The organism is Variovorax brevis (assembly GCF_030317105.1).
GTDB lineage: Bacteria > Pseudomonadota > Gammaproteobacteria > Burkholderiales > Burkholderiaceae_C > Variovorax > Variovorax brevis.
In genome coordinates this window covers 1-115,343 of the sequence record NZ_JASZYG010000011.1, presented here as the reverse complement: position 1 = coordinate 115,343, position 115,343 = coordinate 1, and the positions used below count along the sequence as shown (strand labels likewise).

The following is a 115,343-nucleotide window of genomic DNA, read 5'->3' as shown; positions in this document are numbered from 1 at the left end:
GCCACTGGGCTTGCCAAAGATTCACCAGCGATTCCATCACTCCCAGCACAAAGCCACCGATGACGCAGCCTCGCGGGTTGCTCAGTCCACCGATCATGGCGCCTGAGAAGCCCTTGAGTCCGACGGTGAGCCCCATGAACAGCGATGCCTGGGCGATGGGCGCCAGAAGGAATCCGGACAGGCCTGCCAGCGCAGAGCTGACGACGAACGCGCCGATCATGACTGCATTGGTATTGATGCCCATGAGGCTGGCCACGTTGCCATTGGCGGCCACTGCGCGCATCGCCTTACCTACCATCGTCCGATTCATGACCCAGTCGAACGCGATCATGATGACGACGGCCACGGCCAGCGTCAGCAGTTCCTGCGGTCGAACACCGACACCGAGCAATCGGATCACGGTGTCTCCCACCGGCCCGGGCACGACCACCGGCTTGGGGCCCCAGATTGCGAGTCCAATGCTCTGAAGGATCACACCAAAGCCCAGCGTGCTCATCACCCATGCCATGCCGGGGCGTCCGGCAAACGGCCGCACGCCGATCGAGTAGAGCAGCCAGCCCAGCAAGCCCATGACGCCCAATGCCGCCGCCAGAGCCAGCAACTGAGCACCGGCGCCAGGCATTGCCTCGCCAAACGTAGTCGACGTCACGGGAAGTCCCAATACCAGGAAGAGCGCACTCATCCCGATGAACGCACCGGCCGACACGAACTCCCCGTGGGAGAAATTCATGGTCTTGGTGGTAGTGAACGTGATGCTGAAACCCAGCGCCACGAGTGCATAGGCGCCGCCAACGGCCAGCCCGCTGATGATTGCCTGTAAGAGTGCCTCTGTCATGATGTCTCCTGTCGCGCGAAGGCCGTCACCAACCCCGCAACGTTGTTGAACGATTACTGCTTGAAATCCGTGGGGCCAAACAAGGCGATCTTGTCGTCGCTGTAGGGCATCAATTTGCCGTCCTTCCAGCGAATCCAGACGCGATCCTTGGCGGTCAGTGCCTCGTGTTTGGTCTTGCTGAAAGGCTTTTCATAGGTCTTGAGCAGGCCCTGAACCGGTGTCTTGAGATCTTCGAGAGCCAGTCCGACGGCCGAGCCGTCTGTGGTCTTGGCCTGCTCCACTGCTTTGGCGTACAGCAGGCCAGAGTCGTACCCGTGCAACGCGAACGAGAAAGAGCCGGGCGCTTTCAATTTGGGTCCGACGCGGTCATAGAGCTTTTGTTGCGCGGGTGTCCGCGTTTCGCTGACCGTCCGCATGAACAGCGGCTTGTCCGCCAATGTCTTGCCTGCAGCGTCGTAGAACGTGATGTTGTCGGCAGCCCAGGAGGTGAGCGTGAGCGGAGAATAATTCAGCCTCTCCATGCTACGTGTCAGTTTCATCTTGTCTCCTTCAGGATCGTTTGTTCTTCGGCTGTCAGACAGCAAGGAATCCGCCATCGACCGCCAGGGTGATGCCGGTCACGTAGCGAGACATGTCGGATGCCAGAAAGATGACAGGCCCCACCAGGTCTTCCGTTTGCCCGACACGGCCCATCGGAATGCGCGTCATGAAAGCTGCCAGCCGCGCAGGATCGTCTCGGGTCGGCGCCGTCATCGGGGTTTCAATGACGCCTGGCGCCAACGCATTCACGCGCACACCCGCTGGTGCAAGTTCCTGAGCGAGCGACTGGGTAAACAACTTGATCGCGCCCTTGGAAGGTGAGTACCCCAAGCTCCCGGCCTGGCCGGCGTATGCGGCGATCGAGGCAATATTGATGATCGACCCCTTGGTGGCCTTGATCGCTGGCAGCCAGGCCATCGTCACGTTGAAGGTGCCGTGCACGTTGACGTCGATGGTCTTTCTCCAGTTCGCCTCGGCGTTATCGCTGGACATCGTTTCGCGAATGATGATCCCCGCGTTGTTCACCAGAAGGTCAATCTTCCCGATCTCCTTGTCCACGCGTTGCGCCAAGGCGCGGCAGGCATCCGAGGCCGTGACGTCGAGCACAAAGCCCCAAGCTTCCCCGCCCTCGGCCCGTACCAGTTCTGCGGTTTCCAGAACAGTTGCTTCGTTCACGTCGGCGACGATGACGCGAGCGCCGGCTTGCGACAAACCGAGAGCGAGCGCTCGGCCGTTGCCTTGCCCCGCTCCCGTAATCATTGCCAAGCGTCCCTCGAGCAATCGCGGCGCAACATTCGTTGGGTACTTCATCAAATCTCCTTGAGGCGCATTGGTGGTTCAGGCCACGCGGGTGAGCGCGACAGGCTTGCGACGCTCGGCGTTCGAGCTGATCTCGGCAGCGGCCTCTGCCTTGGCCAGGTGCATGGCAGCGACGTAGCCAAACGTCAACGCCGGCCCGAGCGTGATGCCTGCGCCCGGGTAGTTGCCGCCCATGATGCTTGCCGCGTCGTTGCCGACCGCGTACAGGCCCTTGATCGGCTTTCCGGCTGCATCGAGAACCTGGGTGTTCTCGTCGGTCACCAGTCCGGCAAAAGTCCCGATGTCGCCAATGACCAGCTTGATCGCATAGTAGGGGCCGGTTTGCAACGGTGCGACACAAGGGTTGGGCGTCACAAGCGCATCGCCCTGATACCGGTTGTAGGCCATGCTGCCTTTGCCGAAGGCAGGATCTTGTCCAGTGCGTGCCGCTTCGTTGAACTCTGCCACGGTTGACTCCAGCGCCTTGGCGGGGACACCGATCTGCTGCGCAAGATCGGCGACGCTGCCGCCGCGCTTCAGATAACCGGTGCGGAGATGACGTCCGATGGGAAGTGGAGACGGGGCAACGCAGCCCAGGCCGTAGTCGCGAAGTGCCTTGTGGTCGCAAATCAGCCAGGCGGAGACTTCCGGTTCACCCTTGCAGGCCTTGACCATGTCTTGCACAAAGTCATGGTAAGAATTGCCCTCATTGGTGAATCGCTTGCCCTTTGGCGTCACAGCGATCACACCCGGCTTGGCCCGATCGATGAAGTGTGGCATCACGCCTTTGGACCCATCGGCACGGGTGGTGACAGAGGCCGGTACCCATGCGGCAGCGTGGGGGATGGTCGAATCAACACGTCCACCGACTGCTTCGGCGAGACGAAGGCCGTCGCCGGTGTTCGCCTCGGGCGAGGGTGAATAGTGCTCCTTGCCCGTCGGTGCGTGTGGGAAGAGTTGCTTTCTGCGTTCGATGTCGTGCGGGAAGCCCCCACAAGCCAGGACAACACCACGCGTTGCGTTCACGCGCACTGTCTTGCCTTCGTGTTGAATCAAAGCGCCAGCGACACCGTCGTATTCGACGACGAGTTGCTTCACCGGAGAGGAAAGCCACACCGGTATCTGCAGATCCATGGCTGCTTTCGCCAGGCGCCCTGCCAATGCATTGCCGTTGGTCAATGTCATCCCGCGGCCCTTGGTGAGGACATCGAGGAAATGCTTGGTCAATCGCTTGGCCACATACACAAACGATGTAGGCGACTTGAAGGCCCGCATGAAGTGCTTGATCTCTGGCCCGGAGCCCAACATCATTCCGAACACAGTCAGTTCAGGCAACGGCGGCGCAAGTTGCTTGAGACGCGGGCCCAATTCCCGACCGTCAAAGGGGCGGGTCACCATCGAGCGACCACCGGGCTGGCCGCCCGCGGCTTCTGCGTGGTAGTCGGGAAACACTGCGGGCATGTCGAACTGCACGCAGGTGTTCCTGGTGAAGAACGCGATAGCTTTCGGCCCGTTCGCGAGGAAGGCGTCCACGCGCTTTTCATCGAAGTGCGTCGTCGCCTCATGCCTGATATAGGCCTTGGCCGCGCCGGGCGGCTCATGGATGCCTTGCTCCTCAGCGAGAGAGGTTCCAGGCACCCACAGCCACCCTCCCGAGCGGGCTGTCGTCCCGCCAAAACGGGCCTCCTTCTCAACCACCAGCACCTTCAGGCCTTGTGAAGCGGCCGTCACGGCAGTGGCCATCCCAGATGCGCCGGTGCCGATGACGAGTACGTCGACCGTGGTGCTTTCCTGTGTCATGCGGTGTCTCCGAATTCGAGTAGATGGGCTGATTGTAGTTGTCGTTCGTCTATTGTCAATGCATTCGTTAATCTCAAGGCGTATGATTCAGACAGATGCATCTGACCTAATCATGGAAAACCCTTATGGATACACTCGAAGCCTCTCGTGTTGATGTAAGCATTCCCATGGAAAAAAGCAGGCGTGGTATCCAGTCGATCGAAATCGGGGCCGGCTTACTGGTGCAACTCGCCCGGCATGTACGACCCCTGGCGCTGAAGGACCTCGCCAAGGCGTCTGGCCTGAGCCCCGGCAAGGCGCACCCTTACCTGGTCAGCTTTCTCAAGGTGGGTTTTGTCACACAGACCGATGCAGGCCACTACGAACTGGGCCCACTTGCGCTCCAGTTGGGCCTCACCCGCTTGCGGCGCATGGACCCGGTGAGGGAAGCCTCCCAGTTGGTTGAAGAACTCGCTGCAGCGACCAGCCAAAGCGTCGCAATCGCGGTCTGGGGGAATTTGGGGCCTACGATCGTGCGATTGGTCGAGCCAATCGAACCGCTGCATGTCAATTTGCGCGCGGGCACCGTGATGTCACTGGCCAACACCGCGACTGGACGACTTTTTGCCGCGTACATGCCGCCCAAGACGGTCGAGCAACTGCTGTCCCATGAGCTTGTGCGTTTGAGCTATGGAACTCCTGCAGAGGGTGTTCCTCCTCACGAGTCGTTGGAAGAAGCCCTCGCGGAGACTCGCAAGAATGGCCTCTCACGAGCGCTTGGCCACCCGATTCCAGGAATTGATGCCCTTTGTGCTCCGGTATTTGATGCGGAGGGTCACATCGTTTTGGGTCTGCTGGTCATGGGGCCGTCTGCGAGTTTCGACAGTTCATGGCATGGAAGCGTTGCCACCCCGTTGCGCCAATGCGCAACCGAAGTTTCGCGACGGATTGGCCGCGACGACACACCTCCCAAGTAGCTCTGCCAGCAAGACGCCAAGCTGTGGGGCGCCCTGGGCTGGGCAATGATCGTGGCGGCCGGTTCTCAGGAAACGGCAAGGCCTTCCGGCGGCGCGCCCAGTTTCTGTGAGATATGGGAGGCACAACTGCGAAGTGCCAGCGCGAGCGGTCCCTCCCAGCTCGTATCAAAAACGCTGGACGCTCCAATGGCAGTGATGCATAGAACGATCGCTCCTGAATGATCGAACACGGGGGCCGCCATGGCACTGATGCCCTGCAAAACCTCCCCTTCGGAGCGGCTCATGCCGTGCTCGCGCACGTCCTTCAACTGGCGCTCGAACTCCTTCCAGGAGGGTAAGGCGCGAGGAGGCGGCATACCCGGCGTAGTGGCTGAATCCGCCCCTCCCCGCCTCTCGCGCTGTCGTTGCTTCTCAAGCACCGTCTTGACGGTCTCAGTATCGAGATAGGCACCAAAGAGACGACCCGAAGCGGTATTGGTGATCGAGAAGACCGTCCCGTGGCGCATGTTGACGTGCACGGCCGCGGGCGACTCCTCCAGCCGCACGATGGTGGCGCCGCGTGAACCCCACACCGCAAGTGCAACGGTCTGCCCGATTTGCCTTGCAAGCTCGCCGATCAGGGGGGTGGCGACATGTACCGGGTTTGCCTGCTGCAAGCTGATGAGGCCCAACTGCAGAGACAGGGGCCCGAGCAGGTATCGACCGCTTTCCGGATCCTGCTCGATCAAACCTATGCGGCCAAAGCTCACGAGATAGGGGTGCGCCTTGGCTGCGGGCATGCGTGCCTCGCGGGCTAGATCCTTCAACGCCATGGGACGGCCAAAGCTGGCAAGTGCGAGCAACAACTGCCCTCCCACCTCGATGCTTTGGATTCCTCGCTGCGTGCGGTCGACAGAAGTTGGCATGTGAAATCCTTATGACAGTTGCATCTTACCGAACTGATTAGACATCATCGGATTTTCGCAGTATCATCTGGTTTGTTTTTAACGAACTTCTTATCCTTAGACAAATTTCGGTCCTCACGGTCGCAGACGAAAAACGCGGCCACGAATGCGCGCATACATGATCCGAGCCAAGGATTTCGTATGCCATTCGGAGGCGATGAGATGGCCCGCGGTCCAACTTGCAACCGCGGTTGTGTGAGGGTTTGGCAGTTCCCGGACGCAGATGCCGGTTGCCCGATGAGGGCGGCCTTTTTTCATTGGATTCTCACTAACGGGGACAGACACATGAAACCACTCGAACTGCAGCCGCACGCAACCGGCGCAGAAATCCAGGCGCTCGAGTTTGCATACGAGCGATCCGTCGATCAGGACAAGGATCTGCCAGCACGTCATCCTGTCGTGGTGGTGGGCGCCGGCCCGGTCGGCTTGAGTCTGGCGATCGACCTCGCGCAACGCGGCCAGAAGGTTGTGCTGCTGGATAACGACAACTGCTTGTCAACTGGATCGCGCGCGATCTGCTTCGCCAAGCGGACATTGGAGATCTGGGATCGACTGGGCATCGGCGAATCCAGCGTGGCCAAGGGGGTGTCCTGGAACGTCGGCCGGGTCTTTTTGGGAGACGAGCAAGTGTTCCACTTCGACCTGCTGCCCGAAGCCGGACATGAGCGGCCAGCCTTCGTCAACCTCCAGCAATACTATGCGGAGGCCTATCTGCTGGAGCGGGCGAGCCGCCTTCCGAACCTGGAAATCCGCTGGAAGAATGAAGTCGCCGCGCTTGAGCAACTGGACGAAAGCAAGGGTGGCGGCGTGCTCCTTGGCATCGACACACCAGACGGACGCTACGAACTCATTGCCGACTACGTTTCAGCATGCGATGGGGGCAGGTCTGCTGTACGCAGGCTCATGGGTTTGGAGAGCAAGGGCCGCATCTTCCAGGATCGATTCCTGATTGCCGACGTAAAGATGGCCATCGACTTTCCCGCCGAACGTTGGTTCTGGTTCGACCCCCCATTCCATCGGAATCAGAGCGTGCTGCTGCACCGGCAGCCGGATGGCGTGTGGCGCATCGATTTCCAGTTGGGATGGGACGCCGACCCTGAGGAGGAAAAAAAGCTTGAGCGCATCACGCCACGCGTCAATGCGATGATGTTGCAGGCACTGGGGCACGAAGTTCCGTTCGAGTTGCAATGGGCCAGTGTCTACACCTTCGTGTGCTTGCGCATGGACCGTTTCCGTCATGGGCGCGTCATTTTCGCGGGCGACAGTGCGCACGGCGTTTCTCCCTTTGGCGCACGCGGAGCGAACTCTGGCGTGCAAGACGCCGACAACCTGGGCTGGAAACTCGATCTTGTGCTGCGAGGCGAAGGCGATGACGCGCTGCTGGACAGCTACGGCTCGGAACGCGAATATGCAGCCGATGAAAACCTCCTCAACTCCACGCGCGCGACCGACTTCATCACACCAAAGAGCGAGATCAGCAAGCTTTTTCGAAACTCGGTGCTCCAGTTGGCCGGGACCTACGATTTCGCTCGGCGTGTCGTCAACAGTGGCCGGCTCTCAGTGCCTGCAACGCTACGACACTCGCCGCTCAACACGCCCGATCGTGACACCTTTGAAGGCGCTGCGGTGCCGGGTGCGCCAGCGCTTGATGCTGCCGTCCAAAGCAACGAGAAGGACGCCTGGCTGTTGCGGCATCTCGGAGGCGATTTCCAGCTCTTGATCTACGGAGACCAAGTGCCTCCTTCTTTGGCCGATTGCCGACTGAAAAAAGTGCTGGTCGTTCCCCAAGGCTCACAGCCCCAGCGGTCCGAGACCACGGTGGTTCTGCGTGACCACCAGGGATCATTCGCAAAGCGCTACGACGCAACTGCGGGTAGTGCATGGCTTGTCCGCCCAGACCAGCACATCTGCGCGCGTTGGCGCACACCGAGCGCCGCCGCGGTGGCTGCCGCCCATGCCCGGGCAACCGGGCACCTGTCCCAATCCACACCCGTTATCGCCGCAACCGCCGAAGTGGAGTAATCATGCCCCTCGTAACCGAACTGAATTTCAACGCTGCAGATGACTTCTATGAAGCCCTCATCGACACCCACAAAGATCTGACCATCGATCAAAGCCACGAATTGAACGCAAAGCTTGTTCTCATACTGGCAAATCAGATCGGCCAGTTCGACCTCCTCAAGGAGGCGCTTGATGGCGCACGAGCAAACACCCTTCGTTGAGCACCGCTATGAACAAAGAGTTGACCTATCAGACCGGCTTCGGCAACGAGTACGCCACCGAGGCCATTCCCGGCGCCCTGCCGCAGGGTCGCAACAGCCCACAGCGCGCCCCTTTCGACCTGTATCCGGAACTCATCTCGGGCACCGCCTTTACTGCGCCGCGCCACGAGAATCGTCGCACCTGGATGTACCGCCGCCAGCCGTCGGTGGTATCTGGTCGGTACAAGCCATATGCTCAGGAACAATGGAAGACCGGTGCCAACCGCGAGATCGCCCTTCCGCCCGAGCCGATGCGCTGGGCGCCGATCCCGCTGGACAATGCGGACGTCGACTTCATCGACGGTGTCCACACCCTGGCCGCCAACGGTGATGTCGAGGCACAAACAGGCATCGCCGCGCACTTCTACCTCGCGAGCCGCTCGATGGAGCGCCGAGCTGTCGTCAATGCGGATGGCGAAATGCTTTTTGTGCCGCAGCAGGGCCGCCTTTTGCTCACCACTGAATTAGGCGTGCTTGAGGTCAAGCCGGGCGAGATTGCTCTTGTGCCGCGCGGCGTGGTCTTCAAGGTCGCACTGCCGGACGGGGTCTCGCGTGGCTACCTGTGCGAAAACTACGGTGCGCAGTTCCGTCTGCCGGAGTTGGGCCCGATCGGCTCAAACGGCCTTGCGAACGCGCGCGACTTTCAGGCACCCGTCGCCGCCTTTGAGGATGCGAGCAGCAGCTACGAGCTCATCAAGAAATCGGGGGGCCGTTTCTGGTCGGCGCCGACAAAGCAATCACCGTTCAATGTCGTCGCGTGGCACGGCAACCTCGCGCCGGTGAAATACGACACGGCGAACTTCATGACCATCGGCTCGATCAGTTTCGACCATCCCGATCCGTCGATCTTCACGGTGCTGACCTCGCCCTCGGACACACCCGGCACCGCCAACTGCGACTTCGTGATCTTCCCACCGCGCTGGCTGGTCATGGAAGACACCTTCCGTCCGCCCTGGTATCACCGCAATCTCATGAGCGAATTCATGGGCCTTGTCTATGGCGAATACGACGCCAAGCCCGGTGGCTTCAAGCCCGGCGGTGCCAGTTTGCACAACTGCATGGTGCCGCACGGCCCCGATGAAGAAGCGTTCGAGAAGGCGAGCCACAGTGACCTCAAGCCGCAGAAGCTCGACAACACACTGGCCTTCATGTTCGAGAGCCGCTACCGCTTCATCCCAACCGAATTTGCGATGCAAAGCCCTGCACTCGACCAGAACTATGCCGACTGCTGGGCCGGCCTCCAGGACAAATACAAGCCATGAACACATTGAACGCAACCCACGACCCGAAGCTGCGCAGTTGGGTGGCCTCGGCCAACGCAGCTGGCTGTGACTTTCCAATACAGAACCTGCCCTTCGGTCGCTTCAGCCACGCGTCGGACGCGGCGCCGCGCATCGGCGTCGCGATCGGCGACCGGATCCTCGATTTGCGCAAGGCGGGCCTGATCGACACCGACGACATGAACTTGCTGATGGCGGCCACGCCCGAAAAGCGGTCGACGTTGCGAGCGCTGATCTCTCAGGGCCTGGCCGAAGGCAGTGCACGCCAAGCGGAGTGGGAGTCGGCCCTGGTCAGCCAGGCATCGGCGACGATGCTCGTGCCCTGCCGCATTGGCGACTACACCGACTTTTACACCAGCGTGCACCACGCGACCACGGTCGGCAAGCAGTTCCGCCCCGACAACCCGCTGCTTCCGAACTACAAGTGGGTGCCGATCGGCTACCACGGACGCGCTTCGTCGATCGGCGTCAGCGGTGAACGATTCAAGCGTCCTCAGGGACAGACCAAGGCACCGGACGCCGTGGTCCCGACGCTGGGCCCTTCGAAGCGGCTGGACTACGAGCTTGAACTCGGCTGGTTCGTCGCGCAGGGCAACGCACGCGGGGAACCTGTAGGCATGGGCACCGCCGAAGCACACCTCTTCGGCGTGACACTGTTCAACGACTGGTCGGCACGCGACATCCAGGGTTGGGAATACCAGCCGCTGGGCCCGTTCCTATCGAAGAATTTCGCCAGCACTGTCTCGCCCTGGCTGGTCACAACCGAAGCTCTGGCACCGTTTCGGGCTGCCTTCGAGCGGCCTGCCGATGATCCGCAGCCACTGCCCTACCTGGACTCGGAGACCAACCGCGCGACAGGTGCGTTCTCCATCGAGCTGGAAGTCCTGTTGCAGACCGCCAGGATGCGCGAAGCCGGCGAAGCACCCGTTCGCCTGTCACGAACCAACACCACTCGCGCAGCCTACTGGACGCCGGCACAGCTCATCGCCCACCACACGGTGAACGGTTGCAACCTGCAACCCGGCGACCTGCTGGGCTCGGGCACTTTGTCAGGCCCCGAAGCGAGTGAGGCGGGCTCGTTGATGGAATTGACGGGAGGCGGCAAGCAGCCAATCACGCTGCCCAATGGTGAGCAGCGCAGCTTCCTCGAAGACGGCGACACGCTCGTCATGCGCGGATGGTGCGAGAGCGCAGGCGCAGTGCGCATAGGCTTGGGCGAAGTCAGCGGGACGGTCGTTTCCTGAGAGGGGGCGTGGGCCTTTCGAGGCCTGCCCCTGCGACTTCGGACCTCGGCCCGCCTGACTCAAAGACAAGTACAGCGACCGGCAAATCTGTTAGCCATGAACACAAATCTGCAAACGGTAGGCCTGCCAGGCCTTAGAGGCGCGGAGCACATTGGCTTCACGGTCCCTGACCTTGAAGAAGCAACCAGGTTCTTCGTGGACGTGCTGGGTCTGGACCAGTTTTACGATCGCGGCCCGTTCTCGTCGAATGACAACTGGATGCACGACACACTCAATGTGCATCCGCGCGCTGTCATGCGCAAGCTTCGGTTCTTCCGCTGTGGGCACGGCACCAACTTTGAAGTTTTCGAATACGAGTCGCCCGACCAGAATCGGGATCAGCCGAAGAACAGCGATGTAGGTGGCCACCATATCGCGCTCTACGTGTCCGACATCCACATGGCGGTCGAGTATTTGCGCTCCCATGGCGTCCGTGTCCTTGACGAACCTCGTCAAGTTGCGTCAGGCGCACCCAACGCAGGTGTGTGGTGGGTGTATTTCCTTGCGCCTTGGGGCATGCAGTTCGAGTTGGTGAGCTTCCCGCGCGGGAGCAAACCCTACGAACAGGATCTGGATCGAAAGCTTTGGAATCCGTGCGATCCCGAGCTGTGAGAGGTCCAGGACAAGCAGAAGTCGCCGCCAGGCACAACAGCCGACAGCTGGCTTCGCATGCGGCGTCAGCGATCAGGCCCGCACACGCTCACGCTTCTTTTCGCTCCTCATGATCGAAGCATCGACATCCGCCAACGTGGTACCGCCGAGAACGACCTCGACGGCACGATCCGCAAGGTCCGAAACCTCGCCCAGGGCCTGCGAAATGTTGCGTCCGACCAGGCAAGCCGGGCTCGGCGCGGTGCGGTGAAGATGAAACACACGAACTGCCTCCACCGCCTTGTACACGTCGAGCAGCGTGATGTCCTGCGGCTCCTTCGCGAGTTGCGCGCCGCCCCCGGACCCCATCTGTGAGCGGGTCAGTCCAGCATCCGCCAACGAAGAAAGGAGCTTGCGGATCAACGCAGGGTTGGTGTTTACGCTCAAAGCAATCCGCTCCGAGGTCAGGGGTCCACTCTGCCCGCGAATCGCCAGGTACGAGAGGATGTGAACCGCCAAAGCAAAACGAGTACTGCTAGCCAAGATATGTCAGCCGAATGATGAATCTGTAATCATTACGATAACACATGCTCAACGCTCAAGAGTCTTACTCGCAGGCGTGATCATTCGAGCCCAATGCCGAAGCAGGCTGGACCATTTGACACAGCGCCTTCAGCCCACACGAATGCACACTCGCGCGACGCGCTGAAACCGAATGAAGCCGTTCCCCTTCAAACGTTCTCACGCTGACGAAGTACCTCATTGCTCTGGCGGAAGGCCTGCGCGCTTTGCTCTGAATGTTGCGCTGGGGCTTGGGCAAGATGAAGTCCGCAAAGATAGCCAAACGTCACCGCCGGCCCCAACGTAATACCGGCCCCGGGGTACGCCCCTCCCATCACGCTCACAGCATCATTCCCCGCCGCGTAAAGCCCTTCAATCGGCACTTTGTCCGCATTGAGCACTCGACCATGATGGTCCGTGCGTAGACCGGCGTACGTTCCGAGGTCGCCGAGCACCAGCTTCACCGCATAGAAAGGCCCGACATCGAGCGGTCGAATGCAAGGATTGGGCACATTGCGAGGATCGCCCATGAAGCGGTTGTAGGCGGAGCCGCCCTTGTTGAAGGCAGTGTCGACACCATTCGCTGCATCGCGGTTGAACGCATCGATGGTGGCCTGAAACGCGATGGGATCGATGTTCAGTTTCGCTGCGAGTTCGGGCGGCGTACGTCCTTGCTTCAAGTAGCCGCTGCGCAAGTGCCGACCGATCGGCATGGGGAACGCGGCGGCGTTGCCCAATCCATAGTTGCGAAGGGCTTGCCGGTCACACACAAGCCATGCAGTGGCTTCAGTCTGCCCCCGGCACGTCTCAATCATGGCCTGTCCAAAATCATGGTAGGAGGCGGCCTCGTTGACAAAGCGCTTGCCCGCAGTGTTGACAGCAATCACGCCGGGCTTCGCACGATCAATGAAATGAGGAAGGATGCCTTTTGTTCCGTCAGCGCGCGAAGTCACCGAGACTGGCACCCAGGCCGCAGGCTGCGATAACTGGGCGTCAAACGCTGCGCCAACCAGTTCCGCCATTCGCTGGCCGTCCCCTGTATTGGTTTCAGGTGTTGGGGAATAGTGCTCCCTACCTGTTGGCGCGTGCGCGAAAAGTTGTTTGCGCCGGGCGAGGTCATGCGGGAAACCGCCACATGCCAGTACGACTCCGCGTTTCGCTCGCAACTCGATCTTCTCTCCGTCGCGCTCCACCACAACGCCGACAACCCGGCCATCAGCCACCGTCAGCCGCCGTGCGGGAGCGGATGCCCACATGTCGATGCCAAGGCCGAGGGCTGACTTGAGGAATCGCGCGGCGAGCGCATTGCCGCTCGTCAAAGTCATCGGCCGGCCAAATCGCAGCACGTCGAGCGCGTTCCCCGCAAGCCGACGCGCCACATAGGCAAACGACTGGATCGACTTGAATGCCCGCAGGAAGTGCCAGATTTCTTTCCCCGATCCGAGCATCATCCCGAACACGGTCAGTTCAGGCAAAGGAGGCGACAAACTGGTGATCGCAGCGCCAAGATCGGTTCCTCGGCAAGGGCGCGTCAGAAGCGAGCGCCCTCCGGATGAGGCGCCATGCATCTCCGGGTGATAGTCGGGATAGTGGGGAGCCGCATCGAACTGTACGGACGTGTTGGCGCCCAGAAAGTCGATCGCTGCGGGGCCGTGCTTGAGGAACGCTGCAAACTGGTGGGGATCGAAGTGTCCCTTGGCCTCGTCGCAGACATATTGCTCGACAGCGCCAGGCACCTCGCTGATCCCCGCGGCCTTCGATTGCGAAGCGCCTGGGACCCACAACCATCCGCCAGATCTTGCTGTTGTGCCTCCAAACGTCGAGGCCTTCTCAACGACGAGCACTTTCAGGCCGTGCAACTTCGCAGTCAATGCCGCAGACATTCCGGCAGCACCAGAACCGACAACAACCACGTCGTAGCTCGTTTCATGTGTGCTCGTCACGCGTTCTTGCGCTGATTCCAGGGGGTGCATGTCTGACTTTCTTGCCAAGCCGGTGAAGTGGCCCGGACCATGGATGTTTAGATTGCCGGGCTGGAATGAAGACACGCAAGGGCGCGCCCTCAAGAACCCGGCGTGCTACTTGTAGATGTATTCGGTCCCAAACAACCGGGACGTACCGCCCTCGATGAAGTGACCAATATCGTGCAGGATCTCATCCCGGCCACGCGGAGAGTCGAAGTACCGGTTGATCATCGCGTCTGCGCTCGGAAAGTGCAGATCCGACATGCCGCGGATACCGGGTGCTCCTTCGGTAAGGACCTCGTCAACCCAGTGACGCACGTATCGGGCAAGGCCGATGTGTACCTTCACCGCGAGATCCTGGTGGCGTGCCCAACTGCGCTTCACAGCCGAATCTGGCATGTCCGAATAGAAGAACAGACCTCGCATCAGCTTGTAGCCGGGCGAAGGATTGCCCTGCAACTGCTCCGGTCGCTCAAGGACGACTGTCTCGCTCATTCGGTAGACATGGTGCACAGGGGCATGGACGGCAAGCTCTTCCGCGAGCGGCTGCGTGGCACGCTCGAACGCTTCACGGGAGTCAAACCACATCTGGGCGATGAGGTCGTAGGGTTCCGCCCGAGCTGACTCGGCGCCACCATACAGCTCCAGTCCAGGCGGGGGTACGGTGTCAACGTTGACCCTATACCCCTTAAGCCCTTCGGCGCTCGAGAGAAGCCGATTTGCATACTGCTCCAGGTACCATCCTCTCAATGCGTCGCCTTGCCCTGAGCTGGCGCGTAAGAGCGTCATGAACTGCATCATCGCCCTTTCGCCTCAGTATTTGAGGTCCGCCGCAGTGATCGACTTCACCACTTCGTCGTTGTAGGGCAGCAGCTTGCCATCCTTCCAGTGAATCCATGCGAGATCAGAGGCAACCAATCCTTCGTGGTTGGTCTTTGAGAAGGGCTTGTTGTAGGTCTTCATCATGCCATCCACCGGAGTCTTGAGGTCCTCCAGCGCGGCTTTGACGGCCGGGCCATCGGTGGATCCAGCTTGCTTCATCGCCTGCGCCAGCAGCATCGTTCCGTCATACCCGTGCATCACAAAGGTGATCGCGCTCGGGGCCGCAAGCTTGGTGCCAATGCGGTCGCGCAGCTTGGTTTGTTTGGGGTTCAGCGAGTCCGACAGCGTCCGCATGAAGATTGGCTTTTCCGCGAGATTCTTGCCTGCTGCGTCGTAGAAGGACGAGTTGTCCGCAGCCCAGGAAGACAGGACGCGCGGGTAGTAGTTGAGTTTGTCCATGCTGCGCATGATTTGCGCCGTCGGCGTTCCATTGGTCCACAGCAGCACGGTGTCGACATTGGCGGCCTTCAGCTTGCTCAGTTGAGACGTAGCGTCCGTGTCGTTGCTTCCCATCCGCTCCGCAGCCACAACCTTCAGGCCTTGCAGTTCGGCAATCTGCTGCAGATCCTGCAAGCCGTTTTGACCCCAGCCATTGCTCTCCGTGATCAGCCCGATGTTCTTGACACCGGGGCTCTTCTTTGCGTAGCCCATCAGCGCGGCCACCTGGTAGCGATCCACCATCGAGACGCGGAACATGTAGTTCTCCGCGCCAGCACTCACCGGCTTGGTCAGGTCCGTTGCGCCGCCCACCACATTCATCACCGGAACCTTCTTCTGATTGGGGATGTGTCTCCACGCCAGTCCATTGCCCGAGTTGGTCGGGCCGAACACAGCCGATACCTTTTCCCCGTCGATGAGCTCACTCATGTTCTGGATGGCCTTCGGCGGCATGGACATGTCATCACGGACAACGAGCACCAGCTTGCGCCCGAGGACACCACCGGCTGAGTTGATGTCTTCGATCGCGGCCTGAATTCCCAGGACGGCAGCCTGGCCGCTGATTGCAGCTGGAGACGCAGAAAGGTCTCCGTTGTAGCCCAGCTTGATGTCCTGGGCAGATGCTGCGAATGCGGCAGATGCAGCAGCAATGATGCTGACCATGCGTGAGAGGCGAGAAAGTTTCATTTTGAGTCTCCAATTTATCGATGCGATGTGGGGATGACCTTCGGTCATTCCTGGTTGTGGGTCGTAACTGCCTTCAGATGACGAGGTATCCGCCATCCACCGGAAGAATGGCTCCAGTGACGTAGCTCGCCGCTGGGGATGCGAGAAAGACAACAGGGCCAGCGATTTCCTCCGGCACCGCGGTACGCTTCATGGGAACGTGCGTCATGAAGGGACCAAGTCGCTGGGGATCAGCGCGAGATTCCGCAGACATCGCGGTCTCGAACATGCCCGGAGCGACCGCATTGACTCGAATCCCCTGTGGCGCGAGTTCTGCAGCAAGCGTGCGCGTGAGTTGCGCAACGGCACCCTTGGATGCGGCATAAGCCGCAGACGGCAGCGACGCCACGAATGACTGTATCGACGCTACGTTGACGATGGATCCGCGCGAGGCCTTCAGAGCCGGCAAGAATGCTTGGGTCATGTTGAAGGTGCCGTGGACATTGACGTCGAACGTCTTGTGCCACTGGGTTCGCGAGTTCACGCCGGCAAACTCACCGCGAATCATCACACCGGCGTTGTTGACCAGCGTGTCAACATTGCCGGCCTCCTCGCCGACGCGCTGGGCCAGGGCTTGGCACGCCGCTTCATCGCTGACGTCTGCCGCGTGCGCCCAGGCCTTTCCGCCCGCCTCTCTGATCTTTGCTGCCGTCTCTTGGGCGCCTTTTTCATCGATGTCGACAGCCACGACTCGCGCCCCGGCGGCAGCCAGGCCCAATGCAATCGCAACACCGTTGCCATTGCCCGCTCCGGTTACCAGAGCGAGGCGATCTTTTAAAGTGAAGTCCATATAAATCCTGCTGATTTGCGCTGCTCAGGCAGCAACGGTGTTCTTCACGGGTTGCGCCGGCGGCATCATCTGAAAGTTGTCGGTGATGCGCGTGTACATGCCCGGGTTGGCGAGCCGCCCAATCGGATTGATCTTCATCATGTCCACCCGCAGGCGGTCATCGACGATTCCTTCGCGGTAGTGTGCGTAGACGATCTCGCCGATCACCATGTAGTAGGGGGTGTCGCCGAGCGTATGGATGGCCGTCAGAACGCACTCCAGCTGGACAGGGCAGTCCACAAGGCGAGGGGCGCCGACGCGCACTGACTTGCCCATGCGAAATCCTGCGATTTCCGCCTCATTGATGTCCATGCCGTATTCAGGCGAGCAGTGGTTCATCTTTTCCTTGTTGGCGTCGTCCACCAACTGGATCACGAACTCGCGGGTTGCGCGCACGTTCACGAGCGTGTCCTTTTCTTCGCCTCGCTTCGAAAACATCGCGGGGCCAACGCTGAACATCACCATCGGGGGCCCGAGCGCCACGGCGTTGAAGAAGCTGAAAGGCGCCGCGTTGACGCCAGCCGGCCCGTCGGTCGAAACCAGCGCGATCGGCCGCGGAATGACCGTACTTGAAATCAACTTGTATTGTTGATCCCAAGGCAGCGCGCGTGTATCGAACCCAACGGAGCCGAATTCGTCCGGTTCAGGCATGACGACCAGCGACGGCTTATCCTTTTTCTGGGTGGCAGTCATTTCAATACCCCACCGTGATGCGTTGCCGAGGGTGCTTGGCTGACTCGAGTTCATCGACCAGGGCGATTGCGTAGTCTTCTTGCGAGATACGGCTCTTGCCATCTTCGCCGACGATAAGAATGTCCTCCCCGAGCCGGTAGTGGCCGGTGCGTTCGCCAGGCGCAAACAGGGCGGACGGCGACACAAAGGTCCAGTTCAGAGCGGACTCTCCGCGAAGGGCCTCCAGCACTTTTTTTCCTGCATCGGCTTCAGGCTTGGCGGCCGCAGGAAATGCGGGAGTGTCGGCAAGCAGTTGGCCGGAGGCGACCTTGAGAGAGCCGGCGCCGCCCACCACGACGAGGCGCCCTGCTTCGGACGCTTTGACCGCGGCCAGCAGGTCCGCGACGTTGTAGGTGAGAAATCGGACCGAGCTGATGACTGCGTCGTGGCCATGAAGGGCTGCGCCGAGTTCATCTGGCTTGGCGATGTCCCCTTGCACGCTCTTCAAGCGCTCCTGCGGCGTCAGCTTCTCCGGGTGGCGAGACAGACCGGTCACCTCATGTCCGCGGGAAAGCAATTCAGCAAGGACGCGAGAGCCCACGCTACCCGTCGCGCCAATCAAAGCAATCTTCATATGTACTCCTGTAATCAGACTAAAAGGTATCTGTATGTATGTAACTAACAGGCATACAGATTGGTCAAAAAAATCAGCGCTGCTTCAGCGCTTCGCGGACACCCGTCAAATCCTATGTGCCGGCTAGTTGCGAGCTAACCTTGCCTCAAATTTGGCCCCGGAGGGCCCTTCCTTCGACAATAACTAATTCGTTAGATTTGATATTGTCGAAGCGATTAGACAGCTAGCAACCGCCGATGTCAAGCGTTTCGGCACCTCGTTTGGAGAAACTCGCGAACCATGGGGGTCACTTGGTGAATCTCAGAGTTCGAGCACGAGCCTGCTACCGCAGGCGCGTGAGCAACACGTCATGATCTTCGTATCGGCCTCGCGTTCGGCGCGGGTGAGCACGACGTCGCGGTGGTCGACCTTGCCCGAAAGTACGCGCACCTCGCACGATCCACAAAGACCCTCCTCGCAGTCGCTCTGGACGTCGATATTGGCCGCACGCAGGGCGCTCAGCACGGTCTGGTCGGCCGGCACTTGAACGACGATGCCTGAATCCTTCAATTCGACCTCGAACGCATGTTCGCGCGTCGGGTCCAGTGTACGCAGCGTCGATTCGAAATGCTCAATGTGCAGCGCGTCTTCGGGCCAGGTCGCGCAATGCCCTTCCAGCGCAGACAGCATACGCACCGGCCCGCAGGCGTATATCTGGGTGCCCGGTTCAGGCGTGGCGAGCAGTCTCGCCAGGTCATTGCGTCGGCCTTCATCACCGGCGTAGCAAACCAGTCGACCGCCATGCTCGTTGGCCAGGTCATCGACCATGGCCATGCTGGCGCGCGAGCGCCCGCTGTAGTGCAACTCATAGTCGATGCCCAACGCCTTGGCTCGCCGTGCCATTGCACTCACAGGCGTGATGCCGATGCCGCCTGCAATGAGGATCAGCTTCTTCGCCGTCTCATCGAGATGGAAGTGATTTCGTGGTCCCCGAATCCTGAGCTTGTCACCGGCCTTCACGTTCGCGTGCACCCATGCGGAACCGCCACGTCCGTCGGGCTCATGAAGCACCGCGATCTCGAAGGCTCTCACATCATCGGGGTCGCCACACAGTGAATACTGCCGCGAAAGTTCCGGATGACCGCATTCGATGTCGATGTGCGAACCGGGCGTCCAGCGGGGCATGGGCCGGCCGTCGGGTGCGACAAGGCGCAGCTTGACGATGCCTTCAGCCACCCGCGTCACGCTCTCGACCACGACCGGCCGCGTGATCGCGCCCTTCGAGGGCTCGCCCAGACGCACTGGCAAGGGCAACTCAGGCTCACGCAGCCCAGGTTGCGCGCGCTCGGGGTTGTGGACCGGGTCCCATTCGACCCACAGATGCTCCGGACCCCGGAACGAGGTATTGGGCACATACGAATACGCCTGCTCGGACAGCCGCATGTGGGGCAGCCGGCGCGTGAACTCTTCAAGGAAGATTTGCATCTCCATGCGCGCCAGGTTCTTGCCCATGCACTGGTGCGAGCCATAGCCGAAAGTGAGATGGTCGCTGGCGTTGTCGCGACGGATGTCGAACAGGTCAGCGTCCGCGAAGTGAGCCTGGTCGTGATTGGCTGACGAGGTAACGATCAACAGCTTCGAGCCGGCCTGTAGATCGACACCACCGACCTGCGCATTGGCCGTGACGATGCGGCGCCATGCCGCAACCGATCCGTTGTGACGCAGGCATTCTTCGACTGCATTGGGAATCAGGCTGGGGTCTTCGCAGATGTCGCGCCACGCGTCCGGATGCTGGAGCAGCAGTTTCATCGCGTTGGCCGTGGCGTTGGCCGTGGTTTCGTGCGCAGCCACGATGCCGGCCATCATCATGGAGTGGAGGTACGAATCGGTGACGACTTCGGGCAGATCGCGCTGCTTGCGCAACCCGTACTGCATCCATCCGCCCCCCTCCGGGTCTCGTCGCATCTTGTCGAGCACCTGGCCGGCGAACTGCCAGAAGTTGCCGACGGCGTGCGCTACTGCAACCTGCTCTTCCGGCTTTGGCCGGCCCCAGGTGTTGACCGTGTGCGCGATCGAATACTTGCGCAGTGTGTCCATGTCCTCCTCTGGCACGCCGAGGAAATGCAGGGCCACTGTCAGCGGAACTTCCCAGAGCATCTGATCAACGAGGTCGGCGCGACCATCGTCAATGAAGCGGTCGACATACTCGCGCGCCAGTTGCCGCACCATGGGCTCGTGATGCTTGAGTTCCTCTGGCGTGAACGGGTCCATCAGCGCGCGACGACGCGGCATGTGCGCAGGCTCGTCTTCATTCACCAGCGTGCGGTTCAGCGCAAAGCCGTAGGACGCGAGCACAGCATTCGCCTCGTCGCCGGTCGGCGTGATCTTTTCGAGCGCGATGGAAGGGCTGAACGTGATGTTGTCGCGAAATATGGCTTTGATGTCGTCATAGCGCGTGACCACCCAGTAGCCAAGCTTCGGGCTCCAGAAGATCGGCTCCTTCTCACGCGCCCATCTCACGTACTCAGGCGGGTCCTGCTGGTAGCCGTCCTCGAAGGGGTCAAAGTCGGCGGCGCGCTGGCTGACGGGGCAGCCGGTCGGCGTACGCTCGCCGGAGAGCGCACCATGCGCTACGGGACAACCAGTCGTTCGGCGCGGAAAGTCAATGCTGCTCATGGCGTTCTCCTGCTCAGTCCAGAGTAATCTTCAGGTCACGGATCAGTTTCTGCCACTTGGTCGTTTCGGCCTTCAGCAATTCCGCGAACTGCGCCGGCGTATCGCCGACCGGCTCGACGCCGAAGTCGACCAGACGCTTGTGGACGGCTGGATCTTGAATCGCCGCGACGACCTGCTTGTTGATGGCGCTGATCGTCGCCGGTGGCGTACCTGCTGGCACCACCATGCCGACGAGCGCAGCGGCTTCGACGTTCTTGTAGCCCAGTTCGGCAAAGGTCGGCACGTCCGGCAACTGCGGCAGCCTGGTTGCATTGGCCACGGCCAGTGCCTTGACCTTGCCGCCCTTGATGAAGCCAGCGCCGGCCGCCAGGTCAACCATCATGGCCGGGATCTGGCCGCCGGCCACGTCGGCCAGCGCCGGCGCGGCGCCGCGGTACGGTGCATGGACCATCTCGATACCCGCTTCGGACTTCAGCAGTTCCATTGCCAGGTGGTGCGGGCTACCGGCTCCGGCTGAACCGTAGTTGAGCCCACCCGCCTTGGCCTTTGCCTGCGCGATGAAGTCCTTGGCGTCTTTGACCGAAATGCCGGGGCCGACGACCAGGATCATTGGAAAGCGCCCCATCAGCGTGACTGGCGCGAGGTCCTTGGTGGGGTTGTAGCTGAGCGATTTGTAGAGCACAGGGTTGAAGACCAGCGTGCCGTTGTCCGCGGACAGGACCGTGTAGCCATCCGCTGCGGCACGCGCGACCTCAGCCGCGGCAAGCGCGGTGTTACCGCCGGGCTTGTTGTCAACCAGGACGGGCTGGCCTGCCTGTGTCGACCAGGCTTGACCGATGGTGCGCGCGAGAAAGTCAGAACCCCCACCCGCCGCATAGGGGACGACCCAGCGAACCGGCTTTGAGGGATACGTCGATGCGGGCTGCTGGGCAAGTGCGGGCAGATGCACGGCGGGCAACGCCAACAGCGTGGCGACAAGAAGCTTCTTCATTGGAGGGGTCCTTTCTTGGATAGCGTAATTGTTATACGCTATGCGTAAATTCAATCTGGGGTTTCTACTGAGTTCGCACCTGTGAGTAGGATCAAAGCCATGAGCAAGATCCCCCGCAAGCCCGACGCACCTCTCGATGCCGCCCCGCCCCGCGCGCAGGAGCGCCGTCAGCGCGTGCAGTCCGCCGAAATCGGCATGGTCGTGTTGAAAACCTTGTCGAGGATGGGCGGGAGTGCGGGCCTGTCTGCGCTGGCTGCGCAGGTTGGCGAAAGCCCGGCCAAGGTGCACCGCTACTTGGCGAGCTTGGTCCAAGAGGGTCTGGTAGCTCAGGACACAGGATCACAGCGGTATTTTCTTGGCCCCGAACTGATCCAGATCGGACTGACCGCGATGCGGCAGGCCGAACCCATCCGCCTCGCCGAACCGGCATTGGTGCGCTTGCGTGAGAGCCTTGAGATCACCTGCTTCGTTGCGCTCATGGGCAACAAGGGGCCCACCATCATGCGAATCGAGGAGCCGGGCCTGCCCGTGACCGTCAACGTTCGTGCCGGGAGCGTGATGTCGCTGGTGTGGTCGGCGACCGGTCGGGTCTTTCTCGGCCTGTACGACGATGAACGCGTGCGCACGCTGGCCGAAGAAGAACTGAAAGCAGCAACACCCGAGATGCTCGCCATGCTGCCTATGCCGGACCCGATTGTGAACCTGCAGAAGGAAGTCCGCGCGGCAGGTTGCGCTGCCGTCAAGGACGTCTACCTGCGCGGAATCAGCGCCGTTGCGGCACCTGTGTATGACTTCACTGGGCGGGTGTGCGCAGTGATCACCGCTCTCGGCGCGAGTGGCGGTTTCGATCCTTCGGTGAACGGCGCAATCGCAACAGCCGTTCAACGCGAAGCGCGGGATACGAGTGTGAAACTCGGATACACGGGATGAACTTTTGCAGACGACTGATCGAGCGACGAGGCAATGCTTGGCGCGAAGCCAGCAACGCTGCAGAGCCAAATCTCAAAGCTCAGGTCAAAGTACCGGGGAAGAGCAACTGGCCAAGGCTTCTATACCTCTGCGTAGGTGGCAGGGTAGCTATCGTTCAACCCTGCGGTGCCGTGGTCGCCCGATGGCATTCAACCGGGCAATGACTGCAATACCTTGCAACCGGCCGTTGATAGCGGGGCCCCTTTTTCCCTGGGACGACTGTTATCGGCCTCACAGCGTGAGTTCGTTGAGAGACCCCCAAAGACAGCAAGCGCTGCCTATGCGCAGATCTCAACTATGTGCAGTTCTCAGAATTTGGCGGAGCAGGCCCCCATGAAGATGGACATTGGTGGCCGGCGCCAAATTCACATAGTTACAGCGCCTGCAGGAACCGCATGAGCGAATCCGGAGTTCGGAACCGGCACATCGTGGTGTTCCGCGGTTCCAGACACGCGAGCGCGGTCTTCTTCATCGCGAGGTCAGCTTCGACGTAGCGATGGGTGGTATTCATGCTCTCTTGTCCCAGCCACAACGCGATGACGTTGAATCGCACGCCCGACTGCAGGAGGTGCATGGCCGTAGTGTGCCTCCTATTTCGTCGACGAGATAGCAGGCATGCGTTCGCCACGCACCTGCTGGAGTCCGGCACCGATGTGCGCCGCATCCAATTGCTGCTCGGCCACCGCAGCTTGGCCACCACCTCGCGATACCTGAAGATCGCGACCAGCGCTACAGCGCGATTGAATCAGCAAGTCACGCCTGAACCGGGCACAGTCGCGCACAAGTGCCTGGTCTTGCGCTGCCACAAAGGCGCTGCACTGGCTCGCGGATGCTCGGCACCTCCATGTATCGAAACTCAGTTCTCGACCAATTCCACGCGTCGATTCCTGGCTCGGCCTTCTTCGGTCTTGTTGGACGCGACGGGACTGGCACACGACACGCCGTGCGGCGCCAGTCGATCCTTGCTGACGCCGCGCTGCGCCGGCGATGCAACCCGTCGGCCAACTCGCGACCGCCTTAATGCAAAGGTGACGGGAGCCAACTTGCGCCCTCGAACACAGCCGCGAGATGATGGAGGAACAACGCTGCGCCCACTCGGCTGTCCGCTGTGGCCCGTTGCTACCGTGCATCTCAGCCCTGTCCGTGCTGAAGACTTACGCCATCGCCTGGGACGTGACCAATAGGCTCAGGAATGCGCAACACCCACCGCGGTGGGAGTGCGCGCCGTGGCGCCACTGCGGCCCAGCAGGATCGCCAGACCGGCTATCGCCGCGGGGACGGCCAGCGCCGAAACGATTGCGCCGAATCCCCAGCCGAAGCCGACCAGTACCCCGCCCACGGCCGAGCCCAGGATGCTGCCGAACCGCCCCATGCCAAGCATCCAGCTCACCCCCGTGGCACGGGCAACGGTGGGATAGCAGTTCGGCGCGAAGGCGTTCAGCCCGGTTTGCGCACCGTTCATGAAGAAGCCCGCTGCGAGGACCCACAAGAACAGGGACGTGGAGAGCGCGCCAGCGCTGCCAACGCCGATGACGCAGAGCGCGCCGCCAAGGTAGGACCCGGCAATGACCCATGTCGGTCGCATGCGGTCCATGGCCCACCCGGCCAGGATGGCGCCCACGGTGCCGCCGGTCTGGAACATGGCCGTGATGTTCGCGGCGGCGGAAATTGGCAGGCCGGCGTCCTTGATGAGTGTTGGAAGCCATCCGGTGATCAGGTAGATGACCAGCAGCCCCATGAAGTAGGTCACCCAGAGCGACGCCGTCATGAGTCCGTAGCCTTGCGAGAACAGCACCCCGATGGGTCGCTTTGTCGTCACGGGAGGTTCTGGCGCAAAGAAGCTGGTTCCGACTGCAAAGGTCGCGCGGCAGATGCGCCCCAAGGTCGCGGCAATTCGTTCTGGTGAGAAGCCGCGCACCACCATGAACCGTGCGGATTCGGGCAGGTACAGCAGCAGGAAGGGCACGAGCACCAAGGGAAGCACGCCGCCCAGGATCAACACCGAGCGCCAGCCGTGCGCCGGAATCAGGTACGCCGACGCAAAGCCGACCGCGGCAGAGCCCACGCCGAAGCCGGTGAACATGATCGTGATCAGGAGCGAGCGGCGCTTCTCCGGTGCGTACTCGGACAGCAGCGTTGTCGTGTTCGGCATCGCCGCGCCAAGGCCCAGCCCGGTGAGCAGGCGCATGATCGCCATCTCGGTCGGATTCCGGGTGAACGCCGTGACCAGCGTGAAGATGCCGAACATCAGCACCGAAGTGATGAGCACCTTCTTGCGTCCGAATCGATCCGACGAAGGCCCGGCAATCAAGGCGCCAAGCACGAGCCCGAAGGGCGCCGCACTCATGACCAAGCCGAAACTGGCCCGCGAGATGCCCCAGTCCTGCACGATGGGCGGGGCGATGAAGCCCATGATCGCGACGTCGATGCCATCTGCGGCAACGATCAAAAAGCACAGGATCAACAGGAGCCATTGGGCCCCGGACATGGGACGCTCATTGATGAACGCCTTGACGTCCACTGCGGTTGTGTTGGTCAAAGTTGTCTCCGTCTGGATGGTAAGAAAAAATCGCGAGGGGTGGACTACAGGACGTAGCCGGCTTCGGCCGCAGCCCGGTCGTACAGGGCACGGCGCATCAGAAGGCCCGGCTTGTCCGGCGCAAAATTCAGATCGAACTGCTGCTCGGTGTCCTTGCGCACCACGTCGAGGATCCATTCAAGCGCATCGACGTCTTCGAGGTAGGCCTTGGCGGACGCCGCGTGCAGGTATTCGTCCGAGGCCTTGTTGCCGAGGTCGAAATCGCGCGAGTTGAACCACCAGTAGTGGATGCTTCCGTTCGTCTCCGCGGTAAAGATGTGCGTGATGTTGAAGCGGTATTCGGCGATGGCGCCCGGGGGAGGCGTCGGATCGACGATCTTCGCGAAGGCCGTGTGCAGCGCGGGTGACTGGAACCGTGCCTCCGAGTAGCGGTCCACAGGCTTTCCGGTCAGGCCGGTGGGCACTGCGTAGACGCCCGGTGGCGGCGAGTTCTTCAGCATGCGGTCGATGATCACGACCTCGCCGTCGCGGCGGATCTTGAGCTTGGAGCGTGCATATTCCGGCGTGCCGATCGCGCCCGGATGGAGAAACGGAAAGTGCGTCTGGTCGAGCAGGTTCTCATGCATCGAGACGTAGTCGGACTTCATGTAGAACTGCCCGCCCACGCTCTTCCAGCCTGGATCATTGAGCCAGTGCGTGTCGGGGATGAGTGCTTCGTCGGCCTTGTCCGCATCGCCCATCCAGATCCAGATCAGCGGCGCGCGTTCCACCACGTCGAAGCTGCGCACCTGCGCGTTGGTGGGAACGATCGGCATCGAAGGCATGTTGACGCAGCGACCCGAAGAATCGAACTGCATGCCGTGGTAGCCGCAGATCAGCGTGTCGCCTTCGAGGCGACCCTTGGCCAAGGGAAAGGAGCGATGCGGGCAACGGTTGCGCACGGCGACCGGCTCGCCCGCCATGGTGCGATAGAGCGCCACGTCCACGCCGAGCAGGCGGCGACTCATGATGTCGCGCGAGACCTCGCTGCTCAGGGCGGCGACGTACCAGCAGTTGCGGACAAGGGGCGTGTTGTGGTCGGCAAATCCACCAGCCTCAAAGCTCGGCTCTGCCAGCGGCGTGCGGGGATGTTCAATGACCTGCTCAATGATCTGTTCCAGGATTTTTTCCATGATTCACCTCTGGGAGATTTCAAACGTCGAGCACAAGTCGCTCGCCGCGGATGCGGGACACGCAGATGCACATCGTTTCGCCGGACTCGCGTTCTTCGTCGGACAAATAGCGATCGCGGTGCTGGATGGGGCCATCCGCTTCCAGCACTGACTGGGGGCACAAGCCGCATTCGCCGCGCCGGCAGTCCCACAGCACATCCACCTTCGCTGCGGTGAGCGCGTCGAGGATGCTCACGTCCTTGCCGACACGAATCACCCGGCCCGAACGCTTGAGTTCCACATCGAACGCGACCTCGTCGCCCGTCGGGCCGGCACCGAATAACTCGCTACGCAGATGCTGCGGGTCCCAGCCTGCAGCGCGGCTCGCTTCATGCGTGGCCGCGACCATCGAGGCCGGGCCGCAGACGTATGCCGTGGTGCCCGGCGGCTGCTTTCTGAGCAACGTTTCCAGATCGAGCTTGCCCGCGTCCTGCCGGCCACTGAAGTGAAAGTGGGCACACGGGCCCGCGAGTCGACCAAGCTCTTCACGGTACGCCATGAACTGGGGCTCTCGGCCGGCATACACGACCGTGAAGTTGCGGTGGCGACGCGCCAAGCTTCGAGCCATCGAGTAGATCGGTGTGATGCCGATGCCGCCCGCGATCAGCAAGCTGTGCGCGTCGCGGCGATCCAGCGGAAAGTTGTTGATGGGCGCTGACACCTGCAGTCGCGTGCCCACTTCGAATGAAGAATGGATGAAAGCCGACCCGCCACCGCGGTGCTCCCGCTGCACGGCGATCCGGTACGTGTTCCGTGCATCGTCCGATTCTTCCGTGCCGCCGATCAGCGAGTAGTGGCGAACGATCAGCCCCGTTTGCGCCGAGCCCGTGTGGACTTCGATGTGAGCGCCCGGTCCGTAGGCGGGCACGGGGGCGTTATCGATAGCGGTCAGTTTGTATTCCCGAACGCGCGGCGTGAGTTGCCGCACGCCCGAGACCATCACATCAATGTGTTTGCGTGCCATGGCGATGCGTCCTTGCTTTGGGGTCCGCTCAGTCGAGCTTGATGCCTGCGTCCTTGATGGTCGGACCCCACTTCGCGATCTCCGCTTCCATCAGCTTCGTCATCTCGGAGGGCTTCATGGCGTAGGGCTCGTACGTGAAGGTGGCGAGCTTGGCGAGGACGTCCGGTTCTTTGAGAGCCTTGACCACGGCGTCGTTGATCTTCAGGATGATGTCCTGCGGCGTGCCCTTGGGCGCGAGCAGGCCGTTCCAGCCGCTGACTTCCCAACTCGCGGGTGCGCCTGCTTCTTTCGCGGTCGGGACGTCTGTGTAGCCAGCGGTCCGCTTGGGCGCGGCGACCGCAATGAACCTAAGCTTTCCGGCTTGCTGCAGGGAGCCGGCCGAGGCGGCGCTTCCGATGGCCCAGTCCACTTCGCCGTTGGCAACCGACTGGTAGAGCTGCGAGGTTTCCTTGAAAGGGATGTGCGTCATCTTCGTGCCGGTGGTGGACTCCAGCAGGAGGCCACCGAGATGCGCAGGACTCGCGACATTCCATGAACCATAGGACACAGCGCCAGGCTTGGCCTTCGCCGCGCTGATCAGGTCGCTCATCGAGTTCAGCCTCGAGTTGGCAGCAACGGTGACAAAGAAACTGTTGCGAATCAGCGGCGTGACCGGCTCGAAGTCCTTCAGCACGCTGTAGGGCAGCTTGGCGAAGAGGTGCGGTTGCGTGCCGATCTGGAAACTGTCGATCTGGCCCAGCGTGTAGCCGTCCGGCGCCGCACGCTTGACCGCGTCAAAGGCGATGAAGCCGCTGGCGCCGGGGCGGTTGTCGACGATCACCGGCTGGCCCAGGGTCTTGCCCATCTTGTCGGCCAGGATACGCAACAGAACGTCGGGGCCTTGGCCTGCGGGGAAGGGTGTGATGACCTTGATCGGCTTGGAAGGAAACTCCTGCGCTTGCGCGCTGCCGGCCAGCGCGCAAGCGGCCCCTGCGACGGCCATCAGGCCTTTGAGCGTTTTCATCGTGCGTCCTTGTCTCCGAGAGCTGGTTGAGGTCGAGCTGTTTTCCGCCCGTTGCCAAATTCTATTGATGATTGATTGGCACAATTGACTTAAATTCTGAGTATCAGTAATCGATAAATGGAACAAATATGGACACATACCTCCACGTGAAGACCTTCGCCCTGGTTGCCCGGTACGGTGGCTTTACGGAGGCTGCGCGCCAGCTCGGCGTGGTGCCCTCCGTCGTTGCCAAGCGCATCGGGCAACTGGAGTCCCACCTGGGCACGCGCCTGTTCGAGCGCACAACGCGTGCTGTGCGCCTGACGGAGGCAGGCGAGAAATTCCAGTTGCGCGCTGGAGCGCTCGTCAGCAGCTTCGATGACCTGCTCGACAGTGTCGGCCGCGATGAAACCCGGTTGGAAGGCCACTTGCGTGTCATGGCGCCAACGACGCTCACGATGATGTTTCTGGGCGAGGTCTTCTGCGAGTTTCTGCGGGAGCACGAAGGCATCACCATGGAACTCGCGCTCGTGGACCTCTCCACCAACCCTTCAGAGCAAGGCTTCGACGTCGCCATCACCGGGCGATCTGCCAGCTATGAAGGCGTGGTGGACATTCCGTTGTGTCCAGTGCACGCCGTTGTTTGCGCAGCACCCGGCTATTTGCAGGCGCGCGGTGTGCCGTCCCACCCGCGCGAGCTCGTCGATCACAGTTGCCTGGCCTTCAAGGCATCGGGCTCGACCTGGCAATTCCAGGGCAATCGGGGCGCCATCGCCGTGGACATCCGCCCGCGGCTGCTCGCCGACGACAACAGGACGTTGCTGCGCGCTGCCCTGGCAGGGTTGGGCATTGCGTCGCTACCGGCCTATGTTGCGCAGCACGCGCTGGCGAACGGGTCACTGGAGCGTGTTTTGCCATCCTTCGCGCCGCAAGAAACCTGGTTCAAAGCGCATGTGCCTCGCCGACGACAAGGCGTGGCGCGTGTTGACGCGCTGGTAACGTGGCTGTCGCAAGAACTGTCGTCCGGGCGGTGGCAGCAGAAGGCTGAACTTGAATTTCAGCGGTGAGCGGGTTGACTGTGGCGCACGGATCTCAAAGGCTCGTTGCCTAGTCACGGAAAGGACTGTAAGTTGCTCGCAGCACTAATGGTCCAACGGGCCCGAACTCCCACTTCGATGGATAACGGCGCGGACGTTCGACATGTCGAGCCCGGTCGTCATTGGGCAAGCATGCGGGCTATAACTGCAATAACTTGAGATCGGCAGTTGATACCGAGGTGTCCTTCGCAGCTGAACGACCGGAGTTGGCTTCACTGCGTGAATTCACCCCGCGGCAGTGAAGGACTGCAACCGCTGCGGACCGGTCGGACAAGGGTCGATGCTGGCCGACTGCTCAGGGCCGAGGCTGTGTGAAAACGGGTTGAATAGGTGACTTCGTTCGCCTAGATTGTCTCAACGCAACGGAATGGGCAGCCACACATGAAGCGATTCATCGAAGGCGCAGATCGACACCAGGTCACGTTGTTGCCGGAGTGCCTTGACGACTACGTTGGCGAGGACAACCCAGTGCGCATCGTCGATGCGTTCGTCGGTGAGTTGGATCTCCATGCTCTCGGCTTCGAGGGTGCCGATCCCGCAGCCACCGGGCGGCCCGCCTACCATCCGTCGGTTCTGCTCAAGCTGTACATCTACGGCTACCTCAATCGCATTCAGTCGAGCCGCCGGCTGGAGCGCGAGGCGCAACGCAACATCGAACTCATGTGGCTCACCGGCCGCTTGACACCCGACTTCAAGACGATCGCAGACTTCCGGCACGACAACGGCAAAGGCATCCGCAATGTTTGCCGCCGATTCATCGTGCTGTGCCGACAGCTGAAACTCTTCTCTCAGGCGGTGGTGGCGATCGACGGCAGCAAATTCAAGGCGGTCAATAGCCGTGATCGCAACTTCTCGCCCGGCAAGATTGACGGGCGTCAACAGCAAATCGAGCGGAGCATCCAACGGTACCTCGACGCACTGGAGACTGCAGACCGAACCCAGCCTGCAGATCTCGAAGCCAAGACCGAGCGGCTTCAGGAAAAGATCAGCAAACTGCGCGAGCAGATGCGTCAGCTCGACGAGACCAGGGAGCAACTCAAGAGCGAGCCAGACCAGCAGCGCTCGCTGACCGATCCCGACGCACGCTCAATGCTTCAGACAGGCAAGAGCACAGGTCTCGTGGGCTACAACATCCAGGCTGCAGTCGACGGCAAACACCACCTGATCGTCGCGCACGAGGTGACGAACGTTGGCCATGACCGCGCTCAGCTCACCAAGATGGCACTGGCTGCCCGCGACGCGATGGGCAAATCCAAGCTGAACGCGTTCGCCGACCGTGGCTACTTCAACAACCTGGAAATCAAGGCGTGCGAAGACGCAGGGATCACGGCCTTCGTGCCGAAGCCGATGACCTCCAACGCGAAGGCGCATGGTCGCTTCGGCAAGGCCGACTTCATCTACATCGCCAAGGACGACGAGTACCTGTGCCCGGCCGGTCAGCGCGCTATCTATAGGTGCAGCAAGATCGACAACAACCTTCGAAATCGTCTGTACTGGCCCAGTGCCTGCCCGACATGCAGCCTGAAAGACAAGTGCACGACCTCATCCTTCAGGCAGATCCGTCGATGGGAGCATGAGGCGGTAATTGATCGGATGCAGCTGCGGCTGGACCGCAAGCCTGGGGCCATGACGTTGCGTCGATCAACCATCGAGCATGTGTTCGGAACGTTGAAACACTGGATGGGCACCGCGCCCTTCTTGACCAAGACAATGGCCCACGTCGACACGGAGATGAGCCTGCAAGTGCTGGCTTACAACCTCAAGCGCGTGACAAACGTGTTGGGTATTGCTAGAACGATGAAGGCGATGCGGTTGGCAGGGGCATGAGCCCTTGCATGCCTTCGTTCGTGCTTCAACGACTCGCCACAAGGGGGCTCAGTGGCCGTCGTGGCGAGTCATTGCACTGGATGAAGTAGTCAGCAGCGCCACCGCTCTCTCCTCGATGCGGATCAAGTGTGTTTCTACACAGCCTCGGCCCGTTGCTGTCTCTCACTGCTTCATATGAGTGACGTCGAACCGGTCATTCGGTTTCCTGCTGAACCAGACGGTCGCGCTCCGCGAAGATGCTTGCCATCTCCGCCGCGTTCCTGGTTCCCCAGGTGCACAGCGGGATGATCGCGTCGGCCAGGCTGCGACCGAGCGGGGTCAATGCGTAGTCCACGCGCGGCGGTACTTCGTTGTAGCTTGTCCGCGCCAGCACGCGATCGGCCTCCAGATCCTTCAGCGACTGGATGAGTACCTTGTCGCTGACGCCCTCGACCAGTCGCTTCAGTTCGCCGTAGCGCTTCGGGCCGTCGCGAAGGAAGAACAGGACCAGGGGCTTCCACTTGCCCGAGATGACGCGGAGCGTCGCATTGAGCCCGCAGCCAGTGCCGCAGATTTCAGAAGACGTCGTCATTTTTGATACTTACCAAAAAGTGCATACTTGTCCTTAGGTTATCAGGGGTGCATATTCGTCGGCAAGGAAGCAGATCGCTGCGTCCAGACGACTTCAACGAAAGACGCACTTCATGAACAGGCTGAATGGAAAGACCGCCGTGATCACCGGTGGCGCGACCGGCATCGGCCGCGCTGCGGCAAAGCGCTTCATCGAGGAAGGCGCATTCGTCTTCATCTTCGGCCGCCGGAAGGAAGCGCTCGACGCCGCCGTGGCCGAGTTCGGACCCAACGCCCGCGCTGTAACGGGTTCGGTCTCTGATCCCGCCGACCTCGACCGGCTCTACACGGCGGTGAAGGCCGAACGCGGAACCCTGGACATCGTCTTCGCCAATGCCGGTGGGGGCAGCCCGCTCGCGCTCGGCAAGATCACCGCCGAGCACATCGACGAGACCTTCGACACCAATGTGAAGGGAACGATTTTCACGGTCCAGCAGGCGCTGCCGCTGATGAGCGCCGGCGGTTCGATCATTCTGACCGGATCGAGCGCTGGCACCACGGGCGCACCGGGAATGAGCGCCTATAGCGCGAGTAAGGCGGCGGTGCGCAACCTCGCGAAGACCTGGGCGGAAGATCTCAAGGGCACTGGCATTCGTGTCAACGTGCTTTCGCCCGGCGCGACCGCGACCGAACTCGCGAAGGCAGCGTTGGGAGAGGAAGGCCAGAAGGTCTTTGCCGCGATGACACCGCTCCAGCGCATGGCCGATCCGTCCGAGATCGCGGCGGCGGCTGCCTTTCTTGCGTCATCAGACAGCAGTTTCATGACCGCCAGCGAGGTCGCCGTCGACGGCGGCCTGGCGCAACTCTGACGCAAAGGAGCTTCCGATGTACGACCAGGCCAAGGTATCAGAGTTGATCCAGTTCGCACGAGTCGAGGCGGGCTCCACCGTCATCGACGTCTATCCGGGCGAAGGCGATTGGACCCGTCTCTTCTCCGACATCGTGGGGCCCGAAGGACGCGTGTTCAGCTTCGTGCCGGCCGAGGTCGCTCACTTCAAGAACGATCCGGTCGGGCACATGAAGACGCTTGCGACGGAGCCCGGCCGAGAGAACGTTGAAGCCGTCTCATCTGACCTCGTGGCGATGCCTGAAGTCACGCAGCAAGCGGATGTGCTCTGGCTGCACTTGTTCTACCACGACCTCCATACAGCGCTGATCCAGACAAAGGGCGCGACGGCGGCCCTCTTCAACCGGGCTGTGTACCAGCAGCTCAAGCCCGGCGGGTACTACGTCATCGTAGACCATGCCGCAGCTCGAGGGATGGGCATGAGCGACGCCCAGTCGCTGCATCGGATCGAGCCTGCAACCGTCCGCGCGGAGGTGGAGGCTGCCGGTTTCGTACTGGACGCGGAAAGCATGGTGCTCGCGAGAAGTGACGACCCGCACTCGGTCAAGGTGTTCGATCCCTCGATCAAAGACGAGACCGATCGCTTCGCCTATCGGTTTGTGAAGCGCTGACGCTGCAGTAGGCCTTCGCGTAAGGCGCGCGCCGATCAATTGGCACCTCCCGAATGCCGACACTCGCGAAGGGCCGCTCCTGGCCGAAGCTGGATCGGTTGGCGGTGTACCGCAAGTGGCAGGACTTTCATTGTTAGATGTTGCATTCGATCTATGCCACGCGGCTTGATGCAGTCCGATTTCCTGAAACGCTGAGGGCGCCCTTCGTGGTGTTGGTCGTGTGTTTTCCCGACCACCTTCTCTCCGGTGAAAGTCTGCTCATCGAAACCAAACGATCAGCCGAAAAGGTCGTGGTCACTCGGCTGACCGCCCGAGTTGCTCAACTCACAGCACGAATCACGTCGATGACGCGTCCGTCCCGATACTCCATGACGCCGACAATTCGTTGCCCTGACGTGACTGGATGGCCAACGCCTGGCGACAGCGCATTGGGCTCGATTGCAAAACGCTGATGTCTACAACGTTGAGCCCATGCTGCAACAGTCGTTCGCGTAGCTCTACGCGCTCTGGATGGACGGCAATTCCGCATTCCGTCACCACTGCGTCGATCGATTCGCCGGGCGTGGTGACGCAGCGGACTCGCTCAACAATCTTCGGCCCGCCCCCCGAGATCAAGCGCGTTGCCACCAACGCAAGCTTCGCTCCCGCAGCAGTATCGGCATGACCACCCGATCCCCCCAAAAAGCGTCCCGAGCTGCCAGTCGTGACGTTCACATTGAAATCCAGACCCACCTCAGCGGCGCCAAGCAGCATCGCGTCAAGTTGGTCGGCGATGGCGCCCCGGTTGTATGGATTGGCATACATAGACGCTGACATTACCTGGTGACGTCGGTCCCGCCTGTACGACTCGACAGCCCTGAGGTCGAAACACTGGACATCAAACAGGCTGCGAAACAGGCCTTCTTCCAACATGTCGACGAGGTAGCTTGTCACTCCACCGGCACCGAAGCTGCCTTGCACCTTGCGCTCACGCATCAATGCCTGGACATATTGCGACACTGCAAGCGAAATCCCGCCGGCCCCGGTCTGAAACGAGAACCCATCGGTTAGGGTTAGGAGGCCAGACGCCGCAATCACTTTCGCTACGGTCTCCGCGATTTGAAGACTGACAGGATCGGTCGTCGGCCGAGTGCTTCCTGACAAGATGCCAGCGGGGTCTCCAATGCTGTCTACGAGCACCACGAAGTCCACTTGCTCTTGCGAAATGTCAATTGGCACAAGCGGATAGTCCCCGATGTGATCGGTCACAGCGACGACCCGATTCGCATATTACGCATCAACCATTGCATAGCCCAATGGCCCGCAAGCGGCGCGTCCTTCGGCGCCGCTGAGGTTTCCGCACCGGTCCGCGGCCGGCGCGCCGACGAATGCGACATCAATCCGGAGTTCGCCTGCCTCAATCGCGCGCGCGCGACCACCGTGGGTTTGCATTACCACCGGGGTGGGAAGCAGGCCGCGCGACACGGCATCTGCGACGGGGCCTGACATGTACGCCGTGCAAATTCTCGTCACCACGCCGTTTCGGATGTGGTCAACCAATGGCGCATGAACCGGAAACAGCGAACTGGCTGCAACGCGCAAGTCACGCAGACCGCGCGCGGATGCGACTGCCAACACTTGGTTGAGAACTTGGTCGCCGTTGCGCAGATGATGGTGAAAGCTCAAGGTGTCGCCATCCCGGATGCGGCACGCGTCGAAGGCGGCTTCGAGATTCCTGAGTTGCTTGTCGCGACCGTGGACCGCCGGACAAACTTTCGCCGATGCTCGTGTGACGACTTCAGGCGGCAGGCCGACGCCGGTAAACGGTCGGGTTTTCCCATAGCCGTCAATCTGAGATGGAATAGCGCGCACGGTACGAGAAGTCATCGCCTTGCCCCCTTTCCGATCATCGTCAGAGTCCGCCGAGCCTGCAAGACAACGGGGTTCGAATCGATCTTCAAGTCCGCGCTCCTGATGCCGCAAGGCGCTCGCGCGCGCGTGACCACACTGCGGGATTGACTAGCCGCTCGGGCTGCTGGCCGGTCGTAAGCAGTTGCACGATCTGCGTGGCGGCAAGCGCTGCGTTGTTGCGCCGCGCCTCCTGCGTCACTCCGGCGGTGTGGTACGTGGCCACTACGTTGGGTAAGGCCAGCAGCGGGTGCGTCGGGGGCGGAGGCTCCTGCTCCCACACGTCCAGCCCCGCTCCCGCCAGGTGGCCACTCGCCAGCGCTTGGGCCAGCGCGACTTCGTCGTGAATGCCACTGCGTGCGGTGGTGATGAAGATGGCGCCCGGCTTCATGGTGGCAAAACGCGCCGCGTTCATCAGGCCCAGCGTGTGCGCGTTGCGCGGACAGTGCAGCGACACGATGTCGGACTGCCGCAGGAGTTCGTCGAAGCTCACCGCCTCGGCCCCGCGCCGCGCCATCTCCTGCGCGTCCAGCCCCGGGTCGCTGCCCAGGACGCGCATGCCGAAGGCGCGGCCCAACGCGGCGGTACGGCTGCCGATGGCGCTCATGCCCACCAAGCCCAGCGTGCGGCCTCGCAGTTCACGGCCCATCAGATCCTCGCGGCTGAAGCCGCGTTCGCCGCTGCGCAGCCGGCGATCCGATTCGGCGATGCGGCGCAGCACCGCCAGCATCAGGCCCAGGGACATTTCCGCCACTGAATCGGCGTTGCCGCCCGCCTGATTCAGCACCATGACGCCAGCTTGGGTGCATGCGTCGATGTCGATGGTGTCGCAGCCCGAGCCGTTGGCGGACACGGCCAGCAACCGGGGGCATCGCTCCAGCAGCGCGGCGTTGGCGAACAGTTGCGGCGGCAGCTCATCCCTGGCGGAGTTGGTCTGAAGGACCTGCGCGCTGGCGAGCGCTGAACCAAGCACGGCATCCGGGCTGTCCATTGCGCAGGTCTGCAGCGCAATGGAAGCTTCGGCGGACAGGATGCGGTCGAATTCGGGATCCATCCAGAAACCGAATCGCACGACATTGAATGGGTGGGTAGCCACGTCGTGGCGAATAGTTGCGTGTTGTACGGTGGTCATGAGGCGTGGTCCATCAGCCGCCGAATTGCGGCGTGCGTTTTTCCAGGAAGGCCGACACCGCTTCGCGGTGGTCCGCCGTCTGATGTGCCAGCGCCTGGTGCGCGGCCGACAGCTCCAGCAGCGAAGCCAGGCTCATGTGCATGCCTTCGCGGATGAGCCTCTTGGTCATGCGTGTGACTTGAGGCGGATTGGCGGCGATCTCATCTGCAAGAAGGTTGGCTGCGGCGAGCAATTCATCGTGCGGCACCACTTGCGATACGAGGTTCCATTGCAGCGCGGTGGCTGCATCGATCACGCGGCCGGTGAACGACAGTTCCGCCGCGCGCGACAAGCCAATCACCCGCGGCAGCAGCCACGCACCGCCGTCTCCTGGCACGATGCCCATCTTCACGAAGCTCTCTGCGAAACGCGCCCTCTCCGACGCGATGCGCAGGTCGCACATGCAGGCCAGATCGAGCCCCGCGCCAATGGCGGGGCCGTTGACGGCGGCGATCACCGGAACCTCCAGGTTGAACAGCGCCAACGGCAGGCGCTGGATGCCCTGGCGGTAGTCCTCGCGGATACGCATTCCGTCTACCTCACCGAAGGATTGCTCCTTCATCTTGCGGATGTCTCCGCCGGCGCTGAAGGCCGCCCCTTCGCCGGTCAGGATCACCGCGCGCACACTGCGGTCGGCGCTGATTTGTTCCAGTGCTGCGAGGAATTCCCCGACCGCCGTGTTGCCTGTCAACGGGTTACGCTGCTCGGGCTGCGACATGGTCAGCGTCACAACGTGCCCACGCTGCTCGTACTTCAGGAATGTGTTCACGATTCGCTCCCTTCGGTCTTCGTAAAGCCGTACAGCCGCGCCGGGTTGTCGACGAGGATCCGGTGCCGCTGTGCTGCGTCTGGCACCCAGGTGGCGAGCAGGTTGCGCAGCTCGCCGGCATCGGGCATCGGAGCGACCGCGACGTGCGGCCAATCGCTGCCCCACACGACCCGGTCGGGCGCCGCCTCGACAAGCGCCTGCGCCCAGGGCGTCACATCGTCGTACGGCGCCGGCAATTCGCTGATGCGATACGCGCCGGAGAGCTTGGTCCACCAGCCGTGCTCACGCAGAAGATGCCGAAGCGCCTGAAAGCCCGGATGCTGCGTACCGAGCGCCACCGGCATGTGGCCCATGTGGTCGACGACGATCGGCACCGTGAGCTTCTGAAGGCGTGGCATCAGCTCGGGCAGTTGCCTGGCATCGAGCAACAGTTGCAAGTGCCAGCCCATGTCCGCGATCTTCGCGGCCAGGGCTTGCGCCGCGTCCAGCCCCACGCCGCCGCCATACAGCACGTTCAGGCGCAGCCCGCGCACGCCTGCCTCATGCATCGCGGTCAGCTCGCGCTCCGGCACGTCGGGCGAGACGACGCCGATGCCCCGCAACCTGTCGGGATGGCGGCGCAGCACTTCGAGCATGTAGCGGTTGTCCGTGCCGTAGACGCTGATCTGCACCAGCACGCCGCGATCCATGCCAGTGGCGTTGAGCATCGCGAGATAGTCGTCTTCGGGCGTGGGCACCGGCGTGTAGCTCCGGTTCGGAACCAGCGGATATGCCGTCTCGTCTGCCGCGACGACGTGCGCATGCGTGTCGCACGCGTATCGCGGAACCTCATGCGTTGCTGGATGAAATGTCTTCGGCGGGGTGAGGCAGCTTGATTCGATCTTCATGATTCGTCGTCCGTTGAGAGCAACTTCGGTCACACCAGCGCGTGGCGCCACAACACCGCCTGGTCCACCAAGCGGCGGCGCTGCACCTTGTTGACGCCGGTGTCGCGCGGCAGGGCTTCGATCCGCAAAATCTCCACGGGCCGCATGATTCCTGGCAGGGACTTGATGACCGCCGTGGTGCGTGCCACATCGAGGTTGGGGTCGGTCACGAACAGCACCGGGCGCTGGCCGCTCACCGCATCCGGCTTGCTCCAGAGCGCGAATTCCGAGAGCCCCGCCTCGGTCTCCAGCTTGCGTTCCACGTAGTCGATAGGCACGTACTCGCCGTTCACACGGATCGCCTCGCTCAGGCGCTCGATGAAGACCAGGTTGCCATATTGGTCGACGCGGCCCCGGTCGCCGGTGTGGAACCAGCCTTGCGCGTCCAGCGACGGGTCGATCACACCGTCACGAAGGTAGCCGGAGAACAGGGTGTCTTTCGAAAGCTCCCGCACAAGGATCTCGCCCTCGTCGGACAGCCTGGCGTCCATGTCGAAGCGAACACGCCCGGCGTACTGCGTTGGTCCTTCCTCCGCGGGCTCCGCATCGCCCGGGCGCAATTGCCACAGGTGGCACAGGCCGCCCGCTTCCGTCGAGCCATACAGGGTGATGCCCGTCGGCACATTGAACTTCGTCAGGAACTCTTCCGATGCAAAGAACACGGCGCGCAGTTGGTGGCCGTCGCTGTCTTGCGTGGTGGTGTCCCTGAGCAGCATCTTCAGCGGCGTGCCGTGCAGCACCACCGCCGTGGCGCGGATGCGCTTCACGGTGTCCCAGAAGCCTGCCGCGGAGAAGCGGCTCGTGCCCAGCGTGCTGGCCCCTGCCGTCAGGCCCGCCACCACGCCATAGCCCAACGGGTTGATGTGGAACATGGGCATGGGCGCATAGACCACGTCGCGCCACGTGTAGCCCATCGAGTCGGCAATGAAGCGGCCAAGCCGGATGAAGTAGGTGTGGCTCTGTGCGCAGAACTTGGGACGCCCCGACGTGCCCGAGGTGTGCATGTAGCTGGCGATGTCGCCGCCGGCGCACTTCGCGCCCCAATCGGCCGCGTCGCCCGCATCGGAAGTGCCCGATGCGCTGGCGCCTTCAGCGAGCCTCAGCGTCACTTGGCCGTCCCAGGCGCGGCGTGCGTCGAGCTGCCCCCAAGCCGGGCTGGCAGGCGCGGCGAAGCTGTCGTCGAAATACGCAGCTGCGTCGGGCTTCAGGTCCGTCAGCATGTCGCGCAGCAGTTCCTGCGGATAGTGCGGATTGATGAGCGCCGTGCGCACGCCCATGAGTTGAGCGGCCATCCACAGGATCAGGTAGTGCTCGCTGGTGGCGCCGATGAATGCCACGGTGGAGCCCCGGCGCAGGCCGGCGGCGGCCAGTTGCCGGGTCAGGCTGCGCGCCAGTTCAAGGGCATCGATCAAGGGCTTGGACATCTGGTCCGTGCCATAGAGCGCATGCGGGGAGCGCTTGGCCGCGCTCGTGATGAGTTGTGCAAGATTTTGATTGCTGAACATGGGAGGTGCCAGTGAGGTGAGTGAGGAAGGTGGAAAGGCCGTTTCAGGCCACCGGCGAGTCCGCCAGTTGATCGAGGTTCAAGCGCCCCAGATAGCGCCCGACAGTGTTCTTGAGCACCTCCATCGAACCACCGCCGATCTCGAAGGTCTTGGCATCGCGCCAGTAGCGATTGAAGGGCGAATTGACCATCGTCCCGTAGGCGCCGCAGACCTGTATCGCCTTGGCCGTCACGTTGTTGGCCACTGTGCAGCACATCAGCTTGGCCTCGCTCGAGTGGCGCTCCACGTCGCGCTGTTCGTCGATCGCGTCTGCCGCCTCGTAGAGCAGCAGGCGCGCGGCATCGATCTGGGCCAACGACTCGGCGAAATACCACTGGATGCCCTGAAAGTCATAAACGAACTGGTCGAAGGCCTTGCGCTGGCGCACGTAGGACAGCGATTCCTCGAACGCCATGCGAGCCAGTCCAATCGACATGGCGGCATTGAGCGTGCGCGAATAGTTCAGGTTGCGCACCACCACCTTCAGGCCCTGGCCCACCTCGCCGATCAGATGGTCATGGGGGATCCGCGCGCCCTGCAGCAGCAGTTCCACGTGCGGCCCGTTGCGAAGGCCGAAGGTCTCGCTGCGGTCGCTGGCAAAGGTGCTGACGCCCGGCGTGTCGCGCGGTACGGCGAACACGCCTAAGCCTTCGTCTGTTTGCGCCAGGATGATGAACAGATCCGCGCCCGTGCCGGAGGTGATGAAGGACTTCTGTCCGTTCAGTTCCCAGCACTCCGCGTCGCGCACGGCGCGCGTGTCGAGCGTGCGGATGTCGCTGCCGTGGTTGCGTTCGGTCAGCGCGTAGGACGCCTTCAGGCCTTGCGCGAACAAGGGCAGATAGCGCTCGCGCAGGCTTTCAGCACCCACGCGCAGGATCACGTTCTGCGCCTGGAAGTTCGAGTTCAGCGAGATGCCCACCGAAGCACTGGCCGCCCCCACCTCCTCGAAGAACGAAACAACGCGGCGAAACGAACAACCGCCGCCGCCGTATTGCTCGGGCACGATGAGCGCGTTGAACCCGTGCTCGGCCGCGCGCTCCACGACATCGGCCGGATAGCGGTCATCGCGGTCGATCTCGGCCGCCACCGGCTGGACGTGCGTTCGGGCAAATTCCCGGAACGAATGGACGACTGACTCGTCCTCGAACTCTTTCCAAAGCGCCATATTCATATCTCCTGTTTTGATTACTAGCGCGACGTGCGGGATGTCGGCATGACGAGGGCGTCTCCCTCGATCACTGTCTCGCCGTCGACGGTGCAGACCGTGCTCAACGAGACGCGCCGCTTCCCGGCGATCAGTTCCTTGACGGTCACCGTTGCGTGCACCGTGTCGCCCGGCCGCACCGGCGCCTTAAAGCGCAGGCTCTGTCCCAGGTAGACACTGCCCGGGCCTGGCAATCGACTGGCGAGTGCGGCAGAGATCACGCTCGCGGCCAGCATGCCGTGAGCGATGCGCCCCTTGAACGGTGTTGTCTGCGCGAATTCCTCGTCGAGGTGGACCGCGTTGCTGTCGCCTGACACCTCGGAAAACAGCACGATGTCAGCCTCCGTGATGGTCTTTGCGAAGCTCGCACACATGCCCTCTTCCAGGTCTTCGAAGTCGTAGCCGTTCAGCTCATTCATGGTGTGTGGTCCATTGCGGTTTGTCTCGTTTGTTTGTCTGGCTGACTGGTCATGAGGAATCATAAGAAATGATTGCTATGTCCGTAAAATAGCAATTTGTGATTTCACTATCAGTCCTTGGCATGGCCAGGAAGGCTGTGAACGCGAGGCGCGTCAGGTCATGTCAGAAAGTTGCTGTGTCGGTGGCGCGCGCGAGCGTGCGTCGAGCCTGCAGAACGACGGGAAGATCCACCATCCGGCCATCCAGCTGGACGGCCGCACCAGCGGCCTGCGCGTCGGCAGCGACTACACGCCGGGCCCACTCCAGTTCTTGCTCCGTGGGCAAAAGCGCCTGGTGAATCACGGCCACCTGACGTGGATGGATGCAGAGCTTGCCGCCGAATCCGAAGCGAAGCGCGCGATGGGTATCGTTGCGCAGCCGCGGCTCGTCTCCGATCTGGACCGTCACGCCATCGACTGCCGGCGCGAGGTGGTTCAGGCGCGTGGCGATGGCAATGGCGAAGCGCAGAGGCGCCAACTCGCTCTCCGACTCGTCGCACTGCAGGCCAACATCTGCCATGAAGTCGATATTCCCGACCACCAGCCTGACCACGCCGGGTACGGCAGCCAACGAAGGCAAGGCGGCGTAGCCGGCCGCACTCTCGATAAGTGGCAGAAGCAACACGCCATTCAGGCGGTCATGCACCTCGGCCAGCGACCTGACCGATTCGACCTTGGGCAGCATCACGGCGGCCGGTGACGGCAGTCGCTTCAACCAGGACAGGTCCTGCATGCCCGCATCGGTGTCGGCCGGGTTGATTCGCACCACCAAGGGAACGCCTAGGTTCAGCAGTCGCTCCCATTCGCGTTCCACGGCCTCGCGCGCCATTGCCTTGTCCGCGACGGGCACGCTGTCCTCCAGATCGAGGATGACAGCGTCGGCGCCGCTGCGAATCGCCTTGTTGAACAACGCGGGGCGGTTGCCGGGCGCGAACAAGAAGCTGCGTGCAAGAGCGCAGCGGTTGGGTGTCTCTCGGGTCATATGTGGTCCTCAGGGGCAGGTCATGTGAGACAACACGAGCGAACGCAAGACCGGCAGTCGCCCTGTGAAGAAATGGTCGGCCCCCGGAACCACCATGATCGGCTGGCTCAGCGGCCGCGCCCAGTCAAGCAAGGCGCTCAGAGCGACGCGGGTGTCGTTCTCGCCGTGGATGATCAGCACGCCGGACAACCCACCCTCTGGTTCGTAGCGTCGCTGGCCTTCGACCTCGCCAGCTGGCAGGCCGGCCAGAATAACGTGGCGCGCAGCTTCACCGCAATCTGCCAGCCTGCGCGCCACCCGTGACTGCACGAAGGCGCCGAACGAGAACCCGATCAGTGCAAGCGGCAATTCAGGATGAGCGGAGCGCAGCCACGCGACCAGCGCCATGACGTCGTCCGTCTCGCCGATACCGCCGTCATGCGTGCCCTGGCTGGCGCCAACCCCGCGAAAGTTCGGGCGCGCCACAAGCCAGCCTTCGTCCCTTATTGCCCGTGCGAGGAGATGAGGAATCTTGTGGGTGGCGCTTCCACCAAGGAGCGGCTGCGGGTGTGCCACCACTGCAATGCCGCGCGGATGATGGTCGGGCGCGTCAACAATCACTTCCATCGTTCCGGCAGGTCCGTCGAGCAGCATGGTGCCGGTCTTGAGGTGGGCTTTCACGGCGATCAGTCTGCGGTCAATCAGCGAACTGCCCTGCCGCCTTTATGACGGGGCTGTAGCGTGCGGTTTCCTGGGCCAGCCACGTCTGGAGGCCCGCCGGCGACTGCTTCGCTTGAGGTACGACGACGGCACCCAGGTCGTTCAGGCGCTTGGCGACCTCAGGGTCGATCAATGCGGTTCCGAGCGCGGCGCCGAACTTGTCGATGGCTTCCTTTGGCGTGCCTTTGGGCGCATAGATGCCGTGCCACACGACGATTTCGAATCCCTTGAGCCCTTGCTCGGACAGCGTCGGCGCTTCAGGCAGCGATTTGAGCCGAGCAGCCGTGGTGACGCCGTAAAGCTTCACCGACCCCGATTTGATGTACTGGGTGGTCGATGTCGTCTGATCGCACAACAGATCCACCTGACCGCCGAGCAATGCATTCATCGCCGGACCCGTGCCCTGGTATGGAACGGTGGTCAGGCTGGCGCCTGTCGCCTGGCGAAACAGGACGCAGCACAAGTGCGACACCGCGCCCAGCCCTGCATGCGCAAGAGTGACCTTGTCGCCGTTGGCTTTGAGATACGCGCGCAACTCGTTGAAGTCCCTGGCGGGCAGGTCCTTGCGGCCGATGAGCGTCATCGGCACGTCGATGACCTGACTCACATAGTCGAAGTCACTGAGCGGGTTGTACGACAGCTTCCGGTACAGCGCGGGCGCGGTCGCCATGCCGTTGTGGTGGATCAGGAAGGTGTAGCCATCCGGCTTGGCTTTCGCGGTGTAGTTCGCGGCAATCGTTCCGCCGGCGCCCGTCTTGTTTTCGATCAGCACCGTCTGGTTGAGTGTGCGGCCCATGGCTGCACCGAGCGTTCGCGCCACCAAATCCGTCGGGCCACCCGCAGAAAAAGGCACAACGAGTGTGATGGGCTTGCTTGGATAGGGCTGTGCCAGGACGGCGGGCGAACCGAACGCCGCGATGATCGTCACGGCGCAGGCACCGAGAACCCGGTCGCAATAAGTGGCGCGACGCAGGAAGGGGATTTTCATGGGAACTGCTCCTGGCATGGGATTCATGATTTGCTCCGCAGGTAGTCGCTCTTTCGCTCGTCCGGCATGAACAGCGCGGAGATCAGTACAACCGCGCCCATCACCGTGACGTACCAGAAGAAGTGGCTCTCCGTTCCATTCGCCTTGAACGACAGCGCCACGAATTCGGCAGTGCCACCGAACATCGCGTTGGCAATGGCATAGGGCAGCCCGACCGCCAGCGCGCGGATCTGCGCCGGGAACATCTGGGCTTTGACCAGGCCGCTGATCGACGTGTAGAAGCTCATGCCCACCAGAGCCACCAAGGCAAGGGCGAAGGCCGTACCGGCGTCTTTCGCGGCACCTATCGAAGTCATCAACGGAACGGTCGCAAAGGTGAAGAACAAACCGTAGATGAGCATTGAGTTGCGGCGGCCGATACGATCCGACAACGCACCGAAAAGCGGCTGGATGCACATGAAGATGAAGAGCACGCCGGTCATCACGTGGCTGGCCACTTTCGCGTCCATGTGAGCCGAGTTCACGAGGTACTTCTGCATGTACGACGTGAAGGTGTAGAAGATCAGCGATCCGCCCGCGGTAAAGCCCAGCACGATGAGCAACGCGCGCGGATGAGCAAGAACGCCCCGGATCGTTCCGCTTTCGGGATCCTTGCCATGGCCTTCCCTCGTCTCCACCATCGACCGCCGAACCACGAGGGCCACCAGTGCACCCGCAGCCCCGATGAAGAACGGAATCCGCCAGCCCCAAGCCTTCAAGTCGTCCAGCGACAGCACCTGCTGCAGAACGGCGATGACCATCACCGCAAGGAGTTGCCCCGCGATGATGGTTGCGTAGTGAAACGAACCATAGAAACCGCGACGTCCTTCGGTCGCGATCTCGCTCATGTATGTCGCGCTGGTCCCGTATTCGCCGCCGACGGAGAGACCTTGCAGGAGTCTTGCCACAAGGAGAAGCGCCGCGGCCCACAGGCCGATGGACGAGTAAGTCGGCAGGCACGCAATGATCAGCGAGCCGACGCACATCAGGATGACGGACAGAACCATAGAGGTCTTGCGGCCCTGCCGGTCCGCGATCCGGCCGAAGACCCACCCTCCGAGTGGCCGCATGAAGAAGCCCGCCGCGAAGATGCCAGCCGTGTTGAGCAATTGCGTTGTCGGATTGCTGGATGGAAAGAACGCCGGGGCGAAATAGATCGCCGTGAATGCGTAGGCGAAAAAATCAAACCATTCGACGATGTTGCCGGAGGAGGCAATCAGGATCGACTTGATGGCCGACAGCTTCGGAACGGGCGATGGGGAAAAGCCGGCCACCTGGTGGGGCGCGCGCGCGGACAAGACTTCAGACACGGTATGTCTCCTTCATTCTCAAAATGCGGGGGTGGATGACGGCGAGCCTCTGCGGGTGCTCGTCACTCGGGACTAAATGGCCACTACACGGCCTTTTCGATTTGCATCGTTTCGATCGCGGCACGGCTGAAGCCTAGTTCCGCGAGGATCGATTCGGTGTGTTGGCCCAGCGCGGGCACGGAGTCCATACGGGGTGCGAAAGCCTGGTTCTGGCCGGGAGGCAGCAAGGCAGGGACCGGTCCGGTGGGTGTCTCGACTTGCACCCAGCGCTCTCTGGCTTTCAGCTGCGGATGCACCCATACGTCTTTCATGTCGTTCATGGCCGCGTTGGCAATCTGCGCCTCTTCAAGCCGCGCAATGACTTGCTCCGAGTTCAGGCCTTCGAAGGTCTCGACGATGATCGCGCGCAATGCCTGCCTTGCTGCCGTGCGTTTTGTGTTCGATGCGAAGCGATCGTCCGTCGCCAGTTCGGGGCGTTGCAGCACGACGCGGCAGAAGGCTTCCCATTCGCGCTCGTTCTGAAGTCCGAGCATCACGGTCTTGCCGTCTCCCGCAGGAAACGGGCCGTACGGATAGATGGTCGCGTGCGCGGCACCTGCACGTGGCGGAGGCATCGCGCCATCGAAGGCGTAGTACATCGGGTAGCCCATCCACTCGACCATGCTTTCCAGCATCGAGACGTCGATGCGGCAGCCCTTTCCGGTGCGCCCGCGCTGGATGAGGGCCGACAGGATGTTGGTGTAGGCATACATGCCCGCAGCAATATCGGCTATTGAGCATCCTGCCTTGGCGGGCTCATCTGCAGACCCGGTGATCGACAGGAATCCCGACTCGCTCTGGATCAGCAGGTCATAGGCCTTCTTGTCGCGATACGGTCCCTTGTTCAGCGGGTCATCGCCGTACCCCGAGATGTCGCAGACGATGAGCCCCGGATGCTTGTCGCGCAGTGATTCGTATGACAAGCCCAGCCGGGCCGCGGCACCCGGCGCCAGGTTTTGCACCAGCACATCGGCGCCTTCGATCAGCTTCGCAAGAACATCCCTGGCCTGCGCATGCTTGACGTCGAGCGTGAGACTTTCCTTCGAGCGATTGGTCCAGACGAAGTGCGATGCCATGCCGCGCACGCGTTCGTCGTAGGCACGTGCAAAGTCGCCGCTGCCGGGGCGCTCGACCTTGATGACGCGCGCGCCGAGGTCGGCCAGTTGCCGCGTGCAGAAGGGCGCCGCAATGGCGTGCTCGAGCGTGACGACAGTGATTCCATCGAGAGGTCGCATGTGGTGCTCCGCTTCAGTAGGACTTCGGCAGCCCGAGCACATGCTCGGCGATGTACGCGTAGATCAGGTTGGTCGAGATCGGCGCCACCTGGTACAGGCGTGTCTCGCGGAACTTGCGCTCGATGTCGTACTCATTGGCAAAGCCGAATCCCCCGTGCGTCTGCATGCAAACGTTGGCCGCCTCCCATGACGCCTTTGCAGCGAGAAACTTGGCCATGTTGGCTTGGGCGCCACAGGGTTGATTCGCGTCGAACAGCTCGGCCGCCTTGAAGCGCATCAGGTTGGCCGCTTCGATCTCGATGAAGGCGTCGGCAATGGGAAACTGCACGCCCTGGTTCTTGCCGATCGGCCTGTCGAAGACCACGCGTTCGTTCGCATATTTGGTGGCCCGGTCGATGAACCAGTAGCCATCGCCGATGCACTCGGCGGCAATCAGCGTGCGCTCTGCGTTCAGACCGTCGAGGATGTACTTGAATCCCCTTCCCTCCTGGCCAATGAGGTTTTCCTCGGGGATCTCAAGGTTGTCGAAGAAGAGCTCGTTGGTCTCGTGGTTGACCAGGTTCGGAATCGGCCGCACTGAAAGGCCGTTGCCGATGGCCTCGCGCAGGTCGACGATGAAGATCGACATGCCTTCGGACTTCTTCTTGACCTCCGCCAGCGGGGTGGTGCGCGCCAGCAGGATCATCAGGTCCGAGTGCTGCACGCGCGAGATCCAGACCTTCTGGCCATTGACGACGTATCGGCCATCCTTCTTCACCGCCGTTGTCTTGATCTTCGTGGTGTCGGTGCCGGTGGTCGGCTCGGTGACGGCCATGGACTGGATGCGCAGCTTGCCGGCAGCGATACCGGGCAGGTATTTTTCCTTCTGCGCCGTGCTGCCGCTGCGCAGCAAGGTGCCCATGTTGTACATCTGCCCGTGCACGGCTCCGGAATTGCCGCCCGAGCGGTTGATCTCCTCCATGATCACGGTCGCCGCCGTCAGCCCGAGGCCGGTGCCTCCGTACTCTTCGGGGATCATGGCGGCGAGCCAGCCGGCCTCCATCAACGCATCGACGAACTTCTCGGGGTAAGCGCGCTCCTCGTCGACCTTGCGAAAGTACTCGTCGGGGAACTGGGTGCACAGGTGGCGGACGGCATCGCGGATCTCTTGATGCTGGTCGGATTCGTTCATCATGGAAAAGTCTCTTGGTGAGGTTCTGATGGTTTGGTTTTGGTGGCGAGCTTCAGGCCAGGGTCGCGGTGGCGTCCATCGCCAGCGCCCCATCCGGGTGCTGCGCCCAGAGTTGGACCGTGCGGCCGTCGTCGCTGCGGCGACCGCAAACCTGGAACGGCGCCGTATCGAAGGTGGGCTTCATCGCGCGGAAGGCAAAACGCGAGACCTTTGCGTCGGGAAGCTCCCGCCGCAGCAGGTCGAGCAACAGGGTCGCGAGAAGCGGACCGTGCACAACGAGGCCCGAATAGCCTTCGACCTCGGTGACATAGCGACGGTCGTAGTGGATGCGGTGCCCATTGAACGTCAGCGCCGAGTAGCGGAACAACAGTACGTCGTCAGGCTGGATCGTTCGCACCCATTCATATTCGGCCGGCGCAGACTGCACAGGAGGCACGGGATCGCCCGGCTTCGGGTTGTCGCGGTAGACGATGTCGTGCTCGTCGATGAGTGCCACGCCGCCATCGTCGGAGACCTCGTGGCGCACGCGAACGAAGATCAGCGCGCCGCTGCGGCCGTCCTTGCCGCTGACGTCCACGATGCGTGATTCACGCCGGATTGCGCTGCCGACCGTCAAGGGGCGCAGGAACTCGATACGGCTGCCGGCCCACATGCGGCGCGGCAGTGGTACCGGAGGAAGAAATCCGCCGCGCTTCGGATGCCCGTCAGGGCCGATCTCTGACAGCCGATGCAAGGGCAGGAAGTACAGCCAGTGCCAGCACGGCGGAACCGGATCTCCGGGCTGCGGCGCAGGATCGTCGCGGTCGAGTGTGGCGGCCAACGCCTGGATCGGCGTTCCTGAGGCGAAGTCGGTGCATGACTCTGTCTTGCCAATCCAGGTCTTCAGATGTTCGATGTCGATGGCCATTCAATGTCTCCTTCTGTTCTGGATGAGGCGCAGGGATCAATCCCTCTTCAGACCACCGATGGACTTGATGACCATCCCCCACTTGTCGAGCTCGGACTTGACCAGCGAGGCCAGCACTTCGGGCGTCGATCCAACTGGCGTTGCACTCAGGTCTTTCAGCTTGGCCTGCACGTCCTGCTGCGCAACCACCGCCTGCAGTTCACGGCTGATCAATTCGACGAATGGGGCCGGCAACTTCGCGGGACCGAAGACGGCGTTCCATGTGTAGGTTTCGTATCCGGGCACACCCGCCTCGGCGATCGTCGGAATGTCCGGAAATGACGGCGAGCGCTTGCTGGTCGTCACCGCCAACGCACGCACCGATCCAGCGCGTATGTGCGATGCCGCGCCGGTCAGGACGTCGAACAGGATGGGAATGTGGCCGCCGACCAGATCGGTCATGGCCGGCCCACCTCCCTTGTAGGGAACGTGGCCGATGTCCACGCCGGCCATGGACTTGAACAGCTCGCCCGACAGGTGTGGCGGCGTACCGACCCCAGACGAACCGTAGCTGTATTTGCCGGGCTCCGCCTTCAGCATGGCGATGAGTTCGCGCACGTCCCTTGCCTTGAAGGACTTGCTGACCAGCAACACGTTGGGCACGGTCGCCACGAGCGAGATGGGTGTGAAGTCGCGCTGGGCGTCGTAAGGCGCCGGCGGTGTCGAAAGCGGATTGATCGCCTGCGTCGCGACCGTGCCCATCAACAGCACGCTGCCGTCGGCAGTCGCCTTCGCCACCTTCGCCGCGCCGATGGCGCCGCCACCTCCGGCGACGTTCTCCACGATGACGCTGCGGCCGATCCGCTCCGACAGTTTCTGTGCGACCAGCCGGGACACGACATCCGTGGCGCCCCCAGCCGCGAATGGACAGACCAGATTTATGGGCCCCTTGGACGCCTGTGCGTATGCGGATGCCCAGGGCGCGCCCAGCGTGGAGGCCGCACCCAATTTGATCAAGTCACGCCGGGATAGGTTCGGGATATTCATGCTCTTGTCTCCGTTGGTTGTTCGACCGGGTCAGCGCATGACGAACGGATTGCCGGCAACGGCGCCGCTGTTGATCCACACGCTTTTGACCTGCAGGTATTCGCGTATCGCTTCGATGCCGTTCTCGCGGCCGAGGCCCGAGTCCTTGTAGCCACCGAAGGGCGCCATGTAGCTCACCGCGCGATAGGTGTTGACCCATACGGTGCCCGCTTGCAGACGCTCGGTCATGCGCAGTGCGCGGCTGATGTCGCTGGTCCATACCGCGGCAGCCAAACCGAAGCGCACGTCGTTCGCAATCGCGACCGCCGCGTCTTCGTCCTTGAAGCGGATGATCGACAGCACCGGGCCAAAGACCTCTTCCTGCGCGATGCGCATGTCGTTGCGCACGTCGCCGAAGATGGTGGGCTGCACGAACCAGCCCTTGCCGCACTCGGGCGCATTGCCACGCTCGCCGCCGAGCAGCAGCGTCGCGCCTTCTTCGCGCGCTACTGCGATGTACTCGAGCACTTTCTTGAACTGCGGTGGCGTCGTAACGGGGCCGACCTGCGTGGCTGCATCCATCGGGTCGCCCATGCGCGCCGTCTTGGCCACGGCAAGCAGCTTCTCGACGACGGCGTCGTAGATGCTGTCTTGCACCAGCAGCCGCGAACCGGCGATGCAGGTCTGCCCCGTCGCCGCGAAGATGCCCGAGATGGCGCCTAACACGGCCTGGTCGATGTCTGCATCGGCAAACACGATGTTGGGCGACTTGCCGCCCAGCTCCATGGCCGTGTGCTTGAAGTTGCGGGCGGCTTTCTCGTTGATGACGCGCCCGGTGGTGTCGGAGCCTGTGAAGCTGATCTTGCGCACCAGCGGATGCTCGACCAGCGGCGTGCCCACTGCACCGCCAAAGCCGGTGACGACATTGAACACACCTGGCGGAAATCCGGCCTCGTCGAACAGCTCGGCAAACTCCAGCGTGGAAGCGGAGGTGAATTCCGAGGGCTTGACAACGACAGTGCATCCGGCTGCGAGCGCCGGCGCGATCTTCCAGCTTGCCAGCATCAGCGGCGAGTTCCACGGCGTGATGGCAGCCACCACCCCCAAAGGCTCATTGCGCGTAAAGGCGAAGTACCCCTTCTTATCCAGCGGCAAGGTCGTGCCCTGAATCTTGTCGGCCAATCCACCGAAGTAGTAGTACCACTGCGGGATGTAGTTGAGCTGGCCAAGCATCTCGGCCAGCAGCTTGCCGTTGTCGCGGACTTCGATCGCCGCCAGCTTGGCGGCATCGCGGGCGATGAGGTCGCCCAGGCGGTGCAGAAGCATGCCGCGCTGGCTGGCCGACATCCCGGCCCATGGGCCTTCAGTCAGTGCACGATTGGCGGCCTGCACGGCCCGGTCCACATCGCGCGAATCGGAGCACGGAATTTGTGCCCAGGCCTCGCCGGTGTACGGGTTCTGGCTTTCGAACCAGAGTTCGCCCGCCGGATCGACCGACTGGCCATCGATGCGAAGTTGATAGCGCTTCATGGAATCAGAACGGCTTCAGGCCCAGCGCAGCGCGGAACCGGTTCTTGACGTAGACCCCGTCGCGCGGCGGCAGGGCACGGGGCGGCTCGTCCGCGTCGATACGCACCTGCACGAAGGTAGGCCCTTGCCGCGCGGCCGCCCGGCTGGCGATCTCGCCGCAGTGCTCGTCGCTGTCGACCGAGTAGGCATCAGCAATCCCGAAACCCTTGGCCACGGCCACTAGGTCGGTCCCGAGGCTTGTATGGCTGCGCTGCATCCCCGTTTCGCCGAAATGCCCGTTGTCGAGCACGACGATCGTCAGGTTGCGCGGCTGCTTTGCAGCAATCGTCGCTAGGCTGCCGATACCCATGAGTTGTTCGCCATCGCCGGTGACCACCAGCACGGACTTGTCCGGCTGCGCCAGGGCGAGGCCGAGAGCGAGCGAGGTCGAACCGCCCATCGCGCCCCAGAGGTAGTAGTTGTTGTCGCGATCCCCGGCAGCGAAGACGTCGTAAGACGCGGAGCCAAGTCCGGTCACAACGAGGGCATCCGGAAGAGCTTCCAGCAACGCGGAAACGAATTGGCGGCGGTTGGCCGTCTTGGCGGTGTTTTTGGCCATCACTTGCGCTCCCACTTCTTGCGTCCGATCAGGTTTTGCCCCAGCAGCACGGCAACGCGGTCGCCGGCCTCGAAGGCGGCGTCGAAGCCGGCTCTGACGATCTCCTCGACTTGCGCCGGATCCGACGCGCGAAGGACCGTGATGCCCATGAGTTCGAGCGCACCCTGCGTTGCGCGACCCATGGGCCCTTGCCACGGGTTGAAGTCCGCGTACTCGCCGCGCATCGTCACCAAGGTGAAGAACGGGAAGTTGGCGCTCGACAGAAGCGAGAACATGTTGACGCAGTTGCCGACGCCGCTGCTCTGCATCAGCAGCACGGCGCGCTGGCCGCCGAGCCAGGCGCCGCTGACCACCGCGACGCCCTCCTCTTCCGTCGTCAGGACGATGTCCTGGACGTCCGGGTCCGCGATGGCGGAACGGATCACGTGTGAATGTCCCGCGTCCGGCACGTAGGCGATCTGGCGCACGTCCCCTTCCTTGAGAACCTTGAAGATGTCTTGCTGCCAGGCGGGCGCTGTGGTGGATGTTTCGCTCATCGTTTCTCCGTTGTTGCTGACGGTTGGGTAGTGAAATTGGCGTGGAGAAATCATAGAATCTGATGCCACATCACATCCAATAGAAAGACGTGATGCCACCATCAACGATTGGCATCGCACGGGAACAACCATGGACTTCAAGCAATTGCGCGCTTTCCTCACCGTCTGCGACACGGGCAACGTCACCCGTGCCGCGGAGTTGCTCCACCTCGTCCAACCTGCGGTTTCGAGGCAACTACGTTTGCTGGAGGAAGACGTCGGCACAGAACTGTTTGACCGGGAGCGCCATGGCATGGTGCTCACCGATGCAGGTCGGGCTTTGGTCGGCTACGCGAGGCGCGCGATGCTCGAGCTGGACCGCGCGAGGGCCGAGATCGGCGGGTCCTCGAATGGCATCAGCGGCCTCGTGACATTGGGGCTGCTTCCCAGCACCTGCGACCTGTTGTCAAGTCCGCTTGTGAAAGCGGTGGCCGAGGCCCACCCCGGAATCCGGATCAGGATCGTGACGGGCTACGCCGGCACCTTGGCGCAGTGGCTGGAATCGGGTGAAGTGGACGTTGCGCTGCTCTACGGAGCGGAGCGGTCCGCCAATATTCAAGTGACCCCTCTGATCGAAGAGGCGCTCTGGGTGCTGGGACCGACATCGGCCAAGTTGCGAAAGAACCAGCCCGTGACGCTCGCGAGCCTGGCCGGCAAGCCCATGATCCTGCCAAGCGCGTCACACGGCATCCGCACGCTGGTCGATCACGCCTGCGCCGTCTCGCGCGTCGAGCTGACGATTGCCGCCGAGACCAATGCGATGAACGTGCAGCGCAGCCTGGCGATCGGCGGGCACGGGCTGACGATCCTTCCTGCAATTTCCGTTGCCGAAGACATGGCTCGCAAGACCGGTTCGGCCGCGCCTTTGAGCGACCCGCGGATCACGCGCACGATCGTCCTGGCGCTTCCGGCCAACCGCGTGGTCGGCCAGCATGTGCGACGAGTCGCGGAGTTGCTTGTAGGCTGCGTGGAGGACATCACCCGGCGTGGCGAATGGTTCGAGGCGCGCTGGCTGGGAGCGTGAAATTGACGCCGAGCCTCGAAGGTTGACGACCGACAAAGCATGCTTTGCCATGCGAGCACCGCTTCGGATTGCCAAGCCGTCCGGGCTGGCGAATGAAGACAACATGCCCGAGCCTGAAGGCGCACCGCAGTCGCTTGGTGCGCGACTACCTGGACAGCCTGGGCGGACACATCCTGATCGCGTTCCTGCCGCCGTACACGCCCTACCTCAATCCGTTGGAATACCTGTGGGCCTGGCCCAAGCGCCATGCCTTGGCCAACTATTGCCCCAACGACCTCGCCGAGCTTCACGGCACTGCGCGCGACAAGCTCAAGAGTGCCCAGAAGCGCCCCTCCATCATCGCCGCCTGCTGGATGCAGGCTACGTTGTGGTGATGTCATGATTTATGGAAGTCTCTCAAGAAACAGAACTGGCGCCGCCTGGTTTCACATTGCTGCGACGGTGGGATTGATCTGGAAGCCGAGCGCGGCGGCGCGACGTCTGAGGGCGGCGACACTGCGCTTGCGCTGCTGCTCCTCGTAGCGCTGTTGGCCTTGGTCGACGAAGTCCTCGCCCCGAGTCAGCATGAAGTACACCATCCTTGCGAGCTTGTGAGCGGTGGCGGTGTTGGCCTGAGGTTTGGCCATGCGAGCGCAAAGCCGGCGGTAGAACGCCCCCAGGGCCGAGTCGCTGCGCGACAGGCTCATTGCTGCCATCTTCAGTGCCTGGCGCACGCGGTTGGCCGAGCGTTTGGTCTTTGCCGAGAGCACCTTACCGCCGCTGATCTTGGTGCCCGGGCACAACCCCAGCCAGGAGCAGAAATGCTTGACGTTGGCGAAGCGGCTCAGGTCAGGGCCCATCTCCGAGAGGATCTTCATCACCGCAGTCAATCCCAGGCCGTTGATGCGCGTGAGATCCACCCCGGCCCAGTTGGCCAGAGTCTGGCGCGTGTCGAATTCGTGCCGCATCTTGCTGCCAGCCCGGGGCCCGTTGCCCAGATCGACCTTGCACTGACCCAACTCGGCCAGTAGTGCGTCCAGCTTCGCATCGCATTCGGCCAAGTGCCGGGCGATGTCGTCATACATTGCCAGCGCCTGGCGCAGCACGAACAGGTGCTCCTCGCGCCAGTTGCCCGTCAACGCCTTGATGATCTCCTGGGCGCTGGCCTTGACTCGGCTGTGTCGGTGGCGCGCCAATGACTTCGCATCGCGCTCGCCCGCTACGATGGCGCGGATGATCGCCTGCCCGGTCAGGCCCATGACGTCGGTGAGCACCTCCGTGAGCTGCAGGTTCATCTGCACCAGCGCCTTCTGCATGCGTTGCACCCAGCTGGCCTGCTCGACCAGCAGCACCTCGCGCTGGCGGGCCACCGCGCGCACGACGCACACCTCACCCGAGGGGCGCCAGGCCGCGCGCAAAAACCCCAGACTCATGAGCTTCTGCAACCACTGGCAGTCCTGCACGTCGCTCTTGCGCCCGGGCACGTACTTCATCTGCCTGGCGTCGACCAGCCAGACCTTCAGCCCGCGCTGCTCCAGCACTTCGTACACCGGGATCCAGTACACCCCGGTGGACTCCAGTGCCACCGTGTCGACGCCGCACGCGATGAGCCATTCGGCCAGCGCGTTCAGGTCATCGGTCATCGCGCCGAACTCGCGCACCGATTTCTCGGCCAGGTGCGGTGGCACCGCCACCCAGTGGCTGGAGGCGCCGACATCGATCCCGGCCGCATTGGGAAATACCTCCTCATCTCGCTTGCGAACTGCCATGGCTTGCTCCAACATCGTTGATGAACGGCAGCGCCATGGGAAACGTCGAATTCGACTCGATCTCTCAAGCGGGATGCGCATCGCTGCGCTCACCAATGTCGCCGGCGATTCCCGGACCATGCTCAATAGCGGGCTCACCGCCCGGCGCCGATAACGCCGAGAGTTCGCACCATTGACTTTTCGGTCATCCCGGCGCTGCCGTTCACCTTGTAGCGCATCCCTGTTTCTTCGGGAACGCCTGGCCCGCGTGCGGGCTTGGGATGCTCAATAGAGACATGCGGGGTACGTCTCGATCGCAGACACAGAACTCTACGAGTGCTAGCGTGGTGCATGCTCAACCACGGCGCATTCACAACCTCAAGACTCAATTTCCGCCTGACTCCTTGATCAAGAAATCGAAGTCACACCCGCCTTCGGCCTGTAGAACCGTCTTGCGATAAAGGGCCTTGTAGCCCCGCTTTGGAACCGGCGGCGTTGCAAAGCTTTCGAGACGACGGGCGATCTCTGCAGTTTCGACGAGCAAATCGATGCGCTTCTCCGACACAGACAGGCGAATCTGGTCACCGTTGCGCACTGCGGCCAGCGGGCCGCCGACGGCCGACTCCGGTGAGACGTGTAGAACGATGGTGCCAAACGCCGTTCCGGACATGCGCCCATCCGAGATTCGAACCATGTCCTTGACGCCCGCCTGTGCAAGCTTTTTCGGAATCGGCAGATAGCCGGCTTCGGGCATGCCAGCAGCCTGAGGACCAATGTTCTGCAGCACGAGGATGTCGTCAGCCTTCACATCGAGATTCGGATCGTCGATGCGCTGCGACAGATCCTCCAAGCCGGTAAAAACCACCGCCCTGCCCTGCGTTTCGAACAACGCCGGCGTCGCTGCAGCGCGCTTGAAGATCGCGCCGTCGGGTGCGAGCGTTCCCTTCAGCGAAATCAGCCCCCCCACTTTAGACACTGGATCCGAGAACGGTCGGATAACCTTGCGATCGACCCAGTCAAGCGGCTCTTCAAGCCGTTGCGCGAGCGTTCGTCCCGTGACGTCAACGGTATCAAGGTGAAGAAGGGGCTTGAGTTCACGCAGAAGAGCACCCACCCCACCGGCCGTGTGGAAGTCCTCCATGTAGCCTTCACCCACCGGCTTCAGATCGACAAGAACCGGTGTTTCGTCCGAGATCTCGTTCAAGCGCTCGTTCGAGATCCGGATGCCGCGTCGACCAGCGATCGCCGTGAGATGGACGATTGCGTTGGTGGATCCACCCACCGCCATCAGAACGCGAAAGGCGTTTTCAACCGACTTCTCCGTGATGACCTGGTCGGGGCGAATGCGGCTGGTGATCAACTCGACAGCAGCCTTGCCGGTCATCTCCGCGGCAACGAGCCGGTCGGCGTGCACTGCCGGAATGGCTGCAGTGCCCGGTAGCGACATACCCAGCGTCTCTGCGATGCACGCCATGGTGCTTGCCGTTCCCATCACCGCGCATGTGCCTGCCGTGACGGACAGGCGCCCTTCGACCTGCTGGATCTCGGTGCTGTCGACGGTGCCTGCTCGAAATTTCTGCCAGAAGCCCCGGCAGTCCGTGCACGCGCCCAGGCGTTGGCCCTTGTGGCGCCCGGTCATCATCGGTCCGGTGACCAACTGGATGGCTGGAAGATTGGCCGAAGCGGCGCCCATCAGCTGCGCTGGCACTGTCTTGTCGCAACCCCCGATAAGCACGACGGCGTCCATGGGCTGGGCGCTGATCATCTCCTCGGTATCCATCGACATCAAGTTTCGATAGACCATGCTGGTGGGATTCAGGAACACTTCGCCAAGCGACACGGTTGGAAAAGCGCGCGGCAGCGCACCGGCTGCCAGCACGCCGCGCGACACAGCCTCGACCAGCTCTGGCATGTACCGGTGGCAGTTGTTGAAGTCCGACGGTGTCATCGCGATGCCGACGATGGGCTTTTTCAGCATCTCGGTCGAGATGCCCATCGAACGTGCAAACGACATTCGCAGATAGCGCGCGAAGTCGAGGTCTCCATAGTTGGTCAGGCCGTTGGAGAGGCCGTGCGTCTTTTCGCTCATGCGCGTGCTCCAGAATGTTGGGATTGTTCACACCGGCTGCTAACTTGCACGCCGAGAAGCTCTTCGAATACCTGCACCATTGCACCTTTGTCTTTCTCGCCATGCCCCTTGAGCAGCGCGGTCTGGTAGGTGGCTGTCGCCGCGGCCAGCACAGGCATCGGCACGCAGTAGTTGGCACCCAATTCTGCCCCGCTGACAAGGTCCTTGTAGGCATGCGCCATTGGATAACCATCGGAGAAGTGTCGCCGCAGGATCCTTGGCACGAAGAACTCGGAGGCATAGCTACGGCCTGTGCCGCTGTTGATGACTTCACCGACAAGATCCGGGTCCAGACCCAGCTTGACCGCCATCGGCAGGATCTCGCCGAGTGCCGCCGCGTTGATGTCAAACAGGAGCTGGTTGATCAGCTTGGTCAGCTGGCCGCTGCCTGCCGGGCCCATGTAGAGAATCTTGTTGCCGATGTGATCGAGAAACGGCTTCACGCGATCGAAGACTTCGCGTGCGCCGCCGCACATGACGGTCAGCGTCCCGTCCACTGCCCGCGCTTCCATGCCCGAGATAGGTGCGTCAAGGAACGCAATGTCCTTGGCCGCCAGGGCTTTCGCCAGGACGGTCGTCGTCGAGTGCGCAATCGTGCTGAGATCAACAACGGTCTGCCCCGGACTCAACCGGCCCAACAGACCGCCTTCGCCCAGCACGACGTCTTGCACGACTTTGCCATTGGGCAAGCACAAGAAGGTGATGTCCGCGTCGGCCAAGTCGGCGATGTCGGTGGTGCCGGTGGCACCCCGCTCGCTGAACAACGCGAACGATTGGTCTGAGCGGTCGCTTACGACGAGTTGAGCGCCGCTCTTCAGAAGATTTAGTGCGATCGGCTTGCCCATCTGGCCCAAGCCGGCAAATCCGAGTTTCATTGCTTGATCCCTCCTGCGAAGACGGCTTCCATCTCCTTGCGAACCCGGTAGGCCGAAAGGGACTCGTCGACGACAACGTCATCCCAGGTCAGCGACTGATCCTTGGCCACCGGTCGAACGAGTTTGAGTTTGTGTGCCAAGCCCAAGGGGAGGCTTCCCAGCGCCAGTGACTTCTTCGCGGGGAACAACTTGCCAAACACCGTGTAGCCGCCTTCCCCGTCGAGCATTTCGCCGGGTTTGAGATCGCGTTTGGCGGTGGCAATCACGTCAGCGTTGAAGCATGTTGCCACGCCTGTGGCCTCTTTGCGCAGGCCGATGCTGGCCACGGATATGTTCAGCTCCAGCCCAATCAGGTGCCACTTCTTGTAAGCCACCATATTGCGGCCTTCCGGATCCGTGACCACCTGGTATTCCCTGAAGCATCGCTTGATGTAGTCGGTGGGCGCCTCGATGCACACCCATACGCCCTTGCGGATGTCATAACCCACGGACGTTCCGTCCGGCTTGAGCGATGAAATAACCTCGACCACGCCCTTCTTCGCGAGATGTCCGCCTTCGCTTTTCAGACGCATGAGGCTCGGGATGTCTTCGACGGAACCTGGCGGAAACGTCAGGCCATCGTCAGGGGCTTCCAGCCCTGTCGCGTTGGCAATGGCAGTGCTTTCGATTGCCGGCTTGGAACCATCGAGAAAGGCGTTGAACATCTTCGGGTTCATGCCGCCGAGCTTGGCTTGCTCCGCCGTCACGCCCCAGTGATCCCACACTGTGTCCGGCGTGGACTCCCGGAACTTGGGCAGCCACTTGTGGCCTCGACCGGCCGCCACGACCGGGAAACCACAAGTACGCGCCCAGTCCACCAGGTCACAAGCCAGTGCCGGCTGATCGCCGTAGGCCATGGAATAGATGACGCCGGCCTGCTGGGCCTTGCGCGCAAGCAGCGGGCCGCAAAAGGCATCGGCCTCTACAGTCACGTTGACGACATGCTTGCCCTGCTCGAATGCAGCCAGGCAATGCTCTACGGCAGCGATAGGATTGCCGGTGCACTCGGCAATGATCTCTATCTCCGGATGATTCACCAGCGCTTGCCAGTCGTCGCTGACATGCGTGGTGCCGCTCTTGAGGGCGTCGCCCAGCGACGAGGCACTGAAGCGCTCCACGGGCCAGCCCACCCGCTCCAGATTCGCGCGGGCGGTGGGTACTGAAAGATCCGCAATGCCAACGAGGTGGATGCCAGGTGTGCGCGGCAACTGCGCCAGATACATGGAGCCAAACTTGCCCGCGCCGATGAGACCAATGCGAATAGGCTTGCCTTGGGCAGCGCGCTCGTTGAGTTTTGAAAAGAGGTTCATAGGATTCCGTTCGAGTCAGTGGGTTGGTAGTGGGACAGCCGTCACGTTGTCCGCAAATTCAGGAGACTTCTTCGGCTGCCGGCCCCGCGGCCAGTTCGCGTTTGAAGGTGGTGAGATCAAGTGCTTTTTCCCACTTGGCGACGACGAGGGTGGCGATGCCATTGCCGATCACGTTGACGAGCGCCCCGCCTTCGGAGATGAAGCGATAGACGCCGAGCACCAGTACGAGCCCCTCCACGGGAAAGCCCGGGATCGAACCGAGGGTGGCGGCAAGAACGATGAATGCTCCTCCGCTAACGCTCGCCGCTCCCTTGGAGGTCAGCAAAAGGATGGCCATCAAGGTCAACTGCTGGACGAGGGAAAGTGGGGTATCGGTGGCCTGAGCGATGAAGATCGCCAGGACGGTCATGTTGATACAGCTGCCATCAAGATTGAACGAGTACCCTGCCGGCACGACCAGACCGACAACTGATTTGTTGCAACCCAGCCGCTCCAGCTTGGCCATCAGCCGAGGCAAGGCGGACTCAGACGATGAAGTGCCGAGCACGATCAGCAGCTCTTCGCGGATGTATCGGAGGAACGAAAACAGGCTGAACCCCGTCATCCTGCACACCAGGCCAAGGACCACGATGACGAAGAGGAACGCGGTCAAATAGTAGGTGCCGAGCAACTGGCCGTACGACGCCAGGGAGCTCACACCGTATTTGCCGATCGTGAAGGCAATGGCACCAAAGGCACCGATCGGCGACGCATACATGACGATCCGCACCATGTTGAAGAGCACGTGCGAGCCAACGTTGATCACGTCCAAGACGGGCTTTCCCCAGTCTCCCAGCGACTGCAATGCGAAGGCGAAAATGACCGAGATCAGCAGCACCTGAAGGATGTCGCCTTCGACGAAAGCACCGGCCATGGTCGACGGGATGATGTGCGCCAAGTAGCCAACCACCGACTGGTCGTGTGCCGCCTTGGTGTAAGCCGAGATCGCCGAGACATCAATGGTGTGCGGATCGACATGCATCCCGACACCGGGCTTGAGCAGATTGACCGCGATCAGGCCGACGGCCAATGCGATGGTCGTCATGACCTCGAAATAGATCAGCGCCTTCACGCCTACGCGGCCGACGGCCTTGATGTCACGCATGCTTGCGATGCCGTGAACGACCGTACAGAAGATCAATGGTGCGATGACCAGCTTGACCAGCTTCAGGAAGTTGTCACCCAACGGCTTCATCGCTTCCCCGAGCCGCGGATAGAAATGCCCGAGGACGATGCCGATCAGCACGGCAATCAGCACCTGGACATAGAGATGCCTGTACCAACGTTGATGCGGAGGGAACTGCCGGACCGGTTCGTCCGGCAATGTCAGCGAAGTTTCGTTCATGTCGAGTCTCCTAGTAGTTGTGTTGCTCGAAATCCTATGAATGCGACGGCGATGCTTAGGCTCCAGGCGCGCGATCAGCTTCGTAGTGCTATCTGGGGGGTTCGCTGTTCACTTGGACAGGGCACTGCCGTCGTGAATGTGGGTCCCCTTCGCCGATTTAGCGCATGCGACCGCCCACCTCCCTGGCATCACTGATGGCCCGCTAGGGGCCCCGCCGTGGGGGTGTCGCGCGCTTGGAATCGTTAGATGTCAGCGCCGCTGGGCGGCGTAGTAGTCCCTGATGAGATCAAGGCGAGGCGAATCGAGCCCGCTGGATGCATCGGCCGAGTCGCCAAAATCCATATATGCCTGAGACGTGGTGTCATATGGACGCCAGCTGGTGAGTTGCCCACCAGCAGGGCTCCCGGTCTTGGCAAACCGGACCCAGGCATCAGCCATTTCGCTCGCAACCTTTTCATCGGTGGCATCGAAGGGGCGTTGCCGTCCCCGGTGAGGCGCGCGCAGGTTGTCAAAGGCGAACTGAAGCTCATCACCGTGAATCGGCGCAGCTGCGGTGTTGTTGCGATGGCGAGAGAAGACATAGCGGTACGCTGGCACTCCATACTGCTTGTCTGCGTTAAGCATCTCGCGTGATCCGTACAGGAACTGTGTATCGCTGTAGAGGTCGGCCAGCGCTTGCGAGACATGTGATTCCTGCGTCACGGCATAGGCCTGACGGGCCCTCTTTTCGAAGCCGGGAAAGTTCTCATTGAGGTAGCTGGTGAACTCAGGCACTGTCTTGACGGGAATGCTGCGTGCAGCCCCGCCCCCTCATTGGCAACGTTCCCCACCACCACGCGCACTCTCTGGAACTGCCCCTGACCGTAGGCCTTGAAGTCCGGCTGCCGAACCACCAGGCCGTCTGCGACGATACTGAGTGGCGGCCAAGTCATTATTTTTTGACCGCGTGCTGACGCCTTCTTCAGTCGCTCAACCAGCTCGGACGCCGGAACCGCCCGCAGGTCCTTGATGCTCGCGCCAATCGAAGCGCCAAAGTTTTCAGCCTCCTTCAATGGTGCAACGGGACGCATCACGCCGACACTTTGCATGATGGCCTGTTGAAAGAGAACATCGGCCATCGGTGAGGAAATCAGGGTACTGATGGAATGCGCACCCGCCGACTGACCAAAGACCGTCACCTTGGCCGCATCGCCGCCGAACGCACCGACATTGCGCTGAACCCACTTCAAGGCGGCGATTTGATCCTGGAGACCATAGTTGCCTGAGCTGCGCGTCGCATTTTCCGCGCTGAGTTCAGGATGGGCCATGAATCCGAGCAGCCCGAGTCGATAGTTCAACGTGGCCACGACGACGCCTCGCTTCGCAAGCGCTTCACCATCGTAAGAAGGATGGGACCCGGAGCCGTAAGTGAACCCACCGCCATAGATCCATACCATGACGGGCAGCTTCTCGCCGGGCTGATTGGCAGGCGACCAAACGTTTACGCTCAGGCAATCCTCGCTCATCCCGGCGCCACGCAGCTCTGGATACTCCGCAGGCTGCATGCAGTCGGGGCCAAACGCGCTTCCATCTCTGATGCCGTTCCACTTGAGTGCAGGCAGGGGAGCGCGCCAGCGGTTCTCTCCAATCGGCGCGGCCGCGTACGGGATGCCGAGGTACGCGTGTACCTCGCTGCCCTTTCCTCTGACGAGACCGCTTTCCGTCTTGACAGTGTCCATGCTGCCCTGACTGCCCGGCATTCCGGCACAAGCTGTCAGCAAGACAGCGGCACCAAGCAGGCAGATGGATTGCATCTTCGAGTATCCTTGGAATCTGGTCATGTTCAGTCAGCCTTGATGTTTCCGTCCTTGATGACCTTGGCCCATACTGCGGTTTCCTGGTCGACAAACTTCCCAAGCGCCGCTGAGTCCATATACGCGGCAAACGCGCCTTGGTCCTCGACCTTCTTTTTGTACGCGTCGCTTTCGACAATCGTCTTGACTTGCGCCGAAAGCTTCGCAATCACGTCCGGCGGAGTCTTCGCCGGTGCAAACAACGCAAACCAGGACTCGACTTCATATCCGGGAAGGCCTGCTTCCGCCGTCGTAGGTACGTTCGGCATCGAGGGATGGCGCTTGGGCCCCGCATAAGCCAGCGCCTTGATCTTCCCCGCCTGCACCTGGCCAATCACAGACGGAGGCGTCGTGATGAACATATCCACCTGCCCGCTGATCAGGTCTGTCACAACGGGACCGGCCCCCTTGTAAGGGACATGGGTCGCAGGGACCTTCGCCTGCTTGGCGAACATCTCTCCCGCGATATGCTGGATCGAGCCATTGCCCGAGGACGCGTAGAAGATGCCCTTGCCGTTCTTCTGCCCATTCGCGATGAAGTCCTTCAGGTTCGCGGCAGGCAATGTTCCGCTCACAGCAACAACGTGAGGAGCACGCATCACGAGCGCGATCGGCACAAAGTCGCTGGTCTTCCATCTGATCTGCGGAAATAGGGCAGGATTGCCGACGTGGTAGCCCGAGTACTGCATCAGCAGCGTGTAGCCGTCCGGTGCTGCGCGTGCAACCGCCTCCGTACCGATGTTGCCGCTGGCGCCTGGCTTGTTGTCAACGATGACGGCCTGACCAAGGGATTTCTGCAGTTGTTCGCCGACCATGCGCGCCATGATGTCGGTCGAACCAGCCGCAGCGCTCGGCACAACGATCGTGATGGGCTTGGAAGGATAAGTGTTGGCATGCGTCGCGCCGGAAAACAGCGCAAGCGCAGTCATTGCTGCGGGGGCGAACGTGGCGATTTTCATGATGTGTGTCTCCGTTGAAATTTGCGTTAATAGCGACTTGCCGCTTCCAGAACCAGGTCCTGCAGCCGAGAAGCCAACCTGGCTTGCGCACGGTCGCTCGCCCAGGCAACGTGAGGTGTCAGGACCAGGTTGGGAATCGTGGGATCGAGCAGGGGGTGATCGCTTGGCGGCGGCTCGGTCTCCAGCACATCGATGGCCGCACCGGCGACGGCGCCACTACGCAAAGCGTTGGCCAGGGCCAGCGGGTCAACCAAGGCCCCACGACCGGTATTGATCAGCACCCCGCCAGCTTTCATGCGCTTCAACGACTCGGCATTGATCAGGCCCTTCGTCTCAGGCGTCAGCGGCAGATGCAGAGTGATGGCATCGGATTCCGCGAGGATCTGATCCAAGGGAAGTTCATCTTCCTTAAGTGGAAACCCCGGCGTTTCTGCAAAGTGCACCGTCATGCCAACGCCGCGCGCGAGCCTTGCCGCGGCTTCGCCGATGCGCCCACGGCCGACTACGCCAAAGCGCGAACCACCAAGATCCTTGATCGTTGGGCCCGTCCAGCAAAAATGGCTGGAAGCGGTCCATCTGCCGTCTTTCGCTGCCGCCGCATAGATCAGAATCTGCCGGCGAATGGCGAACAGCGTCGCAATGGCATGCTCTGCGACCGATTCGCTTCCGTAGTCAGGGACGTTCTGAACGCGGATGCCCAGCTCTTGCGCAGCCTCGACATCGATGTTGTCCGTCCCAGCTGCGGCGACAGCCACGAGTCTCAGGTTTGGAACGGCCCGAAGGACTTCGGCGCCCAGCTTGACCTTGTTGGTGATGACAACCGTCGCACCCGCGATGCGCTCGCCAACATCAGGAGCCGACGTCGAGTCATAGGCGCGGTAGTCGATGTCATACGCCGGATCAAATTCGAGACGCTGCGGCAAGGTCGCCGCGTCGAGGAAGACAACTTTCATTTTGCAATCTCCGAGACTTCGATCAGGTTCAAGTCCGGATCGCGCAGGTAGATGGAACGGATAGGAGAAACGGCGCCCGTGCGCATGACCGGGCCTTCGACGATCTGCAAGCCTTTTTGTTGGAGCTCACTGATCACGGCGTCCAGCGGTTTGCTTGCGATGAAGCAAAGGTCCAATGCGCCTGGAACTGGCGTATGGGCTTTGGGCTCGAACTCATTGCCCTTGACGTGCAGGTTGATCTTCTGGTTGCCAAACCGGAATGCCTTGCGGGCGGCGCCAAAGGTTTCGAGGGTCATGCCCAGCCCGTCGACGTAGAAGCTGACGCACGCCTTCTCGTCGACAGTGGTGAGCACGAGGTGGTCAAGATGATCGATCACGCCCGCACCTCCTTGCCTTCGCTCTTGGCAGCAGCGCGTGCGGCGATCTCCGCGAAATCCGCAGGCGGCTGGTGCCGAGCCAGGCGATGCCCAGCGCGCGGCAGCTGGCTGGGGAGCTCATGCTGCACCAGGCGCCCCACTTCGCCGGCTGCATTGATCAATCCATCGAGATCCATGCCCGTGTCGTAGCCCATGCACTGCAGCATGTGCACAACGTCTTCTGTGGCGACGTTGCCGGTCGCTCCTGGTGCATAGGGGCAGCCGCCGATGCCGCCCAGCGACATGTCGAAGCGGCGCACACCCGCCTCGACGGCAGCGACGCTGTTGACCAGTCCCATGGCCCGGGTGTTGTGAAAGTGAGCCGTGAAGTCGAGCTCGGGATGGCGCTCCATGACGGTCCTGCACAGCACGTCCACTTGCGTCGGATAGGCCATGCCAGTCGTGTCGCACAGCGTGATGCCTGCGACGCCCCGTTCGGCAAAGCGATGGATCCAGCTCAACACAGTCTCGAGAGGCACCTCCCCTTCCATGGGGCAGCCAAACACACACGACAGCGACACGTTGACGGGAACGCTTGCTTGCTGGGCAATCGCGATGACTTCCGCCAGCTGGGAGAACGACTGCTCACGTGTCATCCTCAGGTTGCTCAGGTTGTGCGTCTCGCTGGTCGACATCACGATGTTGAACTCGTCGATCTTCACGTCGAGCGCGCGTTCGGCGCCACGCACGTTGGGCACAAGTGCGGTGTAGATCACACCGGGTTGACGCGCGATTCGCCCCATCACCTCTTCGCCATCCCGCAGGGCTGGAATCGCCTTGGGCGAAGTGAACGAGGTGACTTCGATCTTCGCGTAGCCCAGGCCGCTCAAGGCATCGATGAGAGCAACCTTGTCATTGGTCGGGATGAAATGGCTTTCCATCTGGAAGCCATCGCGAGTTGCAACTTCGTTGATGAGCAGTCGCGTGTTGTTTCCGTTTTTCATTGAGATCCTCAGCGTTGAAATATCAGGACGAGCGGGTCGGCCAACCGCCACGCAGCAGTTCATCGGTGTGCTGTCCCAGGCGCGGAGCCGCGTGGGCAATGGCTCCTGGAGTAGCGCTGAGCTTCGGCACCACCCCGGGGACCTTGAGCGATCGACCGTCGGAAGTTGGCGACTCGACGATCATTTCGCGGGCGAGGTATTGCGGGTCGGAAGCGATGTCCGCAACGGAATAGATACGGCCCACCGGAACGCCTGCGCCATCGAGTACTGCGAGCACCTCGTCCCGGCTGCGCGTGCGGGTCCACGCTTCGATCGCTGCATCGATTTCCTCCACTCGCAGCACGCGCCCGTCGTTGTGGGCAAGTTCCCGATCGGTCTCCAGGTCCGGCCGATTGATGGCGCGCATCAGGCGCCGGAATATGCTGTCCCCGTTTCCGGCCACGAGCACGTACTGGCCGTCATTGCAGCGGTATGCATTGGTCGGCGCGATGCCGGGCAACGCGCTGCCAGCGCGCTCGCGAACAGCGCCAAACGCGTCGTGTTCGGGCACAAGGCTTTCCATCACGTTGAAGACCGACTCGTACAGCGCGACGTCGATAAACTGCCCTTCGCCGCCATGCGCGGTGCGGTGGTGCAGTGCAGTGAGAACCCCGATGACGCCGTGCAGCGCGGCCAGGGTGTCACCGAGCGAGACCCCGACGCGCACCGGTACGCGACCGGGCTCGCCGGTGAGATGACGCAGCCCGCCCATGGCCTCACCAAGCACCCCGAATCCAGGTTTGTCCCGATACGGACCGGTCTGGCCGTATCCCGATATGCGCAGCATGATCAAGCCTGGATTCAGGGCGTGCAGCTGCTCCCATCCCAGTCCCCAGCCTTCCAGTGTTCCGGGCTTGAAGTTCTCGATGAGGACGTCAGCCTCCTTGGCCAATGACCGAACCGCGTCCTGTCCTTCAGGCCTACGCAGATCAAGACAGACGGAGCGCTTGTTGCGCGACTGGACTTCCCACCAAACAGAGGTGCCGTCGCGCAGGAGGCGCCATTTGCGAAGTGGATCGCCTACACCGGCAGGTTCCACCTTGATGACGTCGGCGCCAAACTCGGCGAGCGTCTTGCCGGCAAAGGGGCCGGCGATCAGTTGTCCCAGTTCCAGGACCTTCAGGCCTTGCAGTGCTTTCATGTCTCTGTCTCTTTAAAACTTGTCGAGACCTGAATCTAATTTCGAGCCGGGCAGAGGAGGAATTGCTGTGTGGGCATGTATCCTTCGCAGAATGCGAAGCTCGTAGAAACCCGATATGAAGACCGTCATCAACCCGGCGCGCGTCGATTTCGTGACGCTTCGACTTTTCTCCGCGGTCGTGCAAACCGGAAGCATCACCAAAGGCGCGGCGCAATGTCACCTTGCGCTCTCGGCAGCGAGCAGGCGGCTTAGCGAGTTCGAAGCAACCGCAGGAGCCCAGCTACTGGAGCGAAGCGTTCAGGGCGTGACTGTTACGCCCGCAGGTCATGTCGCAGTGCAGCATGCCATCCGCCTTTTGCAGGGGTTCGAACTCTTCGGCGCCGAGTTGGCGGATTTCTCCGAGGGATACCGCGGGCACGTGCGCCTGTGGGCGAACATGTCCGCGCTCACGGAATTTCTGCCGACCGTCCTATGGAACTTCATGGAACTTCAGCCGGGAATCCGGGTGGACATCGAGGAGCAACTGAGCGGGGACATCGTGAGAGCCCTACTGGATAGCCTGGCAGACATTGGTGTATTTGCAGAGGGCACGCCCGCAGACGGGCTCACCGTCTTGCCGTTTCGCGACGACGAGCTCGTCCTGCTGTGCTCGAAGTCACACCCTATGGCGAAGGCGCGGAGGATTGCTTTTGCTGAGTGCCTGGAACACTATTTTGTCGGCCTCAATCGGGGCAGCTCCCTGCTGGAACTTACTTCGAGAGCCGCAGCCGACGCCGGGCGTCCCTTGAGGCTGCGTGTGCAGGTCCGCAGCTTCGACGCAATGAGCCAGATGATTGCCGCCAGGCTTGGAGTGGGCGTCATGCCACTGGCCGCATGCCAGGAAGTACTTGGCCCCCGAAAGCTGAAGGCGGTGCGCCTCACCGACGCATGGGCGCATCGGAGACTGCTACTTGGATACAGTTCTGAACGCCCGCTGTCCGCTGCCGCAAGGGTGATGGTTGACCACCTGCGCCCCGCTCAGGAAGGTGCGTAGCGGGCACTCAATCGACGTTGGCGCCCGAGGTCTTGACGATCGGACCCCAAGTGGCCAAGTCCTCCTTGAGCATCATGGCGAGCACGTCGGGCCCTCCCGGCAGGCGCTGCACGCCCAATCCCTTGAACTTTTCAAGCACGTCGGGCGCCCCGGATGCCTTCTCGATCTCCGTCACCAATCGCTGGATGATTGGCTTGGAAACGCCTGCGGGAGCGAAGAAGCCGACCCATAGCTCCCCAGAGAATCCTGGAACGACCTCTGCAATGGCTGGCACGTCCGGCAAGGATGGAGAACGCTTCGACGAACTCACGCCCAAGGCGCGCAGACGACCGGCACGGATGTGTTGAATGCAAGAAGGCAGGCTGGCAAAGGCCATGGGTACCTGACCGCCCAAGACGTCGTTCAACGCTGGTGCAATTCCCTTGTAGGGAATGTGCGCCAGTTGAAGTCCCGCCTTCTGATTGAGCATCTCACCGAGCAGGTGGTTGAGGGATCCGTTGCCGGCCGACGCGTACTGGTACGGTGGGTTGTGGTCCCTCACCACCTTGACAAACTCGGACATGCTTTTCGCCGGAAAGGCAGGGTTCACGACGAGGACGTTGGGGACCACACCCACCGAGGCGATCGGCTCGAAGTCCTTGACCGGGTCGAAGGGAACTTTCTTGTAGAGCCAGGGATTGATGGCCTGCGTACTGCTGATCGTCAGCAAGAGCGTATAGCCGTCCTTCGCAGCCGCCCCGGCAACCTGCGTGCCTATGTTTCCCCCTGCCCCGGCGCGGTTGTCGACCACGAACGATTGCCCCATCTGCTCGGTCAGCTTCTGCGCGATGATGCGGCCCACGGCGTCGTTGGTGCCCCCTGGTGCCTGCGGCACGATGATGACCACGGGCTTTGAAGGATAGAACGACTCAGCCCAGGCCGGTGCCATTGCACAAGCGAGGCTGGCCAGACAGAAGTTGCGTTTGGTGATCATGTTGTCTCCGATACCTTGACTGAGTTTTCAGGAAGCTGCAGCTTGGCTTGCGTCGAGCAAGGCGAGTGCGCGCATGTAGACGGGCTTGTCGATCATGGTTCCGTCGACGCGAATCGCACCGAGCCCCTGCGCATCGGCAGCCTCGAATTCGCTGACGATCCTGCGTGCGCGAGTGATCTGATCGGGGCTCGCGGTGTAGCACTCGTTGATTGCATCCACAAACTTCGGGTGCACCACCACGGCACCACGGAAGCCGAGCGATCGCGCCTGGTCGAGCTTTCTGCGGAACTCTTCGGGTTCGCCCAGTTCCGCAATGGATCCAACAAAGCCGATTGGCTGAATCCTGGCTGCGCGCGCTGCGTAGAGCAGCATCAGGCTTGGCGCCATGAGCGCCTCGGGGGTTGGCAATCCGCCGCAATCCAGACTGAAATCCTCACTGCCCAACATCATTCCCATGACCCGTGGATCAGCACTGGCAATCTCATAGAGGCGAGGAAGAGCGACAGCACTTTCGATTTGAATCAGGAAGCGGACATGTCCAGCCTCGACGCCTGCGGCAGCCTCGAGTTCGGCGATGACTTCGGAAAGCAACTGAACATCACGCGCGTGTTCGACCTTGGGCAACAGGACCACGTCCAATCCGGGCCTCACAGCGGCGCGCAGATCGGTCACAGCGGCATTCATGCCGCTGTTGATGCGCACCGCCGCACCCTTGCCGGCGTCACTCAACAGGGCAATCGACGCGGCCAGCGCGGCTCGTGCAGCCTCCTTTTGTGAGGAATGTGTGCCGTCCTCCAGATCGAGGATGACCACGTCCGCTGGCTTGCTGATCGCACTCTTCAAGAGCCGCTCGTTCGCGGCTGGCACAAAAAGGAAGGACCTTCTCAGTTGGGAAGTCATGCGACCTCCCTGGCGCCGAGCCACTTGTCGTTGTCCTGCCCCAAGGATGGGGCGCTGCGCCGGATCGCTGGCCGCTGACCATTGATCTTGTAGGGCGCCGCATGGATCGCAACGGCCACCCCTTCAGGGGTATGTGCCTGCACAAGCATCTCCCGGTCCTTGACGTAGGGATGGTCCAGCAGATCCTTGATGTCGCACACCTGTCCTGCGGTGATGTCGCGGTCTGCAAAGAACTGAAGGGCTTCAGCCAGGTCCAACTGCGCCAGATAGCTTTGCAAAAGATGATCCAGGGCGTCGATGTTGGTCAGGCGCGCCTCGTGCGTCGAGAATCGAGAATCCTGCAAACCTTGGGGATAGCCGATTCCTTCAAAAAGGCGAGCCAGCGTGCCTTCCATGCCAGCTGACAGGGCCACCCATTTATCGTCCTTGGTTTTGTAGACGTTTCGCGGTGCATGCGTCGGCGAGCGGCTGCCTGAGCGCGCGGTCACCTCGCCACTGAGCTGGAATTCCGCCGCCTGAGGCCCAAGCATCGAAAAGAGTGGCTCAAACAGCGAGAGGTCGATCTCCTGAACAGTTGGCTCGGAGGACGACGTCTGGCGGTGCAGCGCAGCGACCGCCAAGGCGGCTCCGTAGGTTCCGGCGATCGTGTCCGCCATCGCAAAGGGCGGCAGGACCGGCGGGCGGTCGGCAAAGCCATTCATGGAAGCGAATCCGCTCATTGCCTCGATCAAGGAGCCGAAGCCTCCTTTGCCTGCAAACAGGCCCGTCTGCCCCCACCCGGAGATGCGCACGACGACCAGTTTGGGATTGATGCCTTGCAAGGTGGCGCGATCCAGTCCCATCCGTTCGAGCGTGCCCGGACGAAAGTTCTCGACCAGCATGTCCGCTTCGCCCAGCAAGGTTCGAAGTGCTTTCTGATCTTCTGTGTTTCGAAGGTCGAGGCAGACACTGTCCTTGTTCCTGCTGTACGCAAGCCAGTAGGTACTGACGCCCTTGCGCTGCCAGGCGCGCAACTCGTCGCCTTTGCCTGGAGGCTCCACCTTGATCACCCGCGCACCGAGGTCCGCGAGCAGATGCGTCAGCATGTTTCCGGCCACCAGGCGGGAGAGATCGACAACTTTCACATCGGCAAGGGGCCGTTGATCGGTGGGTCGCGAATCGGATTCGGATTGCATTGAGTTTCCTTGAGTGAGCGAATCGTAGGCACCCGTTGGCTATCGTGGAAATACAATCTGGTACTACCAGCTATAAGGAATCGTTCTACATGGACCTTCGGCAACTGAGATACCTCATTGGGGTCGGTGAGGCCGGGAGCCTGCTCAAGGCAGCGGGGCAACTCCATGTGGCGCAACCGGCGCTCAGCCAGCACATGGCTGCGCTCGAAGCCGAACTGGGGGTGCAACTGTTCACCCGATCGAGCCGTGGGATGGAACTCACCAGCGCAGGACGCACGCTTTTGGAGCATGCGCGGGTGATACTTTCTGATGTCGAGCGCGCCAAGAGCGCCGTGCGTCACACCGGTGCTGAACTGATCGGAGAGGTGGTGCTGGGACTGCCAACAACGGTGGCATTGGTGGCCACGTTGCCCATCCTTGCCGAAGCACGCCGACGCCATCCTCAGGTCATGCTGCGACTTGTCGAAAGCCATAGCGGCTATCTCAAGGAATGGTTGCAAGCAGGACGCCTCGACCTCAGCGTGTTATTTGCCATGCAACAAGAACCGTGGCTGGCACAACGTGCCGTCCTGAGTGAGAAGCTGTGTCTTGTGGGATCGACCCAAGGCAAGGAAACAGCTTTGCCGCGTCAGACAGCGTTGAAGGACCTGCAACGATTTCCCCTGCTTCTTCCGGGGCGGGACCACGGGCTGCGACGGATCATCGACGACGCCTGCCTATCGGAGGGTGTCTCGCTTCAGGTCATCGCCGAAGTCGATTCACTGCCCAATATCAAAAAGGCCGTCGAGGCAGGCATGGCCTATACCATTCTTTCGCCGGGAGCCGTTGCGGACGAAGTGGCGCAGGGCCGGCTGAACGCGTCGACGCTAAAGCGCCCGACAATCTCGCGCACAGTCGTGTGCGCAACGTCTTTGACGCGCCCGCTGACTCCTGCTGCTGCGGCCATCGTTGAAATGGTCATCGAGACGGTTCGGGATCTTGTCTCCACAAGAAGGTGGCCTGCAGTTCTGCAATAGCGCTGCTTGGACCAGCGTCACCACTGCGAGCAGAAGCAGACAACCGCCGTAAGCCACAGACGTGGCCCCATTTGCCGGACGCTGTTGAGCCTGACGCCTCATCTCGTGGCGTCGAGAGGCTTCCCTTGAAGTGATTGGTCTGCGCTGGCGGGCACTAGGGTCGCCGATACGAATACGTAGCGATGAGTGAAGGCCAGCGAGCACGTGGGCCCACATTCCCGCAAGCGGCCCTGGGCCGATGGATACGACAGTCGAGCGCGGCGTCCCGTCTTGTTCAATTCATAGCGCGGATCACGTCGATGACGCGGCCGTCACGATATTCCATGACACCTACGACTCGTTGACTCGACGAAACCGGGTTGCCGGTTGATGGGGGCGAGAGCGCACTCGCTTTTGACTGCAAAACGCCGATGTCTACAACGTTGAGTCCGTGTTGCAACAGTCGTTCTCGCAGTTCGACTTGCTCCGGATGGACTGCAACACCGAACTCGGTCACCACCGCATCGATTGATTCCCCCGGGGTGGTGACGCAGCGGACACGATCAACGATCTTGGGCCCACCGCCCGAGATCAAGCGAGTTGCCACCAACGCCAGTTTCGCGCCGGCCGCTGTATCAGCATGACCACCCGATCCCCCCAGGATGCGTCCCGAACTGCCTGTCGTGACGTTGACGTTGAAATTGAGATCGACTTCGGCGGCGCCAAGCAACATCGCGTCGAGTTGGTCGGCGATGGCGCCCCTGTTGTGTGGGTTGGCGTACATCGACGCGGACATCGCCTGGTGACGCCGGTCCCGCCGGTACGACTCAACTGCCCGAAGGTCAAAACACTGGACATCGAAGAGACTGCGAAAGAGGCCCTCCTCGAGCATGTCGACGAGGTAGCCGGTGACACCGCCCGCCCCAAAGCTGCCCTGCACCTTCCGTTCACGCATCGACGCTTGAACATACTGAGACACAGCGAGGGAGATCCCACCCGCGCCCGTCTGAAACGAAAAACCATCGGTGAGGAGGCCAGAAGCCGCGATCACCTTTGCAGCTGTCTCGGCGATCTGCAGACTCACGGGATCGGTCGTCGGCCGCGTGCTTCCCGACAAAATGCCGGCGGGGTCTCCAATGCTGTCCACCAGCACCACGAAATCCACCTGCTCTTGGGAGATGTCGATCGGCACGAGTGGATAGTCCCCAATATGGTCGGTCACAGCGACGACGCGACGGGCGTACTGCGCGTCGACCATCGCATAACCCAGTGGCCCACAGGCTGCGCGCCCTTCAGCGCCGCTGAGGTTCCCGCACCGGTCGGCGGCCGGTGCGCCCACGAACGCCACATCAATCTGGAGCTCGCCTGCCTCGATCGCGCGTGCACGCCCTCCATGGGTTTGCATGACCACAGGGGTGGGAAGCAGGCCGCGCGACACGGCATCTGCGACCGGACCGGACATATAGGCCGTGCAGATCCTCGTCACCACGCCGCTTCCGATGTGCTCAACCAGGGGCGCATGAACCGGGAACAGCGAACTGGCTGCAATGCGCAAGTCGCGCAGGCCGCGCGCAGAGGCAACCGCCAGCACCTGATTTAGCACCTGGTCGCCATTGCGCAGGTGATGGTGAAAGCTCAACGTGTCGCCATCCCGGATGCGGCAAGCGTCGAAGGCCGCTTCGAGATTCCTGAGTTGCTTGTCGCGGCCGTGGACTGCCGGAGAAATTTTGGCCGATGCCCGCGTGATGACTTCAGGCGGCAGGCCGACACCCGTGAAGGGGCGCGTTGGCCCATAACCATCGATCTGAGACGGAACGGCGCGCGCTGCAGGAGCAGTCATCGCTCACCCGCCGTACCGACCATCGCCAAGGTCCTTCGAGCTTGCAAGACCACCGGCAAATCGACCATGCGACCGTCAAGTTGCACGGCAGCGCCGTTCGAACTGGCATCCGCTTCCACCACACGCCGTGCCCACAACACCTCTTCGTCCGAAGGGGCCAGTGCCGCGTGAATGCCGGCGACCTGCTGCGGGTGGATGCACAGCTTGCCCGCGAAGCCAAATCGCTTGGCACGCCGGGTGTCTGCCGCGAGCCGGTCCGCGTCGCCAGTCTGAACCGTCACGCCATCGACTGGCGGCGCAAGACCGGCGCAACGTGACGCCATTGACACGGCAAATCGCAAAGGATCCAGTTCCCGCTCGTCCTCGCCGCAGGCGATTCCCGTGTCAGCCATGAAGTCGATGTGGCCCACCACCAGACGGAGCACATTCGACATCCGGGAGATCGCTTTGATGTTCTCGAGCCCGGCGGCACTTTCGATCAGCGGCAGGATGCGCACATGCGACAGCCGCTCATCGAGAAACTGCAGCGTTGTCGCTGTCTCGGCCTTGGGAAGCATGATTGCCGCAATACCAGGAAGCTGGTGGGCGAGCTCGATGTCCGCCTCCCAGGCGGGACTTCCTTCAGCGTTGATCCGGCTCACCACCGCGACATCGTGCTGCGTGATGCGGGGCCAGAGTCCGGCAATGCCCTCACGCGCCATGGCCTTGTCTTGCGCCGGTACGGCGTCCTCGAGGTCGAGGATGACGACGTCGGCGCCGCTTTTCAAAGCTTTCTCGAACCGCTCCGGCCGATTAGCTGGCACGAACAGAAAGCTTCGCGCGGAGGCGCAACGGTTCGACTTCAGATTTGACATGGGACGCCCAGAGTGTTCACACGATGACGGCTTCAGCTGCTGCCGCAGGCAGCGGCCGACAGGCCACCTGGTCCAGACGGCTGCCATCGAATCGAATGGGATTGGCAAGCAGCTTCATCTCGGGGTCGGCTGGATGCGGTACGTCTTTCACCATATCGATTTCCTGCAGGAACGGGTTCTCCAGGGCTTGCCGAACATTGAGCACCGGCGCGATGGGGAGCACGCCTGTCAGCACCTGAAGCCAGTGGCTGGTCGGTTGCTTACCGAAGGCCGTGTCGAGCGCTTGCGTCAGTTCTGCACGGTGCTCGGCTCGAAGCTTCTGCGACTTGAACCGTTCGTCGGCCGTCAGCACAGGGTCGCCAATCACACCGAGCAGCGCATGCCAGAACTTGTCGGTCATGCACATGATGTAGATCCATCCATCGCCGGTCTTGAAGGTCTGCACAGGCGTCACAGACAGATGGGCGCCGCGCGGCAGTCGCCGGGACGCGTGGCCTTCGTTCACATACCACGTGCCGGCGTAGCCGAGCTGATGCAGGGCGACGTCGAACAGGCTGACATCGACGTCGCAGCCCTTCTTTGTGATCTGCGCGCGGCGCACAGCCCCGAGGAGGCCCAACATGCCGGTGATCCCGGTCATGTAGTCGATCACCGAGGCACCAAAGCGCGAGGGTTCGCCCTCTGGATCACCCGTCAGGTCCATCAGGCCGGATTCGGCCTGCATCAGGAAGTCGTATCCGGGCCACGCCTCACGCGAGTTGTGGCGGCCATAGGCCGAGATATGAAGGCAGACGATGTCTGGCTTGATCGCTTCCAGGTCCTTGTATTCGAGCTTGAGCTTGCCCGGCTGGTCGCCACGAAGGTTGTTGACCACTGCATCGGCGCCAGCGACCAGTCGCTCGAACTCCGCCCTCCCCTGTGCTGTTTTAAGGTCGAGTGACACGCTTTGCTTGTTCGTGTTCCAGCCTTGGAAAACCAGGCTGTCGCCGGTGCCGAGAAAGTAAGGTCCCATGAACCGTGCGGGATCGCCGCCAATGTCCTTGTTCTCGATCTTGATGACTTCGGCACCCATGTCCGCGAGGAACATCGAACCGTAGGGGCCAGCAGCGAACTGCTCGATCGAAAGAATGCGCAAGCCTTCGAGGGGTTTCAAAATGGGCTCCTTATTCAACGGAAAGCTTGGCTTGCTTGGCCAATGTGCCGAACTCGGTCAGCTCCTTGGTTACGCGAGTTTTGAGTTCGGCGGGCGTGCCGGGCATGGGTTCAATGCCTTGCGACAGCAACTGCTTCTGGACCTCGGGGTCCTTCAAGATCGTGGTCACTTCACGGTTCAACTTGTCGATGATCGCGGGCGGCGTGGCTGCCGGTGCCATCAGGCCAAACCAGGTGCCAACGTCGAAGTTCGGCACGCCCGCCTCGGCCAGCGTCGGCACATCGGGGAGCGCGCTAGAGCGCTTGGCGGTCGTGACAGCGAGAGGCCTGAGCTTTTGCGCCTTGATGTGCGGCAACGAAGACGTCACCGTGTCGAACATCACGGAGACTTGGCCGCCCAACAGATCGGCAACTGCAGGCGCGCTACCGCGGTAGGGAATGTGCGTGAGCTTGGCGCCGGTACGTAGCTTGAACATTTCGGCGATCAAATTATGGGCGGAGCCGGGACCTGCGGAGGCGTAGTTGTACTTGTCGGGGTCTGCCTTGCTGATGGCAACGAGTTCCTGCACTGATTTGGCCGGGACGGCGACATTGACGACAACGACATTCGGTACCAGTGCCATCATGCCGACCGGCGTCAGGTCGCGATCAAAGCTGTAGGGCAGCTTGGTAAACACCGCCTGCGCAATGGTGTGGTGTGCCGCACCCACCAGCACCGTGTAGCCATCCGGCGCCGCCTTGGCAACAAAGTCCGCGCCGACCGTGGCTGATGCACCAGACTTGTTCTCGATCACGACAGGCTGCCCCAGAGATTTGCTCAAGCGGGGCGCCACGATTCGCATCAGGGTGTCGGTGGTGCCACCTGCTGGAAATGGAACGATGACCTTGATCGGCCTGGAGGGATAGGTGTCGTTGGCTGCCAGTGCAGGAATGCTGGCGGACAGTGCGGCCGTGCAGGCGAGTGCCAGCAGGGATCGGCGTTGGAAAGAGTTCACGGTGTTTGTCTCCAATGAAAGTTGAAAGATGCAACGTGGGTCGCGCCAAAAGGACGCGCGAGGTCGCCCGGGACGGCTCAGGAAAACGCAGCCGGACGTTTTTGCATGAAGGCGGCAATACCTTCTTGGGCGTCGGCGGAACAGAACACGCGATCGCTGGCCTTGAGCGATTCGCCGACGGCTTCTGAATCCGATCGGTCATACGCAAGATTGACGACAGACTTGGCGGCCTGCAAGGCCAGGCTGGGGCCGCGGCCCAGCTTCTGCGCAATGGCCTTTGCTTCCGCTAGCGCGCAACCCTGGTCGACCAGACGGTTCACCAATCCCCAGGCGTGGGCCTGGGCAGCTGTGATCGGTTCCCCCAAGAAGATCATTTCCTTCGTGCGGGACTCGCCGATACGGCGCGCGACGCGATAGGTGCCGCCGCTGCTGGGGAACACCCCCAGCTTGATCTCTGGCAGGCACAGCTTGACCTGCGACTCCGCCACGATGAGATCGCAGCACGCAGCGATTTCGAGGCCCCCACCATAGGTGTAGCCGTTCAGCGCCGCGATCGTCGGCTTGGGAAACGAGCGCAGCAGTTCGAACACCTTGTTCTGGAAGATCAACTTTTTCTCGAGGGCGGCACCAGGCGCCGACATCTCGGTGAGTTCGGAGATGTCAGAGCCCGCACAGAAGGCGCGATCGCCTGCGCCGGTGAGGACTACTGCCCTGACGCCGTCATCGGTTTCCATTGCCTTCAAGGCCGCGTAGAGCTGGCGCGTGAGGGGCGCCGAGACGACGTTCATCGGCGGGTTATCCAGAAAGATGACGGCATAGCGGTCACCCCGTTCGATATTAATCTTGGTGTCGGTCATGTAGTGTCCTTTTCTGGAAATTATTCGAATAGCCGAATGTTGTAATGTACGTACATTATAAGTCGTAAGGAAATCGGGCTAATTGGTAGTTACCCTGAATGGCCGGTGTTATTAGGCGGGGCTCACGCCCACGTGGCCAATGCCTGCATGCCTGCCGCCCCTTGGGCGTTCACCGCCCGGAGTTGAAGTGCACCGGACGATTGGTCCTCCCAGGCTTGCAGTTCCATCCGCTCGCCACAGTACATCGGACTCACACCCTTGAACTCGAAGTTCTTGAGGTGTTGGCCAGGCTTGCAGCGGCCCGCGAACTGCTGCAGCAACGTGGCCGTGAGCGGCCCATGGACCACCAGGCCGCGATAAAACTCAACGTCTTGGGCGTATGGCAGGTCATAGTGGATGCGATGCCCGTTGAACGTGAGTGCCGAATACCTGAACAGCAATGCGGTGGTGGGCACGAGCTGGTCACGCCATTGGATCGGAGCGGCGGCACCAGGTTCTGCAGCAACGGAGGCCGTTGCCGTGGCAGCCTCGCGGTAGACGATGTCCTGCTCCTCCACCACGCACACACGATCGTCGACTGCAATGGTGTGAGACACGGTCACGAAGCACATGCTTCCCGAGCGCCCCGCCTTCGGCGAGATCTTGAGAATCCTGCTGGTCCGTGCTGCTTGCGAACCGATCGGGATAGCTGCGAGGTAGTTGATCCTGCTCCCGGCCCACATGCGGCGAGGCAGCGGGATCGGTGGCAAGAAGCTGCCTTCAACATCTCTGCGCGGGTGCCCATCATCCCCAAGCAGCCGCTGGGCTGCGACCGGGTTGAAGAACAGCCATTGCCAACCGGTCGGCAACGACTTGCCATGCCCTGGTGCATCGGTCGCGTCCAATGTTGCAGCCAGCGCGGCAACCGCGGCGGGGTCGATCAGCGCGTGCTTCGTCTCTGTGCGTCCGACCCAGTGGTTGAAGTCGTTCAATGTCATGTCAGGTTCAATCCTTAGAGATGCTGTTGGTAGTGGCGGCGCCGGCGGACCGTGACCGTTCCTGGGTCGCCCGCTTGCCGACTCAATGCGACGCAGACGCTGCAAAGGTCGGTGCCAGGCGCTTCCTGTTTGCGCGCGCCGCGAGCAGAAGGCTCCCCCCGACGATCCCGAGCACACCCAGCGCGAGGAATGACGATCCGAAACCCGGTGAGATGGACTTGAGGTAGCCAATCAATAACGGCCCCAGAAACTGTCCGAGAAAGCTCCCCCCGCCGATCACGACGCCCACGGCGGGGATGGCCCGGCGCAATGGAAGGATCTCGGTCAGATAGGACGAAATCAATGGCGTGGGCATCTTCATCATGAAGCCGACCAGCAGGATCATGCCGATCTGGATGACCAGGAACCGGTCTGGAATGTTCGCGAGCGCCGTGAGCATCAACCCGATGATGATCATCGGGACGGCGGCATGCAGTCGACGCTCCTGTCCGTGCTTGTCGGAGCGGTGGGTGATGTAGTAGGCACCGAACATGGCCATGATGAAAGGCGCGCCGGACAACAGCCCCACGGTCATCCCGCTGAGGTGTTCGTGAGTCTTGAAGATCGTGGGCAGCCACAGGGTGAGCCCGTACAGGATGACCTGACTGCAGGAGAAACCGAGCATGAGAAGCCACACGGATGGCTCCTTGAACGTGGTGACCCAGGAGTCTGTCTCCCTGTCGCCATGCAAGGCCTGCTCGGTTGCCAGGCTTTGATCAATTGCCTCGCGGTCGGACGCTGCGAGCCACTTCGCGCTCTTGAGGCTTTTGGGAATCGCCCAGAACCAGATCAGGCAGAAGAGCCACGCCGGCGCACCTTCGATCACCATCATCATGCGCCAGTCGTGGTGTGCAAGAATCGCGGCAGACACTGGACCGGCAAGGAAACCGCCGGCCGCCACGCTCAGGTTCCAGATGCCAAAGGCACGGCCGCGTTCCGACTTGATAAACCATTGGGCCAGCAGCATCGAGGTGGCCGCGTAAATCGGTCCTTCGGCCAGGCCAAGGAGAAAGCGGATTGCCAGAAGTTCTTCGAAGGTTCTGGCGAAACCCGTCGCGACGGCGATGCCGCCGAACAGCACAAGACACGCACCAATCAGGAGTCTCGGTCCAAACCGCAATGCGAGGTAGCCCGCAAGAAGCTGGGTGATGAGGTAGCCCCACGCGAAGGCACTTCCAATCCAGCCCGCCTGAACTGATGACAGCGACATCTCCTTCGTGATGTACGGCAACGCCATGCCGATGTTCACGCGATCAAAGAACGAAATCATGTACATCACGAACACGGCGGGCATGACGATCAGCCACTTCTTGTGGGCAGTCGATCCAGGGATGTTTGCTTCTGCAATTCGGCTCATGGTTGTCTCCGGGATGGAATATGTTGAAAGGCTCAGGCGGGGGCCACAGATGGATCGCGATCGGGTCCTGCGACGATGCCGGCGTCATGCAGGCGGCCTACCGCTCCCGGGCTCAGGCCGAGCACCTGCTCCAGGATCTCGTCCGTGTGGGTGCCCAGAAGTGCTGCTGCGGGTGTCGGGGCGCGGTCCATGGCAGGCGCGCGCACGGCCGCGCCTGCGGCAAGGTGCCGGCCGATCCCGGGCGTGTCGATTCGTTCAAACACAGGATTGTCCGTACTGACCCGTGCGTCCCGCGCAAGCAACTCCTGCACGGTGCTGTAGCGGCCCCAGCACACCTTGTTGGCTTCAAGTGCCGCCTCGGCGTCTCCCGCATTGCGTTGCGCAAACCAGGGTTCCACCAGCGCTGCAATGGCGTCGCGCCCCTCAAAGCGTTGTGCTTCATCGTTGAAATCGAGATGCAGTTCGCGTTGCACCTGAACGATGGATTCGGAGATGCCACAGCACTTAACCAGTGATTTCCACTGGCTCGCCGAAATCGCTGCGACCATGATGCGCTGGCCGTCCGAAGTCGCAAAGTCGCGCCCGAACGCGCCGTAGAGGTGGTTCCCGATCGAGGGTCGCTCCTGGTGCAGCAACTCAGACTCGGCGAGCACGCCGAGATGGGAGAGCATCGTGAAGGCCATGTCGGAAAGCGCCAGTTTGAGCTCAGCCCCCTGCCCTGTCCGGCGTCGAAGATCAACCGCAGCGAGCACTGCGAAAGAGGCTTGATAAGCGCAGGCAATGTCCCAGGCCGGCAGCACGTGATTGACAGGTGCCGCCGGTGAGCCGCCGCCTGTGATGACGGGGTAACCGGTCGCACAGTTCACCGTGTAGTCGACAGCGGTGCTTCCGTCGCCGTTCCCCTGGATCGTGCAGCTGATGACATCGGCGCGCTTTTGTGCCAAGGCCTCGTGCGAAAGCCACGGCGTGCCGATGTTGGTCAGCAGTACCCCTGCATCCGGGCCTGGTGCGGTCACCAGCGCCTGGATCAATTCGCGCCCCTCAGGCTTGCGCAAATCGATCGCAACGGACCGTTTTCCCTTGTTCAGGGCGGTCCAGTAAAGACTACGGCCTCGGCCTTGCGGATGAGGCATACGGGGCATGCGTGCGTAGTCGATACCTCCGCCGATCATGTCGATGCGGATCACATCGGCGCCGTATTGCGCGAGCGTCAGGCCGGCCAGGGGTGCCGCAATGAAGGCCGAGCTTTCGATCACGCGCAGCCGACCGAGAAATGGGTAAGTCATGGTGTATGGAGGGAAGACGGGGCCGCGGGTTGCGGCTCAGAAGCAAAGGCCCAGCGCGTGGCGGGCAGGTGACGAAGACAGGAATGCTCGGCCCAAGCCGCGGGCGCGGGGGGCTAAAGCGGAGGGACAGGCGTCAGCGGCGCCAAGTCCTGATGGGCGGCAGGCATTGCCCGGCGAAGGATGTCGAGCTTTGGAACACTGGCCTGTGATGCAGGCCGATCGCGGCGCTAGGGGGCGCTGGACGCAACGCGGAAGCGCGCCGATTGGGTGTACCGGCTGCTGGGATAGTAGCTGATGGACACCTGGATCAGCGTCTTGTTCTCGTCGTAAAAGTAGCGCGTCATCTGCAAGGCGGCTTCCCCGGGCATCGCCTCGAGCACCTTGGCTAGCTTGTCGTCGAGAAGCGTCGCAGTCACATCCTGACGGATTTCGTGGACGCGCACCCCGAACATTCGTTCGATGTTCTGGTAGATCGGACTGCTCGACACCAGCGGGGTTTCCTGTGCCGCGGCATAACGCGGGTGCACGTAGATCAAGACGTAGCTCATCGGCAGTTCGGCGCCAGGCGTCTTGCGAAGAAACGCCACTTCCGACAGGAGCGACCCGGGCTCGCAGTCCAGCCGGGCGGCAAGTTCCGCATCGACCAGAATTTCCCTGCGCGATACCGCGTGCATCTCGGTGTCCCCGACGAACTGCAGCAACTCCTCGGTTGAGTTGACGGCGTTGAATCGGTCGCGCCCTTGCGCCGCATCGCGAACGATGGTGCCAATGCCGGGATGGGAGGAGATCAGGCCCTGATCGCGAAGGACGCGCAGTGCCTGCCGCACCGTCTGGCGGCTGACGCCATAGCGCTCCGTCAATTCTTTCTCGGACGGAAACACGCTGGCTGGCTGGTGCTTGCCGCCGCGGATGTCGCGTGACAAGATGCCCGCCAATGCCGCGTAAAGAGGCTGCTGCCCCGCCACGCGTTCCAGACGTTCCTGTGCCGTAGATTGAATTTCCATCGTTCTCTTGTCTTTCGGTCGACGTAAATGCCGGGGCGGTCTTGCGCCACCCGCTGGATTCCGCCTGTTCCCACAATCCAGTGTATTTTGACCCATCCTCTCTGCACGCCTCAAAATCGGCCGTACCCGCAACATCTGGAGTCGCTGCTTCGCGAGGAACGCCTGCTGTGGCATCCGAAGTATTCGCGGGCGAAGGCTCCGGGACGGTGCATGAAAGAAGAGTCATCAGTCAATATGTTGTAATGTACGTACATTGTAATGACGGTACAACTAGAGTCCGATGGGGCATCTCCTCTTGATTTTTTTAGACAGAGCGCTTAGGCCCGGCGGCACTTGTTTTGCGACCTCGACCCCATGAGGGGCTCAAATCAGGCTGGGTCGCTGAGTAGCCCACTCGATAGCCTGATCCAAGCGATCACTCCCCCAGAAGAGTTCGCCGCCTATGACAAAGCTTGGGGCACCAAAGATGTCTTGGGAAATGGCTGCGTCCACCTGGTCCATCAAACGCGTCTTGAGGGCCTCCGACGTCGCTTTGGCAAGAATGGCGTCGGCATCCCTTCCGAGTTCCGCCAACAGTTCACGAACAACCGCTTCAGAACTGATGCTCCGGTCTTCCGCAAAATTGGCATGGAAAACGGATTGTGTGAACTGACTGCACCACCCTTCGTCTGCGGCAAGCAGCGCGATCCGGGTCGCAAGCAGACTTCCCCGCGGATACGCGGATGGCCAGCGCAGGGGTAGATCGAACCGTTGGCAGATCCGCTCTACATCGCGCCTTCGATAGCGCTGCTCCGAGGGAGCTGGATTTTGAAATGGGCTCGCGCCACCAGAGCGTCGTTTGAAGATCGGCCCGAGCAGGAATGGCCTCCGGCAAATGCCAACATTCGCGGCCGAAGTCAGCTGCTCGACCCGCAACGCAGCAATGTATGAATAGGGACTGGCAAAGTCATACCAGAATTCAAGCGTTGGTATGACTGCAGCTTTTTCCATCCCTATCTCCATTGCCTTGAAGAGCTTGAAGTCGTTTGATTCAGCGCCTATCTGGCCATCCGAACCCTAACGCGCGCTCGGCTGGCAGTATTGGTTTCGGTCTATGCAGTCGATGGTGTTCGACGTTCTGTGCTGAGCAGCAGGGCGGATAGTGGACGCTCAAGCGGTCCTCGATTAGTACCCGTATTGTTGCCACCGACGAGAACTGTTAAGGGTTGCCCGATACCTGCCCTTGCGAGGCGCGGCGCCAAGCACAGCTGCTGCGGCCTGAGGGCAGGTGTTGGGCAAGCCTCGAGGGAGGAAACCGCGGAATGCACCTCTGGCGCCTGAGAAGCTACGAAGCTATGGGGATTCGGGATGCGTAGATCGAGTTGGTGCTGGTGTTTCGCCCAGGAATTTGGCCGTTGGCGGTGATGCGGCACAGGGGATCGAAGCCGGAGCGTGGAGTCGCCCGCTGGGCCTGACCGACGGCAAGGGCTTGGTGAGGCGCGAAGGCGAGACCACCCCACATCGACCCTGGGCGATGGAGCGGTAAAGCTTGGTTTGGGCGCTGATGAAGATCAGTACTCATGGTGGCGGTGCACGGATGGATTGCCCGCGAGCGAAGGTCTGCAGGATGATCATCGGGCCACCGCAGTGCGGGCAGAGGAAGGTCGGTTGCGCGGGACCTGGCTCGCGATCGGCGCGCGAGGCTTGAGCAGTGGCACCGGCTTCTTGCAGCAGCAGTTCGCGAATGCGTACCAGGCTGACCTTGCGAGCGCCGTTGGCCAAGAGCCCGTAGTGGCGGATGCGATGGAAGCCTCCCGGCAAGACATGCAGTAAGAAGCGGCGCATGAACTCGTCGGCGTCGAGCGTCATCGTCTTGTGGCGTGTCCGGCCCTTGGCGCGGTAGTCCTTCCAACGGAAGGTCACGCCTTGCTCGTCCATCGCGACAAGCCGGCTGTTGGAGATGGCGACGCGGTGGGTGTAGCGCGACAGATAAGCCAGCACCGCTTCGGGGCCGGCGAACGGACGCTTGGCATAGACGACCCATTCGCACTGGCGCATCGGCGCGAGCCAGTCGGCGAAGGCGCGTTCTCCGGCCAGTGCCGCGTACTCGCCGAAGAAGACCAACTTGCCGGCGCGATGCGCCTGATCAAGCGCTTCAAGGAAGCGGCGCCGGAACAGTCGCGACAGCACGCGCACGGACAGGAAGAAGCCGGGCCTGCAGGCGATCCAACGCTCGCCGTCCGGCGACAAGCCTCCGCCCGGCACGATGCCATGCACATGGGGATGGTGCGTCAGTGCCGATCCCCAGGTGTGCAGCACCAGGGTCGCGCCGATCCTTGCGCCCAGGTGCTTCGGATCGGCTGCGATGGTCATCAGGGTCTCGGCGGCCACGTCGAACAACAGGCCGTAAATCGCGGCCTTGTTGTAATAGGCGATGGCGCTGATCGGCGCTGGCAAGGTGAAGACGACGTGGTAGTAGTCCACCGGCAGCAGATCGGCCTGGCGTGCCTCAAGCCAACGTTGGGCCGCACTGGCCTGGCACTTCGTGCAATGTCGATTGCGACACGAGTTGTAGGCGATCTGGTCGTGTCCGCAGCCCTCGCAATACAACACGTGACCTCCCAGCGCCGCGCTGCGGCACTGTTCAATGGCCGACATGACCTTGAGCTGGCCCAGGCTCAGGTGCCCACGCTGAGCCTTGCGCCAATCGGGGCCGTGGGTGCGGAAGATGTCGGCGACTTCCAGGGCGCAATGCGCCACAGAGATGACCTACGCAGGTTGCAAGTTCTCCAGCGGGCTGACCACTTCGTGCAGGATCTCGGTGGCCACGTGCGCGTAGATCGATGTCGTATCGAGCCGCTTGTGCCCCAGCAAGACCTGGATCACGCGGATGTCCACCTTCTGCTCCAGCAGGTGAGTGGCAAAGCAGTGGCGAAGCGTGTGCATGGTGACGCGCTTGTCGATGTTGGCCGCGTCGGCAGCGTCATGAACGGCGCGGTTGAGCTGGCGCGCGGTCAACGGGTCGACCGGGTTCATCCCCGGGAACAGCCAACCGCCCGGCAGCATCTTGCCTTGGGCATGGGCCAGTCGCCACCAAGCGCGCAGCAGCTCCAGGAGGACTGGCGAGAGCTGGCGTAGCGGTCCTTGTGGCCCTTGCCCTGCTCGACGCGCAGAGTCATGCGCTGGCTGTCGATGTCACCGACCTTCAGCGCGACGATCTCGCCGACCCGCAGTCCTGTGCCGTAGGCAATGGACAGTGCCGTCTGGTACTTCAGGTTGGAAGCCGCAGCGATCAGGCGCGCGACCTCCTCGCGGCTGAGCACCACCGGCAGCTTCTGGGGCACACGAACGGGGCTCATCCCGGCCATCACTTCGCCACGCCCGAGCGTGACGTCGAAGAGGAACTTCAAGCCGGTGATGGTTGCATTGAGCGTGATCGGCGAGACGCCCTGATTCACCATGTGCAACTGGAAGCTGCGCAAATCCTCCGCGGTGGCCGTCTCGGGGGAACGCTGCAGGAAGAGGTAGAGATTCGCAACTGCGCGAATGTAGGTGGATTGAGTCTTGGGCTCGAGCTTGCGCAAGCGCATCTCGTCGAGCATGCGACGACGCAGCGGTGAGACGACTGGGGTGGAAAGGGTCATGATCGTGCTCCTGTCGAAGAAACGAGGCCAATTGCCTCGCTCCGCAACATAGACAGGAGCGCAATGTTTGCCGTCCGCGCGGGTTCAGCGGCGGGCTACCGCGAGCGGGGCGAGCGGTTTAGTCCTCCGGTTGTTACCCGAAGCGCACTCGGCTACTGCGGATGCCGCGAAATTGTCGATCGCCAGGCTCTCAATTCTCATCGAATGCTTAGGTCTTAGGGTTTCGACGTCCCGCACTCAGTCGGCAGCACATGGACCGGTGATCACAAGAAGGGGCGACTGCCCCACTGGGGCGCGGTTCAACGTTCCGCCAGACTTCCGCACTTGGGCGACCGCGGTAGAACCTACCGACGTTCTAGTTGTTGTGCACTCGTTGTGCAAAGCCCGCAGGATCTTTCCATACGTTTGCGTCGTGCGAAGGCCTTATCAACAAGAGATCAGCGGCAGGGACCCGCTCGCTCCATGACGAGCACGTCGCGCTGGCGCTTCTGGACGAAGCCAATGTTGCGGTTCATCACGGCAGTGCGGTCGGGATTGGGGGTGTACATCCGCATTGCCTATGCGTTTGACGACCATGTCTTGCGACAGGCCTGCGACGCTATCGGCAGGTTCCTCGGCATATAGATGAGGAATCGGTCGTCGCTGCTATTCGAGGCCCGTGCAAGAGCGCGCGTGAGGCTTATCCCTTGCGAGCAGCCCCTGCAACTTCGACCGCGGACAGCAGGACATCGACAAAGGAAGAGACGATCTTGCTTGTTTCGCCGAGCTTCGTGACCGCCACGACTGTCGCCGTCTCGCGAATGTCGGTCACCCGGATGAAGGCGATGTCGTCGCGGTTGCCTTCGCTCACCGAGCGACCGACCAGGCAATAACCCAGCCCGGAGGCCACCATGCCCAACGCGGTGTGGATGTCGTTGGCTTCGTACGCCACGTTCGACTGCCCGCCGGCGCTTCTCAGCGCGGCCAGCGTCTTCTCGGCAAAGCGGCTTTGCGGGTCCTTCGGGTAGGTGATGTAAGCCACGTCATCCAGCTCTGTCGCCAGCAGTGATTTTCGCTTCGCCATAGGGTGCGCCCGTGAAAGCGCGACAACGAATGGATCATGGAGCAGCGGCGTGAAGCACAGGCCTTCAACCGAGTCGACGGTTGCGAAGTAACGCGAAATGCCGACCTGGATGCGGCCGTTCAACAACTGTTCGTACTGGTGCTCGGACAGTAAAGTGATGAGCTCGATCTTCACGTTTGCATGCCTGCCCCGGAACGTACGGATCGCGCGCGGGAGTATCGAGAAGATGGCCGAGCGCGTATAGCCGATCGCCAAGACACCGCTCTGCCCGGCGGCAACGCTGCGCGTTTCCTCTTCAAGCCGCTTCGCATCAGCAAGCAGCGACTTTGCGCGTGGGTAGAAGTAGCGACCCAACGCGGTCAGGTCCATCGGACGCCGTGAGCGGTCGAACAGCTCGCCCCCAAGCTCCGATTCGAGTTGCGCCAACTGCATGCTGATGGCGGTTGGCGCCACGTGCAGGCGCGTCGAGGCAGCCGTGGCACTGCCCGCGTCCACCACTTCACACAGATAGCGTATTTGTCTCAGGTTCATTAATAGTGAACTTAGATTCAAAAATCGATGTTTGCTCTCGAATGTACTGGATCTGATACTGAGGTTCCACCAACGAACTCCCAGGATTCCAGATGACAAACACCTCCATCCCCCTCGATCTTCCCCCCGCAGTCAAGGAACTAAGCACCGCAGAGGTCTCTGATGCACTCGATGCACTGGGCCTGCCGGGCAGCGCGCTCGGAATCGGCCATATCGCTGGAAGCACCCGCTGCTTCGGGCCTGCATTCACTGTGCGCTACGTACCTGTCGACACGGCAAATCCGGGGACCGTCGGCGACTACCTCGACGACGTGCCCGAAGGCGCTGTCGTCGCCCTCGACAACGCTGGACGTATGGACTGCACCGTCTGGGGAGGCATCCTCAGCCAACTGGCAGCGCATCGCCGAATCGGGGGCACCGTCGTGAATGGCGTGTGCCGGGACACCACGGAAGCCGACGAAGCCAGCTATCCGCTGTATGCCTGCGGTCGCTTCATGCGCACCGGCAAGGACCGCGTCGAGGTGCAGTCTGTGGGCGAATCGATCAGTCTGGGCGACGTGCGTGTGGCCGCGGGCGATTACATCGTCGGCGACCTCGACGGCATCGTCGTTGTGCCCCGAACCCGCGCCGTCGAAGTATTCCAACGGGCGCTCGCGCTGCGTGCCGCAGAGCACCGCATCGTCGAGGCGACCCTGCGAGGCAAATCCCTCGCAGAGGCGCGCGAGCTTGCGGCCTATCACACGCTGCAACGTGCAACGGCCTGATGCACATCCTCAACGCCAAGGAGACGACCATGCAACAACTTGACACTGCCGCCATCCCCTCCGTCATTCCTTCTGCAGATCCCGCGAAATCTGCGAAGACCCACAACGCCGCGTTGACGCGCGAACAACTTGAACGGTTGCGATCGCTCGGCGCAGCGACCGTCTATGAAGCGCAAGGCGCCAAAGGCGCGTTGGACAGCGGTATCAAGCCGATTGACCCGCAGTCGCGCCTTGTCGGTCCGGCCTTTACCGTCGACACGCGACCCGCCGACAACCTGATGCTGCACTACGCGCTGCTCAAGGCGCGTCCCGGCGACGTACTGGTCGTAGACGCAAAGGGCTTCCTCGAGGCCGGCCCGTGGGGCGACGTACTGACCGCTGCAGCTATGAAGGCAGGCATCGTCGGCCTCCTCATCCACGGCGCCGTGCGTGATGCCAGCCAGATCGTCGAAACGGGTTTCCCCGTGTTCTGCCGTGGGCTGTCCATCAAGGGCACCGGCAAGCACCAACCCGGCCGCCTGGACGTGCCGGTATGCATCGGCGACGCAGTAATCCGGCCAGGCGACGTGATTGTCGGGGACCGCGATGGCGTGGTGGTGGTGGCGCGCGACGAAGTCGATGCGGTCATTGCAAGTGCCGAGGCACGGGAGGCCAAGGAGGCTGGTCAGAGATCGGCGATCGAACGCGGCGTGAGCACGGCAGAGTTGCTGGGTCTGATGCCCGTCTTGCAGCGCCTGGCGCTGAACTGAACCAACGACAAAAAAGGACGGAGACATGGACACCGGATCGGCCACGGCCACCCCCTCTGCAACCTCTTCATCTTCGAAGCCATCCCGCTATCGCTGGATCGTCGCAGGCATCTTCTTCGTGATCTACACGATTGCCGCGGCCGACCGCGCCAACCTCGGCGTGGCGCTGCCCTTCCTGCGCAAGGAATTTCACATGAGCAATTCGGAAGCGGGCGCGCTGGTCAGCCTGTTTCTGATTGCCTACGCCGTGGCGCAGCTTCCCTCGGCGTGGCTGCTCCAGCGCTTCGGCGTGCGCAAGGTGTTCTCGATCTCGATGATCCTCACGTCGCTTGCGACCGCGATGACCGGGCTTGTCGGGTCCCTGTTCGCGTTGAAACTGTCACGCATCGGGCTGGGCTTGGCCGAGGGTCCGTTGCCTATCGGCGTGACGACAACAATCAATCACTGGTTTCCGACAAAGGAGAAGGGGACGGCCTCCGGCATCTTCCTGTCGGCCGTGAAGTTCGGGCCGGTCATCACGCCGGTGCTCGGCGCGGCGATCGTGTCGATCTGGGGCTGGAAGGAGATCTTCATCTTTTTCGCGATACCGGGCATCCTCCTGTCGGTAGTCTGGTTTTTTGCGGTGGCCGACAAGCCTTCGGAAAGCCGATTCGTCAACGAGGGCGAAGTGGTGACGATCTCGGAGCGGACGGCAGACGGTGACGCCCGAACCACCGCAGCCGCCTCATCTGCGATGCCCAGGCTCGATCGATTCATCCGTACCCGTGATGAAGCAGTGCTGGAAACCACCGGCAGCGTGTTCCGTTCCTGGAACATCTGGGGCTGCGCGCTCGGATATTGCTTCCAGCTGGGCATCTCAAGCGTCCTGCTTGCGTGGATTCCGACCTACCTGATGACCGTTAAACATTTCTCGGTGATGGGGATGGGCTTCGTCGCTGCGGCGCCGTGGGTTGGGGCCGTGCTCGGCAACATCCTCGGCGGCCTGTTGTCGGATCGGGTGCTTGGCAAGCGCCGCAAGCCAGGCATGCTGATCTCTGCCGCGGCGACCGCCGTGATGATGTATGCGCTGATCAACTCGCCAGCCGATCCCGTGCTCTACGGCATCCTGCTGTTCACGACTGGCGTGATGCTCAGCATAGGCTACTCCGCGTACATGGTTTATCCGATGCCATTTGTCTCGAAGCAGAAGTTTCCGTTGGCGAACGCGATCGTCAACATGGGCGGTCAATTAGGTGGCGCAGCGACGCCCTTCATCACTGGACTGCTGCTTGACAACTATGGCTGGGACCCAGTCTTCGGGTTCATGGCTGGAATTTCGTGCCTGACCTTTGTGATCGTGCTGACGATTTCCGAACCTTTGAAGGTAGTGTCCGCACGGCGCGCCTTCCCTATCGCAGGAGGCTCAGTCTCGGCAAGTCGCTGAAACCAACAAACCGATTGCCGCCGGCGAGGTACGCCGGCGGCGTTAGCCGTTTGGACTGGTCGTAGGGATCACCGCGCACGTCTCATCAATCCAGCACCGCGGTTAGACGAAGTCAAAAGGCGCGCCACCCGTAGAAGAAAGTAAATCCGATAGCCGGCTACGCGCCCCGCTTGCCTCTGGGGGCTGCTCTCGCAGTCACAGATTTACCGTCGCAAGAAAGAAAGTAAATCCGGTACTTCGCAACCGCGCAAATCAAATTCGATACTTCGCGAATCCAAGGCGCGAGGGCTGCGCAAGGTGTTGTTGAATCATGAGGGAATTTCGCGCCACGCCCACGAGGTGCTTCGCAGCTCGAAGGCTTCAGCCTCAAACTGGCCGGCGGTTCAATCGAATTCGATTAGTGGCTTCGCCTGGAAGCCGATCCGGCGGGTGCTGCGCCTCTGCGAACGCCCTGTCCGCCCCTGCGGACTCACCGCGCAGGGCGACGCTCAACGGCAAGCGCCAGAATCCAGAAGGACGACTTGGGCAATCGCATCGCCTCACTCGTCGTCGACCGGAAGGGAGACCGACCCTGTCGTTTGACCAGCCAATGAACGAGGCCCAGCGCCGAAAGCTGGCCAGAATGATCGACGCACTTCGCCAGCGTGCTCATTGCATGTGCTGTCCGCCGTTGATAGCAATGTTGGCGCCGGTGATGAAGGCGGCTTCCTCCGAGGCGAGGTAGATGACGAGGCCCGCCACCTCTTCTGGCTTTCCGAGGCGGCCGACCGGAATATGCGGGAGAATTTTCGTGTTCAGCACCTCTTCAGGAATGGCCGTGACCATCTTGGTGCCGATGTAGCCCGGCGAGATGGTGTTAACGGTCACGTTCTTCCGGGCGACCTCGAGGGCCAACGCCTTGGTGAAGCCATGCACACCGGCCTTGGCGGCCGAGTAGTTGGTCTGGCCGAAGGCCCCTTTCGAGCCGTTGACCGACGAGATATTGATGATGCGGCCCCAGCTGCGATCGACCATGCCGTCGGCCACCTGCTTGGTCATGTTGAACAGGCTGTCGAGGTTGGTACGCAGGACCGCGTCCCAGTTGACCTTGTCCATCTTCTTGAAGGTCGTGTCGCGGGTGATGCCGGCGTTGTTGACCAGCACGTCGACCGGGCCAGCCTTGCTCTGCGCTTCGGCAACTGCTTTGGTGCAGGAATCGAAGTCGGAGACATCGCAGGCCACGGCCGTGATGTCGTAGCCCTTGGCCTTCATGTCCTTCACCCACTCGCCATGCTTGCTGTTGCCCGGCGAGTAGGTCACGACCACCTTGTAGCCGGCATCGACCATCTTGGTGGAGATCGTCTCGCCCAGACCGCCCATGCCGCCTGTCACCAATACCACTTTTTGCTTGTTCATCCTGGTCTCCTTCTGGTAAACGAAAAGATTCCATCACGGTCTGCGGCCACACACCCGCGATAGCGGGATGCCAAAGAGCGGCGAAAGAACGCCAGTATGCTCGCCTTGTCAGGAGGTAGCCTTTAGGGCCGGCCACGCGGTCTGCGTGACCTGCGCATTTGCAGCCCAGTTCGCTTTTTCCCGTTCATGCGCCCTTGGTTGACCACATCCGAAGCGGCGTGGTAACGAGAATCTGAACAGCCTACATGTCCGGTCCGCCGTGTCGGGCGGCCTGCTTCCCACCGGCGAGGATCGCGGTGAACATTTGCAGGGTAGACCTCGATCACCCAATCTGGGGCGGCTTCACCCTTGACGATCGGGATGCCTTCGCGGCGCAGCGGTCCATGAGTTGGAAGATCTCGTCAATCTTCGGCGCCTGGCCCTCGGTCAACTCCTCGATCAGCAGCAGCCGGGGTTCGCCCACCACACGCGAGCCATCGCCAGCATTTGCTGTTCGCCGTCCGACAGCGGGCGGCTCGACGGCGCGTGGCGCGCCAATGCCTGGGCCGACCTGCCGCACGCCGCGTTGACGGTACTTGTCCCTTCGCGCGCCAAGGAGGAACATTTGGCATGGGCACCATCTTCAATTTCGGCCGGCTCCAGGCCAGCAAACCGGCCCCGAGCTTGGTTTCGTCCGGGGCTTTCCGCATTGCCTTGCTGGGCGACTTCTCGGGCCGTGCTCACCGCGGCGAACGGCGCAGCAGCGACGAGCTTGCACACTGCAAGCCGCTGCGGCTCGACGTGGACACCATCGACAAGGTCATCGCGTCGTTCGGCACCACCTTGCGTCTGCCGCTGGGTGGTCCCGCTGAGGGCGGCATGGAGCTGCGGCTCGGCTCGCTCGACGACCTGCATCCCGACACCCTCGGTTCAAACCTCTCGCTCTTCTCTGGGCTGGCCCGCCTCCGGCAGCGGCTGGCCGATCCCCGAACCTTCGCAGCCGCGGCGGCCGAGGTCCGGGCATGGGCTGCCGCCGCGCCCGCCGCTGCGGCCGCCGTCGCGCCGTCGCGGGCCCGCGGCAACACGCTGCGCGTGGACGCCAAGCTCAGTGATTTCGCCCGTCTGGTCGGTTTGCCGGCGGCCTTCGCGCCGCCACCCGGCCCGATCGACACCTTGCTGCAGCGAATCGTCGCGCCGCATGTGGTCCAAGCTGCCGCGCCCGACGTGCCTGGCCTGACGGCCGCCGTCGACGATGCGCTGTCGGCCGCGATGCGCGGTGTGCTGCACGACCCGGACTTCCAGTGCCTGGAGGCCGCCTGGCGATCCCTGGACTTCATCGTACGGCGCGTCGAGACCGACGAGACGCTCGAGATCGTGCTCTACGACATCAGCGCCGAGGAGTTCGCCGCCGACCTTAGCGCAACCGACCAAATCGAAGACACTGGCCTGTACCGACTCCTGGTCGAGCAGCCCGCATTGGACGCGCATCAGGGATCCCTGTCGGCCCTGATCGGCCACTACGGCTTCGAGATGACGCCGCCGCATGCCGAACTGCTCGGGCGCATCGCAGGCATCGCAGCCCGCGCTCGCGCACCGTTCATTGCGGCGGTGGGGCGAGACTGCATCGGCATGCGGGTGGAGGACATGCACCCGCGCGTCGTCGCTGCGTGGAAGGCGCTGCGCGAACTGCCGGCTGCACGTTTCCTGGCTTTGGCTGTGCCGCGCTTCCTGCTGCGAACGCCGTATGGGGCCCACACCGATCCGATCGACGCCTTCGCGTTCGAGGAGTTCGACGCACAGGCCGGACTGAAGACCCTGCTCTGGGGCAACCCGGCCGTGCTCGCGGCGGTGCTGCTGGGCGAACACGCCCGCGGTGCTGGCGTCCGGCAGGCGCCGGGCCGGCTGCTGAGCGTTGGCGACATGCCCTTCTTCTTCCACACCGATCCCGACGGCGAGACAGTGGCACTGCCCGGCACCGAGCGCCTGCTGAGCGAACGTTCGGCGGCCGAGGTGCTCGGCCTGGGCTTCATCCCCGTGCTGGCACTCCGGGGCCGCCCGGAGCTTCGCCTTGGCAACTTCCTGTCGCTGGCCGGCACGCCACTCGCGGGCCCGTGGACGCCGGCCGATGGACTGGCCGAACCGGCCGACGATCCCATGCCGCCGAGTGCAGCTGCTATCAGCGCGGCCCCCGCAGCCGAGCCGGCCGCCGACGCCGAACTCGATGACTTGCTCGCAGCGCTTAAGGACAGCATCGATGCCGAGCCGGCGTCCCCCCACGGCGCCATCGATCCCGCCCTGGCCGCACTTCTCAAGGACCCTTGATCAGTACGCGATATGCGGGCCTGGGCCGGGCGCAGTCGTTGCTCCCTTCAGGGCCGTTCAGCGGGCGTTGGGTTCAACCCTACGAGTCGGTGGTCAGCATGCTGTGGAAATTCGCTCACATGAATCGGTTGCCAGGGCCACCTCGTGATGTCGCAGTTGTGTGGCCGTCCGATTGATCCCTACGAGGGTGTCCGCGATCGCCGCTATCAACGTCGCACGGGTCGCGCAATTGCTCGGAATATCTCGGCGCAGCGTGCGCGAGAGCATCTGCCACGCCGGAAACGATATGAGCCAGTTCCTGCGATTCTGCCCGTGCTGCGTGAGTGCGGCCTACCACAGCCGTTTGTTCCAACTCGAGCGCCATGCGCATCGCCCGATCTACGGCGAACCGCTGCGCGATGGCTGTCGACATTGCGGTCGGCAATCGGCCTACAGGCTCGATGCAGAGTTGCTTGACTCGCCCTTTCGCTGCAAACACTGCCGCAGCTGCTACTCCTCTCTCGGCTACGCGCCGGCGGCCTTTGACAGGCGCCTTGCGCCAAAGGCGCGCGCGGCGGTGACCCGCGCTGCTATCGGTTGAAAGTCGCTCGCACCCAACCATGGTGCGCGCTACCTGGGCGATGCCGGAACAGCGGTATCACATTTGCTTTCTAAAATGGCCAACCCCTTGCTGGATGCGGCTTGACGGGGCACAAGGCGCTTCAGATCATGCGCAGTCTTACTTTTACCGTCACGTGTGAAATGGATTTACTTTCTTCTACGTGACTGCAGCAGTTTGCATGCGCATGGGTGAGTCATGTGGGCCTCTAAGCATCGGGCAGTCGGCGGCGCCAATACTGATTGCATGTCCCGGCGGCCATCGACAGTCAGGTAGATCACGACTTGGGTGGCGGCGACGCGGTAAATTACTCGATACGGTTTGAAGGAGGTTTGCCGGAAGTCCTTGATACCGAGCGCCACCAACTCCTTCGTAGCTGCCACGTTCCAATCACCAAGCGCATCCTTTTCTCACACGCCGCTCGCTATCGCCGTCGTGTTTGACCGCCAGCCTACAGGCCAAGCCGCCACCTGAAGCGCTCACTAACCTACGATCGTAGGCCTGAGCGCTAATTTGGGTGGATGTGGCGCGCAATGTAGAAGACAGCGCCAGTCAATAGCGTGCAAAGCGTCATCATGGCGCCAATGACTATCCAGGCTTGCTTGTTCATGGCTGCGGACAGCTCGCTCTTCGTCGCCAATGGATCGTGACAAGAGGTGCCTTGACCTTTGTTGCTATGCATGTTGCCATCCGGGCGCGGGTGATCAGACGGCGCCGAACTCGCGCTCGTAGAGCGCCCACTTCACGGTCAGGATGTCCGCGGCGATCTTGGCGGCATTCGCCCCGGAATACGATTCTTCGGGATCGAACTCGAAGCCCTCTTGGAACCGCACAACCTGCGCGTAGTCCTTGTCGAAGACCATCGGTCCTGTGAGCCCGGTTGGATCGACGCCGGCAGGGACGGCGAGGAACTTGTCGGCGTTGGTTGCGCTTTGATAAAGGTCGACGGTCATCAGGCTCATTCGGCTCTCCTCGGTTGGGCTCGCACAGATCCGGAAAGCGAATCTTGGCGTGACTGCCGCCCAGGCGCAAGCTTGGCGCCCCTCTTCCCAGAGAGCGACCCGCAAACGCTCGATAGCACCATAGATGCATCCACCGTTTCGCTCGTTCGGTCGGTCATCGAATCGCGATTCAATGGGTTCGGAATGGGCTATTGGCCGCTGTTGCCAGCGTGTCGTGGCGAATGCGATCCTTCGGCGCGGCCGGTCTACGATTCAGTTGGGCCCACTGCGGAAGTTCGGTTCTACAAACAGAACTGCGAAGAGCAGTCACTCACATGGCGACAATCCTGGGCTAGAACTCGCAAAAGCCGCCCCCTTCCTGTCTTGTGATCTTTTTGCCCGAATCCAGCCGTAGTGTTGCGGACGACTATTTCTGGGAGCGGATGAAAATTGGGGGACTGCCCCTCAGCCCCAACTATGCGATCGTGTCCTTGCGCACACTCGCATGGGCCAAGCGGTGCAGGCCGGTGAGCTCGGCCACCGTGCGGGACGATGGCAACGCGCAAGTGCTTGGCACCATCGCGCTTGCGGCCGCCTGCAAACCAATCGAAAACTTAAGTACTGCCGCTCCTTGTCGCATCAGCCCCTGGGCCGAGCAGTCTTTGCGCCTCGGTTTCCAGACGTACTGCGTCATCGAAGTTCTGGAGGCCTATCTGGTTGAAGACTCTCTTGAACTGACGCGCAACCGCCGGTTGCAGGGAAGCAAGCCGCTTTGCAAGCTGGACTGAAACCGCCTCCAGGTCTTCAGGCACTACAACTCGCCAGACGAGGCCCCAGGCGCAGGCTTCCTCTGGAGTGAACTCGTCTCCGAGAAGCGTGAGCGCCTTGGCTCGGCTCAGGCCAGCGTAGGCAGGAAGCGTGGCGCTCAAGCCGCCGGTGACGAACACGCCGAGCGATGCTTCCGGAAGCTTGAAGCGACTGGTGGTGGCAGCAACGACGACGTCCGCATTGAGCATCCATTCGAGTCCGGCGCCAATCGTCCAACCGTGGACCGCGAATAGAACAGGCTTGTCCAGCCGGACAAGTGAAGTGGCGACTGCTTGCACAAGCGCCAGATCGCGCTCGGTCGGCGCGGCGCTCACGTCGCGGCCAGCGCAAAAGGCTCTTCCGTTGCCGCGCACGCGCAGGGCACGGACTGTGGTGTCCGCGGCCGCACCGTCGATTGCCTCGAGGAGGGCCTGCGCGACGTCGTTGTCGATGGCGTTGAGTTTGTCGGGACGATTCAGCGACAGCGTCATGACGCCATCGCTCACGTGTGCCAACAGCGGGGACTGAGTCATTTGCACATGATGCACGAGGATCGGCTCACCCGGTCTGTATTGAGGTGCCGACGCAATCGTTGCTCTGGGCCGCCCGGATCCGCATCGGCCATGCAGCGATCAGTTGGCCGTGATCTTTCGCTCGCGCACGATAGCGCTCCACTTGGCGTCTTCCTTCTTCATGAAGGCTGTGAGTTCGGCGCGCGTGGTGGGTTGCGGCGTGAGACCGTGCCTGTTCAGGGCATCCTTGACGCCCGGGTCGTTCAGCACCTTCACGATCTCCAGGTTCCACCGATCCAGTATCGGCGCCGGCGTCTTGCCCGAGGCCACAAAAGCGTACCAGTTCAGTGCCTCGAACCCAGGGTAGCCCGATTCGGCCACCGTCGGAATGCCGGGCAGGTAGGCTGGCCGCGTCGCACCGGTGGTGGCCAGCGGGAGCAACTTGCCAGCTTCCACTTGCGGCATCGCCGTGGGTGGTGCCGCGAAATACGAAGTCACACGCTCGCCCAGCAGGTCCTGCAGGGCTGGCGCGCCACCCTTGTAAGGCACGTGCACCATCTCCACGCCGGCGCGCTGGTTGAACAGTTCGCCCGCCAGGTGCGAAGCCGAGCCCGCGCCGGTGGAGGCGAAATCCACGGCGCCGGGCTTCTTCCTGGCGAGGGCCACGAATTCGGCCAGCGTGGTCACCTCCGCGCCCTTGTGCACCACCAGTACGTTGGGGAAGTTGACACCGCCCGAGACCGGCGCCAAGTCCTTGAACGGGTCATACCTCACCTTCATCACATGCGGCGCGATGGTCAGCGGCCCGATCGAGCCGAGCAACAGCATCGAGCCGTCCGCCGGACCGCTGGCGACTTGCTGATGCGCGATGTTTCCCCCTGCGCCTGCCTTGTTTTCGACGATGACGCTTTGACCGATGTTCTCGCCCAGTTTCTTTGCGATCAGGCGAGCCGCCGCGTCCGCTGCCCCGCCGGCGGCGAAGCCCACGACCAGCGTGACGGGCCTTGCGGGCGGAAAGTCCTGCGCATGGCTGGGCCCCGCCAGCAGCAAAGAGGATGCGGCCAGCGCGGTGGACTGCAAAAGGTAACGTCGAATCATCTTGGTTCTCTCGAGTGGGTGTCTGGTGATGCTGTTCATTCGTCGCCCAGCCCGATCGGGCTCGGCTGGCGCTTTTCGATCGCATGGCGCAGCAGCGCGGCGCTACGGAAGATGCCGTGCGCGAACTTGCCATAGGGCAGCGTGGCGAAGAGCGCCATCACCGCGCCGAGGTGGACGCACAAGAGCACGGCCAGGGCCGGCGTACCGCGTCCCAGCCACAGGGCCAGGCCGCTCGCGCTGGTCAGGAACAGCAGCGCGATGAAGCCCAGGTCCATCGGCTTTTGCGCGGCGTCGCCATGCAGCGGGTGGCGCCGGCGGTTCAAGCCCCACAGGCCGGCCGTGCCGATCATCAGGCCAACACCACCGACCACGCCGAGCAGCTTGGGAAGACTGGGTAATTCGTAGGGCGCGACCCAACCGAAAACGTAGTGGTAGAGCGTGGCAACGCCGGTGGCCGCAACGCACAGCAGGAAGCCGTAGAAGGTGAAGTGATGGAAGCGTCGACGCCACAGCGTGAAGGCGTCGTCCTCGTTGTTGCAGCCTTCGCCGTGCCCGCCGTCCAGGTACTTCAGGCGCAGCACGGCATCGGTGGCCTCGGCCGCGGCCCGCCCGCTGATCGGTGCGTCGCCGGTGGCCGGCGTCACCTCGCGCCAGAAGCGCCGCACGCCCATCGTCAACGCCAGCGTCGCGTACAGGAACACCGGCGCGAACATGCCGACCAGCAGGTTGTGCGGGAACAGCTGGTAGAAGTTGCCGCCGAGCCCGCCGCCCCACAGCGTGCCCTTCAGGGCGACGGCCAGGATCAGGAAGAGCGCGAGGCCGGCCGACAGTGCCAGCGACAGCGTCAGGCCGTTGCGCTGGTAAAGCCGGCCCAGCGCCGGCGGCCAGGCGTAGTCGGCATAGGTCTGGCCACGCACCTCGGCCATGGCCTTGGGCACTTTGACCGCGAACTCGTGCGGCGGCGCGTACTGGCAGGCATGCAGGCAGGCGCCGCAGTTGTGGCACAGGTTGGCCAGATAGTGGATGTCGGCCTTGCCGAACTCGAGGCGCCGCGTCATCGCCGGGAAGACGGCGCAGAAGCCTTCGCAGTAGCGGCAGGCATTGCAGATCTGCATCTGCCGGCCGACTTCGGCCTCCCGCGCGTTCAGGATCGGGATCACCCGCATGCCGCCGTTGGCCAGCATGCTGGCCTCGCGGGTCAGGACTTCAAGCGCTTGCATGATCGACTTTCCTTGTTGCGGCTGCAGCTGCCGCCTGTTTTCCGGCAATGCGGCCGAAGGCGGTGCCGATCGCCATGCCGACGCCCGCGGTGTAGCCCTTGCCGAGCACATTGCCGGCCATCATTTCGCCGGCCACGAACAGGTTGGGGCTGGGCCGGCCGCTGAAGTGCACTGCGGCGCGGTCGTTGACCTTGAGGCCCAGGTAGGTGAAGGTGATGCCCGGCTTCAGCGCGTAGGCGTGGAAGGGTGGCGTGTCGAGCGGCCGCGCCCAATGCGTCTTGGCGGGTGCCAGGCCCTCGGTGTGGCAGTCATCCAGCGCGGTGTGGTCGAAGGTGCCGACACGGCAGGCAGCGTTGTAGGCCTCGACGGTCTGGACGAAGGCCGGCTCGGGCAGGGCGAGCTTGCGCGCCAGTTCGGCCAGCGTGCGCGCCGTGGTGCCGGGGAACACCGGCGGCATGAAGCGGCCGATCGCCTTCTGGTCGATGACCGAGTAGCCGATCTGTCCCGGCTGCTGTGCCACCAACCGGCCCCAAATCGCATAGCGCTTGGGCCAGAAATCCTCCCCCTCGTCGTAGAAGCGCTCGCCCTCGCGGTTGACCACCACGCCGAGCGACACGCAATCAATGCGCGTGCAGATGCCGCCGTCGTAAAGCGGGGCGCGGGCATCGATCGCGACCATGTGGGCCTGCGTCGGGTCGCCGATCGCGTCGGCGCCCGATTCGATCATGTGCCTGAGCAGCACGCCCTGGTTGAAGCGGGTGCCCCGGATCAGGAAGTTGTCGGCCGGCCATTCCCCGCGGTCGTTCACGCCCCAGGCTTCGCGCAGCCATTCGAGGTTGGATTCAAACCCGCCCGCCGCCAGCACGCAGCTTCGAGCTTCGATGCGCTCGCCCCCGGCCGTGCGGAGGGCGACGAAGTCATCGCCATTGAGTTCGACCGACACCACCGGCGTGTCGTAGCGGATCTGCACGCCGAGTTTTTCCGCGCTGCGAAAGTACGCGTTGACCAGGGCCTTGCCGCCGCCCATGAAGAAGGCATTGGTGCGCGCCACGTGCAGCGCGCCCGACAACGGTGGCTGAAAGTGCACGCCGTGCTTTCGCATCCAGTCGCGACAGTCCGACGACGCACGGATCACCAGACGCGCAAGGTGCTCGTCGGTGAGGCCGCCGGTCACCGTGAGCAGATCCTGCCAGTATTCTTCTTCCGGATAGACATCCACCAGAACGTCTTGGGGCGCATCGTGCATGCAGCGCAGGTTGCGGGTGTGCTGCGAGTTGCCGCCGCGCCATGCGCGCGGAGACGATTCGAGCAGCAGCACGCTGGCGCCAGCCTCGCGCGCCATCAGCGCGGCGCACAGGGCAGCGTTGCCGCCGCCGACGACCAAGACATCGATCATGGGATTTGCCTCTTCGTGGGGGTGAGCCGACTGTAGGCAGCAACGGCAGCGCGCGAAACTGCGAAGTTGGCAAGGGGTCTTCAGTCTTCGTGAAGGGTGGCGCCGGGCCAATGGCCGTCGCGCACCAGAGCGCGTGCCACGTCGGTCAGTACCACCCGGGCCGCCAGCGCGGCGGGTGACAACTCGTCATTCGACACACTGGCCAGCAGGTTGCTGCGGCCGGCCTGCGCATCCGCAATCACTGCTTGTACCAACTTGCCATTTCCGAGGCGAGCGGTGACGGCGCCGGGCTGGATGGTGGCGCCGCGGCCTGCGCGCACCGCATCCATCAGCAGCGAGAGGCCGTCGATTTCGGCAATCACGTTCGGCGTGGCGCGCACCCGTGCAAAGGCGGCCTCGATAAGCGCGCGCAATCCATGCGTGCCGCTCGGCACGATCAGCGGCAGCGTACCGAGCTGCGCCAAGCGTACGCGCGGCTTGGCCGGCAGTCCTGGCAGCCCGGCGGCGCCGATCACGTAAAGCCGCTCGTCCAGCAGCGGCATCACGCTCCAGCGTCGAGCCGTTTCGGTGCGAAACAGGATCGCCAGGTCCAGTTGGCGCGCATTGAGCATGGTCGCCAAGTGCCCCGACAACGCCTCTACCAGGTGCAGCCGGACAGCTGGATAGCGTTCGCTCATCGCCTGCATCAGCGGCATGCCGAGCACCGAGGCGGTGGTCGACGGCAAGCCGATGCTGACGTGGCCGGCGAGCCGGGCCTGCTGCGCAGCGCGTACCGCCTCGTCGGCATGGCGCAGCGTGAGCTGGGACTGCTGCAGGAAGGCCAGGCCTGCATCGGTCGGCGTCACACCGGTCGACTGGCGCTGCAGCAAACGGGTGGACAGTTCGCTTTCCAGCCTGCTGATCTGCTGGCTCAACGCCGAGGTGACGACGCCCAGTTCCAGCGCCGCCCGTCCCATGCTGCCGAGCTCGCACACCTTGACGAAATATCGCAGTTGCCGCAGTTCCATGGTCGTGTCCAAAACGGCGCAGGCAGTCCCGCACCCTTGCGCTATTCCAACACGGATGGCTCGCGACCCTTCGACTCTCGCAAGCAGGTTCGGGGGCGCCTCGCGCAATCGCGATCTTTCACCCCAGTCGAAGAAGGCCGGGCGCGCAAGCGCACTTGCTGTTGGCGTTCTTAGATGCCGCTAGTACGCTCACATATCGCGCTAGTGCAGCGCACTTTCAGTCTTGTCGCGACCTCTCGAGCTCAAGGCGGCCAACGACCCTGAGCCCCAGGGGCGCAACACCTGAGGATCTGGACCCTCCGGTTCTGAATCGCTCTAAATGGCACTTGGCGCGATTGAGGAACATCTCGCCCACACTTGCAAGAACCCCGGTCACACGCTACACCGAGTTGCCATCCAGCAGCACCCGTTTGGATGCCAAGAAACGCGGGAATCCATCGCTAGATCAACAACGTACCGTTAGTCGTCACTAGCGCTATCTTTCTCGGTGCCGGAAAGGTCGCGATTGCTGACCCACTCCGCGAAGGGGAAGAGAGCAGCATTGCCATCAAGGTGACGGGCGACCACGGTACGGGCGCCGGACGTGTAGAGCCAAATCGAACCAACCAGAACTAGCCACAAAGAGATGCTGGCGATGATGAGTGACAGCCACGATTTCTTCAGTCAGAACGGCCTCACGCGTCTTTTGTCGTAGAAGAAAGTAAATCTGGGTCTTCCGCACTTTGTGTGACGCCCAAGTCGGTGGGCTTGATTGCGCTCATGCACGACCTCATCTCCGGGCAACATGACCAGTGGTATCGGTGTCGTCGATCGCGTTCTCGCTCGGGTGGGCAAGCGCGTCGTCGGCTGCATCGAGCAAGGAGGGTCTTTGGTAGTGCAGGCCTGCAGTAACGTGCGCGCTGCACCTTGTCCGTCCTGCCGCTGCTGGAGTGGTCGCCTGCACGGAAGCTATTTCCGCCAGTTGGCAGAGCGCCCCGTCCTCAACGAGCAGCTCGTGCTCTCTGTCGAAACGCGACGCTTTAAGTGCTTGAACACAGACTGTCCGCGTCGAACTTTTGCCGAGGATATCTACGCGTTGGCGGGCCGGCATCAACGTCGCACTCGATCACAGGCTCGGGCCCTGCGTGCGCTGGGTCACGCCCTGGGTGGTGAAGCGGCCACGCGGCTCGCCTCCGAGTTGGGTTTGAAGACCAGCGCTGACACCGTGTTGCGGGAGTTGCGACGATCGGCTGCGACCCGACGCAGGCACCTGCCTCGCATAGTGGGCATCGACGACTGGGCGATTGCCAAGGGTCACTACTACGGAACCATCGTCGTCGATCTAGAGCGCCGCGAGCCGATCGATGTCTTCGCTGGCCGGGAAGCGACTGCAACGGCGGCCTGGCTGCGCGCCAACCCCTCCATCCGGATCATTGCCAGGGATCGGGCAGGGGCCTACTCAGAGGCGGCGGACATCGCACTGCCAGCCGCCACCCAGGTCTCTGACCGTTGGCACCTGCTATGCAATCTGCGCGACCACGTCGAAAGAATGCTGAATCGACTGGGGCCGCAAATGCGCCGTGCAGCGCAGCAAGTCACCGTCGACGGTGTGACACTGGGGCGTCAGGGATTGCCTTATGGCTCTGGACTTCGCGGATGGCAGCGTCTGAGCGATGACCGGCGCGCCGCGCGTCTGGCGTTGTACGAGAAAGTGACGGCGCTGCACACGCAGGGTGGCAGCATCAAAGGCATCGCGCGCCAACTGTCCGTTGACTATCGAACCGTACGCAATTTCGTCGTGAGCGGCGCATTTCCAGAGCGCGCGCGCAGGGCGAGAGGGCCAACGCCGATGGATGCCCACCGTTGCTACATCGAGGAGCGAATTGCCCACGGCTGTCACTCTCCGAGGCGGATCTGGCAAGAAGTCCGGCAGCGCGGCTATACGGGCAGTCGCGCCACTGTGCACGACTGCGTCATGCGCCTGCTGTCTCCCCAGGGCAAGCCGCCGTTGGCCCGCGTCTCTGTACGCACCATGCCGTGTCCGTCGACTCGCCGCGCGTTCAGTTGGCTCATGGGATGGAGGAAATTTGGAGTCGACGAGCCCAAACATGTCGACCATGAGCGGTTTGTGCAGGCGCTGTGCCAAATCGAGCCCGTGGTCGCCGAAGTTCGCAGCCTTGGGCGGAGGATCCTCGGACTCATGCACCGGCGAAGTCCCCGGGACTTCGACCGTTGGCTCCAGCGTTTGGGCAAGTGCAGCGCGCCTGAGATGCAACGCTTTGCGCGCAGCTTGCGCAACGACCTGGCTGCCGTGCGGGCGGCCTTCACGCTGCCATGGCAGCAATGGCCAGACAGAGGGCCATGTCAACCGCCTGAAGTACCTCAAGCGCCAGATGTACGGGCGGGCAAGCGTCGAGTTGCTACGGCTGCCAGTTCTGGGCTCGAACTGACGCGCGAAGAAACGAATCGATGTCGCCGACGCCGGCCCGATGAAGCCGGCGACTCTGCACGACCTGCGTGCGCTCGAGGGTTGGATAGCCGGGACCAAACTGTGCCAGCCCGAAGACCTGAGCCCTTCGAATATTCCCCACGATGCACATCGCGACATCCGCGTCACACAAAGTGCGGAAGACCCGGATTTACTTTCTTCTACGATTGGCAAGGTCGCGACCGACGACGCTTCCGTCGAGGTCGACGCGAATAATCGCCACCAGTCTGTCGGCAGCGACGGCAACAACGTCAGGAAGCGCCTGGAAATGACCCATTTCCATATCCCCTCGCAGGTGAGTGCGAACATGGTGATAGATTGAAGGGTTCAAATGCAAGGTAGTGCCAATTGAAAGGGTCAAAGCCATGACGAATCAATAGCGTCGGGAAAACGCTCTCGTGAGCGGCGCTCGCCTAAAAACCGCCATGCGCCATGGCTCTCCCTGATCTGGCGCTGACAGAATGAATAAAAGTGACAGATCGAAGGGGAACCGACAGCTCGATAAACGCCCGTTGCCGTCGATTCCGAAGGAATTGATTAATCAGTTCGTCGCCGGTCCGATGACGCATGACGCTGTGAATGCGGCGACGGTGGCATTCAGAAAGGCCCTGATCAAGCGCGCCTTGGCGCCGAGATGTCTCACCACCTGGGCTACCCCAATGGCGCGAGCAAACCCGAATCCAGCGCTCCAGCCAGCGCAACGGGCACAGCGCCAAGACCGTGCTGGCCGACGATGGGCCGCTGCGCTTCGAAGTGCCGCGCGACCGAGCAGGCTCCTTCGAGCCCGTGCTCATCCCCAAACACGAACGCCGCTTCACCACCGAATCCTCAATGAAATTCGATACGGCGACTGCACTCGGATCGCGTGGGTGCCTACGGACGACACACATGTGAACGGTTGCATCCGAAAGTCGCGAACTGGGGTTCCGGGCCCGTTGCCGACACTCACCATCCGCGAAAGCGGACCTTCGACCGCGGTTGACGCAAAAATATGATGAGCGTAATATTGCGGCCATCATGTCAGCCATCACCAGCCGCAAGGAACTGACCCACGATCGCATCCTGGATGTAGCAGCGCGTGCAATTCGCCGCGCCGGTTACGACGGCGTCGGTCTGGCCACTATCATGAAAGAGGCCGGCCTGACGCATGGCGGCTTCTATGCCCACTTCGCATCCCGCGATGCTCTGTTGGCCGAGGCCACGCAGCGTGCCGGTCGCGACACCGGGGCCGTGCTCGTCGATCGGCTGCGCCAGGCGCAGGCCCAAGGGATGAGTCCGTTCTCCGCGCTGGTCCACACCTACCTGGCCGATGCGCAACTCGAGAATGCCGAGTGCGGTTGCGTGGTCGCCGCGTTGGCCTCCGAAATCCCGCGTCAGTCCTATGAGGTCGCCAGCGCAGCCCGCGCCCGCGTGCTGGGCCTGGTCGAACTGGTGCGCCGCACCCTTCCTGCCAGTGTCGAGCCGGCGCAAGCGCAGGTGGTTGCTGCCACTTTGGTCGGCACGCTGCAACTGGCGCGCACGCTCCAGGGCAAAGCGGGCAAGGCCTGGCTGTCGGACGCGCGGAACAGCCTGATCCAACAGTACGACGCCTGAGGCGCCGGTTGAAGCCGCCGCCGCGCTCTTGCGCACCGGTAAATATGACGATCATCATTTTAGGAACATCATGAAACTCGACAACGCCACCGTCCTCATCACCGGCGCCAATCGCGGCATCGGACTTGCGTTCGCCAAGGCCGCCCTGGCGCGCGGTGCGCGCAAGGTCTACGCCGGTGCACGGGACCCGAAGAGCGTCACGCTGCCCGGCGTCACTCCGATCCAGCTCGACGTGAACTCGCCTGCCGACATTGCTGCCGCCGTCGAGGCGGCCGGTGACGCGACGGTGGTCATCAACAACGCCGGCATCGCACAGTTCAACAGCCTCCTCGCGTCAGATGCCGAGGCGAGCTTGCGCCAGCAACTGGAGACCAACGTCTTCGGCGTGTTGCGCATCAGCCGCGCGTTCGCGCCGGTGCTGGCCGCCAACGGCGGCGGCGCGCTGCTCAACGTGGCTTCGGTTGCCAGCTGGATCACGAGCCCGGCGCTGGCTGCGTACGCGGTGGCGAAGTCGGCCACCTGGAGCCTCAGCAACGGCCTGCGCAACGAATTGCGGGCTCAGAAGACGCAGGTGCTGACACTGCACATGGCCTTTGTCGACACCGAAATGACACAGGGCATCGCCAGCCCCAAGTCGACGCCGGAGGACATCGTCGCCAGGGCGTTCGACGCGCTCGAAGCCGGCGCCGATGAGGTGCTGGCAGACGAGATGACCCAACAGGTCAAGCTCGGCTTGTCAGCGCAACCTGGTGTGTACCTGCAGGCGCGCGACTGAGCATGACGGCAACCGTCGACACACCGGCTCTGCGCGCCGCGACGCCCGCGTCGCCGTGGCCCGTGTTCTGGGTCGCCAGCATCGCCACCTTCCTGGTTTCGCTGGATACGACAATGCTGTTCGCAGGCTTTGACGCCCTGCGGTATGCGTTCGCCGACGCCTCGGCGGCCGACCTGTCGTGGGTACTGAACGCATACACGGTGGTCTACGCCACGATGCTGATTCCCGCGGGCGGCCTGGCCGATACGCATGGGCGCAAGCGCGTGTTTCTGGTCGGTGTGGCGCTGTTCCTGGCGGCCTCAGCGGCCTGTGGTCTTGCCGGCAGCGTGGGCTGGCTGATCGCGGCTCGGGTGTTGCAGGCTGTCGGCGCGGCGCTGCTGACGCCGGCATCACTGTCGATCGTGCTGGCGGCGTTTCCTCAGACCAGGCGCGCGGTGGTGGTGAGCCTCTGGGGCGCGGTCGGTGGACTCGCGGCCGCAGTGGGCCCGAGCGCAGGCAGCTTCGTGATCGACAACTTCGGCTGGCCCTGGGCGTTCTACATCAACCTTCCTCTGGGTGGACTCGCCTTGTGGCGAGGTGCGTCGCTGTTGAACGAATCGGAAAGGTCCAGCGAGCGTCGAAGGGTGGATGGCGTCGGCATGGCCTTGCTGATGCTGGCGGTGGGTGCCGTCACCCTGGCCATCGTCGAGTCCGATGTGCCCACCTGGAGTCGCATGGAACTCGCGATCATGGGTGCGACCGGGTTGATCGCCGCCGGTGCCTTCGTTGCGTGGGCGCGCAGGGCCAAGGCGCCGCTGGTGGACCTGGCACTGTTCCACAACCGCACCTATTCCTACGTCAATTTCGCCACACTGGCCTTCGGCACGGCGTTCTCGATGATGTTCCTGAGCTTGTTCTTCTACATGATGAACATCTGGCACTTCAGCCTGCCGCAGGCAGGCCTGGCGGTGACACCGGGGCCGCTGCTCGTGATGCCGACTGCCATCGTCACAGGTCGCCTGGCGACACGGCTGGGTCATCGCCCCTTCTTGGTCGGCGGTTCGTTGCTGTATGCCTGCAGCAGCCTCTGGTTCCTGCTCGTACCGGGGACCGAGCCGCAATATCTGTCGCACTGGCTTCCCGGACTGATGATGAGCGGCATCGCGGTCGGCCTGGTGCTGCCATCGCTGTCCGCCGCTGCAGTGAGCCGCCTGCCGGTGGCGCACTACGCCGTCGGCAGTGCGGTCAACCAGGCCACACGCCAGATCGGCTCGGTGCTCGGCGTGGCGCTCACCGTGGCGTTGCTGGGCCATGCAGCGCTGCAACGCACGGACTTCAACGCCCTGTATGCCCTGCACGGGGCGCTGGCGCTGCTCACTGGCCTGCTCTGCCTGCCGGTGGACACCAGACCGCGGGCGGCGCGGCCGTGAACATGGCCGCTCGATGCGACGTCGACGTCTGCTCCTGCAGCAGCGGACCGGCATTGCGATCACTTTTCCACACCAACAGTTGGATCATCCTTCATGTCGATTGAGAACACGGTCGAAGCCACGGTGAACGCCTGGCAGGCGCAGTTGCAGCAGGTGAGGCAGCGCAGGCTCGAACGAGGCGGAGGCCGTGCCGGCCTGGCCGATGCGCACCAGGTTCAAGGCAAGACAGGCCTGCAGGTGATGACCGCCTTGCTCGAAGGCGACTTGCCCCATCCGTACATGGCCGACACCTTCGACTGTGACTTGGTCGAGTTGGGTGATGGGCGCGCGGTCTTTCAGGCGACTCCGCAACTCAAGCACTACAACCCGCTGGGCTCGGTGCATGGCGGCTGGTACGCAACCTTGCTGGACTTCGCATTGGGATGCGCGGTGCAGACCAAGCTGCCTGCCGGGCGAAGCTACACAACCAGCCAGATCAATCTCAACATCGTCCGGGCCGCCAGCACGAAGACCGGCCCGCTGCGTTGCGTAGGCACCGCCTTGCACGTCGGCCGTCAGGTCGGCACGTCTGAAGCGCGGATCGTCGGCCCGGACGGGAAGCTGTATGCCCATGCGACAACCACCTGCGCCATCTTTGAGTCGCCGCCTCCTGCGCCTTGACTCACAAGGTCGCGACTCCTTTTGGCGCTCGCCCGTGGCGACCCGCTCATTGCCCAATCAATCCGTAGCGGCCCATTCGGGTCCGCCACAACCAGAAAGACCATGAAAGCGCTCACCTTCAAACGCTACGGCAAGTCGCCGGAGATCGGGTTCTTCGACCTTCCCCGCCCCACGCCAAAGGCCGAAGAATTGCTGGTTCAGGTCCACGCGGCCAGCGTCAATCCGATCGACAACATGATCCCCACCGGGATCTTCAAAGCCGTCGTGAAATTCCAGTTTCCGGCCACGTTGGGCAGTGATCTGGCCGGTATCGTGACCGAGGTCGGTAGCCGCGTGACCCGGTTCAAGGTCGGCGATGCGGTCTTCGCCAACATCTTCGACCAGGGTACCGGCTCCATTGCCGAGTTTGCGGTGGTCCCGGAGAGCGCTGCCGCGCTGAAGCCGGCCAATCTCGACTTCGTGCAGGCGGCATCGATTCCGATGGTCGGGCTGACCTCGTGGCAAGCGCTGAAGGAACGCGTCGATCTTCAGTCGGGCCAGAAGGTCTTCATCCCTGCAGGCTCCGGCGGCATTGGCACGTTCGCCATCCAGTTGGCCAAGCTGTTGGGTGCCAAGGTAGGAACGACCACCAGCACCGGCAATGTCGAACTGGTGCGCAGCCTGGGCGCCGACGAGGTGGTCGACTACAAGAAGCAGGATTTCGAGACCGTGCTGCGCGGCTACGACGCGGTGCTGGGCACCGTCAGGGGCGACTCGATCGAGAAGTCCATCGGCATCCTCAAGGCGCGGGGCAAGATCGTCTCCCTGGTCGGGCCACTGGACGTCGCATTCGCTCGCGCTCGCCGGCTCAATCTCGTGCTTAAGCTCGTGTTCGCGCTGATGAGCCACAAGATCATGCGCTTGGCAAAGAAGCGGGACGTCGACTACTCGTTCCTCTTTGCCCGCCCCGACGGCGATCAGCTCGACCACATCGGCAAGCTGCTGGAGACGCAGCGCATCCGGCCGGTGATCGACAAGGTGTTTCCGTTCGAACAGGCCAAGGAAGCACTCGACTATCTAGCCTTGGGACGCGCCAAGGGCAAGGTCGTCGTGAAGATGGCTTGACGCCCCTTCATCGGCCGCGGCGCCCCTTGGCGTAGAAGAAGGTAAATCTGATACCGGCCACGCGGGCCGTTTGCCTCTGGGGGCTGCTCGGGTAGTCACAGCCTTACCGTCGCAAGAAAGAAAGTAAATCTGGTACTTCGCAACCGCGCAAAGCAAATTCGATACTTCGCGAATCCAATGCCTCGGGGGCTGCGTAAGGTGTTGAATCATGAGGAGTTTTGCACCACGCTTCTCGACACCGCTGGACGCACCACGGCCACGCGGTGCCCGGCTGCTCGAGGGCTTCAGCCCCAAGCTGGGCAGGCGGATCCGCCTGTTCGATCGTGCGACATTCGACCTTTGGCTCTGCCTGGAAGCCGATCCGACGGTGCTGTGCCTTTGTGAACGCCCTCTTCGCTTGAGTCCTGCACGCGGATCTCGCCTCGTTGATTTCTGGGTTCACCGTGACGACGGCGAACAGTTGTTGCTCGTCGAAGACGGTGAGGATGACCTCTCGTCCCCCACCGCGAGCGACATCCCGCTTCGACGCGTCGCGGCCGCAGACCTCGCTGCAGCCGCGACATGGATCTCCAACTGGCAGCGGATGTTGCCAACGATCGTTTGCACGGGAGCGTGGATGCAAGCTTCACTGCCGCTATCGATATTTCCGTACGTACGCGAACCGATGGCGCTGTTGTTGAGGAGCGCTATTTCTGCTAGCCAGGATCGCTAATTGCGCTAGGGAGCGGCCAGAAATGGAGGCTACCGCTCGATCGAACAAAGTGCGAGGATCGCTCCCCCAAAACCCTTTGAACGGAGCTACCCATGCGAATCACGATTCAGGCAGTGGTGGCCCGCTAAGACGGCCTCCCATCGGCGACGGTGGTCTTGGGAATGATAGAGCGGCAGCCTGACTGCGCACCGTCATCGGGCCTTGGCCTGTTCGTTGGTGAATCCCACGACGTCCTGCGCCGACTGCAGGGTGTGATGCTGCAGGAGAAGACGGCGACCTTCCTCAAGTCGGCTGCCTCGTGCAAGGGTTGCGGTGCGCGCCTCCCAATGAAGACTACGAGGTCGCTGGTCTACCGCACTGCCTTCGGCAAGACAAGGCTCAATAGTCCGCAGCTTTACTCTCGCTGCGCCCACTGCGGTATCAAGGCCTCTGCCGGTTCCAGTTTCAACCCATTGGCTCTGGCCATACCCGAACGAAGTCATCCGCAGTGGGTCTGGCTTCAGTGTCGATATGCCAGCGTCATGTCGTATCGCTTGGCTCAGAGCTTTTTGCGCGATGCATTTCCAGGCGGAGCGACACTTGCGTCGTCAAGCTTGAAGAGCAACGTGCTGAACATAGGGGAGCGACTCGAGGGCGAAATGCAAGACGCGGTCAAGCGAACGGCAACCGCCTGTTATGGCGCGCCTGCTCCGGTCGGGCCCAGCGAAGTCACCATCCAGATCGATGCTGGCTACATCAGGTCGACTTCCAAGGTAGACGGGCGACGGTGGCTGTCGGCCCTCGCCTCAAAGATTGTTCATCCCGAACTCGGGCGCAATCTCGCACACGCGTGCTTGACGGGTTGCGACCCTTGGGCAGGACTTCGACAGCAGGCGTTTCTTGGCTCCGCCGGCATTTCTCCCGCAGTCCGTCGTCGTCCTGTCCGACGGGGGAGAAGACGTCGGGTGGGCGTGCAAACTACCGGGCGCCAAAGAGCGAGTTCTGGACTGGTTCCACGCCGGTATGCGCTTCCAGCATTTACTGATTGCAGTTCAAGGACTGAGGGGTGCCAGCGCGCAGATGCGAGGATCAATGAAGCGACGCATCACCGGGGCCAAGTGGCTGCTCTGGCACGGTCAGCGCGATAGATGCTTGCAGCGCCTGGAGGCGGTCGGCCGCGCCACCGGCTGGGCCGGTGCAAACAACGCGCCCGGTCGACTGATTCGGTATCTGCAAACCTGCGCAAAGTATCTGGTCAACTACGCGCAGCGCCGGGCGCATGGGCAACCGTTCACGAGCGCTGGAGCTGAATCCGTTGTCGACTACGTCATTGGTCAACGCATGAAGCGTAACGGGCACATGCAGTGGACGCGCGTGGGTTCAAATGCGCTATTGCAGGTGCGATGCGCTTTCCTCAACGGACAGGACGTCCGAAACTTCAAGCGCTGGTATCCGCCGGACGGGCGGATACCGCGAAGTGCCAGCGCTTTGCCGACGACCTAAATCTCGCCTCCATTTCTGGCGCTCCCACTAGCGGAAATAGTCGTCCCCAACACAAGGTGAGGCGCAATGAGCCTTGCCCCTGCGGCAGCGGCAAGAAGTTCAAGAAGTGCTGCGGAGAGCGATTGAACTGCACTGAGACAGATCGCAGATCGAGCCGCTCGGTCACTGCATGAGTCGCCACGGCAGCAGGGCTTCGTAGTCGTCGGCCGTCTGCGCCAGCGGCAGCTTCTTGAACAGGGCGACGAGGTAGCGATACGCGCTTCCATAGGCGCCTTCGCATCGCTGGCACATTCAAGGAGTCGCATGCGTTCACCGCAAGATGAGCATGAGAAGACGTGGGGTTCGACGGCTTGCTCCAGGCCGATCTGCAGGCTTCGCCCCGCAGTCCAGCGCCTCTGGCTTCGGTGGGCGTGGACTCGCAATCGTAGCGGCCTGGAGCGATGTGCAACTGCGATGGTCCGTCATCGGCGCCTCGTCATGAGAATGTGCCGAACAACGCCCCCACTCCTGCGGTAGTCGCCATTGCGAGCGTTCCCCACAACGATACCCGCCAAACGCTCTTGGCAACCGGTGTGCCGCCGATTCGCGCAGCCACGGCACCGAGCAAAGCCAGAAACGCGATGGCTGTCCCAGCCGTCCATGGCAGTAACGTTGCCGCAGGCGCAAGCGCAGCCACGGCAAGGGGCAATCCTGCGCCGGCGGAGAAGCTGGCGGCCGAAGACAACGCGGCCTGCACCGGGCGAGCGCTGAATGCCTCTGTGATACCCAATTCATCACGTGCGTGGGCCCCGAGGGCGTCATGTTCCATCAGCTGGGCAGCAACCTGCTGCGATAGCATGCGATCGAGGCCGCGTCGCATGTAGATGCTTGTCAACTCGCGGTGCTCTGCTTCGGGGTCCGTACTCAATTCGAGGCGCTCGCGTTCCAGATCGGCTTCCTCGGTGTCTGCCTGCGAATGGACTGAGACGAACTCGCCTGCCGCCATCGACATCGCTCCAGCAACGAGCCCTGCCGCCGCAGTCATCAGAACGTCGGCATGAGCGGCCTGTGCCGATGCCACACCCACCACCAAGCTTGACGTCGAGATGATGCCGTCATTGGCGCCCAGCACGGCGGCACGCAGCCAGCCTGCGCGATGAGTCCGATGACGCTCGGCGTGCGAGCGAAAGTGATGGATCTTCATCTGTGGCGCATGGGGTGAGCTTCTCAAGCTTCGCCAAGTGCTTGTTGCGATGCCAAACCCGACGCAGGAATAAGAATCGTTGTAGTTCTCGCTCCCAGTTGCATCCAACAACTAGTCGCGCTGATCGTGTGGTTCACTCTAAAGTACACCAGCATGAGCTTCCTGAAAAGACGACGCAAGGTTGGCGCTGATGATTGTAGAGAAACCATGGCGAGTGAGGCCTTGGGACCAGACCGTAAATTTGTCCAGTTGTGGCCCTGCTCCGCTGTTGAAGAGCCGGGATCGGGAGGGGGAGTGGCTAAGTTCGGGGGCGTCTCCTATGAAGCAGGGATCGCGGCTGGAACTCCTACGATTCGACGGTCAGGCGGATACCAGCGCTTGAAATTGCGTATGTCTTGGCCGTTGAGCACTGCACATCGCACTTGCAGCAAGGCGTTCGCACCCTCACGCGTCCAGCGCATGTGCCCGTTGCGCTTCATGCGTGGCCCAATGACATAGTCGACCACGGACTCTGCCCCTGCGCTTGATACCGGCAGGCCTTGCGCTCTTCGCTGTCGATAGTTCACGAGGTAGCGCGAGCAACCTCGCAGATAGCGGATCAGCCGCCCTGGTGGATTGCGGGCGCCGGCCCAGCCCGTGTCTCGCCGCCATGACTCGAGGCGTTCCAGGCAGCGCGCTTGCTGCCCGTGCCACAACAACCACTTCGCCTTGATCACGCGCCGGCGCATTCCATACTTTGCGTCTGCGTCCGCCCCTACCGTGATGACTTTCGAGGGCCGGGCCCCCTCCCCTTCAATGCATGCCTGCATTGAGATTCGCATCGCACGTCTCCGTCAGAGTGGGGTCGCAATGCTCCTCCTTTCCGCCGAAAATGCACCCTGCTTTTGGCCACTCCCGATCCTCGCGCGCGGGCAGGACCTCTCCATGGTGCTGATCGACATCATGATGCTCGAGATGGATGGCTACGAGACCATGCGCGAGATCCGCAAGGAACCGCGCTTGCGCACACTGCCGATCCTCGCGCTCACGGCCAAGGCGATGAAAGGCGACCGAAAAAAAGTGCCTGAACGCTGGGGCCAGCGACTACATTGCGAAGCCGGTGAACACCAAAATTGCTATCGCTCATGCGCGTGTGGCTGTTTCGATGATCCGAACTTTAAGACCGACATGACCACCACTCAGTCTCCGGTCGCCGACGCCGACGCTGTCAACATCCTGCTCGTGGACGACGAGCCCGCAAATCTGGCGGTGCTCGAGGCGGTTCTGGAGCACTCCGGCTATCGCCTGGTCCACGCGTCGTCCGGCGAGCAAGCGCTGCTCGCGCTCATGACGCATGAGTTTGCGGTGCGCGTCCTTGACGTCAACATGCCCGACATGACCGGCTTCGAGCTCGCGGAGCTGATCAAGCAACGCAAGAAGACCGCGCAGGTACCGATCATCTTCCTCACCGCCTACTTTCATGATGAGCAGCACGCGGCCACTGGCTACGACACCGGTGCTGTCGACTATCTGCACAAGCCCGTCAACGTGGGCGTCCTGCGCTCCAAGGTGGCAGTCTTCGCCGACCTCTACCGCAAGGAGCGCGCGCTGCAAATGGCCAACCAGGCACTGCTCGCGGAGATCAAGGAGCGCCGCAGCGCCGAGGAACGGCTGAAGCTGGCCAACGAGACGCTGGAGCGACGCGTGCTCGAGCGCACCGACGCGTTGCACGCGAGCGAGTCGCAACTGCGCGAGGCGAACCGGCGCAAGGACGAATTCCTTGCGATCCTCGCGCACGAACTCCGGAACCCACTCGCGCCTGTGGGCTACGCGGTGAGACTGCTGCGGCTCAAGGCCGCGGCAAACCCGGAGGTTGAGCGAGGGGCGCAACTGATCGAACTGGGCTGCTGCCGGTTTCGTGGACACTGGCCTAAGCTTTTTGAGCTTTCTCGAACTCTATCGGACTGACGTAGCCGAGCGTTGAATGACGACGCGTCGGATTGTAGAAAC

Annotated in this window: 100 protein-coding genes and 8 pseudogenes (1 of these 108 running past the window's edge); 32 read left to right on the top strand and 76 right to left on the bottom strand. The window is 62.3% G+C overall.

What is annotated here, in order from left to right:
- The 4 genes in view from QTI66_RS28415 to QTI66_RS28400 are tightly spaced (at most 53 nt apart) and all read right to left on the bottom strand, a layout consistent with a single transcriptional unit that may run on beyond the window.
- Positions 1-835: the 5' portion of a branched-chain amino acid ABC transporter permease gene (locus QTI66_RS28415; RefSeq protein WP_286563553.1), read on the bottom strand. It extends 89 nt beyond the left edge of the window; 835 of the gene's 924 nt are visible here — the first part of the coding sequence; it begins with the start codon at positions 833-835; its stop codon lies beyond the left edge, outside the window.
- A 53-nt stretch (positions 836-888) separates the two neighbouring features.
- Positions 889-1,419 carry a type 1 periplasmic-binding domain-containing protein gene (locus QTI66_RS28410; protein ID WP_286563552.1) on the bottom strand — a complete coding sequence of 177 codons (531 nt, stop codon included), beginning with the start codon at positions 1,417-1,419 and terminating at the stop codon, positions 889-891.
- Entirely contained in the window at positions 1,409-2,185 is a 777-nt protein-coding gene (locus tag QTI66_RS28405) for an SDR family NAD(P)-dependent oxidoreductase (RefSeq protein ID WP_286563551.1), read from the bottom strand. Before QTI66_RS28405 ends, QTI66_RS28410 begins: the two co-directional genes overlap by 11 nt.
- A gap of 27 nt (positions 2,186-2,212) precedes the next feature.
- Positions 2,213-3,973, bottom strand: a complete 1,761-nt coding sequence (locus tag QTI66_RS28400) for an FAD-dependent oxidoreductase (RefSeq protein WP_286563550.1) — start codon at positions 3,971-3,973, stop codon at positions 2,213-2,215.
- A 167-nt stretch (positions 3,974-4,140) separates the two neighbouring features.
- Here QTI66_RS28400 and QTI66_RS28395 point away from each other — a divergent pair, with 167 nt between their 5' ends.
- Positions 4,141-4,929 carry an IclR family transcriptional regulator gene (locus QTI66_RS28395; RefSeq protein WP_286563622.1) on the top strand — a complete coding sequence of 263 codons (789 nt, stop codon included), beginning with the start codon at positions 4,141-4,143 and terminating at the stop codon, positions 4,927-4,929.
- Positions 4,930-4,994: 65 nt separating this feature from the next.
- Here QTI66_RS28395 and QTI66_RS28390 read toward each other — a convergent pair whose 3' ends face one another.
- Positions 4,995-5,834, bottom strand: a complete 840-nt coding sequence (locus QTI66_RS28390; protein ID WP_286563549.1) for an IclR family transcriptional regulator — start codon at positions 5,832-5,834, stop codon at positions 4,995-4,997.
- Between the two features lie 324 nt (positions 5,835-6,158).
- On the opposite strand from QTI66_RS28390, the gene QTI66_RS28385 reads away from it, so the two are divergent.
- The 5 genes from QTI66_RS28385 (at position 6,159) to QTI66_RS28365 (ending at position 11,309) form a co-directional block, all read left to right on the top strand.
- Positions 6,159-7,895, top strand: a complete 1,737-nt coding sequence (locus QTI66_RS28385) for an FAD-dependent oxidoreductase (RefSeq protein ID WP_286563548.1) — start codon at positions 6,159-6,161, stop codon at positions 7,893-7,895.
- A gap of 2 nt (positions 7,896-7,897) precedes the next feature.
- A complete protein-coding gene (locus tag QTI66_RS28380) occupies positions 7,898-8,095 on the top strand; it encodes a DUF2783 domain-containing protein (RefSeq protein ID WP_286563547.1) in 198 nt (65 codons plus the stop codon).
- A gap of 8 nt (positions 8,096-8,103) precedes the next feature.
- The gene (gene hmgA, locus QTI66_RS28375) at positions 8,104-9,396 is read left to right on the top strand and encodes a homogentisate 1,2-dioxygenase (RefSeq protein ID WP_286563546.1); all 1,293 of its coding nucleotides are present in this window, start codon (positions 8,104-8,106) and stop codon (positions 9,394-9,396) included.
- On the top strand, positions 9,393-10,658 hold the full coding sequence (fahA, locus tag QTI66_RS28370) for a fumarylacetoacetase (RefSeq protein ID WP_286563545.1): 1,266 nt from the start codon (positions 9,393-9,395) through the stop codon (positions 10,656-10,658). Before hmgA ends, fahA begins: the two co-directional genes overlap by 4 nt.
- Positions 10,659-10,754: 96 nt before the next feature.
- On the top strand, positions 10,755-11,309 hold the full coding sequence (locus QTI66_RS28365) for a VOC family protein (protein ID WP_286563544.1): 555 nt from the start codon (positions 10,755-10,757) through the stop codon (positions 11,307-11,309).
- Between the two features lie 72 nt (positions 11,310-11,381).
- Here QTI66_RS28365 and QTI66_RS28360 read toward each other — a convergent pair whose 3' ends face one another.
- The 9 genes from QTI66_RS28360 to QTI66_RS28320 all read right to left on the bottom strand — a co-directional run bounded on the left by QTI66_RS28360 (position 11,382) and on the right by QTI66_RS28320 (position 21,640).
- Positions 11,382-11,831, bottom strand: a complete 450-nt coding sequence (locus QTI66_RS28360) for an Rrf2 family transcriptional regulator (RefSeq protein ID WP_286563543.1) — start codon at positions 11,829-11,831, stop codon at positions 11,382-11,384.
- A gap of 188 nt (positions 11,832-12,019) precedes the next feature.
- Positions 12,020-13,822 (bottom strand): FAD-dependent oxidoreductase, encoded by a 1,803-nt coding sequence (locus QTI66_RS28355; protein WP_286563542.1) that lies wholly within the window; start codon positions 13,820-13,822, stop codon positions 12,020-12,022.
- Positions 13,823-13,927: 105 nt separating this feature from the next.
- On the bottom strand, positions 13,928-14,614 hold the full coding sequence (locus tag QTI66_RS28350) for a hypothetical protein (RefSeq protein ID WP_286563540.1): 687 nt from the start codon (positions 14,612-14,614) through the stop codon (positions 13,928-13,930).
- 12 nt (positions 14,615-14,626) lie between these two features.
- The gene (locus QTI66_RS28345) at positions 14,627-15,916 is read right to left on the bottom strand and encodes an ABC transporter substrate-binding protein (RefSeq protein WP_286563539.1); all 1,290 of its coding nucleotides are present in this window, start codon (positions 15,914-15,916) and stop codon (positions 14,627-14,629) included.
- The gene (locus tag QTI66_RS28340; RefSeq protein ID WP_286563538.1) at positions 15,894-16,649 is read right to left on the bottom strand and encodes an SDR family NAD(P)-dependent oxidoreductase; all 756 of its coding nucleotides are present in this window, start codon (positions 16,647-16,649) and stop codon (positions 15,894-15,896) included. Before QTI66_RS28340 ends, QTI66_RS28345 begins: the two co-directional genes overlap by 23 nt.
- Positions 16,650-16,673: 24 nt before the next feature.
- Positions 16,674-17,381 carry a flavin reductase family protein gene (locus QTI66_RS28335; RefSeq protein WP_286563537.1) on the bottom strand — a complete coding sequence of 236 codons (708 nt, stop codon included), beginning with the start codon at positions 17,379-17,381 and terminating at the stop codon, positions 16,674-16,676.
- A gap of 1 nt (position 17,382) precedes the next feature.
- Positions 17,383-17,994 (bottom strand): NAD(P)-dependent oxidoreductase, encoded by a 612-nt coding sequence (locus QTI66_RS28330; RefSeq protein WP_286563536.1) that lies wholly within the window; start codon positions 17,992-17,994, stop codon positions 17,383-17,385.
- 300 nt (positions 17,995-18,294) lie between these two features.
- Positions 18,295-20,649 carry a cytochrome P450/oxidoreductase gene (locus QTI66_RS28325; protein ID WP_286563534.1) on the bottom strand — a complete coding sequence of 785 codons (2,355 nt, stop codon included), beginning with the start codon at positions 20,647-20,649 and terminating at the stop codon, positions 18,295-18,297.
- Between the two features lie 13 nt (positions 20,650-20,662).
- The gene (locus QTI66_RS28320; protein WP_286563533.1) at positions 20,663-21,640 is read right to left on the bottom strand and encodes a Bug family tripartite tricarboxylate transporter substrate binding protein; all 978 of its coding nucleotides are present in this window, start codon (positions 21,638-21,640) and stop codon (positions 20,663-20,665) included.
- Between the two features lie 99 nt (positions 21,641-21,739).
- Between QTI66_RS28320 and QTI66_RS28315 the strand changes: the two genes are divergently transcribed.
- Complete coding sequence (locus tag QTI66_RS28315) at positions 21,740-22,570, top strand: IclR family transcriptional regulator (RefSeq protein ID WP_286563531.1); 831 nt, start codon at positions 21,740-21,742, stop codon at positions 22,568-22,570.
- A gap of 412 nt (positions 22,571-22,982) precedes the next feature.
- Here the strand turns inward: QTI66_RS28315 and QTI66_RS28310 are convergent, their stop codons facing one another.
- Positions 22,983-23,183 (bottom strand): site-specific integrase, encoded by a 201-nt coding sequence (locus tag QTI66_RS28310; protein ID WP_286563530.1) that lies wholly within the window; start codon positions 23,181-23,183, stop codon positions 22,983-22,985.
- On the opposite strand from QTI66_RS28310, the gene QTI66_RS39950 reads away from it, so the two are divergent.
- Complete coding sequence (locus QTI66_RS39950; protein ID WP_444815066.1) at positions 23,119-23,793, top strand: tyrosine-type recombinase/integrase; 675 nt, start codon at positions 23,119-23,121, stop codon at positions 23,791-23,793. The two genes, QTI66_RS28310 and QTI66_RS39950, sit on opposite strands and share 65 nt — an antisense overlap.
- 2 nt (positions 23,794-23,795) lie before the next feature.
- Here the strand turns inward: QTI66_RS39950 and QTI66_RS28300 are convergent, their stop codons facing one another.
- The 4 genes from QTI66_RS28300 to QTI66_RS28285 are packed head-to-tail and all read right to left on the bottom strand — an operon-like array spanning position 23,796 to position 28,326.
- Complete coding sequence (locus QTI66_RS28300; RefSeq protein ID WP_286563529.1) at positions 23,796-25,148, bottom strand: MFS transporter; 1,353 nt, start codon at positions 25,146-25,148, stop codon at positions 23,796-23,798.
- A gap of 44 nt (positions 25,149-25,192) precedes the next feature.
- The gene (locus QTI66_RS28295) at positions 25,193-26,320 is read right to left on the bottom strand and encodes a Rieske 2Fe-2S domain-containing protein (protein ID WP_286563527.1); all 1,128 of its coding nucleotides are present in this window, start codon (positions 26,318-26,320) and stop codon (positions 25,193-25,195) included.
- Positions 26,321-26,339: 19 nt separating this feature from the next.
- On the bottom strand, positions 26,340-27,323 hold the full coding sequence (locus QTI66_RS28290; protein ID WP_286563526.1) for a PDR/VanB family oxidoreductase: 984 nt from the start codon (positions 27,321-27,323) through the stop codon (positions 26,340-26,342).
- A gap of 28 nt (positions 27,324-27,351) precedes the next feature.
- On the bottom strand, positions 27,352-28,326 hold the full coding sequence (locus tag QTI66_RS28285; protein WP_286563525.1) for a Bug family tripartite tricarboxylate transporter substrate binding protein: 975 nt from the start codon (positions 28,324-28,326) through the stop codon (positions 27,352-27,354).
- A gap of 128 nt (positions 28,327-28,454) precedes the next feature.
- On the opposite strand from QTI66_RS28285, the gene QTI66_RS28280 reads away from it, so the two are divergent.
- Positions 28,455-29,372 carry a LysR family transcriptional regulator gene (locus QTI66_RS28280; RefSeq protein ID WP_286563524.1) on the top strand — a complete coding sequence of 306 codons (918 nt, stop codon included), beginning with the start codon at positions 28,455-28,457 and terminating at the stop codon, positions 29,370-29,372.
- A 411-nt stretch (positions 29,373-29,783) separates the two neighbouring features.
- Positions 29,784-31,229 carry an IS1182 family transposase gene (locus QTI66_RS28275; RefSeq protein ID WP_286563523.1) on the top strand — a complete coding sequence of 482 codons (1,446 nt, stop codon included), beginning with the start codon at positions 29,784-29,786 and terminating at the stop codon, positions 31,227-31,229.
- Positions 31,230-31,422: 193 nt separating this feature from the next.
- On the opposite strand, the gene QTI66_RS28270 is transcribed toward QTI66_RS28275, so the two are convergent.
- Positions 31,423-31,800 carry a winged helix-turn-helix transcriptional regulator gene (locus QTI66_RS28270; protein ID WP_286563522.1) on the bottom strand — a complete coding sequence of 126 codons (378 nt, stop codon included), beginning with the start codon at positions 31,798-31,800 and terminating at the stop codon, positions 31,423-31,425.
- A 112-nt stretch (positions 31,801-31,912) separates the two neighbouring features.
- On the opposite strand from QTI66_RS28270, the gene QTI66_RS28265 reads away from it, so the two are divergent.
- On the top strand, positions 31,913-32,647 hold the full coding sequence (locus tag QTI66_RS28265) for an SDR family NAD(P)-dependent oxidoreductase (protein WP_286563521.1): 735 nt from the start codon (positions 31,913-31,915) through the stop codon (positions 32,645-32,647).
- A 16-nt stretch (positions 32,648-32,663) separates the two neighbouring features.
- Positions 32,664-33,296 carry a class I SAM-dependent methyltransferase gene (locus QTI66_RS28260; RefSeq protein ID WP_286563520.1) on the top strand — a complete coding sequence of 211 codons (633 nt, stop codon included), beginning with the start codon at positions 32,664-32,666 and terminating at the stop codon, positions 33,294-33,296.
- 336 nt (positions 33,297-33,632) lie between these two features.
- On the opposite strand, the pseudogene citF (QTI66_RS28255) reads toward QTI66_RS28260, so the two are convergent.
- The 18 genes and pseudogenes from citF (QTI66_RS28255) to QTI66_RS28170 form a co-directional block, all read right to left on the bottom strand.
- Positions 33,633-35,162: pseudogene (gene citF / locus QTI66_RS28255) on the bottom strand (citrate lyase subunit alpha).
- 70 nt (positions 35,163-35,232) lie between these two features.
- The gene (locus QTI66_RS28250; RefSeq protein WP_286563519.1) at positions 35,233-36,315 is read right to left on the bottom strand and encodes a hydroxyacid dehydrogenase; all 1,083 of its coding nucleotides are present in this window, start codon (positions 36,313-36,315) and stop codon (positions 35,233-35,235) included.
- Positions 36,316-36,328: 13 nt separating this feature from the next.
- Positions 36,329-37,123 (bottom strand): crotonase/enoyl-CoA hydratase family protein, encoded by a 795-nt coding sequence (locus QTI66_RS28245; RefSeq protein WP_286563518.1) that lies wholly within the window; start codon positions 37,121-37,123, stop codon positions 36,329-36,331.
- Positions 37,120-38,010, bottom strand: a complete 891-nt coding sequence (locus QTI66_RS28240; RefSeq protein ID WP_286563517.1) for an amidohydrolase family protein — start codon at positions 38,008-38,010, stop codon at positions 37,120-37,122. The genes QTI66_RS28245 and QTI66_RS28240 overlap by 4 nt, the downstream gene beginning before the upstream one ends.
- Positions 38,011-38,039: 29 nt before the next feature.
- On the bottom strand, positions 38,040-39,554 hold the full coding sequence (locus tag QTI66_RS28235) for a class I adenylate-forming enzyme family protein (protein WP_286563516.1): 1,515 nt from the start codon (positions 39,552-39,554) through the stop codon (positions 38,040-38,042).
- A gap of 43 nt (positions 39,555-39,597) precedes the next feature.
- A complete protein-coding gene (locus QTI66_RS28230; protein ID WP_286563515.1) occupies positions 39,598-40,758 on the bottom strand; it encodes an acyl-CoA dehydrogenase family protein in 1,161 nt (386 codons plus the stop codon).
- 23 nt (positions 40,759-40,781) lie between these two features.
- Positions 40,782-41,216, bottom strand: coding sequence for a MaoC family dehydratase (locus QTI66_RS28225; RefSeq protein ID WP_286563514.1), 435 nt, complete (start codon positions 41,214-41,216; stop codon positions 40,782-40,784).
- Positions 41,217-41,379: 163 nt separating this feature from the next.
- Positions 41,380-42,237 carry an HpcH/HpaI aldolase/citrate lyase family protein gene (locus tag QTI66_RS28220; RefSeq protein ID WP_286563513.1) on the bottom strand — a complete coding sequence of 286 codons (858 nt, stop codon included), beginning with the start codon at positions 42,235-42,237 and terminating at the stop codon, positions 41,380-41,382.
- Positions 42,238-42,246: 9 nt separating this feature from the next.
- Entirely contained in the window at positions 42,247-42,870 is a 624-nt protein-coding gene (locus QTI66_RS28215; protein ID WP_286563620.1) for an alpha/beta hydrolase, read from the bottom strand.
- A 43-nt stretch (positions 42,871-42,913) separates the two neighbouring features.
- Positions 42,914-43,924 (bottom strand): tripartite tricarboxylate transporter substrate-binding protein, encoded by a 1,011-nt coding sequence (locus QTI66_RS28210; RefSeq protein ID WP_286563512.1) that lies wholly within the window; start codon positions 43,922-43,924, stop codon positions 42,914-42,916.
- Between the two features lie 23 nt (positions 43,925-43,947).
- Positions 43,948-45,273, bottom strand: a complete 1,326-nt coding sequence (locus QTI66_RS28205; RefSeq protein ID WP_444815065.1) for an MFS family transporter — start codon at positions 45,271-45,273, stop codon at positions 43,948-43,950.
- An 83-nt stretch (positions 45,274-45,356) separates the two neighbouring features.
- Positions 45,357-46,547 carry a CaiB/BaiF CoA transferase family protein gene (locus QTI66_RS28200; protein WP_286563511.1) on the bottom strand — a complete coding sequence of 397 codons (1,191 nt, stop codon included), beginning with the start codon at positions 46,545-46,547 and terminating at the stop codon, positions 45,357-45,359.
- A 13-nt stretch (positions 46,548-46,560) separates the two neighbouring features.
- Positions 46,561-47,721, bottom strand: coding sequence for an acyl-CoA dehydrogenase family protein (locus tag QTI66_RS28195; RefSeq protein WP_286563510.1), 1,161 nt, complete (start codon positions 47,719-47,721; stop codon positions 46,561-46,563).
- Positions 47,722-47,770: 49 nt separating this feature from the next.
- The gene (locus QTI66_RS28190; RefSeq protein WP_286563509.1) at positions 47,771-48,625 is read right to left on the bottom strand and encodes an HTD2 family dehydratase; all 855 of its coding nucleotides are present in this window, start codon (positions 48,623-48,625) and stop codon (positions 47,771-47,773) included.
- 36 nt (positions 48,626-48,661) lie between these two features.
- Positions 48,662-49,651 (bottom strand): Bug family tripartite tricarboxylate transporter substrate binding protein, encoded by a 990-nt coding sequence (locus QTI66_RS28185; protein WP_286563507.1) that lies wholly within the window; start codon positions 49,649-49,651, stop codon positions 48,662-48,664.
- 30 nt (positions 49,652-49,681) lie between these two features.
- Positions 49,682-51,160: an aldehyde dehydrogenase gene (locus QTI66_RS28180; RefSeq protein ID WP_286563506.1), complete on the bottom strand. Its 1,479-nt coding sequence runs from the start codon at positions 51,158-51,160 to the stop codon at positions 49,682-49,684.
- A 4-nt stretch (positions 51,161-51,164) separates the two neighbouring features.
- The gene (locus QTI66_RS28175; protein ID WP_286563505.1) at positions 51,165-51,758 is read right to left on the bottom strand and encodes a thiamine pyrophosphate-dependent enzyme; all 594 of its coding nucleotides are present in this window, start codon (positions 51,756-51,758) and stop codon (positions 51,165-51,167) included.
- Positions 51,758-52,294 carry a thiamine pyrophosphate-binding protein gene (locus tag QTI66_RS28170; RefSeq protein WP_286563503.1) on the bottom strand — a complete coding sequence of 179 codons (537 nt, stop codon included), beginning with the start codon at positions 52,292-52,294 and terminating at the stop codon, positions 51,758-51,760. The genes QTI66_RS28175 and QTI66_RS28170 overlap by 1 nt, the downstream gene beginning before the upstream one ends.
- A gap of 130 nt (positions 52,295-52,424) precedes the next feature.
- Between QTI66_RS28170 and QTI66_RS28165 the strand changes: the two genes are divergently transcribed.
- Both QTI66_RS28165 and QTI66_RS28160 read left to right on the top strand, forming a co-directional pair.
- Positions 52,425-53,357 (top strand): LysR family transcriptional regulator, encoded by a 933-nt coding sequence (locus tag QTI66_RS28165; RefSeq protein ID WP_286563502.1) that lies wholly within the window; start codon positions 52,425-52,427, stop codon positions 53,355-53,357.
- A gap of 113 nt (positions 53,358-53,470) precedes the next feature.
- Positions 53,471-53,731: pseudogene (locus tag QTI66_RS28160) on the top strand (transposase); the annotation flags it as partial.
- A 51-nt stretch (positions 53,732-53,782) separates the two neighbouring features.
- Here QTI66_RS28160 and QTI66_RS28155 read toward each other — a convergent pair.
- The 12 genes from QTI66_RS28155 to QTI66_RS28100 all read right to left on the bottom strand — a co-directional run bounded on the left by QTI66_RS28155 (position 53,783) and on the right by QTI66_RS28100 (position 67,104).
- Complete coding sequence (locus QTI66_RS28155; RefSeq protein ID WP_286563501.1) at positions 53,783-55,105, bottom strand: IS110 family RNA-guided transposase; 1,323 nt, start codon at positions 55,103-55,105, stop codon at positions 53,783-53,785.
- Positions 55,106-55,469: 364 nt separating this feature from the next.
- Positions 55,470-57,173 carry a dihydroxy-acid dehydratase gene (locus QTI66_RS28150; RefSeq protein WP_286563499.1) on the bottom strand — a complete coding sequence of 568 codons (1,704 nt, stop codon included), beginning with the start codon at positions 57,171-57,173 and terminating at the stop codon, positions 55,470-55,472.
- On the bottom strand, positions 57,170-58,087 hold the full coding sequence (locus QTI66_RS28145) for an NAD(P)-dependent oxidoreductase (protein ID WP_286563498.1): 918 nt from the start codon (positions 58,085-58,087) through the stop codon (positions 57,170-57,172). Before QTI66_RS28145 ends, QTI66_RS28150 begins: the two co-directional genes overlap by 4 nt.
- Positions 58,084-59,436 (bottom strand): NAD(P)H-dependent oxidoreductase, encoded by a 1,353-nt coding sequence (locus tag QTI66_RS28140; RefSeq protein ID WP_286563497.1) that lies wholly within the window; start codon positions 59,434-59,436, stop codon positions 58,084-58,086. Before QTI66_RS28140 ends, QTI66_RS28145 begins: the two co-directional genes overlap by 4 nt.
- Before the next feature lie 58 nt (positions 59,437-59,494).
- Complete coding sequence (locus tag QTI66_RS28135; protein ID WP_286563496.1) at positions 59,495-60,820, bottom strand: dicarboxylate/amino acid:cation symporter; 1,326 nt, start codon at positions 60,818-60,820, stop codon at positions 59,495-59,497.
- Positions 60,821-61,069: 249 nt separating this feature from the next.
- Positions 61,070-61,522: a carboxylesterase family protein gene (locus tag QTI66_RS28130; RefSeq protein ID WP_286563495.1), complete on the bottom strand. Its 453-nt coding sequence runs from the start codon at positions 61,520-61,522 to the stop codon at positions 61,070-61,072.
- A complete protein-coding gene (locus tag QTI66_RS28125) occupies positions 61,519-62,640 on the bottom strand; it encodes a carboxylesterase/lipase family protein (protein WP_286563494.1) in 1,122 nt (373 codons plus the stop codon). Before QTI66_RS28125 ends, QTI66_RS28130 begins: the two co-directional genes overlap by 4 nt.
- 2 nt (positions 62,641-62,642) lie before the next feature.
- Positions 62,643-63,611 carry a Bug family tripartite tricarboxylate transporter substrate binding protein gene (locus QTI66_RS28120; protein ID WP_286563493.1) on the bottom strand — a complete coding sequence of 323 codons (969 nt, stop codon included), beginning with the start codon at positions 63,609-63,611 and terminating at the stop codon, positions 62,643-62,645.
- A gap of 26 nt (positions 63,612-63,637) precedes the next feature.
- Positions 63,638-64,564 carry an NAD(P)-dependent oxidoreductase gene (locus QTI66_RS28115; protein WP_286563492.1) on the bottom strand — a complete coding sequence of 309 codons (927 nt, stop codon included), beginning with the start codon at positions 64,562-64,564 and terminating at the stop codon, positions 63,638-63,640.
- On the bottom strand, positions 64,561-64,941 hold the full coding sequence (locus QTI66_RS28110) for a VOC family protein (protein ID WP_286563491.1): 381 nt from the start codon (positions 64,939-64,941) through the stop codon (positions 64,561-64,563). Before QTI66_RS28110 ends, QTI66_RS28115 begins: the two co-directional genes overlap by 4 nt.
- On the bottom strand, positions 64,938-65,924 hold the full coding sequence (locus QTI66_RS28105) for a hydroxymethylglutaryl-CoA lyase (RefSeq protein WP_286563490.1): 987 nt from the start codon (positions 65,922-65,924) through the stop codon (positions 64,938-64,940). Before QTI66_RS28105 ends, QTI66_RS28110 begins: the two co-directional genes overlap by 4 nt.
- A 22-nt stretch (positions 65,925-65,946) precedes the next feature.
- Positions 65,947-67,104, bottom strand: a complete 1,158-nt coding sequence (locus QTI66_RS28100; protein WP_286563489.1) for a CaiB/BaiF CoA transferase family protein — start codon at positions 67,102-67,104, stop codon at positions 65,947-65,949.
- A gap of 115 nt (positions 67,105-67,219) precedes the next feature.
- On the opposite strand from QTI66_RS28100, the gene QTI66_RS28095 reads away from it, so the two are divergent.
- On the top strand, positions 67,220-68,137 hold the full coding sequence (locus tag QTI66_RS28095; protein WP_286563488.1) for a LysR substrate-binding domain-containing protein: 918 nt from the start codon (positions 67,220-67,222) through the stop codon (positions 68,135-68,137).
- A gap of 7 nt (positions 68,138-68,144) precedes the next feature.
- Here the strand turns inward: QTI66_RS28095 and QTI66_RS28090 are convergent, their stop codons facing one another.
- From QTI66_RS28090 to QTI66_RS28080, 3 genes are read right to left on the bottom strand one after another with little or no spacing between them, the layout of a single operon-like run.
- On the bottom strand, positions 68,145-69,110 hold the full coding sequence (locus QTI66_RS28090) for a Bug family tripartite tricarboxylate transporter substrate binding protein (RefSeq protein WP_444815064.1): 966 nt from the start codon (positions 69,108-69,110) through the stop codon (positions 68,145-68,147).
- Positions 69,111-69,137: 27 nt separating this feature from the next.
- Positions 69,138-70,010 carry an HpcH/HpaI aldolase/citrate lyase family protein gene (locus QTI66_RS28085; RefSeq protein ID WP_286563487.1) on the bottom strand — a complete coding sequence of 291 codons (873 nt, stop codon included), beginning with the start codon at positions 70,008-70,010 and terminating at the stop codon, positions 69,138-69,140.
- Complete coding sequence (locus QTI66_RS28080; protein WP_286563486.1) at positions 70,007-71,185, bottom strand: CaiB/BaiF CoA transferase family protein; 1,179 nt, start codon at positions 71,183-71,185, stop codon at positions 70,007-70,009. Before QTI66_RS28080 ends, QTI66_RS28085 begins: the two co-directional genes overlap by 4 nt.
- Positions 71,186-71,274: 89 nt before the next feature.
- Between QTI66_RS28080 and QTI66_RS28075 the strand changes: the two genes are divergently transcribed.
- Positions 71,275-72,201: a LysR substrate-binding domain-containing protein gene (locus tag QTI66_RS28075; RefSeq protein ID WP_286563485.1), complete on the top strand. Its 927-nt coding sequence runs from the start codon at positions 71,275-71,277 to the stop codon at positions 72,199-72,201.
- Positions 72,202-72,475: 274 nt separating this feature from the next.
- Here QTI66_RS28075 and citF (QTI66_RS28070) read toward each other — a convergent pair whose 3' ends face one another.
- The 13 genes and pseudogenes from citF (QTI66_RS28070) to QTI66_RS28010 all read right to left on the bottom strand — a co-directional run bounded on the left by citF (QTI66_RS28070) (position 72,476) and on the right by QTI66_RS28010 (position 87,857).
- Positions 72,476-74,020, bottom strand: coding sequence for a citrate lyase subunit alpha (gene citF / locus QTI66_RS28070; protein ID WP_286563484.1), 1,545 nt, complete (start codon positions 74,018-74,020; stop codon positions 72,476-72,478).
- On the bottom strand, positions 74,017-74,874 hold the full coding sequence (locus QTI66_RS28065) for an HpcH/HpaI aldolase/citrate lyase family protein (protein ID WP_286563483.1): 858 nt from the start codon (positions 74,872-74,874) through the stop codon (positions 74,017-74,019). The genes citF (QTI66_RS28070) and QTI66_RS28065 overlap by 4 nt, the downstream gene beginning before the upstream one ends.
- A gap of 16 nt (positions 74,875-74,890) precedes the next feature.
- On the bottom strand, positions 74,891-76,027 hold the full coding sequence (locus tag QTI66_RS28060; protein ID WP_286563482.1) for a CaiB/BaiF CoA transferase family protein: 1,137 nt from the start codon (positions 76,025-76,027) through the stop codon (positions 74,891-74,893).
- 10 nt (positions 76,028-76,037) lie between these two features.
- Positions 76,038-77,021 (bottom strand): tripartite tricarboxylate transporter substrate binding protein, encoded by a 984-nt coding sequence (locus QTI66_RS28055; RefSeq protein ID WP_286563481.1) that lies wholly within the window; start codon positions 77,019-77,021, stop codon positions 76,038-76,040.
- Between the two features lie 77 nt (positions 77,022-77,098).
- Entirely contained in the window at positions 77,099-77,878 is a 780-nt protein-coding gene (locus QTI66_RS28050; RefSeq protein ID WP_286563480.1) for an enoyl-CoA hydratase/isomerase family protein, read from the bottom strand.
- A 122-nt stretch (positions 77,879-78,000) separates the two neighbouring features.
- Entirely contained in the window at positions 78,001-78,855 is an 855-nt protein-coding gene (locus tag QTI66_RS28045) for an HTD2 family dehydratase (protein ID WP_286563479.1), read from the bottom strand.
- An 82-nt stretch (positions 78,856-78,937) separates the two neighbouring features.
- The gene (locus QTI66_RS28040) at positions 78,938-80,143 is read right to left on the bottom strand and encodes an MFS transporter (RefSeq protein WP_286563478.1); all 1,206 of its coding nucleotides are present in this window, start codon (positions 80,141-80,143) and stop codon (positions 78,938-78,940) included.
- A gap of 140 nt (positions 80,144-80,283) precedes the next feature.
- The gene (locus QTI66_RS28035) at positions 80,284-81,537 is read right to left on the bottom strand and encodes a CoA transferase (protein WP_353506227.1); all 1,254 of its coding nucleotides are present in this window, start codon (positions 81,535-81,537) and stop codon (positions 80,284-80,286) included.
- Between the two features lie 227 nt (positions 81,538-81,764).
- Complete coding sequence (locus tag QTI66_RS28030) at positions 81,765-82,541, bottom strand: GntR family transcriptional regulator (RefSeq protein ID WP_286563476.1); 777 nt, start codon at positions 82,539-82,541, stop codon at positions 81,765-81,767.
- Positions 82,542-82,904: 363 nt separating this feature from the next.
- Positions 82,905-83,531: a 2-hydroxychromene-2-carboxylate isomerase gene (locus QTI66_RS28025; RefSeq protein ID WP_286563475.1), complete on the bottom strand. Its 627-nt coding sequence runs from the start codon at positions 83,529-83,531 to the stop codon at positions 82,905-82,907.
- Positions 83,532-84,098: 567 nt separating this feature from the next.
- Positions 84,099-85,280 (bottom strand): IS91 family transposase, encoded by a 1,182-nt coding sequence (locus QTI66_RS28020; protein WP_444815063.1) that lies wholly within the window; start codon positions 85,278-85,280, stop codon positions 84,099-84,101.
- A 9-nt stretch (positions 85,281-85,289) separates the two neighbouring features.
- Positions 85,290-86,164: pseudogene (locus QTI66_RS28015) on the bottom strand (tyrosine-type recombinase/integrase).
- Positions 86,165-86,843: 679 nt separating this feature from the next.
- The gene (locus tag QTI66_RS28010; RefSeq protein WP_286563474.1) at positions 86,844-87,857 is read right to left on the bottom strand and encodes a LysR family transcriptional regulator; all 1,014 of its coding nucleotides are present in this window, start codon (positions 87,855-87,857) and stop codon (positions 86,844-86,846) included.
- On the opposite strand from QTI66_RS28010, the gene QTI66_RS28005 reads away from it, so the two are divergent.
- The 3 genes from QTI66_RS28005 to QTI66_RS27995 are packed head-to-tail and all read left to right on the top strand — an operon-like array spanning position 87,851 to position 90,694.
- Entirely contained in the window at positions 87,851-88,522 is a 672-nt protein-coding gene (locus QTI66_RS28005; protein ID WP_286563473.1) for an RraA family protein, read from the top strand. The two genes, QTI66_RS28010 and QTI66_RS28005, sit on opposite strands and share 7 nt — an antisense overlap.
- Before the next feature lie 29 nt (positions 88,523-88,551).
- Positions 88,552-89,271, top strand: coding sequence for a 4-carboxy-4-hydroxy-2-oxoadipate aldolase/oxaloacetate decarboxylase (locus tag QTI66_RS28000; protein WP_286563472.1), 720 nt, complete (start codon positions 88,552-88,554; stop codon positions 89,269-89,271).
- Positions 89,272-89,296: 25 nt separating this feature from the next.
- Positions 89,297-90,694, top strand: coding sequence for an MFS transporter (locus tag QTI66_RS27995; protein WP_286563471.1), 1,398 nt, complete (start codon positions 89,297-89,299; stop codon positions 90,692-90,694).
- A 648-nt stretch (positions 90,695-91,342) separates the two neighbouring features.
- Here QTI66_RS27995 and phbB read toward each other — a convergent pair.
- Positions 91,343-92,089 (bottom strand): acetoacetyl-CoA reductase, encoded by a 747-nt coding sequence (phbB, locus tag QTI66_RS27990; RefSeq protein WP_286563469.1) that lies wholly within the window; start codon positions 92,087-92,089, stop codon positions 91,343-91,345.
- Positions 92,090-92,698: 609 nt separating this feature from the next.
- Between phbB and QTI66_RS27985 the strand changes: the two genes are divergently transcribed.
- Positions 92,699-94,390, top strand: a complete 1,692-nt coding sequence (locus QTI66_RS27985; RefSeq protein ID WP_286563467.1) for a type VI secretion system contractile sheath domain-containing protein — start codon at positions 92,699-92,701, stop codon at positions 94,388-94,390.
- Positions 94,391-95,218: 828 nt separating this feature from the next.
- Here QTI66_RS27985 and QTI66_RS39625 read toward each other — a convergent pair.
- The 7 genes and pseudogenes from QTI66_RS39625 to QTI66_RS27955 all read right to left on the bottom strand — a co-directional run.
- Positions 95,219-95,375: pseudogene (locus QTI66_RS39625) on the bottom strand (type II toxin-antitoxin system RelE/ParE family toxin); the annotation flags it as partial.
- Between the two features lie 317 nt (positions 95,376-95,692).
- Positions 95,693-95,950 carry a hypothetical protein gene (locus QTI66_RS27980; protein ID WP_286563466.1) on the bottom strand — a complete coding sequence of 86 codons (258 nt, stop codon included), beginning with the start codon at positions 95,948-95,950 and terminating at the stop codon, positions 95,693-95,695.
- Positions 95,951-96,543: 593 nt separating this feature from the next.
- On the bottom strand, positions 96,544-97,227 hold the full coding sequence (locus tag QTI66_RS27975) for an enoyl-CoA hydratase/isomerase family protein (protein ID WP_286563465.1): 684 nt from the start codon (positions 97,225-97,227) through the stop codon (positions 96,544-96,546).
- 141 nt (positions 97,228-97,368) lie between these two features.
- Positions 97,369-98,346: a Bug family tripartite tricarboxylate transporter substrate binding protein gene (locus tag QTI66_RS27970; protein WP_286563464.1), complete on the bottom strand. Its 978-nt coding sequence runs from the start codon at positions 98,344-98,346 to the stop codon at positions 97,369-97,371.
- Between the two features lie 35 nt (positions 98,347-98,381).
- Entirely contained in the window at positions 98,382-99,566 is a 1,185-nt protein-coding gene (gene tcuB, locus QTI66_RS27965; protein ID WP_286563463.1) for a tricarballylate utilization 4Fe-4S protein TcuB, read from the bottom strand.
- On the bottom strand, positions 99,553-100,962 hold the full coding sequence (gene tcuA / locus QTI66_RS27960) for an FAD-dependent tricarballylate dehydrogenase TcuA (RefSeq protein ID WP_286563462.1): 1,410 nt from the start codon (positions 100,960-100,962) through the stop codon (positions 99,553-99,555). Before tcuA ends, tcuB begins: the two co-directional genes overlap by 14 nt.
- Positions 100,963-101,042: 80 nt before the next feature.
- Positions 101,043-101,969: a LysR family transcriptional regulator gene (locus QTI66_RS27955; RefSeq protein WP_286563460.1), complete on the bottom strand. Its 927-nt coding sequence runs from the start codon at positions 101,967-101,969 to the stop codon at positions 101,043-101,045.
- A gap of 784 nt (positions 101,970-102,753) precedes the next feature.
- On the opposite strand from QTI66_RS27955, the pseudogene QTI66_RS39945 reads away from it, so the two are divergent.
- From QTI66_RS39945 to QTI66_RS27895, 11 genes and pseudogenes are all read left to right on the top strand, one after another.
- A pseudogene (locus QTI66_RS39945) lies at positions 102,754-104,398 on the top strand (ISL3 family transposase).
- 39 nt (positions 104,399-104,437) lie between these two features.
- Entirely contained in the window at positions 104,438-104,758 is a 321-nt protein-coding gene (locus QTI66_RS27940; RefSeq protein WP_286563627.1) for a hypothetical protein, read from the top strand.
- Positions 104,759-104,897: 139 nt separating this feature from the next.
- Positions 104,898-105,255, top strand: a pseudogene (locus tag QTI66_RS27935) (transposase); the annotation flags it as partial.
- Positions 105,256-105,453: 198 nt separating this feature from the next.
- Positions 105,454-106,029, top strand: a complete 576-nt coding sequence (locus QTI66_RS27930; protein ID WP_286563459.1) for a TetR/AcrR family transcriptional regulator — start codon at positions 105,454-105,456, stop codon at positions 106,027-106,029.
- Positions 106,030-106,099: 70 nt separating this feature from the next.
- Positions 106,100-106,804: an SDR family oxidoreductase gene (locus QTI66_RS27925; protein ID WP_286563457.1), complete on the top strand. Its 705-nt coding sequence runs from the start codon at positions 106,100-106,102 to the stop codon at positions 106,802-106,804.
- A gap of 2 nt (positions 106,805-106,806) precedes the next feature.
- The gene (locus QTI66_RS27920) at positions 106,807-108,213 is read left to right on the top strand and encodes an MFS transporter (RefSeq protein WP_286563456.1); all 1,407 of its coding nucleotides are present in this window, start codon (positions 106,807-106,809) and stop codon (positions 108,211-108,213) included.
- Between the two features lie 93 nt (positions 108,214-108,306).
- Entirely contained in the window at positions 108,307-108,873 is a 567-nt protein-coding gene (locus QTI66_RS27915; protein ID WP_286563455.1) for a PaaI family thioesterase, read from the top strand.
- A gap of 102 nt (positions 108,874-108,975) precedes the next feature.
- The gene (locus QTI66_RS27910) at positions 108,976-109,977 is read left to right on the top strand and encodes an NADP-dependent oxidoreductase (RefSeq protein WP_286563454.1); all 1,002 of its coding nucleotides are present in this window, start codon (positions 108,976-108,978) and stop codon (positions 109,975-109,977) included.
- Between the two features lie 208 nt (positions 109,978-110,185).
- On the top strand, positions 110,186-110,689 hold the full coding sequence (locus QTI66_RS27905) for a hypothetical protein (RefSeq protein WP_286563453.1): 504 nt from the start codon (positions 110,186-110,188) through the stop codon (positions 110,687-110,689).
- Between the two features lie 1,071 nt (positions 110,690-111,760).
- Positions 111,761-112,171 carry a hypothetical protein gene (locus tag QTI66_RS27900; protein ID WP_286563626.1) on the top strand — a complete coding sequence of 137 codons (411 nt, stop codon included), beginning with the start codon at positions 111,761-111,763 and terminating at the stop codon, positions 112,169-112,171.
- Positions 112,072-112,344, top strand: a complete 273-nt coding sequence (locus tag QTI66_RS27895; protein WP_286563452.1) for an SEC-C metal-binding domain-containing protein — start codon at positions 112,072-112,074, stop codon at positions 112,342-112,344. Before QTI66_RS27900 ends, QTI66_RS27895 begins: the two co-directional genes overlap by 100 nt.
- On the opposite strand, the pseudogene QTI66_RS27890 reads toward QTI66_RS27895, so the two are convergent.
- Positions 112,334-112,426 (bottom strand): annotated as a pseudogene (locus QTI66_RS27890) (transposase domain-containing protein); the annotation flags it as partial. The gene QTI66_RS27895 and the pseudogene QTI66_RS27890 overlap by 11 nt on opposite strands.
- Before the next feature lie 220 nt (positions 112,427-112,646).
- Positions 112,647-113,354, bottom strand: a complete 708-nt coding sequence (locus tag QTI66_RS27885; protein ID WP_286563451.1) for a VIT1/CCC1 transporter family protein — start codon at positions 113,352-113,354, stop codon at positions 112,647-112,649.
- 762 nt (positions 113,355-114,116) lie between these two features.
- On the opposite strand from QTI66_RS27885, the pseudogene QTI66_RS27880 reads away from it, so the two are divergent.
- A pseudogene (locus tag QTI66_RS27880) lies at positions 114,117-114,893 on the top strand (response regulator); the annotation flags it as partial.
- Between the last annotated feature and the right edge of the window lie 450 nt (positions 114,894-115,343).

Coding starts and splice junctions, on each gene's coding strand:
- QTI66_RS28405 (WP_286563551.1), bottom strand. CDS start 2,185: ATGAAGTACCCAACGAATGTTGCGCCGCGATTGCTCGAGGGACGCTTG.
- QTI66_RS28400 (WP_286563550.1), bottom strand. CDS start 3,973: ATGACACAGGAAAGCACCACGGTCGACGTACTCGTCATCGGCACCGGC.
- QTI66_RS28395 (WP_286563622.1), top strand. CDS start 4,141: ATGGAAAAAAGCAGGCGTGGTATCCAGTCGATCGAAATCGGGGCCGGC.
- QTI66_RS28390 (WP_286563549.1), bottom strand. CDS start 5,834: ATGCCAACTTCTGTCGACCGCACGCAGCGAGGAATCCAAAGCATCGAG.
- QTI66_RS28385 (WP_286563548.1), top strand. CDS start 6,159: ATGAAACCACTCGAACTGCAGCCGCACGCAACCGGCGCAGAAATCCAG.
- QTI66_RS28380 (WP_286563547.1), top strand. CDS start 7,898: ATGCCCCTCGTAACCGAACTGAATTTCAACGCTGCAGATGACTTCTAT.
- hmgA (WP_286563546.1), top strand. CDS start 8,104: ATGAACAAAGAGTTGACCTATCAGACCGGCTTCGGCAACGAGTACGCC.
- fahA (WP_286563545.1), top strand. CDS start 9,393: ATGAACACATTGAACGCAACCCACGACCCGAAGCTGCGCAGTTGGGTG.
- QTI66_RS28365 (WP_286563544.1), top strand. CDS start 10,755: ATGAACACAAATCTGCAAACGGTAGGCCTGCCAGGCCTTAGAGGCGCG.
- QTI66_RS28355 (WP_286563542.1), bottom strand. CDS start 13,822: ATGCACCCCCTGGAATCAGCGCAAGAACGCGTGACGAGCACACATGAA.
- QTI66_RS28350 (WP_286563540.1), bottom strand. CDS start 14,614: ATGATGCAGTTCATGACGCTCTTACGCGCCAGCTCAGGGCAAGGCGAC.
- QTI66_RS28345 (WP_286563539.1), bottom strand. CDS start 15,916: ATGGCGGATACCTCGTCATCTGAAGGCAGTTACGACCCACAACCAGGA.
- QTI66_RS28340 (WP_286563538.1), bottom strand. CDS start 16,649: ATGGACTTCACTTTAAAAGATCGCCTCGCTCTGGTAACCGGAGCGGGC.
- QTI66_RS28335 (WP_286563537.1), bottom strand. CDS start 17,381: ATGACTGCCACCCAGAAAAAGGATAAGCCGTCGCTGGTCGTCATGCCT.
- QTI66_RS28330 (WP_286563536.1), bottom strand. CDS start 17,994: ATGAAGATTGCTTTGATTGGCGCGACGGGTAGCGTGGGCTCTCGCGTC.
- QTI66_RS28325 (WP_286563534.1), bottom strand. CDS start 20,649: ATGAGCAGCATTGACTTTCCGCGCCGAACGACTGGTTGTCCCGTAGCG.
- QTI66_RS28320 (WP_286563533.1), bottom strand. CDS start 21,640: ATGAAGAAGCTTCTTGTCGCCACGCTGTTGGCGTTGCCCGCCGTGCAT.
- QTI66_RS28315 (WP_286563531.1), top strand. CDS start 21,740: ATGAGCAAGATCCCCCGCAAGCCCGACGCACCTCTCGATGCCGCCCCG.
- QTI66_RS39950 (WP_444815066.1), top strand. CDS start 23,119: ATGCTCTCTTGTCCCAGCCACAACGCGATGACGTTGAATCGCACGCCC.
- QTI66_RS28310 (WP_286563530.1), bottom strand. CDS start 23,183: ATGCACCTCCTGCAGTCGGGCGTGCGATTCAACGTCATCGCGTTGTGG.
- QTI66_RS28295 (WP_286563527.1), bottom strand. CDS start 26,320: ATGGAAAAAATCCTGGAACAGATCATTGAGCAGGTCATTGAACATCCC.
- QTI66_RS28290 (WP_286563526.1), bottom strand. CDS start 27,323: ATGGCACGCAAACACATTGATGTGATGGTCTCGGGCGTGCGGCAACTC.
- QTI66_RS28285 (WP_286563525.1), bottom strand. CDS start 28,326: ATGAAAACGCTCAAAGGCCTGATGGCCGTCGCAGGGGCCGCTTGCGCG.
- QTI66_RS28280 (WP_286563524.1), top strand. CDS start 28,455: ATGGACACATACCTCCACGTGAAGACCTTCGCCCTGGTTGCCCGGTAC.
- QTI66_RS28275 (WP_286563523.1), top strand. CDS start 29,784: ATGAAGCGATTCATCGAAGGCGCAGATCGACACCAGGTCACGTTGTTG.
- QTI66_RS28270 (WP_286563522.1), bottom strand. CDS start 31,800: ATGACGACGTCTTCTGAAATCTGCGGCACTGGCTGCGGGCTCAATGCG.
- QTI66_RS28265 (WP_286563521.1), top strand. CDS start 31,913: ATGAACAGGCTGAATGGAAAGACCGCCGTGATCACCGGTGGCGCGACC.
- QTI66_RS28260 (WP_286563520.1), top strand. CDS start 32,664: ATGTACGACCAGGCCAAGGTATCAGAGTTGATCCAGTTCGCACGAGTC.
- QTI66_RS28250 (WP_286563519.1), bottom strand. CDS start 36,315: ATGACCACCGTACAACACGCAACTATTCGCCACGACGTGGCTACCCAC.
- QTI66_RS28240 (WP_286563517.1), bottom strand. CDS start 38,010: ATGAAGATCGAATCAAGCTGCCTCACCCCGCCGAAGACATTTCATCCA.
- QTI66_RS28235 (WP_286563516.1), bottom strand. CDS start 39,554: ATGTTCAGCAATCAAAATCTTGCACAACTCATCACGAGCGCGGCCAAG.
- QTI66_RS28230 (WP_286563515.1), bottom strand. CDS start 40,758: ATGGCGCTTTGGAAAGAGTTCGAGGACGAGTCAGTCGTCCATTCGTTC.
- QTI66_RS28225 (WP_286563514.1), bottom strand. CDS start 41,216: ATGAATGAGCTGAACGGCTACGACTTCGAAGACCTGGAAGAGGGCATG.
- QTI66_RS28220 (WP_286563513.1), bottom strand. CDS start 42,237: ATGACCCGAGAGACACCCAACCGCTGCGCTCTTGCACGCAGCTTCTTG.
- QTI66_RS28215 (WP_286563620.1), bottom strand. CDS start 42,870: ATGCTGCTCGACGGACCTGCCGGAACGATGGAAGTGATTGTTGACGCG.
- QTI66_RS28210 (WP_286563512.1), bottom strand. CDS start 43,924: ATGAAAATCCCCTTCCTGCGTCGCGCCACTTATTGCGACCGGGTTCTC.
- QTI66_RS28200 (WP_286563511.1), bottom strand. CDS start 46,547: ATGCGACCTCTCGATGGAATCACTGTCGTCACGCTCGAGCACGCCATT.
- QTI66_RS28195 (WP_286563510.1), bottom strand. CDS start 47,721: ATGATGAACGAATCCGACCAGCATCAAGAGATCCGCGATGCCGTCCGC.
- QTI66_RS28190 (WP_286563509.1), bottom strand. CDS start 48,625: ATGGCCATCGACATCGAACATCTGAAGACCTGGATTGGCAAGACAGAG.
- QTI66_RS28185 (WP_286563507.1), bottom strand. CDS start 49,651: ATGAATATCCCGAACCTATCCCGGCGTGACTTGATCAAATTGGGTGCG.
- QTI66_RS28180 (WP_286563506.1), bottom strand. CDS start 51,160: ATGAAGCGCTATCAACTTCGCATCGATGGCCAGTCGGTCGATCCGGCG.
- QTI66_RS28175 (WP_286563505.1), bottom strand. CDS start 51,758: ATGGCCAAAAACACCGCCAAGACGGCCAACCGCCGCCAATTCGTTTCC.
- QTI66_RS28170 (WP_286563503.1), bottom strand. CDS start 52,294: ATGAGCGAAACATCCACCACAGCGCCCGCCTGGCAGCAAGACATCTTC.
- QTI66_RS28165 (WP_286563502.1), top strand. CDS start 52,425: ATGGACTTCAAGCAATTGCGCGCTTTCCTCACCGTCTGCGACACGGGC.
- QTI66_RS28155 (WP_286563501.1), bottom strand. CDS start 55,105: ATGGCAGTTCGCAAGCGAGATGAGGAGGTATTTCCCAATGCGGCCGGG.
- QTI66_RS28150 (WP_286563499.1), bottom strand. CDS start 57,173: ATGAGCGAAAAGACGCACGGCCTCTCCAACGGCCTGACCAACTATGGA.
- QTI66_RS28145 (WP_286563498.1), bottom strand. CDS start 58,087: ATGAAACTCGGATTTGCCGGCTTGGGCCAGATGGGCAAGCCGATCGCA.
- QTI66_RS28140 (WP_286563497.1), bottom strand. CDS start 59,436: ATGAACCTCTTTTCAAAACTCAACGAGCGCGCTGCCCAAGGCAAGCCT.
- QTI66_RS28135 (WP_286563496.1), bottom strand. CDS start 60,820: ATGAACGAAACTTCGCTGACATTGCCGGACGAACCGGTCCGGCAGTTC.
- QTI66_RS28125 (WP_286563494.1), bottom strand. CDS start 62,640: ATGACCAGATTCCAAGGATACTCGAAGATGCAATCCATCTGCCTGCTT.
- QTI66_RS28120 (WP_286563493.1), bottom strand. CDS start 63,611: ATGAAAATCGCCACGTTCGCCCCCGCAGCAATGACTGCGCTTGCGCTG.
- QTI66_RS28115 (WP_286563492.1), bottom strand. CDS start 64,564: ATGAAAGTTGTCTTCCTCGACGCGGCGACCTTGCCGCAGCGTCTCGAA.
- QTI66_RS28105 (WP_286563490.1), bottom strand. CDS start 65,924: ATGAAAAACGGAAACAACACGCGACTGCTCATCAACGAAGTTGCAACT.
- QTI66_RS28100 (WP_286563489.1), bottom strand. CDS start 67,104: ATGAAAGCACTGCAAGGCCTGAAGGTCCTGGAACTGGGACAACTGATC.
- QTI66_RS28095 (WP_286563488.1), top strand. CDS start 67,220: ATGAAGACCGTCATCAACCCGGCGCGCGTCGATTTCGTGACGCTTCGA.
- QTI66_RS28090 (WP_444815064.1), bottom strand. CDS start 69,110: ATGATCACCAAACGCAACTTCTGTCTGGCCAGCCTCGCTTGTGCAATG.
- QTI66_RS28085 (WP_286563487.1), bottom strand. CDS start 70,010: ATGACTTCCCAACTGAGAAGGTCCTTCCTTTTTGTGCCAGCCGCGAAC.
- QTI66_RS28080 (WP_286563486.1), bottom strand. CDS start 71,185: ATGCAATCCGAATCCGATTCGCGACCCACCGATCAACGGCCCCTTGCC.
- QTI66_RS28075 (WP_286563485.1), top strand. CDS start 71,275: ATGGACCTTCGGCAACTGAGATACCTCATTGGGGTCGGTGAGGCCGGG.
- citF (WP_286563484.1), bottom strand. CDS start 74,020: ATGACTGCTCCTGCAGCGCGCGCCGTTCCGTCTCAGATCGATGGTTAT.
- QTI66_RS28065 (WP_286563483.1), bottom strand. CDS start 74,874: ATGTCAAATCTGAAGTCGAACCGTTGCGCCTCCGCGCGAAGCTTTCTG.
- QTI66_RS28050 (WP_286563480.1), bottom strand. CDS start 77,878: ATGACCGACACCAAGATTAATATCGAACGGGGTGACCGCTATGCCGTC.
- QTI66_RS28045 (WP_286563479.1), bottom strand. CDS start 78,855: ATGACATTGAACGACTTCAACCACTGGGTCGGACGCACAGAGACGAAG.
- QTI66_RS28035 (WP_353506227.1), bottom strand. CDS start 81,537: ATGACTTACCCATTTCTCGGTCGGCTGCGCGTGATCGAAAGCTCGGCC.
- QTI66_RS28030 (WP_286563476.1), bottom strand. CDS start 82,541: ATGGAAATTCAATCTACGGCACAGGAACGTCTGGAACGCGTGGCGGGG.
- QTI66_RS28025 (WP_286563475.1), bottom strand. CDS start 83,531: ATGGAAAAAGCTGCAGTCATACCAACGCTTGAATTCTGGTATGACTTT.
- QTI66_RS28005 (WP_286563473.1), top strand. CDS start 87,851: ATGACAAACACCTCCATCCCCCTCGATCTTCCCCCCGCAGTCAAGGAA.
- QTI66_RS28000 (WP_286563472.1), top strand. CDS start 88,552: ATGCAACAACTTGACACTGCCGCCATCCCCTCCGTCATTCCTTCTGCA.
- QTI66_RS27995 (WP_286563471.1), top strand. CDS start 89,297: ATGGACACCGGATCGGCCACGGCCACCCCCTCTGCAACCTCTTCATCT.
- phbB (WP_286563469.1), bottom strand. CDS start 92,089: ATGAACAAGCAAAAAGTGGTATTGGTGACAGGCGGCATGGGCGGTCTG.
- QTI66_RS27985 (WP_286563467.1), top strand. CDS start 92,699: ATGGGCACCATCTTCAATTTCGGCCGGCTCCAGGCCAGCAAACCGGCC.
- QTI66_RS27980 (WP_286563466.1), bottom strand. CDS start 95,950: ATGAGCCTGATGACCGTCGACCTTTATCAAAGCGCAACCAACGCCGAC.
- QTI66_RS27975 (WP_286563465.1), bottom strand. CDS start 97,227: ATGACGCTGTCGCTGAATCGTCCCGACAAACTCAACGCCATCGACAAC.
- QTI66_RS27970 (WP_286563464.1), bottom strand. CDS start 98,346: ATGATTCGACGTTACCTTTTGCAGTCCACCGCGCTGGCCGCATCCTCT.
- tcuB (WP_286563463.1), bottom strand. CDS start 99,566: ATGCAAGCGCTTGAAGTCCTGACCCGCGAGGCCAGCATGCTGGCCAAC.
- tcuA (WP_286563462.1), bottom strand. CDS start 100,962: ATGATCGATGTCTTGGTCGTCGGCGGCGGCAACGCTGCCCTGTGCGCC.
- QTI66_RS27955 (WP_286563460.1), bottom strand. CDS start 101,969: ATGGAACTGCGGCAACTGCGATATTTCGTCAAGGTGTGCGAGCTCGGC.
- QTI66_RS27940 (WP_286563627.1), top strand. CDS start 104,438: ATGAAGCCGGCGACTCTGCACGACCTGCGTGCGCTCGAGGGTTGGATA.
- QTI66_RS27930 (WP_286563459.1), top strand. CDS start 105,454: ATGTCAGCCATCACCAGCCGCAAGGAACTGACCCACGATCGCATCCTG.
- QTI66_RS27925 (WP_286563457.1), top strand. CDS start 106,100: ATGAAACTCGACAACGCCACCGTCCTCATCACCGGCGCCAATCGCGGC.
- QTI66_RS27920 (WP_286563456.1), top strand. CDS start 106,807: ATGACGGCAACCGTCGACACACCGGCTCTGCGCGCCGCGACGCCCGCG.
- QTI66_RS27915 (WP_286563455.1), top strand. CDS start 108,307: ATGTCGATTGAGAACACGGTCGAAGCCACGGTGAACGCCTGGCAGGCG.
- QTI66_RS27910 (WP_286563454.1), top strand. CDS start 108,976: ATGAAAGCGCTCACCTTCAAACGCTACGGCAAGTCGCCGGAGATCGGG.
- QTI66_RS27905 (WP_286563453.1), top strand. CDS start 110,186: ATGAGGAGTTTTGCACCACGCTTCTCGACACCGCTGGACGCACCACGG.
- QTI66_RS27900 (WP_286563626.1), top strand. CDS start 111,761: ATGAAGCGACGCATCACCGGGGCCAAGTGGCTGCTCTGGCACGGTCAG.
- QTI66_RS27895 (WP_286563452.1), top strand. CDS start 112,072: ATGCGCTTTCCTCAACGGACAGGACGTCCGAAACTTCAAGCGCTGGTA.
- QTI66_RS27885 (WP_286563451.1), bottom strand. CDS start 113,354: ATGAAGATCCATCACTTTCGCTCGCACGCCGAGCGTCATCGGACTCAT.